At 58.0% G+C, this 115,343-nt stretch carries 102 protein-coding genes and 1 pseudogene (1 of these 103 running past the window's edge); 33 read left to right on the top strand and 70 right to left on the bottom strand.

Annotation, left to right across the window (positions count from 1 at the left end; genetic code table 11):
• On the bottom strand, positions 1–1,046 hold the 5' portion of the coding sequence (aegA, locus tag NKJ21_RS23565) for a formate-dependent uric acid utilization protein AegA (RefSeq protein ID WP_064142918.1). 937 nt of this gene lie to the left of the window's left edge; only the first 1,046 of its 1,983 coding nucleotides appear in the window; the start codon lies at positions 1,044–1,046; its stop codon lies beyond the left edge, outside the window.
• A gap of 372 nt (positions 1,047–1,418) precedes the next feature.
• On the opposite strand from aegA, the gene acrD reads away from it, so the two are divergent.
• On the top strand, positions 1,419–4,532 hold the full coding sequence (gene acrD, locus NKJ21_RS23560; RefSeq protein ID WP_012540915.1) for a multidrug efflux RND transporter permease AcrD: 3,114 nt from the start codon (positions 1,419–1,421) through the stop codon (positions 4,530–4,532).
• Between the two features lie 127 nt (positions 4,533–4,659).
• Here the strand turns inward: acrD and ypfM are convergent, their stop codons facing one another.
• Complete coding sequence (ypfM, locus tag NKJ21_RS23555; protein WP_100181659.1) at positions 4,660–4,719, bottom strand: protein YpfM; 60 nt, start codon at positions 4,717–4,719, stop codon at positions 4,660–4,662.
• A 365-nt stretch (positions 4,720–5,084) separates the two neighbouring features.
• Here ypfM and NKJ21_RS23550 point away from each other — a divergent pair, with 365 nt between their 5' ends.
• From NKJ21_RS23550 to NKJ21_RS23540, 3 genes are read left to right on the top strand one after another with little or no spacing between them, the layout of a single operon-like run.
• Positions 5,085–5,438 (top strand): ArsC family reductase, encoded by a 354-nt coding sequence (locus NKJ21_RS23550; RefSeq protein WP_086631346.1) that lies wholly within the window; start codon positions 5,085–5,087, stop codon positions 5,436–5,438.
• Positions 5,439–5,441: 3 nt separating this feature from the next.
• Positions 5,442–6,569, top strand: coding sequence for a succinyl-diaminopimelate desuccinylase (gene dapE, locus NKJ21_RS23545; protein ID WP_012540914.1), 1,128 nt, complete (start codon positions 5,442–5,444; stop codon positions 6,567–6,569).
• A 26-nt stretch (positions 6,570–6,595) separates the two neighbouring features.
• Entirely contained in the window at positions 6,596–6,799 is a 204-nt protein-coding gene (locus tag NKJ21_RS23540; protein ID WP_002913768.1) for a YpfN family protein, read from the top strand.
• A 48-nt stretch (positions 6,800–6,847) separates the two neighbouring features.
• Here NKJ21_RS23540 and ypfH read toward each other — a convergent pair whose 3' ends face one another.
• From ypfH to dapA, 6 genes are all read right to left on the bottom strand, one after another.
• Positions 6,848–7,543 carry an esterase gene (gene ypfH, locus NKJ21_RS23535; RefSeq protein WP_032736092.1) on the bottom strand — a complete coding sequence of 232 codons (696 nt, stop codon included), beginning with the start codon at positions 7,541–7,543 and terminating at the stop codon, positions 6,848–6,850.
• Positions 7,544–7,619: 76 nt separating this feature from the next.
• Complete coding sequence (locus tag NKJ21_RS23530; protein WP_032730888.1) at positions 7,620–9,623, bottom strand: tRNA(Met) cytidine acetyltransferase TmcA; 2,004 nt, start codon at positions 9,621–9,623, stop codon at positions 7,620–7,622.
• A 9-nt stretch (positions 9,624–9,632) separates the two neighbouring features.
• Complete coding sequence (locus NKJ21_RS23525) at positions 9,633–10,508, bottom strand: neutral zinc metallopeptidase (RefSeq protein ID WP_004201945.1); 876 nt, start codon at positions 10,506–10,508, stop codon at positions 9,633–9,635.
• A gap of 119 nt (positions 10,509–10,627) precedes the next feature.
• A complete protein-coding gene (gene purC / locus NKJ21_RS23520) occupies positions 10,628–11,341 on the bottom strand; it encodes a phosphoribosylaminoimidazolesuccinocarboxamide synthase (protein ID WP_002913801.1) in 714 nt (237 codons plus the stop codon).
• 216 nt (positions 11,342–11,557) lie between these two features.
• Positions 11,558–12,592 (bottom strand): outer membrane protein assembly factor BamC, encoded by a 1,035-nt coding sequence (gene bamC / locus NKJ21_RS23515; protein WP_008803834.1) that lies wholly within the window; start codon positions 12,590–12,592, stop codon positions 11,558–11,560.
• Positions 12,593–12,608: 16 nt separating this feature from the next.
• Positions 12,609–13,487 carry a 4-hydroxy-tetrahydrodipicolinate synthase gene (dapA, locus tag NKJ21_RS23510; protein WP_002913803.1) on the bottom strand — a complete coding sequence of 293 codons (879 nt, stop codon included), beginning with the start codon at positions 13,485–13,487 and terminating at the stop codon, positions 12,609–12,611.
• A gap of 153 nt (positions 13,488–13,640) precedes the next feature.
• Here dapA and NKJ21_RS23505 point away from each other — a divergent pair, with 153 nt between their 5' ends.
• Together NKJ21_RS23505 and bcp are read left to right on the top strand one after the other, a co-directional pair.
• On the top strand, positions 13,641–14,207 hold the full coding sequence (locus NKJ21_RS23505; protein ID WP_002913804.1) for a glycine cleavage system transcriptional repressor: 567 nt from the start codon (positions 13,641–13,643) through the stop codon (positions 14,205–14,207).
• 3 nt (positions 14,208–14,210) lie between these two features.
• Positions 14,211–14,681 (top strand): thioredoxin-dependent thiol peroxidase, encoded by a 471-nt coding sequence (gene bcp / locus NKJ21_RS23500; RefSeq protein ID WP_008803833.1) that lies wholly within the window; start codon positions 14,211–14,213, stop codon positions 14,679–14,681.
• 60 nt (positions 14,682–14,741) lie between these two features.
• Here the strand turns inward: bcp and NKJ21_RS23495 are convergent, their stop codons facing one another.
• Both NKJ21_RS23495 and NKJ21_RS23490 read right to left on the bottom strand, forming a co-directional pair.
• Positions 14,742–15,806, bottom strand: a complete 1,065-nt coding sequence (locus tag NKJ21_RS23495) for an AI-2E family transporter (RefSeq protein WP_012540911.1) — start codon at positions 15,804–15,806, stop codon at positions 14,742–14,744.
• A 54-nt stretch (positions 15,807–15,860) separates the two neighbouring features.
• Positions 15,861–15,977, bottom strand: coding sequence for a hypothetical protein (locus NKJ21_RS23490; protein ID WP_012540910.1), 117 nt, complete (start codon positions 15,975–15,977; stop codon positions 15,861–15,863).
• A gap of 51 nt (positions 15,978–16,028) precedes the next feature.
• Here NKJ21_RS23490 and bepA point away from each other — a divergent pair, with 51 nt between their 5' ends.
• The 3 genes from bepA to NKJ21_RS23475 all read left to right on the top strand — a co-directional run bounded on the left by bepA (position 16,029) and on the right by NKJ21_RS23475 (position 18,900).
• Positions 16,029–17,492, top strand: coding sequence for a beta-barrel assembly-enhancing protease (gene bepA / locus NKJ21_RS23485; protein ID WP_008803831.1), 1,464 nt, complete (start codon positions 16,029–16,031; stop codon positions 17,490–17,492).
• Positions 17,493–17,501: 9 nt separating this feature from the next.
• Positions 17,502–17,861, top strand: coding sequence for an arsenate reductase (glutaredoxin) (gene arsC, locus NKJ21_RS23480; RefSeq protein WP_008803830.1), 360 nt, complete (start codon positions 17,502–17,504; stop codon positions 17,859–17,861).
• A gap of 127 nt (positions 17,862–17,988) precedes the next feature.
• Positions 17,989–18,900, top strand: a complete 912-nt coding sequence (locus NKJ21_RS23475; RefSeq protein WP_254733248.1) for an Rpn family recombination-promoting nuclease/putative transposase — start codon at positions 17,989–17,991, stop codon at positions 18,898–18,900.
• Here NKJ21_RS23475 and NKJ21_RS23470 read toward each other — a convergent pair.
• From NKJ21_RS23470 to bglK, 5 genes are all read right to left on the bottom strand, one after another.
• Positions 18,897–19,598 (bottom strand): DnaA inactivator Hda, encoded by a 702-nt coding sequence (locus tag NKJ21_RS23470; protein WP_020947395.1) that lies wholly within the window; start codon positions 19,596–19,598, stop codon positions 18,897–18,899. The genes NKJ21_RS23475 and NKJ21_RS23470 overlap by 4 nt on opposite strands.
• A gap of 98 nt (positions 19,599–19,696) precedes the next feature.
• The gene (gene uraA, locus NKJ21_RS23465; RefSeq protein WP_012540908.1) at positions 19,697–20,983 is read right to left on the bottom strand and encodes a uracil permease; all 1,287 of its coding nucleotides are present in this window, start codon (positions 20,981–20,983) and stop codon (positions 19,697–19,699) included.
• A gap of 86 nt (positions 20,984–21,069) precedes the next feature.
• Complete coding sequence (gene upp / locus NKJ21_RS23460; RefSeq protein WP_004201927.1) at positions 21,070–21,696, bottom strand: uracil phosphoribosyltransferase; 627 nt, start codon at positions 21,694–21,696, stop codon at positions 21,070–21,072.
• Between the two features lie 217 nt (positions 21,697–21,913).
• A complete protein-coding gene (locus NKJ21_RS23455) occupies positions 21,914–23,347 on the bottom strand; it encodes a 6-phospho-beta-glucosidase (RefSeq protein ID WP_254733246.1) in 1,434 nt (477 codons plus the stop codon).
• Positions 23,348–23,356: 9 nt separating this feature from the next.
• Complete coding sequence (gene bglK, locus NKJ21_RS23450) at positions 23,357–24,250, bottom strand: beta-glucoside kinase BglK (RefSeq protein WP_008803826.1); 894 nt, start codon at positions 24,248–24,250, stop codon at positions 23,357–23,359.
• Between the two features lie 263 nt (positions 24,251–24,513).
• Here bglK and purM point away from each other — a divergent pair, with 263 nt between their 5' ends.
• From purM to ppx, 4 genes are all read left to right on the top strand, one after another.
• A complete protein-coding gene (purM, locus tag NKJ21_RS23445) occupies positions 24,514–25,551 on the top strand; it encodes a phosphoribosylformylglycinamidine cyclo-ligase (protein WP_008803825.1) in 1,038 nt (345 codons plus the stop codon).
• Positions 25,548–26,189, top strand: a complete 642-nt coding sequence (purN, locus tag NKJ21_RS23440; protein ID WP_012540904.1) for a phosphoribosylglycinamide formyltransferase — start codon at positions 25,548–25,550, stop codon at positions 26,187–26,189. The genes purM and purN overlap by 4 nt, the downstream gene beginning before the upstream one ends.
• A 179-nt stretch (positions 26,190–26,368) precedes the next feature.
• Positions 26,369–28,429 (top strand): polyphosphate kinase 1, encoded by a 2,061-nt coding sequence (ppk1, locus tag NKJ21_RS23435; RefSeq protein ID WP_002913838.1) that lies wholly within the window; start codon positions 26,369–26,371, stop codon positions 28,427–28,429.
• Between the two features lie 3 nt (positions 28,430–28,432).
• Entirely contained in the window at positions 28,433–29,965 is a 1,533-nt protein-coding gene (ppx, locus tag NKJ21_RS23430; protein ID WP_008803823.1) for an exopolyphosphatase, read from the top strand.
• A 55-nt stretch (positions 29,966–30,020) separates the two neighbouring features.
• On the opposite strand, the gene NKJ21_RS23425 is transcribed toward ppx, so the two are convergent.
• Complete coding sequence (locus tag NKJ21_RS23425; protein WP_008803822.1) at positions 30,021–32,249, bottom strand: EAL domain-containing protein; 2,229 nt, start codon at positions 32,247–32,249, stop codon at positions 30,021–30,023.
• 369 nt (positions 32,250–32,618) lie between these two features.
• On the opposite strand from NKJ21_RS23425, the gene NKJ21_RS23420 reads away from it, so the two are divergent.
• Positions 32,619–32,792, top strand: coding sequence for a YfgG family protein (locus NKJ21_RS23420; RefSeq protein WP_012967451.1), 174 nt, complete (start codon positions 32,619–32,621; stop codon positions 32,790–32,792).
• Positions 32,793–32,891: 99 nt separating this feature from the next.
• On the opposite strand, the pseudogene NKJ21_RS23415 reads toward NKJ21_RS23420, so the two are convergent.
• Positions 32,892–33,801 (bottom strand): annotated as a pseudogene (locus NKJ21_RS23415) (LysR family transcriptional regulator).
• Positions 33,802–33,873: 72 nt separating this feature from the next.
• On the opposite strand from NKJ21_RS23415, the gene NKJ21_RS23410 reads away from it, so the two are divergent.
• Positions 33,874–35,163, top strand: a complete 1,290-nt coding sequence (locus tag NKJ21_RS23410) for an MFS transporter (RefSeq protein ID WP_023323096.1) — start codon at positions 33,874–33,876, stop codon at positions 35,161–35,163.
• A 69-nt stretch (positions 35,164–35,232) separates the two neighbouring features.
• Here NKJ21_RS23410 and guaA read toward each other — a convergent pair whose 3' ends face one another.
• Together guaA and guaB are read right to left on the bottom strand one after the other, a co-directional pair.
• On the bottom strand, positions 35,233–36,810 hold the full coding sequence (gene guaA / locus NKJ21_RS23405; protein WP_008803811.1) for a glutamine-hydrolyzing GMP synthase: 1,578 nt from the start codon (positions 36,808–36,810) through the stop codon (positions 35,233–35,235).
• Positions 36,811–36,877: 67 nt separating this feature from the next.
• Complete coding sequence (gene guaB, locus NKJ21_RS23400; protein WP_004151980.1) at positions 36,878–38,344, bottom strand: IMP dehydrogenase; 1,467 nt, start codon at positions 38,342–38,344, stop codon at positions 36,878–36,880.
• A gap of 158 nt (positions 38,345–38,502) precedes the next feature.
• On the opposite strand from guaB, the gene xseA reads away from it, so the two are divergent.
• Positions 38,503–39,894 carry an exodeoxyribonuclease VII large subunit gene (gene xseA / locus NKJ21_RS23395; RefSeq protein ID WP_023323097.1) on the top strand — a complete coding sequence of 464 codons (1,392 nt, stop codon included), beginning with the start codon at positions 38,503–38,505 and terminating at the stop codon, positions 39,892–39,894.
• Here the strand turns inward: xseA and NKJ21_RS23390 are convergent.
• The 12 genes from NKJ21_RS23390 to NKJ21_RS23335 all read right to left on the bottom strand — a co-directional run bounded on the left by NKJ21_RS23390 (position 39,878) and on the right by NKJ21_RS23335 (position 58,078).
• The gene (locus tag NKJ21_RS23390) at positions 39,878–40,096 is read right to left on the bottom strand and encodes a zinc ribbon domain-containing protein (RefSeq protein WP_004201901.1); all 219 of its coding nucleotides are present in this window, start codon (positions 40,094–40,096) and stop codon (positions 39,878–39,880) included. The genes xseA and NKJ21_RS23390 overlap by 17 nt on opposite strands.
• 49 nt (positions 40,097–40,145) lie before the next feature.
• Complete coding sequence (locus NKJ21_RS23385) at positions 40,146–41,225, bottom strand: Gfo/Idh/MocA family oxidoreductase (protein ID WP_254733244.1); 1,080 nt, start codon at positions 41,223–41,225, stop codon at positions 40,146–40,148.
• A gap of 117 nt (positions 41,226–41,342) precedes the next feature.
• Positions 41,343–42,821: a ribosome biogenesis GTPase Der gene (gene der, locus NKJ21_RS23380; protein ID WP_008803808.1), complete on the bottom strand. Its 1,479-nt coding sequence runs from the start codon at positions 42,819–42,821 to the stop codon at positions 41,343–41,345.
• Between the two features lie 113 nt (positions 42,822–42,934).
• A complete protein-coding gene (bamB, locus tag NKJ21_RS23375; RefSeq protein WP_008803807.1) occupies positions 42,935–44,113 on the bottom strand; it encodes an outer membrane protein assembly factor BamB in 1,179 nt (392 codons plus the stop codon).
• 10 nt (positions 44,114–44,123) lie between these two features.
• On the bottom strand, positions 44,124–44,744 hold the full coding sequence (locus NKJ21_RS23370; RefSeq protein WP_004201892.1) for a YfgM family protein: 621 nt from the start codon (positions 44,742–44,744) through the stop codon (positions 44,124–44,126).
• A 34-nt stretch (positions 44,745–44,778) separates the two neighbouring features.
• On the bottom strand, positions 44,779–46,053 hold the full coding sequence (gene hisS, locus NKJ21_RS23365) for a histidine--tRNA ligase (protein ID WP_254733243.1): 1,275 nt from the start codon (positions 46,051–46,053) through the stop codon (positions 44,779–44,781).
• A gap of 91 nt (positions 46,054–46,144) precedes the next feature.
• Positions 46,145–47,266, bottom strand: coding sequence for a flavodoxin-dependent (E)-4-hydroxy-3-methylbut-2-enyl-diphosphate synthase (gene ispG, locus NKJ21_RS23360; RefSeq protein ID WP_008803805.1), 1,122 nt, complete (start codon positions 47,264–47,266; stop codon positions 46,145–46,147).
• A gap of 26 nt (positions 47,267–47,292) precedes the next feature.
• Positions 47,293–48,285 carry a cytoskeleton protein RodZ gene (rodZ, locus tag NKJ21_RS23355; RefSeq protein WP_008803804.1) on the bottom strand — a complete coding sequence of 331 codons (993 nt, stop codon included), beginning with the start codon at positions 48,283–48,285 and terminating at the stop codon, positions 47,293–47,295.
• A gap of 276 nt (positions 48,286–48,561) precedes the next feature.
• The gene (locus NKJ21_RS23350; RefSeq protein ID WP_008803802.1) at positions 48,562–49,728 is read right to left on the bottom strand and encodes a bifunctional tRNA (adenosine(37)-C2)-methyltransferase TrmG/ribosomal RNA large subunit methyltransferase RlmN; all 1,167 of its coding nucleotides are present in this window, start codon (positions 49,726–49,728) and stop codon (positions 48,562–48,564) included.
• Between the two features lie 483 nt (positions 49,729–50,211).
• Positions 50,212–50,643, bottom strand: coding sequence for a nucleoside-diphosphate kinase (gene ndk / locus NKJ21_RS23345; protein ID WP_004144312.1), 432 nt, complete (start codon positions 50,641–50,643; stop codon positions 50,212–50,214).
• A 160-nt stretch (positions 50,644–50,803) separates the two neighbouring features.
• Positions 50,804–53,128 (bottom strand): peptidoglycan glycosyltransferase PbpC, encoded by a 2,325-nt coding sequence (gene pbpC / locus NKJ21_RS23340; RefSeq protein ID WP_254733241.1) that lies wholly within the window; start codon positions 53,126–53,128, stop codon positions 50,804–50,806.
• On the bottom strand, positions 53,129–58,078 hold the full coding sequence (locus NKJ21_RS23335; RefSeq protein WP_117116421.1) for an alpha-2-macroglobulin: 4,950 nt from the start codon (positions 58,076–58,078) through the stop codon (positions 53,129–53,131).
• 206 nt (positions 58,079–58,284) lie between these two features.
• Here NKJ21_RS23335 and sseA point away from each other — a divergent pair, with 206 nt between their 5' ends.
• Both sseA and NKJ21_RS23325 read left to right on the top strand, forming a co-directional pair.
• The gene (gene sseA, locus NKJ21_RS23330) at positions 58,285–59,142 is read left to right on the top strand and encodes a 3-mercaptopyruvate sulfurtransferase (RefSeq protein WP_012967442.1); all 858 of its coding nucleotides are present in this window, start codon (positions 58,285–58,287) and stop codon (positions 59,140–59,142) included.
• A 226-nt stretch (positions 59,143–59,368) separates the two neighbouring features.
• Positions 59,369–60,211, top strand: coding sequence for a hypothetical protein (locus NKJ21_RS23325; protein WP_023323103.1), 843 nt, complete (start codon positions 59,369–59,371; stop codon positions 60,209–60,211).
• 70 nt (positions 60,212–60,281) lie between these two features.
• Here NKJ21_RS23325 and sseB read toward each other — a convergent pair whose 3' ends face one another.
• The 11 genes from sseB to trmJ form a co-directional block, all read right to left on the bottom strand.
• Entirely contained in the window at positions 60,282–61,058 is a 777-nt protein-coding gene (gene sseB / locus NKJ21_RS23320; RefSeq protein WP_008803795.1) for an enhanced serine sensitivity protein SseB, read from the bottom strand.
• A gap of 97 nt (positions 61,059–61,155) precedes the next feature.
• Positions 61,156–62,442 carry an aminopeptidase PepB gene (gene pepB / locus NKJ21_RS23315; RefSeq protein ID WP_012967441.1) on the bottom strand — a complete coding sequence of 429 codons (1,287 nt, stop codon included), beginning with the start codon at positions 62,440–62,442 and terminating at the stop codon, positions 61,156–61,158.
• Between the two features lie 107 nt (positions 62,443–62,549).
• Complete coding sequence (iscX, locus tag NKJ21_RS23310; protein WP_002913954.1) at positions 62,550–62,750, bottom strand: Fe-S cluster assembly protein IscX; 201 nt, start codon at positions 62,748–62,750, stop codon at positions 62,550–62,552.
• A 1-nt stretch (position 62,751) separates the two neighbouring features.
• Positions 62,752–63,087 (bottom strand): ISC system 2Fe-2S type ferredoxin, encoded by a 336-nt coding sequence (fdx, locus tag NKJ21_RS23305; RefSeq protein WP_004201872.1) that lies wholly within the window; start codon positions 63,085–63,087, stop codon positions 62,752–62,754.
• Position 63,088: 1 nt separating this feature from the next.
• Positions 63,089–64,939: a Fe-S protein assembly chaperone HscA gene (hscA, locus tag NKJ21_RS23300; RefSeq protein ID WP_016161639.1), complete on the bottom strand. Its 1,851-nt coding sequence runs from the start codon at positions 64,937–64,939 to the stop codon at positions 63,089–63,091.
• 15 nt (positions 64,940–64,954) lie between these two features.
• Complete coding sequence (gene hscB / locus NKJ21_RS23295; protein WP_008803792.1) at positions 64,955–65,470, bottom strand: co-chaperone HscB; 516 nt, start codon at positions 65,468–65,470, stop codon at positions 64,955–64,957.
• Positions 65,471–65,544: 74 nt separating this feature from the next.
• Positions 65,545–65,868 (bottom strand): iron-sulfur cluster assembly protein IscA, encoded by a 324-nt coding sequence (gene iscA / locus NKJ21_RS23290; RefSeq protein ID WP_002913979.1) that lies wholly within the window; start codon positions 65,866–65,868, stop codon positions 65,545–65,547.
• A gap of 17 nt (positions 65,869–65,885) precedes the next feature.
• Positions 65,886–66,272, bottom strand: a complete 387-nt coding sequence (gene iscU, locus NKJ21_RS23285; RefSeq protein WP_002913991.1) for a Fe-S cluster assembly scaffold IscU — start codon at positions 66,270–66,272, stop codon at positions 65,886–65,888.
• 26 nt (positions 66,273–66,298) lie between these two features.
• Positions 66,299–67,513, bottom strand: a complete 1,215-nt coding sequence (gene iscS / locus NKJ21_RS23280) for a cysteine desulfurase (RefSeq protein WP_016161640.1) — start codon at positions 67,511–67,513, stop codon at positions 66,299–66,301.
• Positions 67,514–67,692: 179 nt separating this feature from the next.
• Positions 67,693–68,184: a Fe-S cluster assembly transcriptional regulator IscR gene (gene iscR, locus NKJ21_RS23275; RefSeq protein WP_008803790.1), complete on the bottom strand. Its 492-nt coding sequence runs from the start codon at positions 68,182–68,184 to the stop codon at positions 67,693–67,695.
• A 252-nt stretch (positions 68,185–68,436) separates the two neighbouring features.
• Positions 68,437–69,171 carry a tRNA (cytosine(32)/uridine(32)-2'-O)-methyltransferase TrmJ gene (gene trmJ, locus NKJ21_RS23270; protein WP_008803789.1) on the bottom strand — a complete coding sequence of 245 codons (735 nt, stop codon included), beginning with the start codon at positions 69,169–69,171 and terminating at the stop codon, positions 68,437–68,439.
• A 120-nt stretch (positions 69,172–69,291) separates the two neighbouring features.
• Here trmJ and suhB point away from each other — a divergent pair, with 120 nt between their 5' ends.
• Complete coding sequence (gene suhB, locus NKJ21_RS23265) at positions 69,292–70,095, top strand: inositol-1-monophosphatase (protein ID WP_008803788.1); 804 nt, start codon at positions 69,292–69,294, stop codon at positions 70,093–70,095.
• Between the two features lie 46 nt (positions 70,096–70,141).
• Here suhB and NKJ21_RS23260 read toward each other — a convergent pair whose 3' ends face one another.
• From NKJ21_RS23260 to NKJ21_RS23250, 3 genes are all read right to left on the bottom strand, one after another.
• Positions 70,142–70,978, bottom strand: a complete 837-nt coding sequence (locus NKJ21_RS23260) for a hypothetical protein (RefSeq protein WP_022064874.1) — start codon at positions 70,976–70,978, stop codon at positions 70,142–70,144.
• Between the two features lie 99 nt (positions 70,979–71,077).
• Entirely contained in the window at positions 71,078–72,058 is a 981-nt protein-coding gene (locus NKJ21_RS23255; RefSeq protein WP_023298076.1) for a nickel/cobalt transporter, read from the bottom strand.
• Positions 72,049–72,687 carry a DUF1007 family protein gene (locus NKJ21_RS23250; protein ID WP_012967437.1) on the bottom strand — a complete coding sequence of 213 codons (639 nt, stop codon included), beginning with the start codon at positions 72,685–72,687 and terminating at the stop codon, positions 72,049–72,051. The genes NKJ21_RS23255 and NKJ21_RS23250 overlap by 10 nt, the downstream gene beginning before the upstream one ends.
• Positions 72,688–72,811: 124 nt before the next feature.
• Here NKJ21_RS23250 and csiE point away from each other — a divergent pair, with 124 nt between their 5' ends.
• Entirely contained in the window at positions 72,812–74,089 is a 1,278-nt protein-coding gene (csiE, locus tag NKJ21_RS23245; protein WP_012967436.1) for a stationary phase inducible protein CsiE, read from the top strand.
• Here the strand turns inward: csiE and NKJ21_RS23240 are convergent.
• Positions 74,086–75,222 carry a 3-phenylpropionate MFS transporter gene (locus NKJ21_RS23240; protein ID WP_008803783.1) on the bottom strand — a complete coding sequence of 379 codons (1,137 nt, stop codon included), beginning with the start codon at positions 75,220–75,222 and terminating at the stop codon, positions 74,086–74,088. The genes csiE and NKJ21_RS23240 overlap by 4 nt on opposite strands.
• Positions 75,223–75,522: 300 nt before the next feature.
• Between NKJ21_RS23240 and NKJ21_RS23235 the strand changes: the two genes are divergently transcribed.
• Positions 75,523–75,945, top strand: coding sequence for a DoxX family protein (locus NKJ21_RS23235; RefSeq protein ID WP_012540860.1), 423 nt, complete (start codon positions 75,523–75,525; stop codon positions 75,943–75,945).
• Between the two features lie 55 nt (positions 75,946–76,000).
• On the opposite strand, the gene glyA is transcribed toward NKJ21_RS23235, so the two are convergent.
• Positions 76,001–77,254: a serine hydroxymethyltransferase gene (gene glyA, locus NKJ21_RS23230; RefSeq protein ID WP_008803781.1), complete on the bottom strand. Its 1,254-nt coding sequence runs from the start codon at positions 77,252–77,254 to the stop codon at positions 76,001–76,003.
• A 325-nt stretch (positions 77,255–77,579) separates the two neighbouring features.
• On the opposite strand from glyA, the gene hmpA reads away from it, so the two are divergent.
• The gene (gene hmpA / locus NKJ21_RS23225) at positions 77,580–78,770 is read left to right on the top strand and encodes an NO-inducible flavohemoprotein (protein WP_100751088.1); all 1,191 of its coding nucleotides are present in this window, start codon (positions 77,580–77,582) and stop codon (positions 78,768–78,770) included.
• Positions 78,771–78,844: 74 nt separating this feature from the next.
• Here the strand turns inward: hmpA and glnB are convergent, their stop codons facing one another.
• The 5 genes from glnB to purL all read right to left on the bottom strand — a co-directional run bounded on the left by glnB (position 78,845) and on the right by purL (position 87,189).
• The gene (gene glnB / locus NKJ21_RS23220; protein ID WP_002914032.1) at positions 78,845–79,183 is read right to left on the bottom strand and encodes a nitrogen regulatory protein P-II; all 339 of its coding nucleotides are present in this window, start codon (positions 79,181–79,183) and stop codon (positions 78,845–78,847) included.
• Positions 79,184–79,248: 65 nt separating this feature from the next.
• A complete protein-coding gene (gene glrR, locus NKJ21_RS23215) occupies positions 79,249–80,586 on the bottom strand; it encodes a two-component system response regulator GlrR (RefSeq protein ID WP_008803779.1) in 1,338 nt (445 codons plus the stop codon).
• Positions 80,573–81,259, bottom strand: a complete 687-nt coding sequence (gene qseG, locus NKJ21_RS23210; RefSeq protein WP_022064870.1) for a two-component system QseEF-associated lipoprotein QseG — start codon at positions 81,257–81,259, stop codon at positions 80,573–80,575. Before qseG ends, glrR begins: the two co-directional genes overlap by 14 nt.
• Before the next feature lie 29 nt (positions 81,260–81,288).
• Entirely contained in the window at positions 81,289–82,710 is a 1,422-nt protein-coding gene (locus NKJ21_RS23205) for a HAMP domain-containing sensor histidine kinase (RefSeq protein ID WP_239270725.1), read from the bottom strand.
• A gap of 591 nt (positions 82,711–83,301) precedes the next feature.
• Entirely contained in the window at positions 83,302–87,189 is a 3,888-nt protein-coding gene (gene purL, locus NKJ21_RS23200; protein WP_022064868.1) for a phosphoribosylformylglycinamidine synthase, read from the bottom strand.
• A gap of 175 nt (positions 87,190–87,364) precedes the next feature.
• On the opposite strand from purL, the gene mltF reads away from it, so the two are divergent.
• The gene (gene mltF, locus NKJ21_RS23195; protein WP_008803775.1) at positions 87,365–88,981 is read left to right on the top strand and encodes a membrane-bound lytic murein transglycosylase MltF; all 1,617 of its coding nucleotides are present in this window, start codon (positions 87,365–87,367) and stop codon (positions 88,979–88,981) included.
• Here the strand turns inward: mltF and tadA are convergent.
• A complete protein-coding gene (tadA, locus tag NKJ21_RS23190) occupies positions 88,978–89,487 on the bottom strand; it encodes a tRNA adenosine(34) deaminase TadA (RefSeq protein ID WP_032700879.1) in 510 nt (169 codons plus the stop codon). The genes mltF and tadA overlap by 4 nt on opposite strands.
• Positions 89,488–89,549: 62 nt before the next feature.
• Positions 89,550–90,185, bottom strand: a complete 636-nt coding sequence (gene yfhb, locus NKJ21_RS23185) for a phosphatidylglycerophosphatase C (RefSeq protein ID WP_008803773.1) — start codon at positions 90,183–90,185, stop codon at positions 89,550–89,552.
• 212 nt (positions 90,186–90,397) lie between these two features.
• Between yfhb and NKJ21_RS23180 the strand changes: the two genes are divergently transcribed.
• Complete coding sequence (locus tag NKJ21_RS23180) at positions 90,398–91,246, top strand: MurR/RpiR family transcriptional regulator (RefSeq protein ID WP_004144349.1); 849 nt, start codon at positions 90,398–90,400, stop codon at positions 91,244–91,246.
• A gap of 56 nt (positions 91,247–91,302) precedes the next feature.
• On the top strand, positions 91,303–91,563 hold the full coding sequence (locus tag NKJ21_RS23175) for a YfhL family 4Fe-4S dicluster ferredoxin (protein WP_004144350.1): 261 nt from the start codon (positions 91,303–91,305) through the stop codon (positions 91,561–91,563).
• A 12-nt stretch (positions 91,564–91,575) separates the two neighbouring features.
• Here the strand turns inward: NKJ21_RS23175 and acpS are convergent, their stop codons facing one another.
• The 12 genes from acpS to rseD form a co-directional block, all read right to left on the bottom strand.
• Positions 91,576–91,956, bottom strand: coding sequence for a holo-ACP synthase (gene acpS / locus NKJ21_RS23170; protein ID WP_015370293.1), 381 nt, complete (start codon positions 91,954–91,956; stop codon positions 91,576–91,578).
• A complete protein-coding gene (gene pdxJ, locus NKJ21_RS23165; protein WP_016161646.1) occupies positions 91,956–92,687 on the bottom strand; it encodes a pyridoxine 5'-phosphate synthase in 732 nt (243 codons plus the stop codon). The genes acpS and pdxJ overlap by 1 nt, the downstream gene beginning before the upstream one ends.
• A gap of 11 nt (positions 92,688–92,698) precedes the next feature.
• The gene (gene recO, locus NKJ21_RS23160; RefSeq protein ID WP_008803769.1) at positions 92,699–93,436 is read right to left on the bottom strand and encodes a DNA repair protein RecO; all 738 of its coding nucleotides are present in this window, start codon (positions 93,434–93,436) and stop codon (positions 92,699–92,701) included.
• Between the two features lie 11 nt (positions 93,437–93,447).
• Positions 93,448–94,353 (bottom strand): GTPase Era, encoded by a 906-nt coding sequence (era, locus tag NKJ21_RS23155; protein WP_008803768.1) that lies wholly within the window; start codon positions 94,351–94,353, stop codon positions 93,448–93,450.
• Positions 94,350–95,030, bottom strand: a complete 681-nt coding sequence (rnc, locus tag NKJ21_RS23150; protein WP_002914065.1) for a ribonuclease III — start codon at positions 95,028–95,030, stop codon at positions 94,350–94,352. Before rnc ends, era begins: the two co-directional genes overlap by 4 nt.
• 249 nt (positions 95,031–95,279) lie before the next feature.
• Positions 95,280–96,254 carry a signal peptidase I gene (gene lepB, locus NKJ21_RS23145; RefSeq protein ID WP_008803766.1) on the bottom strand — a complete coding sequence of 325 codons (975 nt, stop codon included), beginning with the start codon at positions 96,252–96,254 and terminating at the stop codon, positions 95,280–95,282.
• A gap of 13 nt (positions 96,255–96,267) precedes the next feature.
• Positions 96,268–98,067: a translation elongation factor 4 gene (gene lepA, locus NKJ21_RS23140; RefSeq protein WP_008803765.1), complete on the bottom strand. Its 1,800-nt coding sequence runs from the start codon at positions 98,065–98,067 to the stop codon at positions 96,268–96,270.
• Positions 98,068–98,252: 185 nt separating this feature from the next.
• Positions 98,253–98,732 carry a SoxR-reducing system protein RseC gene (rseC, locus tag NKJ21_RS23135; RefSeq protein WP_008803764.1) on the bottom strand — a complete coding sequence of 160 codons (480 nt, stop codon included), beginning with the start codon at positions 98,730–98,732 and terminating at the stop codon, positions 98,253–98,255.
• Positions 98,729–99,685, bottom strand: coding sequence for a sigma-E factor regulatory protein RseB (rseB, locus tag NKJ21_RS23130; RefSeq protein ID WP_012540854.1), 957 nt, complete (start codon positions 99,683–99,685; stop codon positions 98,729–98,731). Before rseB ends, rseC begins: the two co-directional genes overlap by 4 nt.
• Positions 99,685–100,335, bottom strand: coding sequence for an anti-sigma-E factor RseA (rseA, locus tag NKJ21_RS23125; protein WP_008803762.1), 651 nt, complete (start codon positions 100,333–100,335; stop codon positions 99,685–99,687). The genes rseB and rseA overlap by 1 nt, the downstream gene beginning before the upstream one ends.
• 32 nt (positions 100,336–100,367) lie before the next feature.
• Complete coding sequence (gene rpoE / locus NKJ21_RS23120) at positions 100,368–100,943, bottom strand: RNA polymerase sigma factor RpoE (RefSeq protein ID WP_002914074.1); 576 nt, start codon at positions 100,941–100,943, stop codon at positions 100,368–100,370.
• On the bottom strand, positions 100,940–101,035 hold the full coding sequence (gene rseD / locus NKJ21_RS27880; RefSeq protein WP_121980491.1) for a rpoE leader peptide RseD: 96 nt from the start codon (positions 101,033–101,035) through the stop codon (positions 100,940–100,942). The genes rpoE and rseD overlap by 4 nt, the downstream gene beginning before the upstream one ends.
• A gap of 327 nt (positions 101,036–101,362) precedes the next feature.
• Between rseD and nadB the strand changes: the two genes are divergently transcribed.
• Positions 101,363–102,982 (top strand): L-aspartate oxidase, encoded by a 1,620-nt coding sequence (gene nadB, locus NKJ21_RS23115; protein ID WP_080929286.1) that lies wholly within the window; start codon positions 101,363–101,365, stop codon positions 102,980–102,982.
• Here the strand turns inward: nadB and NKJ21_RS23110 are convergent.
• Positions 102,967–103,704 carry a tRNA1(Val) (adenine(37)-N6)-methyltransferase gene (locus NKJ21_RS23110; RefSeq protein WP_016161648.1) on the bottom strand — a complete coding sequence of 246 codons (738 nt, stop codon included), beginning with the start codon at positions 103,702–103,704 and terminating at the stop codon, positions 102,967–102,969. The genes nadB and NKJ21_RS23110 overlap by 16 nt on opposite strands.
• Before the next feature lie 130 nt (positions 103,705–103,834).
• Between NKJ21_RS23110 and srmB the strand changes: the two genes are divergently transcribed.
• Positions 103,835–105,166 (top strand): ATP-dependent RNA helicase SrmB, encoded by a 1,332-nt coding sequence (srmB, locus tag NKJ21_RS23105; protein WP_012540851.1) that lies wholly within the window; start codon positions 103,835–103,837, stop codon positions 105,164–105,166.
• A gap of 45 nt (positions 105,167–105,211) precedes the next feature.
• Here srmB and grcA read toward each other — a convergent pair whose 3' ends face one another.
• The gene (gene grcA / locus NKJ21_RS23100; protein ID WP_002914084.1) at positions 105,212–105,595 is read right to left on the bottom strand and encodes an autonomous glycyl radical cofactor GrcA; all 384 of its coding nucleotides are present in this window, start codon (positions 105,593–105,595) and stop codon (positions 105,212–105,214) included.
• Between the two features lie 311 nt (positions 105,596–105,906).
• On the opposite strand from grcA, the gene ung reads away from it, so the two are divergent.
• Positions 105,907–106,596, top strand: coding sequence for a uracil-DNA glycosylase (gene ung / locus NKJ21_RS23095; protein WP_012540850.1), 690 nt, complete (start codon positions 105,907–105,909; stop codon positions 106,594–106,596).
• 57 nt (positions 106,597–106,653) lie between these two features.
• Here ung and NKJ21_RS23090 read toward each other — a convergent pair whose 3' ends face one another.
• A complete protein-coding gene (locus tag NKJ21_RS23090; protein ID WP_012967429.1) occupies positions 106,654–107,739 on the bottom strand; it encodes a tRNA/rRNA methyltransferase in 1,086 nt (361 codons plus the stop codon).
• A gap of 203 nt (positions 107,740–107,942) precedes the next feature.
• Here NKJ21_RS23090 and trxC point away from each other — a divergent pair, with 203 nt between their 5' ends.
• The 5 genes from trxC (at position 107,943) to NKJ21_RS23065 (ending at position 113,663) form a co-directional block, all read left to right on the top strand.
• A complete protein-coding gene (trxC, locus tag NKJ21_RS23085) occupies positions 107,943–108,368 on the top strand; it encodes a thioredoxin TrxC (protein WP_002914091.1) in 426 nt (141 codons plus the stop codon).
• Between the two features lie 69 nt (positions 108,369–108,437).
• Entirely contained in the window at positions 108,438–109,136 is a 699-nt protein-coding gene (gene tapT, locus NKJ21_RS23080; RefSeq protein ID WP_117108604.1) for a tRNA-uridine aminocarboxypropyltransferase, read from the top strand.
• A 34-nt stretch (positions 109,137–109,170) separates the two neighbouring features.
• Entirely contained in the window at positions 109,171–111,822 is a 2,652-nt protein-coding gene (pat, locus tag NKJ21_RS23075) for a protein lysine acetyltransferase (RefSeq protein ID WP_155011064.1), read from the top strand.
• 120 nt (positions 111,823–111,942) lie between these two features.
• Positions 111,943–113,298 carry a CDP-diacylglycerol--serine O-phosphatidyltransferase gene (pssA, locus tag NKJ21_RS23070; protein ID WP_254733251.1) on the top strand — a complete coding sequence of 452 codons (1,356 nt, stop codon included), beginning with the start codon at positions 111,943–111,945 and terminating at the stop codon, positions 113,296–113,298.
• Between the two features lie 41 nt (positions 113,299–113,339).
• Positions 113,340–113,663 (top strand): YfiM family lipoprotein, encoded by a 324-nt coding sequence (locus tag NKJ21_RS23065; RefSeq protein WP_008803753.1) that lies wholly within the window; start codon positions 113,340–113,342, stop codon positions 113,661–113,663.
• A gap of 3 nt (positions 113,664–113,666) precedes the next feature.
• On the opposite strand, the gene NKJ21_RS23060 is transcribed toward NKJ21_RS23065, so the two are convergent.
• A complete protein-coding gene (locus tag NKJ21_RS23060) occupies positions 113,667–114,965 on the bottom strand; it encodes an MFS transporter (protein WP_012540846.1) in 1,299 nt (432 codons plus the stop codon).
• Between the last annotated feature and the right edge of the window lie 378 nt (positions 114,966–115,343).

The raw sequence follows: 115,343 nt of genomic DNA, 5'->3' as shown, positions 1-115,343 counted from the left end.
CGCACCAGCACATCGGCGCAGGCCAGCCCGGCCGGCCCGGCGCCGATAATCGCCGCCCGCTTACCGCTCGGCTTAACCTGCGAGAGGTCCGGACGCCAGCCGCTGGCCAGCGCCTGGTCGGAAATATAGCGCTCAATGTTGCCGATGGTGACTGCGCCGCTTTCATCGCGCAGGGTGCAGGCACCTTCACACAGCCGGTCCTGGGGGCAGACGCGACCGGTGATCTCCGGCAGGCAGTTGGTCTGATGGGAAAGCGCGACCGCGGCGGCGATATCCCCCGACTTAACCAGCTCGACCCACTGCGGGATATGGTTATGCAGCGGGCAGGTCCATTCGCAAATACTGTGTTCCCCACACGTGAGGCAGCGGGCGGCCTGCTGCTGCGCCTGCGCCGGGGTGAACGGCTGATAGATCTCCTCAAAGTGGCTCTTACGCGCCTCCGCCGCCAGCTTATCCGGCTCCCCGCGCGGCGGCGTCATCGCCATTTGCCTGACCTTCGCGCCAACATTGGGCTGGCTGCAGGTCGGCGTACCGCGCTGCCACGGCTGCACCTCCTGGCATGCCGAGCGCAGTCGCCGCTGCTTCGCCAGCGCGGTCAACGTCTCATCGTCGGCGAGGGTCAGTGCCTGCGCGGGACAGTTTTCCACACAGGCCGGTCCCGCTTCGCGGCCCTGGCACAGATCGCATTTCTGCGCGCTGGCCTTTACCAGGCCCGCAGCCTGCGGCGTCACCACCACCTGCATCACCCCGAACGGGCAGGCCACCATGCAGGATTTACAGCCAATGCATTTCTCCTGACTGACCTGAACGCTGTCGCCGGACTGGGCAATGGCGTCGTTGGGGCAACTGCGGACGCAGGGGGCGTCTTCACAGTGGCGGCAGGTGATAGCGTTACGCTGGCCCGCCGCTTTGATGACGGTGATACGAGGTAAAAAGCGCTGCGGGGTCAGCACGTGTTGCTCCTCGTTATGCGCCATTACGCAGGCCACTTCGCAGGCCTGGCAGCCGATACATTTTCGACTATCGCTCAAAATAAAGTGGTTCATGGCTTCCTTTTGTCTTCTTGGTGAATAACCCCTCAATGCGCATGACTATTTATTACCCGACAAGACGGCGCCGGAACAATGTCCAAATGCCCAGGATAAACTTTTTCTGGAGAGAATCCGTTTTGGATCAATTTTTTTGACTTAAATGAAATGAGGTTTCACACCGGCAAGGGATAATGCGCCTGTCTGAGGCTGCAAAGCAGGCTCACTGCCTGCTGGCAGGAAAGTTCGAGGTTTCTTTACGATACGGCAAAAGCAACATGATAAATTACACTATCTCCTTAATTTCTCCACGATTGCCGGAGGCGCTGGCGCTAAAGTGGCACAGGCTGTGCAATAACAAAAAAATGTGCATATGAGGTCTTTATTCTGATGGCGAATTTCTTTATCGATCGCCCCATTTTTGCGTGGGTGCTGGCAATCCTGTTATGTCTGACGGGCACCCTTGCCATTTTGTCGCTTCCCGTTGAACAGTATCCCGACCTCGCCCCGCCGAACGTGCGGATCACCGCCAACTATCCCGGCGCCTCCGCGCAAACCCTGGAGAATACCGTCACCCAGGTTATCGAACAGAATATGACCGGCCTCGATAACCTGATGTATATGTCATCCCAGAGCAGCGCCACTGGCCAGGCGACGATCACCCTCAGCTTCACCGCCGGTACCGACCCGGACGAAGCCGTGCAGCAGGTTCAGAACCAGCTGCAGTCGGCGATGCGTAAACTGCCGCAGGCAGTGCAAAACCAGGGGGTGACGGTGCGCAAAACCGGCGACACCAATATCCTGACCCTCGCCTTCGTCTCCACCGACGGCAGCATGGATAAACAAGATATTGCCGACTACGTCGCCAGTAACATTCAGGACCCGCTCAGCCGCGTCAACGGCGTGGGGGATATCGACGCCTACGGCTCGCAATACTCAATGCGCATCTGGCTCGACCCGGCGAAGCTCAATAGCTACCAGCTGACCACCAAGGATGTGACCGACGCCATCAGTTCGCAGAACGCCCAGATTGCCGTCGGCCAGCTTGGCGGGACGCCTTCGGTCGATAAGCAGGCGCTGAACGCCACCATCAACTCGCAATCTCTGCTGCAAACCCCGGAGCAGTTCCGCAATATCACCCTGCGCGTCAATCAGGATGGTTCAGAGGTGACGCTGGGCGATGTCGCCACCGTCGAGATGGGGGCGGAGAAGTACGACTACCTCAGCCGCTACAACCGGCAGGCCGCTTCGGGCCTGGGAATTAAGCTTGCTTCCGGCGCCAACGAAATGGCCACGGCGGAGCGCGTGATCAATCGCCTCAATGAGCTGTCGCAGTATTTTCCTCACGGTCTGGAATATAAAGTCGCCTACGAGACGACCTCCTTCGTAAAGGCCTCCATCACTGATGTGGTCAAAACGCTGCTGGAGGCGATCCTGCTGGTCTTCCTCGTGATGTATCTGTTCCTGCAGAACTTCCGCGCCACCCTGATCCCGACCATCGCCGTGCCGGTGGTGCTGATGGGCACCTTTGCGGTGCTGTATGCCTGTGGCTACAGCATCAACACCCTGACGATGTTCGCGATGGTGCTGGCGATCGGCCTGCTGGTGGATGACGCCATCGTGGTGGTGGAGAACGTCGAGCGCATCATGAGCGAGGAGGGCCTGTCGCCACGCGAGGCGACCCGCAAATCGATGGGGCAAATTCAAGGCGCACTGGTGGGGATCGCCATGGTGCTGTCGGCGGTGTTTGTGCCAATGGCCTTCTTCGGCGGCACCACCGGGGCCATCTATCGCCAGTTCTCAATCACTATCGTCGCGGCGATGGTCCTCTCGGTGCTGGTGGCCATGATCCTCACTCCGGCCCTTTGCGCCACGCTGCTCAAGCCGGTTAAGCCAGGTGAATCCCATGAAAGAAAAGGCTTCTTCGGCTGGTTCAACCGCACCTTCAACCGCAGCGCCAGCCGCTACGAAACCTTTGTCGGCAAAATTCTTCACCGCTCGCTGCGCTGGATGCTGATCTACGTCGTCCTGCTCGGCGGGATGGTGTTCCTGTTCCTGCATCTGCCCACCTCGTTCCTGCCGCTGGAAGATCGCGGGATGTTCACCACCTCGGTCCAGTTGCCGAGCGGCGCTACTCAGCAGCAGACGCTGAAAGTAGTGCAAAAAGCGGAAGATTACTTCCTCAATAATGAGAAGCAGAACGTCGAATCGGTATTTGCCACCGTCGGTTCCGGCCCCGGCGGCAACGGGCAGAACGTGGCCCGCATGTTTGTGCGTCTCAAAGACTGGGACCAGCGCGACCCGGAAACCGGCTCCTCCTTTGCCATTATTGAACGCGCCACCAAAGCGTTTAATCAGATCAACGAAGCGCGGGTCATCGCCAGCAGCCCGCCGGCCATCAGCGGCCTCGGCAGTTCGGCAGGCTTCGATATGGAGCTTGAGGATCACGCCGGTAAGGGGCACGATGCGCTGATGGCGGCACGCGATACGCTGCTTGAGCTGGCCGGCAAAAACCCTCTGTTGACCCGGGTCCGCCATAACGGGCTCGACGACAGTCCGCAGCTGCAGGTCGATATCGATCAGCGTAAAGCGCAGGCGCTGGGCGTCTCCATTGACGACATCAACGATACGCTGCAAACCGCGTGGGGGTCGAGCTACGTCAACGACTTTATGGATCGCGGCCGGGTGAAGAAAGTCTACGTCCAGGCAGCGGCGAAATACCGGATGCTGCCTGACGATATTAATCTCTGGTATGTCCGCAACAGCAGCGGCACGATGGTGCCGTTCTCGGCCTTCGCCACCTCACGTTGGGAGACCGGCTCACCGCGTCTGGAACGCTACAATGGCTACTCGGCGGTGGAGATCGTCGGTGAGGCGGCGCCGGGTATCAGTACCGGCACCGCGATGGACATGATGGAGAAGCTGGCCGCGCAGTTGCCAACCGGCTTTGGCCTCGAATGGACCGCCATGTCCTACCAGGAACGCCTCTCTGGCGCTCAGGCGCCGGCACTGTACGCGATTTCGCTGCTGGTGGTGTTCCTGTGCCTGGCGGCGCTGTACGAGAGCTGGTCGGTGCCGTTCTCGGTGATGCTGGTGGTCCCGCTCGGGGTGATTGGCGCCCTGCTGGCGACCTGGATGCGTGGCCTGGAGAATGATGTTTACTTCCAGGTGGGCCTGTTGACGGTGATCGGCCTGTCGGCGAAAAACGCCATTCTGATCGTTGAGTTCGCCAACGAGCTGAACGAGAAAGGCCAGGATCTGCTCAGCGCCACGCTGTCGGCCTGCCGTCAGCGTCTGCGCCCCATCCTGATGACCTCGCTGGCGTTTATCTTCGGCGTGCTGCCGATGGCGACCAGCACCGGGGCCGGCTCCGGCAGCCAGCATGCGGTCGGTACCGGGGTGATGGGCGGGATGATCTCCGCCACCGTACTGGCCATCTTTTTCGTGCCGCTGTTCTTTGTGCTGGTACGTCGCCGCTTTCCGCTGAAGGAGCGTCCGCAATAAGCCGTCGGGCGTTGGCGGCGAGCCTTAATAACAGAAAAGGCGACCCTTAAGGTCGCCTTCTTTATGTGTTCAGAACCATGACGCGCTTATTTACTTCGCGTTATTCCCCTGCTCACATTGCGGAAATTTATTTACGAAGCATGCCTTCAATAAAATCTTTCCAGTTCCCCAGTTCATGTTCAATCATAATAGCCTCTCTTATTATTATGGTCGATTCTATATAACTTCATTGCTGATGGGAAGTTGTGCTCCCCTATTGCTCTGATTGTCTAGTGGACCGCTGACAGAGATAAATCCTCTGGATGCCGCCACTATGCCGTTTCGTATGTAAAAATTATGTGACGCAGAGCACTCTCAGGCAACATTTTCGCAATATTGTTAATAGCCTCACATCACTTCCGCGAATGAGCAAAATTTCACCACGCCGTCAATTGAATGAGATACCCGGTAAAAAGTTATATTTATTCATCTGAATCACGTATTATTTCAGTAAGACTTATATATTCGGAAATATCTGAGTTAACCGCTTAATTGAATGTGAAAGGTTTATCTATGCTCACCATGTACGGAATTAAAAACTGCGATACCATTAAAAAAGCCCGTCGCTGGCTGGAAGCGCATCAGATTGCGTATCAGTTTCATGACTACCGCGCCGATGGCCTTGACCACGCGCAACTGGATACCTTTATTGCCGAACTGGGCTGGCAGGCGCTGCTGAACACCCGCGGCACCACCTGGCGCAAACTCGACGAGTCGCTGCGCAACAGCATCGATAATGCCGACGCCGCCGCCGCATTGATGCTGGAAATGCCGGCGATTATCAAACGCCCATTGCTCTGTGCGCCCGGTCGTCCTATGCTGCTGGGTTTTAGTGAAGCAAGTTATCAGCAGTTTAACGAGGTATAGTCTATGTCTTGCCCGGTCATTGAGCTGGCTCAGCAGCTTATTCGCCGCCCTTCCCTTAGCCCCGATGATGCGGGATGCCAGGCGTTAATGATTGAACGCCTGCGTGCGATCGGCTTTACCGTTGAACCGATGGATTTCGGCGATACACAGAATTTCTGGGCCTGGCGCGGCCACGGCGAGACGCTGGCCTTCGCCGGCCACACCGACGTGGTCCCGGCAGGCGACGCCGACCGCTGGATCAACCCCCCGTTCGAACCGACCATCCGCGACGGCATGCTGTTCGGCCGCGGCGCAGCTGATATGAAAGGCTCGCTGGCGGCGATGGTGGTGGCGGCGGAACGTTTTGTCGCGCAGTACCCGAATCATCGCGGCAGACTGGCGTTCTTGATCACCTCAGATGAAGAGGCCAGCGCCAAAAACGGCACCGTCAAAGTGGTGGAAACGCTGATGGCGCGTAATGAGCGTCTGGACTACTGTCTGGTCGGCGAACCCTCCAGTACCGAAGTGGTCGGCGATGTGGTGAAAAACGGCCGCCGCGGCTCGCTGACCTGCAACCTGACCATTCACGGCGTGCAGGGCCATGTCGCCTATCCGCACCTTGCCGATAACCCTGTCCATCGCGCGGCGCCGATGCTGGCGGAGCTGGTCAATATCGAGTGGGATAAAGGCAATGAATTTTTCCCGCCAACCAGCATGCAGATCGCTAACGTACAGTCCGGTACCGGTAGCAACAACGTGATCCCCGGCGATATGTTCGTCCAGTTCAACTTCCGCTTCAGTACGGAACTAACGGACGAGATGATCAAAGCCCGCGTGGTCTCCCTGCTGGAAAAATACCAGCTGCGTTACAGCGTGGAGTGGTGGCTCTCCGGCCAGCCGTTCCTCACCGGGCGCGGTAAACTGGTGGATGCGGTGGTGAGCGCAATTGAGCACTATAATGAGATCAAACCGCAGCTGTTGACCAACGGCGGCACCTCTGACGGTCGGTTTATCGCCCGCATGGGGGCGCAGGTGGTTGAGCTGGGCCCCGTGAACGCAACCATTCACAAAATTAATGAATGTGTGAACGCCGCCGACCTGCAGCTGCTGGCACGGATGTATCAACGCGTAATGGAACAGCTGGTCGCCTGACGAATTGACGTAAAGAGGAAGCGCGCATGGAATGGCTTATTAAACACTGGTGGATTCTGGTTCTGGTCTTTTTGGTGGGGGTGATTATCAACGTGATCAAAGATCTGAACCGCGTTGACCACAAAAAATTCCTTAACAACAAACCCGATCTGCCGCCGCACCGTGATTTTAACGATAAATGGGACGATGACGACGACTGGCCGAAGCACGACCAGTCGAAGAAACCGTAAGTTTGCCTTTATCGCGGTACTGCCCGCCTGTAACCCCGTCCGCCGGGGTTACAGCATTTCGATGATATCGTCCCCTTTTGGCGTACTGCCGCTCAGCGCCTCATCAAAATAGTGCTTCGGCACGGTATAACGCAGACGCTCGATGGCAAACTGCATGCTGCGATCGTCAATGGCATGCCCCAGATCGTCAACAATATCTAAGGTCACGTCGCCGCCCGCCTGCTGTAATGCCTCCTGAGCCGACACCGCCCACGCCAGGTCGATAACCCGATCTTCCCCCCCGTGGATCAGATGAATGGTGGTGGCCGTCGTTGCCGTCATCGGCAGCGTCGCGTAGCGGCCATTAAAGGCGATCACTCTTGAAGCCAGATCTGGCGCCGCTTTGATACTCTCCAGCGACATAATCGCCCCCTGAGAGAAACCGATCAGCGCGGTGGCCAGTGGACTGACGCCGCTTTTCTCTTGCCAGTAGCGCACAATGTCAATGAAGGTCGGCATAATGGCATCGATGCGCTGCTGACGATTCTCTTCCGTCACTCCCTGCACCGAAAACCACTGCCGACCGTTGGAACCGCAAGGTTCGACCCCGCCGATGCTGACAATTAGCGCATCGGGAAACTGCGGCGCGAACCAGCTGCCGATTTGCCCCATAGAGACCGGGTTATCACCCACACCATGAAACAGCAGCAACAGCTGTTGCGCAGGCGTCGCAGGGCTTTGAACAATAAAATGATCGTGTTTCATGGCTGTCTCCTTAGTGTATGCCGGCAGTTTACGCCGCTCGCCAGATATGACCATGCCATTTAACTGAATGAGTTAGTTAAAATAATTGCAGATGCGCCACCTGCTGACGCAGCGCCTCAGCACGCGCTGCATCGAGGAAGCGCAAGGCGTCAGCGGCCTCAACACGCCATCTCGCCAGCAGGGCTTTACGCCCCGTCAGCCGCAGCGCAGCACACAGCGCGGCTTCCTCTTCCCCCTGCAGACGTCCGCGCAGAGCCGGCAACGGCATGTCGGCCTGCATCAGCAGGCGGTTGAGGCAGCCCAGCGCCGCGGCCAGCGGGCGATGGGCGAAAGCAAAGCTCGCCGCTTCCAGCCAGTCCTCATCACTAAGCATAGCGTCTGCGACGGCCGGCAGCGGCGCGGATTCGTCCCGCCACGGGCGAAGCCAATATTCATCCCGCAGCAGCCGCTGCGCCTCCCGCTGCGCGAGCTGGTGCCCCGCCGCAGTCAGCGGGAACAGAGCCATCGCGGTATAGCAGCCGCTGCTGGCCTCGCGATGGGTTCCCAGCCGCACGAGGATAAACCCGCAGCGTTGCCAGAAGCGCCACAGCTCAGGGGTATAGCCGAAGCTGACGGACAGATAGTCATAGCCTGCGGCATCGGCGGCGATACTGGCGATCATCTTCTGCCCGAGACCATCGCGCTGACGGGCAGGATGGACAGCGATCCGACTGACCCGCAGCCCGGACAGCGTCGCCGCCAGGGGACTGCCGCCATGCGCCGCCAGCGACTGGGCGACCAGATTCCCGCGCGGCCGGCGAAACCCTGCCCACACCGCCCGGCTAAGTTCGGGAGAAAGTCCCCCCTCGGCCACCAGCCATAGCGCGCCCGCCACCGCGCCGCTGGCGCGAGCGCAGCGAAAAGCCTGGCCGGGGGCATCCATCATGCGCCGCAGATCGAGCGGGGAAGTCCGGTAGTGCGCCCCGGACAATAGCTGGTACATCGCCTCCGGTAGCGCTGGCTGCGATTGCCAGCAGGACTGATTAACCGCTTCCAGCACCACCTCCCCCGTCGGCGCGTCGCGAAATGCCTCATCGTTAAAGATCAGCAACTGACGGATGGCTGACTCCAGCGGACAGCCCGCCGCCCAGCGGATCGGGGCGCTCAGGCTGAATGACTGCAGACGGGGCAGGCTGGCGCAAAATTTCAGCAGGAATCCGCGACCGGTGCCTTCATAACCCTGCACCGTCGTGGTGAGTAGCGTGCGGGGAAAACGGCTCACCAGCTGCCGGAGAAGCGGAGCCGGGATCGACGCGGCCTCATCGACAATCAGCCAGGCCGCCGTTTCTTGCGACGCCAACAGCGCATCGGGCGCCATAAAGCGGAACGCCTCGCCGGCAAAGCTCGCCAGCACCTCGACGGCGCTACGCGTTGGGGCGGTGACGATGGCCTCGCCCCCAAGCTGGCGCAGCAGCATGCCCGCGAGAGCGGATTTCCCTCGCCCGCGCTCTGCCGTCACCGCCGCGATACCGGGCGGCAGCCGCAACAGTTGCTCAAGGATTAGCGCCTGCTCGGCCTGGGGGTGGCCATCGGCGGGATGCCAGTCAGGGCGGGGGGCGGCCAGCGGGAAGCGCGGCCGGTCCGACTGCTGCCAGAGCAGCACCTCCGGATCGGCGATAAACTGCCGGCAGCAGCGGTGAACAAAGTTGGGGGTAACGATAGGGTCGGGAGTATCGCTCCAGCGCAGGGAGTCCTCATCCGCCCGGGTCGGCCAGTCGGCGAAGGGGGGCGTCAGCAGCACCAGCCAGCTTCCCGCCCGCAGCGTACCGCTCAGGGCCGCCAGGGCCGCCACGTCACACCCGCGCCGGGCATCGAAAAAGGCGTGCATCACTTCCCGACCCAGCAGCGTCTTCAGGGCGCCAGGCGCCACGCAGGGCGCAGAAACCGGATCGGAGCCTACCCACAGACCATCGCCGCCGAGCCGCTCCCGTAGCGCCTGCGCCTGCTGCAGCGTCCAGGCCTCATCGCCGCTGAGCACCAGCAGGCGACGGATCCCCTCCCGCGCCATCTGCGCGGTGAGGTCAAGCAGCGCGTCCATCATCGGTGGCGATTACAGCGCGCTGCCGAAGGTGTTGCACTGCGCCGGATCGCCGCTGTCGAAACCGCGTTTGAACCAGGTGTAGCGCTGTTTTGACGTGCCGTGGGTAAAGCTGTCCGGTACCACGCGCCCCTGGCTCTGCTGCTGCAGACGGTCGTCGCCGATGGCTTCGGCAGCGTTCAGCGCCTCCTGCAGATCGCCGGTTTCCAGAATATCCTGCTGCTGCATATTATGGCCCCAGACGCCGGCGAAGCAGTCCGCCTGCAGCTCCATCTTCACCGACAGACGGTTGGCTTCGGCCTCGGTGGCATGCTGCTGTTGCTGGCGAACTTTCGGCTCAATGCCCAGCAGTTTTTGCACGTGGTGGCCCACCTCATGAGCAATGACGTACCCCTGAGCAAAGTCGCCGTCGGCGCCCAGTTTATTTTTCATCTCATCGTAGAAGGACAGGTCGATATAGACCGTGCTGTCGGCAGGACAGTAGAACGGCCCCATCACCGACTGACCGGTGCCGCAGCCGGTACGTGTCGCGCCGCGGTAGAGCACCAGTTTTGGCTGGGGGTACTGGCGGCCCATCTTTTCAAAGATCGGTCCCCAGGTATCTTCGGTGGTGGCCAGAATGACGGAAGTAAACTTCGCCGCTTCATCGTCTTTCGGACTGATGGAGCGCTGCGTGGAGGTCTGCTGCTGCGGCATCGGCTCCCCGGTCAGCATGCCGGTCAAATCCACGCCGTAGTAGCCCGCCACCAGCACAATAATCAGCAGTACAATACCGCCCTTCCCGCTCGGCAGACGGAAGCCGCCGCCCCCGCCGCCGCCAAACGGCGAGCCTGATTGACCACGTCGATCTTCAACATTGTCGCTTTCGCGACGCCCTTGCCAGCGCATAAGCACCTCATTCCCTGTTATGTATCAATAGCAGAGATCGTAGGCGGTTCAGCGCAGGATTACCACAGGAAACAGCAAGAGACGCCAGAAGATGAGGCCATCTTCTGGCGGCGAGCGGGTTAGTCGAGTTTAACGCCCAGGCGGTGAGCCACTTCTTCGTAGGCTTCGATCAGGCCGCCCAGGCTCTGGCGGAAGCGGTCTTTGTCCATTTTATCGAGGGTATTTTTATCCCACAGGCGGCTGCCGTCCGGCGAAAACTCGTCGCCCAGCACCACTTCGCCTTTGAACAGACCAAACTCCAGCTTAAAGTCCACCAGAATCAGACCGGCGTCATCGAACAGCTTTTTCAGCACGTCGTTGGCTTTGTAGGTCAGCTCGCGCATCCGCGCCAGATTCTCTTTGCTCACCCAGCCGAAGGTTTCGCAGTAGGAGTCGTTGACCATCGGATCGTGCATAGCATCGTTTTTCAGGAACAGGTCGAACAGCGGCGGGTTCAGCTCGATACCTTCTTCAATGCCTAAACGTTTTACCAGCGAGCCTGCCGCACGGTTACGCACCACGCACTCTACCGGCACCATATCCAGTTTTTTCACCAGACATTCGGTATCGGAAAGCAGCGCTTCCATCTGGGTAGGGATGCCCGCTTCTGCCAGTTTGCTCATAATGAAATGGTTGAACTTGTTATTCACCATGCCTTTACGATCGAACTGCTCGATGCGTGCGCCATCACCTGCTGACGTATCGTTACGGAATTCCAGTACCAGCAGGTCCGGATTATCGGTGCTGTATACTGTCTTCGCCTTACCACGATACAACTCAGCTTGCTTTTTCATCTTTCACTACTCCAGTGATATTGAGCCAAAAAATGACGTGTCGGTCTTACATAACATCCTACATCGAGCCTCAGAGCAGAGGCTAAACGCTTGCGAGGCGAACTGCAGTCAGGCGACTGGAGCGGCCTTAACGCGGCGATTTACAGGGTTATGCGGCTACGCACACGTTTGCGTCACTATACATGAAAAAGGGCCGGATTGCTCCAGCCCTTTTGATTACTTGTTAAATGCGGCCTGGAATACGGCTACCAGGGCGTCATTTTGCGACTGCGTCAGGGTGTGACCTTTCGGGTCGATGAACTGCAGGCTACTGCGGTTATCGAGGTCACCGACCTGCAGTTTGTAGTCACCGGAGGCCAGCTGCGGGTCACGTGCGCCCAGCTCCTGCCAGCTGCTGTCAGACAGCGGCTTGTAGGTCAGCGCCATGCTGCCCTGAGAGCGCGTGCTGTCGGTCACTTTCATTCCCACTTTTTCGAGGGCGCCCGGCAGACGTTGCCACACCATGTTAAACGGCGCGCGAACGACAAGCATCGGCAGGCCGGTATCGTCGGCAGCGCTCTGCACGTCGAAGGTGGCGCCAGCACTGCGCTGGGCCGCGTTCTGGGCGCTGGTGGCGCTCGCATCAAGGCCTTCAGAAATGACGTTCAGCATGGCGGTGCTGTAGCGCTGCAGTGACGCCGGATCGGCAACCGGTTTACCCGCCTGCTCCAGATTCACCAGCTTAACGACCACCGCTTGCTGATAGCCCTGCGGTTTGACGGAGATTTGATAACGACCGCGATACTGCTGATCTTCATCAAGGCGGTTCCACTCAACCCAGTCGGTGTTCAGCGTCTGGCTCGCATCATCGCGTTTCGCGATAACGTAGTTCTTCGACTGAAGGATACTGGTGACCTGCGCCCACAGCGAGCCGCTGCGGCCATTCTCAACCATCAGCGTCGCGGTATCGCCATTAAACTGGGTCCGCGCACCGCTGACCAACGCCAGCGGCTGCGCTGGCGGGCGAATGTCCAGCGCTTTGCCCACCGCGCCGGTGCTGTTGGCCACCGGAATGTTGTAATCGCCCACCTGAATCGGCAGGATCATCCCCGCCGGCGCGTGAAGTTCGCTCAACGGTGACGCCTGTAAATAGGCCTCATCACCGCTCACCTGACGCTTATAGCGCGAGTCGGAACTACAGGCCGCGAGGAGTAGAACCAGCGAAACACCCGCAACCTTCGCCAGGCGCGACTTCTGTACTGAGTAAGCCATCAAATCTCCCTAAACTTTACAGCAAACCGGCATGCTTCAGCGCGGCGGTGACGGCTTCACGACCATGGTCGGTGATGGGCGTCATCGGCAAGCGCAGCGTATCGGTCGCCACAAGACCCAACGCCTTGCATCCCCATTTCACCGGGATAGGATTGGGTTCGACAAATAATTTTGTATGCAGTGGCATCAGACGCTGATTAATCGCACGCGCTTCGGCAAATTGACCCGCCAGCGCCAGACGGCACATGTCGGCCATTTCGCGCGCCGCCACGTTGGCGGTGACGGAAATCACGCCCACGCCGCCGAGCTGCATGAAGTCCATACCGGTCGCATCGTCACCGCTCAGCAGAATAAAGTCGTCTGAAACCAGCTCTTTGATCTGGTGAACGCGACTTAAGTTCCCTGTAGCTTCCTTAATACCGACAATATTTTTAATTTCCGCCAGACGGCCAACGGTTTCCGGCAGCATATCGCAACCGGTACGGGACGGCACATTATACAGAATTTGCGGCAGGTCAGTATGTTCAGCGATAGCTTTAAAGTGCTGGAACAGGCCTTCCTGGGTCGGGCGGTTATAATAAGGAGTGACCGTCAGGCAGCCGACAACACCGCTGTCGTTAAAACGTTTGGTCAGGCTAATCGCCTCTGCGGTTGCATTGGCTCCCGTGCCAGCGATAACTGGAATACGCCCGTCGGCCAGTTCCAGCGTCATCATCACTACGTCGCCATGCTCTTCATGGCTCAGCGTCGCGGATTCACCGGTAGTCCCTACCGAAACGATCGCCGAGGTTCCGTTGGCGACATGGTAATCAATCAGTTTTTTCAGGCTTGTCCGGCAGACATTACCGTTTTCATCCATCGGCGTGACAAGCGCTACAATACTTCCCGTGAACATGGGCCATCCTCAGAGCAGAAGTGCGACAAGATTCTCAATGTTACGTTTGGAGCTGCAATAAAAGCAAGAGACCCGACGCCATCAGGGATGTTGTATGGCGGTTTTTTTTATGCTTTCCTAATGTTACCTCACCTTTTTAAAGGAAGAACAGGTTTGACAGCCTCATTACAACACTATCTGGTTATTACCGCCCTGGGGGCTGACCGTCCCGGCATCGTGAATACGATCACTCGCCACGTCAGCAGCTGCGGTTGTAATATCGAAGACAGCCGGCTGGCCATGCTCGGTGATGAGTTTACGTTTATCATGCTGCTTTCCGGGTCGTGGAATGCGATTAACCTGATCGAATCAACCCTGCCGCTGAAAGGTGCGGAGCTGGAATTGTTGATCGTAATGAAACGCACCACTGCGCGCCCGCCGCAGGCCATGCCAAACACCGTTTGGGTCCAGGTTGAGGTGCCGGACTCACCGCATATCATCGAGCGCTTCACTGCCCTGTGCGATACCTGGAATATGAATATTGCGGAACTGGTGTCCCGCACTCAGCCGGGAGACGGCGATTCCGCGCAGCTTTTTATCCAGATAACTGCCCACAGTCCTGCGACGCAAAATGCAGCAAATATCGAACAAGCGTTCAAAGCCCTATGTACAGAACTGAACGCACAAGGCAGTATTAACATCGTTAATTATTCACAGCATGATGAACAGGATGGAGTTTAACCCATGACCCCACTGAAAGCCGGTGATATCGCACCGAAATTTAGCTTACCGGACCAGGACGGCGAGGAAGTAAATTTAACCGACTTCCAGGGACAACGTGTCCTGGTTTATTTTTACCCGAAAGCCATGACCCCGGGCTGCACCGTCCAGGCGTGCGGCTTGCGCGATAATATGGACGACCTGAAGAAAGCCGGTGTAGAAGTGCTGGGCATCAGCACCGATAAACCGGAAAAGCTCTCCCGTTTCGCCGAGAAAGAGCTGCTGAACTTCACGCTGCTGTCTGATGAAAACCATCAGGTTTGCGAGCAGTTTGGCGTCTGGGGCGAAAAATCCTTCATGGGGAAAACCTACGACGGTATTCACCGTATTAGTTTCCTCGTCGATGCCGATGGCAAAATCGAACACGTCTTTGATGACTTCAAGACCAGCAATCACCACGACGTGGTGCTGAACTGGCTGAAAGAAAACGCCTGATGCAGAGCAAGACGCCGGGGGAGGAGATCCTCACCCGGCGTCTTTTTTATCCCGAACACGTCAGTCGTCGTCAACCACCAGGCCATCCGGCCAGGCATGCACTACCGCTTTAATCAGCGTGGCCAGCGGAATGGCGAAGAAGACGCCCCAGAACCCCCACAACCCGCCAAAGATCACCACCGACAGGATAATCACCAGCGGGTGTAAATTGACCGCTTCCGAGAACAGCACCGGGACCAGCAGGTTGCCGTCCAGCCCCTGAATAATCAGATAGACCGCGAACAGGCTCCAGAACTCGGTGCCAGCGCCAAACTGAAACAGCGCCACCCCCACCACCGGAATGGTCACCACAAACGCGCCGATATAGGGGATCAGCACCGAGAAGCCCACCAGCACCGCCAGCAGCAGCGAGTAGTTGAGGCCAAAGAGAATAAAGCCGATCCAGGTGGCGACGCTGACGACAATCATCTCCAGCACCTTGCCGCGAATGTAGTTGGTGATCTGCTGATTCATCTCCTTCCAGACCTGCCCGGCGAGGCCACGATTACGCGGCAGTACGCGGCGCACCGCGTTGAGCATCTGCTCTTTATCCTTCAACAGGAAGAAGACCATCAGCGGCACCAGCACCAAATAGACCGCCAGGGTAAGCAGCCCCACCAGCGAGGCCAGAGAGTACTTCACTACCGAGTCGCCCACCGTCAACATCCGATTGCGCATATTTTCCGCCATAGCATCGATGATGCCGGCATCCATTAACGCCGGATAGCGCCGCGGCAGCGTAGCGGCAAAATCAGAGAGTTTGTTGAGCATACCCGGCATATCGCGGATGAGATAGATCCCCTGCTGCCAGGCCACCGGCATCACCACAAAGGCCAGCAATAGCAGGATGCCCACAAAGAGGATCAGCACCAGCGAGGTGGCCCAGGTGCGCGACAGGCCAATCCGTTCCAGACGAACCGTCGGCCACTCCAGCAGATAGGCCAGTACGATAGCCACCAGTAACGGCGCTAACAGACCGCTGAAAAAGAACATGATGCCGAAACCGGCAAGCAAAATAACCAGCAGCGCTATCGCCTCAGGGTCGCTGAATCGACGGCGGTACCACTGCATTAACATCTCAAGCATAAAACCTTCCCTGAAGGGCCAAGCGGCGACAATCCGGGGAATTGTATCGAAATGTCACAAAAAAGACTTCGCTTTTTGATGCGCCGCAGACAAACCGTTCTCCGCCGTGAAGATCATATTTTCAAGGCGGCCAACGCCAGCTAAACTCGCTGGGATGCGGCCAGGGAACATTGCGTCGCACAATCGGTCAAACTGGCACACCCACATTACAGGACAGAGGTTATGTTCAGGCAGTTGAAGAAAACGCTGGTGGCGACCGTCATCGCCTCGCTGACGCTGGGTTCGATAGGCCCTGCTTTTGCTGACTCCGCAGATACGCTGCCGGACATGGGGACCTCTGCAGGAAGCACGCTGTCGATTGGTCAGGAAATGCAGATGGGGGATTACTATGTGCGCCAGCTGCGCGGCAGTGCGCCGCTGATTAACGATCCGCTGCTGGTACAATATATCAACGGGCTGGGCATGCGTCTGGTGGCACACGCCAACTCAGTGCGCACCCCGTTCCATTTCTATTTGATTAATAACGACCAAATCAACGCCTTCGCCTTCTTTGGCGGCAACGTGGTCCTCCACTCCGCCCTGTTCCGCTACTCTGATAATGAGAGCGAACTGGCCTCTGTCATGGCGCACGAAATCTCCCACGTTACGCAGCGGCATCTCGCCCGCGCGATGGAAGATCAGAAGCGCAATGCGCCGCTGACCTGGGTCGGTGCCCTGGGTTCGATTCTGCTGGCGATGGCCAGCCCGCAGGCCGGAATGGCGGCCCTGACCGGGACGCTGGCCGGTACCCAACAGGGCATGATCAGCTTCACCCGCCAGAACGAAGAAGAGGCCGACCGGATTGGCATTCAGGTTCTGCAACGCTCGGGATTCGACCCACAGGCAATGCCGATGTTTATGGGTAAACTGCTTGACGAGTCGCGCTACTCGACGCGACCGCCGGAAATGTTGCTCACCCACCCCCTACCGGAAAGCCGACTGGCCGATGCCCGTAACCGCGCCAACCAGATGCGCCCGGTGGTGGTACAGTCCTCGGCGGACTTCTATCTGGCGAAGGCGCGTACCCTCGGGATGTACACCAACGGCGACAACAAGCTGGGCACCGATCTGCTGAACGCCTGGGATAAGGGCAATATTCGCCAACAGCATGCCGCCCAGTATGGTCGCGCTTTGCTGGCGATGGAAAGCAACAACTTTGACCAGGCACGCAAAACGCTGCAGCCGCTGCTCAGCGCCGACCCGCAAAATGCCTGGTATCTCGACCTGGCCACGGATATCGACCTCGGGCAGAAGAAAACCAGCGACGCCATCAATCGCCTTAAAAACGCCCGCGAGCTGCGCACCAATCCGGTACTGCAGCTGAACCTGGCCAACGCCTTACTGCAGGGCGGACAGCCCGGGGAAGCGGCGACCATTCTGAACCGGTATACCTTTACCAATAAAGAGGATGGCAACGGCTGGGATCTGCTGGCCCAGGCGGAAGGCGCGCTGGGCAATCGCGACCAGGAGCTGGCGGCGCGGGCAGAAAGCATGGCGCTCGTCGGTCAGCTGGAACAGGCGATTTCCCTGCTCAGCAGCGCCAGCTCGCAGGTGAAACTTGGTAGCCTGCAGCAGGCGCGTTACGATGCCCGTATCGACCAGCTACGCGATCTGCAGGCCCGCTTCCGCCCCTATCAAAAAATGTAAGGAGACCCCATGACCGACGCGGTAACAATTTACCATAACCCACGCTGCTCGAAGAGCCGCGAAACGCTGAGCCTGCTGCAGAGCCGCGGCATCGATCCACAGGTGGTGCTTTATCTCGACACACCGCCGGATGCCGATACGCTGCGTGAGCTGCTGCAGCTGCTGGGTATGGAGAGCCCCCGCGAGCTCATGCGCCAGAAGGAGGATCTGTACAAATCGCTCAATCTTGCCGACCAGGCGCTTAGCGACGCGGCGCTGATTCAGGCGATGGTCGACAATCCTAAGCTCATTGAACGCCCTATCGTCGTCAGCCGCGGCCAGGCGCGTATTGGCCGCCCGCCGGAGCAGGTCCTTGAGATCGTAAGCTAACCCACCTGCGCCGCGCTTTCGCGGCGCTTTTTTTACGTGGCCGATTCCAGATCTTCCACGCCAATCCCTCCCGCCCGCCGGACGATGCTACTGTTCATCTATCGCTCAATCCACTGGACGGATGAACATGAAAAAACCGACCTTCACGCCCCATGACGCGGTGTTTAAAACCTACCTCTCCCATCCCGATACCGCCCGCGATTTCCTGCAACTGTATCTGCCCGAAACGCTGCTTAAAGTATGCGATCTGCGTACGCTGCATCTCGAGTCGGGGCATTTTGTCGAAGACGATCTGCGCCCCTTTTATGCCGACATTTTGTATTCCCTGAAAACCACGGCGGGAGACGGTTATATTTATGCGCTTATCGAACACCAGAGCACGCCCGACCGGCATATGGCCTTTCGTCTGATGCGCTATGCCATCGCCGCCATGCAGCGTCATCTCGATGCCGGTCACGATCAACTACCGCTGGTGATCCCTGTCCTCTTCTACCACGGTCTGGCCAGCCCCTACCCATACTCTCTACGCTGGCTCGATGAATTCGCCGCCCCGGAACTGGCCAACCGTCTTTATCACGAAGCGTTTCCGCTGGCGGACATTACCGTCATTCCGGATGACGACATTGCCACCCACCAGCGCATGGCAACGCTGGAGTTACTGCAAAAACATATTCGACAACGCGATCTGGCGCAGCTCCTCGACAAGCTGAGCGAATTATTATTGACTGGACTGGCGACACAATCGCAGGTACAAGCCCTGATGCACTATCTGGTGCAGGCAGGCAATACGCGCGAGCCGATCAAGTTCATACGCGAACTGGCGTTACGTACGCCGCAACATAAGGAGACGTTGATGACGATTGCGGAATATCTCGAGCAACAGGGACTGGAGCGGGGACTGGCGCAGGGGCGACAGGAAGGCCGGAAAGAAGAGGCACAGCGTATCGCCGCCGCCATGCTACACAGTGGCCTGGCGCGCGATCTGGTCGCTCATCTGACCGGACTGACGGAGCAGGAGCTGGCCCCACTGGCGGACTAGAGCTTAAGGATCTCTTTCACGAAGGGGATCGTCAGCTTGCGCTGGGCGGTAATCGAGGCGTGATCCAGCTGATCGAGGGTCATAAACAGCGAGCGCATCTCGCGATCCAGCCGCTTCAGCAGGAAGCGGCACACGTCTTCCGGCATCTCGAAGCCGCGCAGTCTGGCGCGTAGCTGCAGCGCCTGCAGTTTGTCTTCATCCGACAGCGGCTGCAGCTTATAGATCTGCCCCCAGTCCAGCCGTGAGGCGAGGTCCGGCAGACCAAGATTCAGCTGCCGCGGCGGCCGATCGCCGGTGATCAGCAGTCGGGTTTTGCCTGATTCCAGGATCCGGTTGTAGAGATTAAAGATGGCCATTTCCCAGGGCTCATCCCCGGCGACGCATTCAATATTATCAATGCAGACCAGCGCCAGCTGTTCCATCCCCTCCAGTACCTCGGGCACAAACCACGTCCGTTTATCCAGCGGCACGTAGCCCACCGCATCCCCGCGCTGGGAAAGCTCGGCGCAGGCGGCGTGTAACAGGTGGCTGCGACCTGCCCCTTCACGTGACCAGATATAAATGTACCCGCTGTGTTCCTGGCGCAGTACGTTCTGGAGGGCAGCAAGTAGGGAAGGATTATCACCCGGCCAGAAACTTGCGAAGGTTTCGTCGTCAGGAAGATACAGTGGCAAAGAGAGCTGTGCCGGTGCGTTCAGATGGACCTCAACATAGGCTTACAGAAAAACGCGGAGAGTTTACCACAGATTTAGGTCAGGAGAGAACCGGGCGGGATCGCCGCCCGGTCAGGAGATCGTTATTTAACCTCTTCGCTATCCGCCGCGTCGAGGACCACCTCTTCCGGACGCAGGACGCTGATAAGCTTGAAAATCAGGCTCAGCGCGATGCCCACGATGGTCGCCAGCGCCATCCCTTTCAGCTCGGCGGCGCCAATGTGTACTTTAGCGCCGCTGACGCCGATGATCAGGATCACGGAGGTGAGGATCAGATTCTGCGCTTTACTGTAATCCACCTTCGATTCAATCAGTACGCGGATCCCCGAGGCGCCGATCACCCCGTACAGCAGTAGCGAAACGCCCCCCATCACCGGTACCGGAATGATTTGGATAGCCGCCGCCAGTTTGCCGACGCAGGAGAGCAGAATCGCAATGATCGCCGCGCCGCCAATAACCCAGGTACTGTAAACCCGGGTAATCGCCATCACGCCGATATTTTCACCGTAGGTGGTGTTGGGCGTCGAACCGAAGAAGCCGGAGATGATCGTCGACAGGCCGTTGGCAAACATCGAACGATGCAGACCCGGGTCGCGGATCAGATCGCGCTTAACGATATTGGCGGTCACCACCAGGTGCCCGACGTGCTCAGCAATCACCACCAGCGCGGCGGGCAGAATGGTGAAGATAGCAAACCACTCAAAGCGCGGCGTGTAGAAGGTCGGCAGCGCGAACCAGTGCGCCTCGGCGATCGGGGTGGTATCGACCACGCCCATCACAAACGACAACGCATAGCCCACCAGCACACCAATCAGGATTGGAATAATCGCCAGGAAGCCGCGGAACAGCACAGAACCAAATACCGTCACCGCCAGCGTTACCATCGAAATAATAATGGTTTTGCTGTCGGGGGCTTGACCGTCGGCTGGCAGCAGCCCGGCCATATTAGCCGCCACACCCGCCAGTTCGAGGCCGATAACCGCCACGATGGCGCCCATCGCCGCCGGCGGGAACATCACATCCAGCCAGCCGGTACCGGCTTTTTTGACAATAAAGGAGACGAGGCAGAACAGCACGCCGCACATAATAAAACCACCCAGCGCCACTTCGTAGCCCAGCGGCAACAGCAGCAGTACTGGAGAAATAAAGGCGAAACTCGATCCCAGATACGCCGGGATTTTGCCTTTACAGATAAAGAGGTACAACAGCGTACCAATACCGTTGAACAGCAGGACGGTGGCCGGGTTGATGTGGAACAGGATTGGCACCAGCACCGTTGCGCCAAACATAGCAAACAGGTGCTGCAAACTAAGCGGGATAGTCTGTAAAAGCGGCGGTCTTTCACTCACCCCGATAGCACGGCGCGTCATAGTGTTTTCCTCTGAGATGGTTAGTTATGTGTGTTTTATTCAAAAAAAAGCCGACTTTCAAAGTCGGCTTATTTATCGTTATTCGATTATTTCGTACCAAAGATCTTGTCGCCGGCATCGCCGAGACCGGGAATGATATACCCGTGTTCATTCAGCCCCTTATCGACAGAGGCGGTGTACAGCTCAACGTCCGGGTGCGCTTTCTCCAGCGCGGCAATCCCTTCCGGCGCCGCCACCAGTACCAGCACCTTGATGCTGGTGCAGCCGGCGTTTTTCAGCAGATCGATAGTGGCGATCATCGACCCACCGGTGGCCAGCATCGGGTCAACCACCAGCGCCATACGCTCATCAATGTTGGACACCAGCTTCTGGAAGTAAGGTACCGGCTCGAGAGTCTCTTCATTACGATAGATACCCACCACGCTGATACGCGCGCTGGGGACGTGCTCCAGCACCCCTTCCATCATGCCAAGGCCTGCGCGGAGGATAGGCACAACGGTAATTTTCTTGCCCTTGATCTGCTCAACTTCCACCGGGCCATTCCAGCCTTCGATGGTCACTTTCTCGGTCGCCAAATCGGCGGTGGCTTCATAAGTCAGTAAGCTGCCCACTTCTGAGGCGAGTTCACGGAAGCGTTTGGTGCTGATGTCGTGCTCGCGCATCAGGCCCAGCTTGTGTTTGACGAGTGGGTGTTTGACTTCCACAATCTTCATTCTCTTTCTCCTCTGAGGGGCGGCCACAAAAAAAATCGCGGGATTATACCGCTTTTTGCGGATTGTGCCATACCCATCTTGCTTGACGTATATCAAGCAAAGTGATTTAGAGACAAAAAAACCGGAGGCAAGGCTCCGGCTTGGGTGCGGGGTGCAGTCCATACGCTTACGCGGGCCTACGTGTATTGTAGGTCGGTTAAGCGTTAGCGCCACCCGACTACGACAGGTTCTCCCCGTTGCTGGCAATCACCTGTCGATACCAGGCAAAGGACTTTTTCCGGCTGCGAGCCAGCGAGCCATTGCCTTCATTATCTTTATCGACATAAATGAAGCCGTAGCGTTTTTTCATTTCCCCTGTGCCGGCGGAAACCAGATCGATACAGCCCCACGGGGTGTAGCCCATCAGATCAATGCCATCCTCGACCACCGCCTTTTTCATCTCAGCGATATGGGCGGAGAGATAATCGATACGATACTGGTCATTGACGCTGCCGTCCGCTTCACGAACATCGATCGCGCCAAAACCATTTTCGACAATAAACAGCGGCAACTGGTAGTGATCCCAGAACCAGTTCAGCGAATAGCGCAGGCCAACCGGGTCAATCTGCCAGCCCCAGTCCGACTTTTTGACGTACGGGTTGGAGACCAGGCTGGTAGTTTCATCATAATCAAGCAAGGGGTTGTCTTCGGTGGCTTTGGTAGCGAACGACATATAGTAGCTAAAGCCAATGTAGTCGACACAGCCCTCGGTTAACGCCTGGCGATCGGCTTCGGTGATATCCAGGGTAAAGCCGCGGCGGACAAAATAGTTGAGCAGATGCTGCGGATAGCGGCCGCGCACGTGAACGTCGGTAAACCAGTAACGGCGGTGCATGGCGTTCATCGCCATCATCATATCGTCTGGCGCGCAGGTCAGCGGATAGATCGGACACATAGCGATCATGCAGCCAATCTGCAGTGCAGGGTTGATCTCGCGCGCCGCTTTCACCGCCAGGGCGCTGGCCACCAGCTCATAGTGCGCGGCCTGGTACATCACCGGTTCCCGGTCTTCATCCGGCAAATATTTCAAACCGGAGTTGGTGAAGGGGGCAAAGTCCTCATGGAAGTTGGCCTGGTTGTTGATCTCGTTAAAGGTCATCCAGTACTTCACTTTATGTTGATAGCGGGTGAAGACGACCCTGGCAAAGCGCACGAAAAAGTCGATCAGCTTCCGGTTGCGCCAGCCGCCATACTCGGTGACCAGGTGATAAGGCATTTCAAAATGCGACAGCGTAATCACGGGCTCAATGCCGTGCTTCAGGCATTCGTCGAACAGATCATCGTAAAACTGCAGGCCAGCCTCGTTGGGCTCCAGCTCATCGCCCTGCGGGAAAATACGCGTCCAGGCAATCGAGGTACGAAAACATTTGAAGCCCATCTCGGCAAACAGCGCCAGGTCCTCCGGATAACGATGATAAAAATCGATCGCCTCATGGTTCGGGTAGTTTTTCCCCGCCACCACGCCGTCGGTAATTTCACGCGGCACGCCGTGGGCGCCGGCGGTCATCACATCCGCCACGCTGATCCCCTTGCCGCCCTCCTGCCAGCCGCCCTCTAACTGATGCGCGGCGACCGCGCCGCCCCACAGAAAACCTGCTTTAAATCCGGACATAGTCTCTCCCTAATGTCGATCGTCGCCAGGCGAACGATAGTGCTGATTGAAATGGTAAACCGCGCCAATCAGGCCGGCATCGTTGCCGTGACTGACGGTATCGAGATAGTCGGCAATGCCAAACCAGGCCAGATGCTGGCGCAGCAGAGCCAGAAATCCTGGACGTTCCACAATGCCGCCGCCGATAAAGATGGCCTGCGGATCGAAGATATTGACGAGGTTATAAAGGCCATGACCCAGGCCATTGAAGAACTCAGCGACCAGACGCTGACAAACCGGGTCGCCAGCGTCATAGCGGTCAAAAATCATTTCGCCTGTCACGCTCTCCAGCGGCGCAGCGATATGTTCCGCATAGCGATGGCGTAGCACTCGCAGGGTGCAGTTCTCATTCATCGAATAGCGACGAGGATCGCGCCCGCCGGGACGGTCAGTGAGCATGTAGCCGAACTCACCGGCGCGAAAACGCGCCCCGTGAACCAACTGATGATGGCAATAAATCGCCCCACCAATGCCGGTGCCAATGGTGAGTACCAGAAAATTGGCCATTTCCGCCGCTTTGCCCTGCCAGCGCTCTGCCAGCAGCACACAGTTGGCATCATTTTCAACTGAGACCGGCAGTCCGGTCCGGGCTTCAAGCCATGCTTTCATGGCGAAGTTATCAAATCGACGAATAGCGCCGCCCATGGTGATAAAGCCGCTGTGCGGATCAACATAGCCTGGCGCGCTGATGGCGACCCCTTCACACGACGGATGGGCCGCCAGCCATGACAGCATTGCCTGTAAGATATGATCGCCATCGCTGTCATTGATCGACTGCTTCGCGCTTTCCAGTAGCCTGCCATCGCGGGTCATCACGCCCATCTTTAATGCGGTGCCACCGATATCAAATGCCGCAATTTTCATTCATCCCTCTCCTGACCAGCGTCAATCACTGGCAAAATGCGTGGCAAACCAACACAGAAACCGGTTTCAGTCTTATGATGAGGATTCCTTAAGGCTGAGGCAAGCACAAGACTGTACCCGGTTTCATTTTCGTGAGCAGTATCAAATTTGACCATCTATCCGCTGTTTCACGCCGACTGTAAAGCAGGCTCGCAAACGTTTGCTTTCCCTGTTAGAATTGCGCCGATTTTTCTTGCTTACCGCAAACGCGTGGAGACTTCGCAGTGACCGACAAAACCTCTCTCAGCTATAAAGATGCCGGCGTGGATATTGATGCAGGCAACGCTCTCGTCGACCGTATTAAGGGCGTGGTGAAGAAAACCCGTCGCCCGGAAGTGATGGGGGGACTGGGCGGATTCGGCGCGCTGTGCGCACTGCCGCAGAAATACCGCGAGCCGGTACTGGTCTCCGGCACCGACGGCGTCGGTACCAAGCTGCGTCTGGCAATGGATCTGAAGCGTCACGACACCATCGGCATCGACCTGGTCGCCATGTGCGTGAACGACCTGGTGGTTCAGGGTGCTGAGCCGCTGTTTTTCCTGGATTATTACGCGACCGGTAAACTGGACGTCGATACCGCGGCCAGCGTCATTAACGGCATCGCCGAAGGCTGCCTGCAGTCCGGTTGCGCGCTGGTGGGCGGTGAAACCGCAGAAATGCCGGGGATGTATCACGGTGAAGATTACGACGTAGCGGGTTTCTGCGTCGGGGTGGTGGAAAAATCAGAAATCATCGACGGCAGCAAAGTGGCCGACGGCGACGTGCTGGTGGCGCTGGCGTCCAGCGGCCCGCACTCTAACGGCTATTCACTGGTGCGTAAGATCATTGAGGTTAGCGGCGTTGACCCGCAGACCACCGACCTTGACGGCAAACCGCTGGCCGACCATCTGCTGGCGCCAACCCGCATCTATGTGAAATCGGTGCTCGATCTGATCGCCAGCGTTGACGTCCACGCTATCGCCCACCTGACCGGCGGCGGTTTCTGGGAAAATATTCCGCGCGTGCTGCCGGATAACACCCAGGCGATCATTGATGAGTCCTCCTGGCAGTGGCCGTCCGTCTTCAACTGGCTGCAAACCGCCGGTAACGTCAGCCAGCATGAAATGTACCGTACCTTTAACTGCGGCGTGGGGATGGTTATCGCCCTACCGGCTGCAGAAGCAGACAAGGCCATTGCCCTGCTGAACGAGAAAGGTGAAAACGCGTGGAAAATCGGGTATATCAAAGCTTCCGATTCCGAACAGCGTGTGGTCATTGCATGAAAAACATCGTGGTGCTGATTTCCGGTAGCGGCAGCAATTTGCAGGCGATCATCGACGCCTGCGGCCGGAAACAGATAAACGGCACCCTGCGGGCGGTATTCAGTAACAAGGCTGATGCGTTTGGCCTTGAACGCGCGCGCGCGGCCGGCATCCCGGCCCACGCGCTGGCGCAAAGTCAGTTTGCCGACCGGGAAGCATTCGATCGTCAGCTGATGCATGAAATCGACGCCTACGCCCCGGATTTGGTAGTGCTGGCGGGCTATATGCGTATCCTGAGCCCGGCGTTCGTCAGCCATTATCAGGGACGTCTGCTGAACATCCATCCTTCGTTACTGCCGAAGTATCCTGGCCTGCATACTCATCGTCAGGTGCTGGAAAACGGTGATGAGGAACATGGGACCTCGGTGCACTTCGTCACTGATGAGCTGGACGGCGGTCCGGTTATCCTGCAAGCCAAGGTGCCGGTCTTCGCTGGCGACAGCGAAGATGAGGTGACGGCGCGGGTTCAGGCCCAGGAACATGCCATTTATCCGCTGGTCATCAGCTGGTTCGTCGATGGGCGTCTGCGCATGGCAGGCAACCACGCCTGGCTGGATGAACGACAACTTCCGCCCCAGGGCTATGCCGCTGAAGAATGAACAACAGCCCCGCCTTTTCCTGTCGCGGGGCTTTTTTTTAATTAAAATTGTTTATTAATCAATCATCTCACAGAAATATTTCTTCTTACTGTCATATTGTTGTGACACAGTAAATCGCTATGCAGAAAAATTCGTCATAATAGTCTACGTCCTGTGAGTAAAACGGAGTGTGAGCGGTAATGGGCCAGGAAAAGCTATACATCGAAAAAGAACTCAGCTGGTTGTCTTTTAACGAACGCGTGCTGCAGGAAGCGGCGGACAAAAGTAACCCGCTGATTGAGCGCATGCGCTTCTTAGGGATCTACTCCAACAACCTTGATGAGTTTTACAAAGTGCGCTTCGCTGAGCTTAAGCGCCGGATTATTATCAGTGAAGAACAAGGCAGTACCGCCCATTCTCGCCACCTGTTAGGCAAAATCCAGGCCCGCGTTCTGAAGGCCGATCAGGAATTCGATAGTCTGTATAACGAACTGCTGCTGGAGATGGCGCGCAACCAGATCTTCCTCATCAACGAGCGCCAGCTGTCCGTCAATCAGCAGGCCTGGCTGCGCAACTACTTCAAACAGTATTTGCGTCAGCATATCTCGCCGATCCTGATTAACCGTGAAACGGACCTCGTGCAGTTCCTGAAAGATGATTACACCTATCTGGCGGTGGAGATTATCCGCGGGGAAAACATCAACTATGCCCTGCTGGAAATTCCGTCAGACAAAGTGCCGCGCTTCGTAAACCTGCCGCCGGAAGCGCCTCGCCGCCGTAAACCAATGATCCTCTTGGATAACATCCTACGCTACTGCCTGGATGATATATTTAAAGGCTTCTTTGATTACGATGCGCTGAACGCCTACTCGATGAAAATGACCCGTGACGCCGAGTACGATCTGGTGCATGAGATGGAGTCGAGCCTGATGGAGCTGATGTCTTCCAGCCTCAAGCAGCGCTTAACCGCCGAGCCGGTTCGCTTCGTCTACCAGCGCGATATGCCGGACGCGATGGTCGAAATGCTGCGCGATAAGCTCTCCATCTCCAATTACGACTCGATGCTGCCGGGCGGCCGCTACCACAACTTTAAAGACTTTATCGGCTTCCCGAATGTGGGTAAGGCTAATCTGGTCAATAAGCCTATGCCGCGCCTGCGTCATCTGTGGTTTGATAAATTCCGCAACGGCTTCGACGCCATCCGCGAACGCGACGTCCTGCTCTACTATCCCTATCACACTTTTGAGCATGTGCTGGAGCTGCTGCGTCAGGCCTCGTTCGACCCCAGCGTACTGGCGATCAAAATCAACATCTACCGTGTAGCCAAAGATTCGCGCATCATTGACGCGATGATCCACGCCGCCCATAACGGTAAAAAAGTCACCGTGGTGGTGGAGCTGCAGGCACGCTTCGATGAAGAGGCTAACATTCACTGGGCGAAACGCCTGACGGAAGCGGGGGTCCACGTGATCTTCTCCGCGCCGGGTCTGAAGATCCACGCCAAGCTGTTCCTTATCTCGCGTAAAGAAGGCGATGAGGTGGTGCGCTACGCCCATATCGGTACCGGTAACTTTAACGAGAAGACCGCGCGGATCTACACCGACTATTCGCTGTTAACCGCCGATGCGCGCATTACCAATGAAGTCCGCCGCGTGTTTAACTTTATTGAAAACCCCTACCGCCCGGTCAGCTTCGATTACCTGCTGGTGTCGCCGCAGAACTCGCGCCGTCTGCTGTATGAGATGATCGATCGCGAGATCGCCAATGCGCAGAACGGGCAACCCTCCGGGATTACGCTGAAGCTGAACAACCTGGTGGATAAAGGGCTGGTGGACAGACTGTACGCCGCCTCCAGCTCCGGCGTGCCGGTCAATCTGTTGATCCGCGGCATGTGCTCGCTGATCCCTGGACTGGAAGGCATCAGCGAGAATATCCGCGTCATTAGCATCGTTGACCGTTTCCTCGAGCACGACCGGGTCTACTGTTTTGAAAACGGTGGCGATAAACAGGTCTGGCTCTCCTCTGCCGACTGGATGACGCGTAACATCGATTACCGTATTGAAGTTGCCGCCCCGCTGCTCGACCCGCGTCTGAAACAGCGAGTGCTGGATATTTTTGATATCTTGTTCAACGATACGGTAAAAGCGCGCTATCTTGATAAAGAACTGAGTAATCGCTATGTGCCGCGCGGCAATCGCCGTAAAGTGCGTGCACAGATGGCGATTTACGATTATCTCAAATCACTCGAACAACCCGACTAACCTATGCCAATAAACGAAATAACCCCTCGGCCGCAGGAATTCGCTGCGGTCGACCTTGGTTCGAACAGTTTTCATATGGTGATCGCCCGTGTCGTCGATGGCGCCATGCAGATCATTGGACGCCTGAAACAGCGCGTGCATCTGGCCGATGGCCTTGATGAAAACTCGGTGTTGAGCGAAGAAGCGATGACCCGCGGGCTGAACTGCCTGTCGCTGTTTGCTGAACGTCTGCAAGGGTTCTCCCCTTCCAGCGTCTGCATCGTCGGGACGCATACGCTGCGTCAGGCGACCAACGCGGCGGAGTTTCTGAAACGCGCGGAAAAAGTGATCCCCTACCCGATCGAGATCATCTCCGGCAATGAAGAAGCGCGCCTGATTTTTATGGGCGTTGAGCATACGCAGCCGGAGCGCGGTCGTAAGCTGGTGATTGATATCGGCGGCGGTTCGACCGAGCTGGTCATCGGTGAAGATTTTGAGCCCCGCCTGGTGGAAAGCCGTCGCATGGGCTGCGTGAGCTTCTCGCAAGCCTACTTCCCTGGCGGGACAATCAATAAAGAAAATTTCCAGCGTGCTCGTCTTGCGGCGGTACAAAAACTGGAAACCCTGGCCTGGCAGTTCCGTATTCAGGGCTGGACCGTGGCGCTGGGCGCCTCCGGCACCATTAAAGCTGCGCAGGAAGTGTTGGTGGCCATGGGTGAGAAGGACGGGTTTATTACGCCGGAACGCCTCGAAATGCTGGTCAGTGAGCTGCTGAAGCATAAAAACTTCGACGCGCTCAGTCTGCCAGGCCTCTCTGAAGATCGTAAAGCGGTCTTTGCGCCGGGGCTGGCGATTCTGTGCGGCGTGTTTGACGCGCTAGCCATTAAAGAACTTCGTCTGTCCGATGGCGCCCTGCGTGAAGGCGTGCTGTACGAAATGGAAGGCCGCTTCCGCCACCAGGATATTCGTAGCCGCACAGCGCAGAGTCTGGCGAATCAGTACAATATCGATCGCGAACAGGCACGCCGGGTGCTGGAAACCACCACCCATATGCTGGAACAGTGGCAGGAACAGAACCCCAAGCTGGCAAATCCGCACCTTGCGGCGCTGTTGAAGTGGGCGGTGATGCTCCATGAGGTAGGGCTGAATATCAACCATAGCGGTATGCATCGCCACTCGGCCTACATTCTGCAGAACAGCGACCTGCCGGGCTTCAACCAGGAGCAGCAGATGCTGATGGCCACCCTGGTGCGCTATCATCGCAAAGCGATAAAACTCGACGACCTGCCGCGCTTTACGCTGTTCAGGAAAAAGCAGTTTCTGCCGCTGATCCAGCTGCTGCGCCTGGGCGTGCTGCTGAATAACCAGCGTCAGGCCACCACCACGCCGCCGACCCTGCGGCTGCAGACGGAAGCTCACCACTGGACGCTGACCTTCCCGCACAACTGGTTTAGCCAGAATGCGCTGGTGCTGTTGGATCTGGAAAAAGAGCAGCAGTACTGGGAAGGTGTGCCGGAATGGCTGCTGAAGATTGCAGAAGAAGAGCCAGACGCCTGAGCCGCGCTCCTGAATATTCCCCAGGCCGGGCCATCGCGCCCGGCTTTTTTCTGCTTCAGGCAGTCATCCCTTCCGCCAGCTGCGCCAGTGGTACCGGTACGCCGATATCGTAGCCCTGCAAATAATCGATCCCCAGCGCGATGACCGCCTGGCGTATCTCCGGCGACTCGACATATTCAGCCACCACCTGCATGTTCTTCATACGCGCCAGACGACAAATAGAATCCACCACCTGGTAATCGAGACTGCTGGCAAGCAGATTGCGAATAAAGCTGCCGTCGATTTTAAGAATGTCGACGTTCATCGTTTTTAACCGGGCGTAGCTGGCGTAGCCGGTACCAAAATCATCGATCGCCACCCGGCAGCCCAGCGCCCGCAGATGCTCTAAAGTCTGACAGACCAGCTCAGGGTTACTGAGCGCATAGTTCTCGGTCAATTCGAAAATAATCTGCCATGGCTCAATGTTGTACGTCTGCAGCAGCGCTTCGACTTCCTGAGGAAACTGGCTGCGGCTCAACGTGACCGGAGAGAGATTGATCGCCAGCCGCAGACCGGGCAGTGCCCGCCGGTGGGTATCCATAAAGGCTAGCGTGTGCTCAATGACCCACTGATCCACACGAGAGGAGAGGCCAAACTCGTGCGCCACCGGCAGGAACGCGTTTGGCCCCGTCAGTTCGCCCGACTCCCCTTCCATCCTCAGCAACACTTCATGGTAGTTATCGCCGCGGATGCCCTGGATAGGCTGCGCCATCAGGACGAAGTGGTCTTGCTCCAGCGCCTTGAGGATGCGATTCATCATCACCACTTTATCTTTCAGATCCTGTTGAACATGGCCGGCGCCGCGGCGCTGCATATTCTCCGGATGGCCGCTGGCCAGCGACATGTCGGCAATCGTGTTTAGTTCGCCAAGCAGCAAATACAGATGTTTGACCGGTGAGCGCACGTTGCAATAGCTCATGCCGATCCGCGGCTGGAGGGGAACCCCGTCCCAGTAGAAACGGAACTGCCGCAGGGAGCGGTCGATCAAATGAATACGCGCCTGATGCCCTTCACTGTTGAGGCGAAAAACCAAGTCATGGCCGGCAAGGTGATACACCGCTTCGTTAGGCTGCAGTAACGCGCTCAGGTGGTTCGCCAGCATTTGCTTATACTGAATGCGTAACAATACGCCGTAGTGGCGGCCCAGCAGTTCCAGCTCAGGAATGCGCAAAAAACAGAGCGTCGACCAGCTCGTGCCATTGAGCGCCCGACTCAGCGCCCGCAGATTAGGCATATGTACGACCGGGTCGAGGAAAGCCATCTGCCGGACGCGAGCGTAGATCAGCCGCTGCTGTGTCGCCAGCATCGCCGTGTAGGCGACAATAAACGAGAAGACCAGATAGCTTGACGAGGTGATCGCCAGTTGGGTGTTATAGCTTGGATAAACCGGTAAGTAACGGTAATGAAAATGGATCACGGCAATCAGTACCGGCGTCCAGATCAGCGAGATAAAACGATAGCCAAAACGCATGGCTCCCCAGAGCATGACCGGCATAAGTAATGATAACGTATAATTCGTACTAAATATGGTGCTGGTATCATTAAGCGGCATCAATAATAGCCCCAGCAGCAGGATTAATATCGCCGCCCAGCAAATGATTTCAATTGTTTTTATTTTTGGATCAATTTGTAAGCGAACCTGAGAAATAAATCCGCGAACATGAAAAGGATTCCGAATTATCCGCAGCAGAAAATAACACAGCGGCACGCCCGTCAGACACCCCACCATCAACGCCTGAAAGGTGATTAACGACCGTAAACTAAACGGCGTAATCCCCGTCATCTCCGTCGTACGTGGATGCAGTCCCAGATACTCAGCGATCTGTGACAGAATAAGAAAAATGACCGAGGGAAGCAGCATCTGCCAGAACAGACGGTGCGGCATCAGTTTGACGTTACCGTGCGAGACCTGCTGGCGCCGGGGTACAAAGATGCGATATCCGCCCCAGCACAGCACGCAGGGGATGAGAAAATGAAACAACACGCCGATAGCCTGCTCGGGCGTCATTCCTCGGGCCAGCGTGAGCAGCAGGCCAATAATAATACCCGGGATCGCCGCCCAACCGAAAAACATCATCAGGCTGAGTACTAATGCCAGAGGAAGATAATAAAGGAATACCATGTGGCCATTGAGCATGGTGTAGGTATTCGCCCATCTGGCGAAGGGTAATAACAGCGAGGGCAGAACAAGCGGTAAAGCCCACCACTTGTCGCGATATTGTTGATAATATTTTAATAAATTCATAGGTGCTCTACAGAGAGCCTCTGCTCCTGCGAGGCATATTCAGGCAGGCATCCAACCACCCCATGCTGACCGCATAAGTAATAACGATACGGTAATGTTCGCTGATTTTAGTGGTCAAGAGAATGGGACTGTTGATATAAATCAACAAATACTGACGCTAACATTAATAAAACTTATTTTTTACCTTTTTATTGCTAATAAAGTGAGCATGTAAATACGATGATTATCTTATATAACATTAATTAATGTTTTCACTGCGGCACTTTTACATCTGCATCAATTGACCCCACCTCGTTCCTGTGCCTTAATACCCCCATCGCCCATCTTCGGGTATACTTCAAGGAACCTTTTGTGAGTCAGGCACCCAGTATGCGTAAACGACATCGATTTAACCGTCGCATGACCCGTATCGTACTGCTTATCAGCTTTCTCTTCTTCTTTGGACGCTTTGTCTACTCCTCTATTGGCGCCTGGTACCATCACCAGGATAAAAAAGCGTCGCAGGAGTCTTCACTCACCGTCGAGCCCTCCGCTCGCGAGTAATCCTTTGATTATAATACTGGAAGCGCCACACTCCGCAGACAGAGTCGCTCGCTGCTGATGTATTGTCTTTGATGCGGTAATTTTGCCGTCGGCGATTTATCAGCGCACGGCATGCAGCAGGCGCAGCATTTCTGCGATACCTTTTGTCACAATTTTGTCCTGACGCATGACTACCGCCAGCTGTCGATATAGCCGCGGCGCCAGCGAGTGCACGCTTAATCCGTCGCGATCCTTCTCCTGCTCCACCGCCATGCGGGGCACGATGCTGTAGCCCAGCCCTGCCCGCACCATCCGTTTAATCGCCTCGATGCTGCCCAACTGCATCACCGGCGTGACCGCCACTCCCGCCGAGCGGAACCAGCGGTCAATCAGATCCCGGGTGCCGCTGCCGGCTTCGAAGGCAATGAGCGGCAGATCCAGCAGTTCAGCAGGAGTATAATCCGCCAGCGTCCCCGTCTCGTGACTGGCATGGATAACCACGAACTCCTCGTCAACCACTGAGGTCACCGCCAGACTGCGTCCCTGTACGGGCAAGGTAACCAGCCCGAGATCGAGGCGATTTTCCTCCACCGCCCGGACGATATCCAGCGTGTTGCCGGTGGTCACCCCCACCGTCAACAGCGGATGCTGCTGACGAAGATGCTGCAGCAGCGGCGGGAGAAGATGAATGCAGGCCGTCGCGCCGGTCCCCAGCGTTACCGCCCCATTAACTTCCTGACTGAATGCGCTGACCGACTGCATTGCGCTATTCACCGCCCGATCGATCTGCTCGCTGTGGGCCAGCAGTGCCATTCCCGCCGCCGTCGCCTTGATCCCGCGGCCGGTACGCTCCAGCAAACGGGTCTGTAAAAACTGCTCCAGCTGACGCACCTGCAGGCTAACGGCAGGTTGGGAGATCCCCAGCGCGTCGGCGGCGGCAGAAAAGCTGCCGCGCTGTACGACCAGCCGGAAGGTCGCCAGGTTTCCCAGGTTCAGTGTTGTCATACAAAGTTTCTCTTATACCGCGCATAAGGTGGCCGCTCTGCCAGAACAATAGCCTGCCGGGTATGCTCAGGACAACTGCCTTAACGGAATGAAAACCATGGAAACACGCGCTATTCCCCGACGGCTCGCCTTCACCGCGGGCGGTCAGCAACTGATCAACTGGGGGATCTCTTTTTATATGCCCGGCACCTTTGCCGGGGCTATCGCCGCCGACAAAGGATGGTCCTTGCCGCAGATCTATCTCGGCCTGACGCTCGCCATGCTGATGATGGCCGCTGTTTCTCCGTTCGTTGCCAGGCTGCTGGCTCGCTTTGGCGGAAGGCTGGTGGTCACCAGCGGAACCTTACTGATAGCCGCCAGCTGCGCCATGATGGCCTGGCGCCCTTCGCTGGCCGGCTGGTACGGCGCCTGGCTGCTGACCGGCATCGGCATGCGGCTTTCGCTGTATGATGCGCTGTTCGCCACAGTGGTGAATCTGTACGGTCAGCAGGCGCGGAAAACTATCTCTCATATCACTCTCGCTGGCGGTCTGGCCTCTGCCCTCTTCTGGCCGCTGGGCGAGGCGTTATTAACCATCATGCCCTGGCAGAATGCCTTGCGGATCTATGCGCTGTTTGGCCTGCTGAGCGCATGGCTGAGTTATCAACTGCCTCGCCAGCGGCTCAGTTCACCGGCGAAATCACCAGCCTCGCAAGCGACAGCAGAGGGCGACCGGCGTAACGGGGCGCGTTACGCGATCTTTATTGCGCTGATCACCTTCATCTCTAACGGCACCTCCACCCATCTGCCGGAGTTTATCAGCCACTTTGGTCTGCCGGTTGCCGTCGGTATGCTGTGGGGATTCGGCCAGACCGGCGCCCGGCTGGGGGAAGTGCTGGCCGGTCCCCGGGTCACCCCACTCACGCTGACGCGTTTTACCGCGCTCGCCATGCCGCTCTGTTTTCTCCTTGGATTGAGCAGCACGGCTTATGCCGGATGCGCAGCCGGGTTTGTGCTGGGCTATGGCGCGATTAACGGGCTGGTGACGATTGTCAAAGCAACGCTACCGCTGGCGCTGTTTAGCGCAGAAAGCTATGCCTGCCGCACCGGTATCCTGCTAATCCCCGGGCAACTGATGGCGGCTGCCTCACCCTTTGCCTACGCATGGCTGAACCACCGGCTGGGCATTATCGGCGGAATGTGGGTGTCCACCGGGTTAACGTTGATCGTTGCCGGACTGGCGCTGGCGATGGTGCGCGGGGCGGGCAAGGCACAGCCGGGCAAATTTCCCGCCCTTCATCCGACGGCGGCAAAAAATGGGCCAGCTGAACATCTGCCGGAACCGCAAACGGGGAATTCACAGGGAAACCTCACCCTGCCAGATAACCTTCTGGGACGACGGGATTGAAGGGATGTCTAAAGTAAAAAACCCTCTGTAAAAACAGAGGGTTTCGTTTCATTCAGCTAACGACGGGGATCATTCCCACTCAATCGTTGCTGGCGGCTTACCGCTGATGTCATACACCACGCGGGAGATACCGTTCACTTCATTGATAATGCGGTTAGAGACGCGGCCGAGGAAATCATACGGCAGGTGCGCCCAGTGCGCGGTCATAAAGTCGATGGTTTCCACCGCACGCAGGGAAACGACCCAGTCGTATTTACGCCCATCGCCCATCACGCCGACGGAACGAACCGGCAGGAACACGGTAAACGCCTGACTCACTTTGTTGTACAGGTCAGCTTTGTGCAGCTCTTCGATGAAGATAGCGTCCGCACGACGCAGCAGGTCGCAGTACTCTTTCTTCACTTCGCCCAGCACGCGCACGCCGAGGCCCGGGCCCGGGAACGGGTGACGGTAGAGCATATCGTACGGCAGGCCCAGTTCCAGACCGATCTTACGCACTTCGTCTTTGAACAGCTCACGCAGCGGCTCAACCAGCCCCATCTTCATCTCTTTCGGCAGGCCGCCCACGTTGTGGTGAGATTTGATGACGTGCGCTTTACCGGTAGCGGAAGCGGCAGATTCGATAACGTCAGGGTAGATGGTACCCTGCGCCAGCCATTTGACGTCGTCCAGCTTCAGCGCTTCTTCGTCGAACACTTCCACGAAGACGCGGCCGATGATTTTACGTTTCGCTTCCGGATCGTTCTCGCCTTTCAGCGCGTCGAGGAAGCGCTGCTCGCCTTCGACGTGAACAATGTTCAGGCCAAAGTGGTCGCCAAACATGTCCATCACCTGCTGCGCTTCATTCAGACGCAGGAGGCCGTTATCCACGAATACGCAGGTCAGGTTTTTGCCGATGGCGCGGTGCAGCAGCATCGCGGTCACGGAGGAGTCCACGCCGCCGGAGAGGCCGAGGATCACTTTGTCATCGCCAACCTGCTGGCGGATACGCTCGACGGCGTCGTCGATGATTTTCGCCGGAGTCCACAGGGCTTCGCACTGGCAGATGTCGCGCACGAAGCGCTCCAGCATACGCATCCCCTGACGGGTGTGGGTGACTTCCGGGTGGAACTGCACGCCGTAGAAGCGTTTTTCTTCGTTGGCCATAATGGCAAACGGGCAGTTGTCGGTGCTGGCGACGGTGACGAAGTCAGACGGGATGGCGGTAACTTTGTCGCCGTGGCTCATCCACACGTCCAGCAACGGTTTGCCGTCCGCGGTCAGGGAGTCTTCGATACCGCGCACCAGCGCGCTGTCGTTAACCACTTCAACCTGCGCGTAGCCAAACTCACGCTCGTTAGAACCTTCCACATGGCCGCCCAGCTGCATCGCCATGGTCTGCATGCCGTAGCAGACGCCAAATACCGGCACGCCGGCTTCAAACACATACTGCGGCGCGCGCGGGCTGTTCTCTTCGGTAGTACTTTCCGGGCCGCCGGAAAGAATGATGCCGCTTGGATTGAATTCGCGGATCTGTGCTTCTGTGACATCCCACGCCCACAGCTCACAGTAGACGCCCAGCTCACGCACGCGACGCGCCACCAGCTGAGTATACTGAGAGCCGAAGTCGAGGATGAGAATGCGATGTTTATGAATGTTTTCCGTCATTGACGCTAATTCCGAGGCAAGTGAAACAGAGTAAATAAATCGCCCGACGCTAGGTCGGGCGAAGAAATCAGGAGCCCAGACGGTAGTTCGGGGACTCTTTGGTGATGGTCACGTCGTGAACGTGGCTTTCCTGAATGCCCGCACCGCTGATGCGTACGAATTCAGCTTTGGTACGCAGCAGGTCAATGGTACCACAGCCGGTCAGACCCATACAGGAACGCAAACCGCCCATCTGCTGGTGAATAATCTCTTTCAGGCGACCTTTATAGGCCACGCGGCCTTCGATACCTTCCGGCACCAGTTTGTCAGCAGCGTTATCGCTCTGGAAGTAGCGGTCAGAGGAGCCTTTAGACATCGCGCCAAGAGAGCCCATGCCGCGGTAGGATTTGTAAGAACGGCCCTGGTAGAGTTCGATTTCACCCGGGGATTCTTCGGTACCCGCCAGCATAGAGCCGACCATCACCGCGGCCGCGCCGGCAGCGATGGCTTTGGCGATATCGCCGGAGAAACGGATACCGCCGTCAGCGATAACCGGAATACCGGTCCCTTCCAGTGCTTCCACCGCGTCGGAAACGGCGGTGATCTGCGGCACGCCCACACCGGTGACGATACGGGTCGTACAGATGGAGCCCGGGCCGATACCCACTTTCACCGCGCTGCAACCGGCTTCCGCCAGCGCGCGCGCGCCTGCACCGGTGGCCACGTTGCCGCCGATGATTTGCAGGTCCGGGTATTTCGCGCGGGTTTCACGAATGCGCTGCAGGACGCCTTCAGAATGACCGTGCGAGGAGTCGATCAGCAGAACGTCAACGCCCGCGGCTACCAGCGCGTCAACGCGCTCTTCGTTGCCGGCACCGGCGCCGACCGCCGCGCCTACGCGCAGACGGCCCTGCTCATCTTTACAGGCATTCGGTTTACGTTCTGCTTTCTGGAAATCTTTAACAGTGATCATGCCGCGCAGGTGGAAGCTCTCATCCACGACCAGCGCCTTCTCAACGCGTTTTTCGTGCATCTTAGCGAAGACCACCTCGCGGCTTTCGCCTTCACGTACGGTAACCAGACGCTCTTTCGGGGTCATATAGACGCTGACCGGCTGGTTCAAATCGGTGACGAAACGCACGTCGCGGCCAGTGATGATACCGACCAGCTCGTTCTCTTCGGTAACCACCGGGTAGCCGGCGAAGCCGTTACGCTCGGTCAGCTCTTTCACTTCACGCAGGGTGGTGGTTGGCAGAACGGTCTGCGGGTCGGTGACCACGCCGGACTCATGTTTCTTCACGCGACGAACTTCTTCCGCCTGGCGCTCGATGGACATGTTTTTGTGAATAAAGCCGATGCCGCCTTCCTGTGCCAGGGCAATAGCCAGACGCGCTTCCGTTACGGTATCCATGGCTGCGGAGAGCATAGGAATATTCAGACGAATGGTTTTCGTCAGCTGAGTGCTGAGATCGGCAGTATTCGGCAGAACGGTAGAATGAGCGGGAACGAGGAGGACGTCGTCAAACGTCAGGGCTTCTTTAGCGATACGTAGCATGGGCAATATCTCGACCAGGGTGGATAAATATTGCCGTGGCATTATACAGAGCGTAACCGATTGCATCTACCCTTTTTTGCAAATAATACTTGCCATCCCCTCTGAGCGCGTTACTATCGACTGAATAACCTGCTGATTTAAAGTTTGATCTTGCTCACATGTTACCCTCTCAATCCCCCGCAATTTTTACCGTAAGCCGCCTCAATCAGACGGTGCGTCTGCTGCTTGAGCGCGAAATGGGCCAGGTTTGGATCAGCGGCGAGATCTCTAACTTCAGCCAGCCTTCTTCCGGCCACTGGTACTTCACCTTAAAAGACGATAACGCCCAGGTGCGCTGCGCGATGTTCCGCAACAGCAACCGCCGGGTGACGTTTCGCCCACAGCACGGGCAGCAGGTGCTGGTTCGCGCCAACATCACCCTGTATGAGCCGCGCGGCGACTACCAGATTATCGTCGAAAGCATGCAGCCCGCCGGCGAAGGGTTATTACAGCAGAAGTATGAGCAGCTCAAAGCGCAGTTAACGGCGGAAGGACTGTTCGAGCAAAAACATAAGCAGGCGCTCCCCTCACCCGCCCACTGCGTCGGCGTCATCACCTCGAAAACCGGTGCGGCGCTGCACGATATTCTCCATGTTCTCAGGCGCCGCGATCCCGGGCTGCCGGTGATCATCTACCCAACCGCGGTCCAGGGTGACGACGCCCCCGGGCAGATTGTGCGCGCCATCGCGCTGGCCAACGCGCGCCAGGAGTGTGACGTACTGATTGTCGGACGCGGCGGCGGTTCGCTGGAGGATCTGTGGAGTTTTAACGATGAACGGGTGGCACGGGCTATTTTCGCCAGCCAGATCCCTATCGTTAGCGCCGTCGGCCATGAAACCGACGTCACGATCGCCGATTTTGTTGCCGACCTGCGAGCACCGACTCCCTCAGCCGCCGCGGAGATCGTCAGCCGCAATCAGCAGGAGCTGCTGCGCCAGCTGCAGTCCGGACAGCAGCGTCTGGAGATGGCGATGGACTATTTCCTCGCCAGTCGCCAGCGCCGTTTTACCCAGCTGTTCCATCGCCTGCAGCAACAGCATCCGCAGCTGCGCTTGGCCCGCCAGCAGACCGCCCTGGAACGCCTGCGCCAGCGGATGCGCATCGCCGTGGAATCGCAGCTTAAGCGCGCCGAACAGCGGCAAAAGCGCACCGTTCAACGTCTGGATCACTACAACCCGCAGCCACGGATCCACCGGGCGCAATCGCGGATCCAGCAGCTGGAATACCGGCTGGCGGAAAATATGCGTGGCCGCCTCAGCGAGCGGCGTGAACGGTTTGGCAACGCGGTGACCCATCTGGAGGCGGTGAGTCCCTTAGCCACTCTGGCGCGCGGCTACAGCGTCACCTCGGTGAATGACGGTACGGTGCTAAAGCAGACAAAACAGGTCAAAACCGGCGATCTGCTCACCACCCGCCTGAAAGACGGCTGGGTCGAAAGCGAAGTGAAGCAGATCGCGCCGGTGAAAAAAACGCGGGCCAGAAAGCCTTCACCCGCTAAACCAGCGGAATAAATTCCACCCGTTTTTTCGAGATCAGGCCATGCCCATGCTGGCAAAAGTAATCCACCGCGCCGCACGCCTTGAGCACCTCCAGCGGCTGGTGGCATTCCGGGCAGCGGGCCTCGAGGGCAAATACCCTTTCGCACTGGGCGCAATGCGCGCTGCTGCCTTTGACATCTAACGGCGCGTGGCACAGAGGGCAATCAAGTTCCATAACCATTCCTTTCAACGTTTATCTGCACCTATTTTATCATGTTCCGGGTTTAATGAGGGCCGCGTAATTGCTGCTGTAGCCGGAGCAGCCATTCCACTTCCTCAAGCCGACGTCGCGTCAACCCGGCCACGCTGTCGGGCGCCCGGATAAACAGATTATCCGCGCCGAGGATCTGCTCATCGAGGCAGTGCGAATAGATCGTCCCGGGGCGGGTCCAGCGCTGGATCCGCTCGCCGTCGTGCAGCGTCACCACTTCGCCCTCAGGGGAGCGGTCGAGGATGAGGATTCGCCCGTCCCGCAGCCCTATCCGCATTCCCTTTTGCCCGCCCGCGGGGCCCGCGTATTTGTTTAGCCAGATATTAAGCGGGATAGTTCCGAGGGTTCCCTGCAGATGCGCCTCCCCCTCTGCGGTGACCGTATCCCCAGGGGCAATGTCATGGCCGAGTCGGTCTTTCGCCACCCGAAGGGAAAGGCTCAGCGCCGTATCGCTTCCGCTGGCGTGCAGGGTTTCGCGGAGCATCGCCAGGACATGGGTGCCGATATCAAGGATCACCCCATCAGGGTGACGCAGCTGCCGGGTATCCAGCTCCCCGGTGGCAAAATTGAGCGCGACCGGCTCTCCGGCAGCGTTAAAGCCGCTTGGCTCCTGTAAATAGCCTTCGAGCCAGACGATATCCTGCGCTGACAGGTTCGGCGGAGGCAGGCGGCTGGCCTCCCCTTCCGCCCGCCACCGCGGGCCAGGAGCGTTCAGCGCAACGCCTCGCGCCATCCAGTGGTCAAGTGCCAGCACCCGCGCGGCCTGCTCAGGCGGCGCCAGCAGCGCCCGCAGCCGGGCGGCCTGCTCAAGGTTGGCCACGATCGGCTTTTCCACCACGATGCGGGAAATGCCGCTGGCTAACGCCCTCTCCAGCACGGGCAGATGCTGAAGTGATGAGGTGGTAATGAAGAGCGTATCCAGAGGTTCGGCCAGCAGTGCCGACAGCGAATTACAGCGCTGGATCCCCGGCAGCGCTCTGCTGCTGTCCAGATCATAGCCATGGCAGCTGTCAATACGGTATCCCAGGCGACGCAGCGCCGGTAAATAGGCGGTTTCCACCACCGCGCCGAGGCCGATAAAACCAATCTGCATAGTAAGTCCACCTTTGAGCCGCTCTGTTCCCCGCGAAGTATCGCGGGATTATGGCGGAAGGTTTTGACATTTACCGGCATGGCGGCCACAAAAAACCCGCCGAAGCGGGTTTAATGATTATTTGCTTTTCTTGATGTGCTTGATCAAGCGCTTACGTTTACGCATCTGGTTCGGCGTCAGGGTGTTGCGCTTGTTGGCGAACGGGTTTTCCCCTTCCTTGAACTGGATCCGGATTGGCGTACCCATCACGTCCAGGGATTTACGGAAGTAGTTCATCAGGTAGCGCTTGTAGGAATCCGGCAGATCCTTCACCTGGTTACCGTGGATCACCACGATAGGCGGGTTGTAGCCCCCGGCGTGGGCATATTTCAGCTTCACGCGACGGCCACGCACCAGCGGTGGCTGATGATCTTCCGCCGCCATGTTCATGATCCGGGTCAGCATCGCGGTGCTTACGCGGCGCGTAGCGCTGTCGTAGGCTTCGCGTACCGATTCAAACAGGTTGCCTACGCCGCTGCCGTGCAGGGCGGAGATGAAGTGCACCCGGGCAAAGTCGATAAAGCCCAGACGATAGTCGAGGGTCTCCTTCACCTGCTCCTTCACTTCCTGACTCAGGCCATCCCACTTGTTGACAACGATCACCAGCGAACGACCGCTGTTGAGGATAAAGCCCAGCAGCGAGAGGTCCTGATCGGAGATCCCTTCGCGAGCATCGATCACCAGCAGCACGACGTTGGCGTCTTCAATCGCCTGCAGCGTTTTGATCACCGAGAACTTTTCCACGACGTCGGTGATTTTCCCGCGCTTACGTACCCCGGCGGTATCGATGAGCACATATTCACGCTCGTCACGCTGCATCGGGATGTAAATACTGTCGCGGGTGGTGCCCGGCATATCGTAAACCACCACGCGATCTTCACCGAGGATGCGGTTGGTGAGGGTTGATTTACCGACGTTAGGGCGTCCAACAATCGCCAGCTTGATCGGCAGATCCTGCGGATTGAAGTCGTCCTCCGGCTCTTCTTCCGCTTCACCATTCTGCTCGGCTTCGAATTTTGCCCAGTATTCGGCGTCTTCATCCACCTCTTCCTGCGGGCTGATCTCATCCACCCATGGCAGCAGGGCCTGCTCCAGCAGGCTGGTCACGCCGCGGCCGTGCGAAGCAGCGATAGGATAGATATCACCCAGGCCTAAGGACCAGAAGTCCGCCATCGCCTGGTCGACATCGATGCCGTCGGTTTTATTGGCCACCAGGAAGGTGGGCTTTTCACGAGAGCGCAGATGTTTAGCGATGGCGATGTCCGCCGGCATCAGGCCTGCGCGCGCATCGACCATAAACAGCACCACATCGGCCTCTTCGATAGCCAACAGCGACTGCTCCGCCATCCGGGTTTCCACGCCCTCTTCCGTACCATCAATACCACCGGTATCGATACAGATGAATTCGCGGCCTTCGACTTCGGCCCGACCGTACTTACGGTCACGAGTCAGCCCCGGGAAATCCGCAACCAGCGCATCACGAGTGCGCGTCAGGCGGTTAAAGAGCGTGGATTTTCCAACGTTAGGGCGCCCGACAAGCGCGACCACAGGTATCATGTTAAATGCCTCATACAATCACTAAGCAACATCGTCTTAACGACGTTTTTAAAAAAGTCAAAACGGCCCCTGTCTGCCAGGGGCCGTTTCTTAATCATTCACGACAGCGGTAATTAACGCGTAATAGCGTACAGCGTACCGTCTTTCGCCTGGATCAGCAGTCGACCATCTGCAACCACCGGATCGGTCAGGAAGCCGGAACTATCGACTTTCTGCTGTGCCACAAAATGGCCATCTTCCGGATTCACCCAGTGCATGTAGCCTTCGCTATCACCGACGACCAGATTGCCATTATACAACACCGGCGCGGTCAGCAAACGGTGCAGCAGATCGCTTTGCGTCCACAGGGTCACACCACCATCGGTGGTCAGTGCCAGCAGGCGATCGTTCTGGTCAACCAGGTAGATACGGTTACCATCGACGATGAAATCATTCACCGAACCCAGCTCGCGTTTCCACATAATCTGGCCGCTACGCAGGTCCAGCGCGGTCAGGTTACCGTTATAAGCCAGCGCATAAACCACACCGTTAACGATGATCGGCGTCGTGTCGACGTCGTTCAGGCGGTCAATTTCCGTCGGGCCGGTGGCCGTAGAAATACGCTGCTGCCAAATCATCTGCCCCTGCTGCATCAATACTGCACTGACGCGGCCGTTGTCGCCTCCGACGATCGCCGCGCCATAAGCGGTCGCAGGCGCAGACTCGCCGCGCAGGGAGAGTGCCGGCATATCGAGGTTAACGGTCCACTTCACGGCACCATCGGTCTCATTCAACGCCTGCAGCTGGCCGTTACTGGTATGCACCAGCACCATGCCATCGCTCACCACCGGACGCGACAGCGCCTCGCCAGCAACGCGGGTTTGCCAGGCAACGGTACCATCGCTGGTATTCAGCGCATACAGCTGCGCTTTCTCACTGCCAATATAAACATGGCCGCCAGAGACGGTCACACCGCCGGAAAGCAGCGCTGGCACGCGCGAGAACCAGCCATCTTTCTCCGCCAGGTTCACAGACCACACCTCTTTGCCGTCGTCCGCGTTCAGCGCTTTGACGGTGCCTTTACGGTCAGCAGCATACACTACGCCGTCGGCGAAGGCCGGATGAAGGTTAGAGTAAAATTCGCCGATACCATCGCCAACCGAGGTGCTCCAGGACGTGGACGGCGTAAACTGGTTTTCTACCGTCGGCAGCGGTGACATTTTCACCACATCTTCTTCGCTATTAAACAGCGAACACCCGCTCAGCAAGGTAACGGAAAGCAGCCCTGGCAAAAGTAATTTACGCAATTGCATCGAGTCCCTCTCAGATGGACAAATTATTCATTTTCATACGCATCATTTCGCTGAGCGCAGGAGAAGCATCGCTTTTCACGCCAGCTTCCCACGCCGCACGGGCCCCTTGCTTATCGCCTTTGCTCAACAGAATTTCGCCGCGCAAATCGGCCACAATGGCGGTCCAGCCCTCACCTTTGATGCTGTCGAGGGTTTTCAGCGCCGCATCAGCCTGTTTCATCTGCAGCTGAACGCGGGCAAGACGCATGCTGATAACCGATTTCAGGTTATCATCAGACGCGGCCGCCAGCCCCTGCTGCAGCTGCTTTTCAGCGTTAGGCAGATCGTTCTGTTCAACAAAATGCTGTGCCAGCTCGAGAGAGGCGAAGGCGCCGTAGGTATTTTTATTGTCAGCCGCGAATTTCTCCGCCCCTGACAGTACTTCTGGCGTATTCGATTTCAGCGCGGAAGTCGCCTGTTCGTAAGCCAGAGACGCGTCTCTGGCCGTATCCTGCTGATGGGAGGTCCAGTAGCGCCAGCCAACCAGCGCGCCAATCCCTAAAATCACCCCGACCGCCAGCGCTTTGCCGTTTTCGGCAAAGAAGCGCTTCAGCGCATCGACCTGATCGTTCTCGTTGTTAAAAGTTTCCACGCAGTCCTTCTCCTGACTAATAATTCCCGGGAGATTAACCCAGAAGTGTGCGCAAATGCGCGGCAACGCTCTCCTGCGTTACGGTAGTTTGCTCACCTGAGCGTAAATCCTTCACTACCACGTTTCCGTCAGCGATCTCTGACTCACCGACCACCAGGGCGATACGGGCGCCCCACTTATCGGCGCGGGCAAACTGCTTCTTAAAGTTGCCGCCGCCGTGGTTGGTCATCAGCTTGACGCCGGGCAGCGCATCGCGAACCTGCTCAGCCAGACGCATTGCAGCAGACTGAGTATCGGTCCCGGAGGCTACCAGGTATATATCGACAACAGGATCGGCTTTAAATTCCGGATTCACTGCCTGGACCAGTAAAACAAGACGTTCCAGCCCCATAGCAAAGCCCACGCCCGGGGTGGCACGACCGCCAAGCTGCTCAACCAGACCGTCGTAGCGGCCGCCGGCGCAGACGGTGCCCTGGGAACCGAGGCTGGTGGTTACCCACTCGAACACGGTACGGTTATAGTAGTCGAGGCCGCGTACCAGACGCTGGTTGACGGTGTAGCGGATCCCGGCATCGTCGAGCAGCGCGCACAGGCCGGCAAAGTGGGTTTTCGACTCTTCGTCGAGGTAGTCGCCGAGCGCCGGCGCGTCGTGCAGCAGCGCCTGCACGTCCGGGTTCTTGGAGTCCAGCACCCGCAGCGGGTTGGTGTACATCCGGCGTTTGCTGTCTTCATCCAGCTTATCGGTAAACTGCTCCAGGTAAGCGACCAGCGCGTCGCGGTAGTTGGCACGCGCTTCCAGCGAACCGATGGAGTTCAGCTCAAGGCTGACGTGATCGGAGATGCCCAGCTCACGCCACCAGCGCGCGGTCAGCATAATCAGCTCGGCATCGATGTCCGGGCCCTGCAGGCCAAACACTTCGGCGCCGATCTGGTGGAACTGGCGGTAGCGACCTTTCTGCGGACGCTCGTGGCGGAACATTGGCCCGACGTACCACAGACGCTGTTCTTGATTGTACAGCAGACCATGTTCGATGCCGGCACGTACGCAGCCCGCCGTCCCTTCCGGACGCAGCGTCAGGCTGTCGCCGTTGCGGTCCTCAAAGGTGTACATCTCTTTTTCAACCACGTCGGTCACTTCGCCGATCGCGCGTTTGAATAACGGGGTCTGCTCTACAATCGGCAAACGGATTTCGCTGTAACCGTAGCTACCGAGCACCTGCTTCAGTGAGCCTTCAATGCGCTGCCAGAGAGCGGTTTCGCCCGGCAGATAATCGTTCATGCCACGGATGGCTTGAATGTTCTTTGCCACGTTTATTCTCTTTATATATACAAAAATGAACCCCGGCGCCTTGCGCCCGCAGGTTCAATCATACACGGGAAGCGTATCGCTTCCCAACACGTTATTTTGCTTCAAGCTGTTGAACGTCAATACGACGGGCTTCATCGAGCATCGAGGCTTTGGCACGAATACGCGCTTCCAGCTGGTCGATCATGTCGTCGTTGTCCAGTCGATCTTTACGCACGCCGTCTTCATAAAGGCCGCTTTTCTTGTTGCCGCCGGTCACGCCGAGGGTGGAGACCAGCGCTTCGCCCGGACCATTCACCACGCAGCCGATGATCGAAACATCCATCGGGGTGATGATATCTTCCAGACGCTGCTCCAGGGCGTTGACCGTACCGATAACGTCAAACTCCTGACGCGAGCAGGTTGGGCAGGCAATGAAGTTAATGCCGCGAGCACGAATGCGCAGGGACTTGAGGATATCGAAGCCGACCTTGATCTCTTCCACCGGATCCGCCGCCAGCGAGACGCGCAGCGTATCGCCGATCCCCTCGGATAACAGCAGGCCCAGGCCGATCGCGGACTTCACCGCGCCGCTGCGTGCCCCACCCGCTTCGGTGATCCCGAGATGCAGCGGCTGATCGATCTGTTTCGCCAGCAGGCGATAAGACTCTACCGCCAGGAAGACGTCGGAGGCTTTAACGCTGACTTTAAACTGATCGAAGTTGAGGCGATCGAGATGATCGACGTGGCGCATAGCAGATTCGAGCAGCGCCTGCGGCGTCGGCTCGCCATATTTTTCCTGCAGATCTTTTTCCAGCGAGCCGGCGTTGACGCCGATGCGGATAGGAATGTTTTTATCGCGTGCGCAGTCCACAACCGTGCGAATGCGCTCTTCGTTGCCGATGTTGCCCGGGTTGATACGCAGGCAGTCAACACCGTATTCGGCGACTTTCAGCGCGATACGGTAGTCAAAATGGATATCGGCGACCAGCGGGACGTTGACCTGCTGTTTGATCAGTTTGAACGCTTCGGCGGCATCCATCGTCGGAACAGAGACGCGGACGATGTCCGCGCCGACGCGCTCTAACGCTTTGATTTGGCTTACCGTCGCGGCCACATCGGTGGTACGCGTATTGGTCATTGACTGGACGGCGATGGGGGCCCCATCGCCAATTGGCACATTACCAACGTAAATACGTTTAGATTTTCTACGTTGAATCGGAGCCTGGTTATGCATGAAAAATCTCCCGCGTTACCCGTCTGTTACTGCGCCGGTGATTGTTCGGCATTGAGGGTCAGACGCGCAACCTGGTTAGTTCTGATAAAACGACTCAAATCGACTGGCTTGCCGAGGAACTGGATCTGTACCGCTGCCGGGGCGCCAATTTTCAGTTTATACGGCGCCTGACCGCTCAGGTTCAGGTTGCCGCCTTTACGCTGCAGGCCGCTGAACAGTTTTTTACCGGTGGCATCGCTCACTTCCAGCCAGCAGTCGGCGGAAAAGTTCATCACCAGATCCTGTGCCGACGCCGCTGGGGTCGTGACGTTCGCCTGATCGGTCGGTAACGGCGAGGCCGGCGTTGCCGGGGTCGTCGGGGCCGTTCCGGCGGTATCGACATTAGCCTGAGAAGGTGCCACGACCGCGTTATTGTCCGCTGGCGTCTGAGCCGGGGCGCTGGTGGTCGGTGTGCTGGCGGTATCGGTTGGCGCGCTGTTCGCGGCGCTATCGGTGCCTGAGTCTACCGGCGCGCTGGTATCCAGCGGCACGTTCTGGCTGTTGGCGTCACCGCCGTTCAGCTCAGCGGAAGACTGATCGGCCATGGTCGAGATCTCTTCCTGCTGCGCCTTATGGTCTTGCCACCACCAGGCACCGCTCAGGCCGATAACCACAAACAGCACCAGCCAGGTAAAGCTCATCAGCCAGCCATCGCGCTTTTTGCGACGCTTGCCTAAAGAGAAGCTCTGCATTGGCGCGACCTTTGCCGCACGGATAGGTGCTTGCTTGGCCATCATCGGCAGCAGTTCTTCTTCAGGGATATGTACGAGGCGAGCGTAGGAGCGGATGTAACCGCGCAGGAAGGTGGAGGCGAGGTCGGCAGGTGCCTTATCGTCTTCAATATCACGAACCGTGGACACCTTCAGGCATAAGCGTTCGGCCACCGCTTGCTGGCTAAGTCCGAGTTGTTCGCGGGCGTGACGCAAACGCGCGCCCGTGGTGTTTGCTTCTTGATGATCTTGAGTGGCTTCAGTATTCATTCGCTACAACTACTGGTACGTGAAATTTAAAGTTCAGCGCGGGAAAACGCCGGCGCCGCGAGACATCTGTGGTACGTCAGCCTCACAGTATAGGACTGTCAGGCGCGCGATCACAGAGACGAATCAAAATTGAATGCTAAGCGGTTGTTGTGCCGCTACATACTGCCTCAAAGTCGACAAAAACGCACCGTAATTATTAACTGAATCAGCGTATTTCGCCTGGTTATTGGTCATAAATATGACCCGCGCCGCCTGTGCTGCACGGGTCATCATTTGTCAGACCGCTTTTACGTCAATCGCTTCACCCTGCATCCGCTTACGCAGCGTGCGCTTGGTACGGTCAATAACATCGCCCGCCAGCTGGCCGCAGGCGGCATCAATATCGTCACCGCGGGTTTTACGCACGATGGTCGTAAATCCATATTCCATCAGGACCTTGGAGAAACGGTCGATGCGGCTGTTGGAGCTACGGCCGTAAGGCGCCCCCGGGAAGGGGTTCCATGGGATCAGGTTGATCTTGCACGGGGTGTCCTTCAGCAGCGCCGCCAGCTCGTGGGCGTGCTCGGTACCGTCGTTGACGTGATCCAGCATGACGTACTCGATGGTCACCCGGCCCTGGTTGGCGTTGGACTTCGAAATATAACCACGCACCGAGTTGAGGAAGGTCTCGATGTTGTATTTTTTGTTGATCGGGACGATTTCGTCACGAATGGTGTCGTTCGGCGCGTGCAGGGAAATCGCCAGCGCAACGTCGATCATATCGCCGAGCTTATCCAGCGCCGGCACCACGCCAGACGTCGACAGGGTGACGCGACGTTTGGAGAGACCAAAACCGAAGTCATCCAGCATGATTTCCATCGCCGGGACGACGTTGTTGAGGTTCAGCAGCGGCTCGCCCATGCCCATCATTACCACGTTGGTGATCGGACGCACGCCGGTGGTCTTCACCGCGCCGACGATTTTCGCCGCGCGCCAGACCTGGCCGATAATTTCGGACACACGCAGGTTGCGGTTAAAGCCCTGCTGAGCGGTGGAGCAGAATTTACATTCCAGCGCGCAGCCTACCTGTGAAGAGACGCACAGGGTGGCGCGGTCTTCTTCCGGGATATAGACGGTCTCGACGCGCTGATCGCCAACGGCGATCGCCCATTTGATGGTGCCGTCGGTTGAGCGTTGCTCTTCCACCACTTCCGGGGCACGGATCTCAGCGACTTCTTTCAGTTTGCCGCGCAGGACTTTGTTGATGTCGGTCATTTCATCAAAGTCGTCGCAGCAGTAGTGATACATCCATTTCATCACCTGATCGGCGCGGAAAGGCTTCTCGCCCATGTTTTTAAAAAACTCGCGCATCTGCTGACGGTTTAAATCCAGCAGGTTGATTTTGGCATCTTTATTCGGCACCGTCAGAGCGGCGGTATCAGGCGTGACAATTTGTTCAGACATAATGTTTTCCGGCCTCGTTATTACACGTTATGGCCCCAGGTGGGTTGAAAAAGAAACGCCCCGGAGAGCGACTGCTCGTCCAGGGGCGCTATATTCTACAAATTCTGGCGCATCATTGCCACGTTTGCACAAAGCAATGATAAAAAATCTGTAACTGACTGCTCAATCCTCTAAGGCTTTTCGATTGTCGCAAGGCGGCAAGCAAGTGACAAATTCGTCGGGAACGAATTTGACCAGCCGTAGGCTGGCCTCCGGTGAGAGGCAGGAGCCTCTCATTAATCCCCGGGAGCATAGATAACTATGTGACCGGGGTGAACGCGCGCAGCCAACGCCGCGACGGTCGAAAAGACGAGGTTTGTATCTCCAAAGTATTTCAGGTCACAGCGAGGCGGCGAGTTCGCAAATCCCCGGGAGCATAGATAACTATGTGACCGGGGTGCGCGAAGGAAGCCAACAATGCTGTGGCGTGAAAGACGCAGGAGATTAGCGAGTGCGCGGGCAAACCTCGCCTTCAGCAAAGAAGAACGCGATTTCGCGAGCAGCGGATTCTACAGAATCGGAACCATGGGTGCCGTTCTCAGTGAAGCTATCAGCGTAGTCAGCGCGCAGGGTACCGGCCAGAGCGTTCGCCGGGTTGGTGGCGCCCAGCAGGTCACGGTGACGCTGAACCGCATTTTCGCCTTCCAGGACGGAAACCACGATCGGGCCGGAGGTCATGAATTCAACCAGACCATCGAAGAACGGACGACCTTCGTGCTCAGCATAGAAACCGCGAGCCTGCTCAACGGTCAGATGCAGCATTTTGGTGCCGACGATTTTGAACCCTGCAGCTTCAAAGCGAGAAAAGATGCTGCCAATAACGTTTTTTGCCACCGCGTTTGGTTTGATGATGGAAAAAGTACGTTCAATAGCCATGATTACCTCTAATTAAATGTTCTGTTGTTGCGCATACGATCGTATGGCCTGGCGCGCATTATAATGAGCAACGTCGGCGATGCCTACGGATGAAGGTAACATTTTGTTAAAATAAGATGAGTATTGGAAACACAAACCGCCAACAACAAATTTACCCTGGTTATTGCAGGGTGAAACTGGCGGCCGCCGTTTGCCCAGCCTCATCCATGACCACCAGCTGCCACTCGCCAGGCTTATCCAGCGTTAGCGTGGTTGTCGCACCGGTGGCATCTAACGGCTGGCCGTTGATAAACCACCAGCGCCGCCCTTCTCCACCGCTGGTTTGCACGGGTAACATCACCCGCGCCTCGCCCGGCAGACGTTTTATTAACGCCCCTTCGCGAATACCTGACAACACCAGCGGCGCGGCATTCTGAGTTTGCAACGGTGGGCACACTTTCGATACCGGCCCCAGACGCGCGCGACGGCGCTCCCTGGCCGGCAGCCACGGTTCCAGCGGCAGCGGCCAGACATCAATAACGACTTCAGTCGCACCCGGACAATCCGCGGCCACCCTTTCCCCTGCTGCGTTGCGCCACACCGGGAAGCGGATCCCGCGCACGCCCTCCTGCCCGGGCAGCAGCAGCGTCGGTGGCTGGCTGGCATCCAGCAGCCAGCTGGCTAAGCGCCGGCGGCAGTTGCTGTCACCGGCCGATAGATCCTGCCCGCCTGGCCAGCAAATAGCCCCGCGGCTCACCGTTTGCGGGCGCGGGTCGACCGGCAGCCCGCCGCGGCTCATCGCCTGGCGCGCCAGCAACAGATTATTGACCTGGTTTAACAGCGGCACGGCGCTGGCGAAGCCAAACTGGCCCACCACCGGCGTACCGTCTGGCCGTCCGGTCCAGATACCTATCAGATATCGCGCATTGAGGCCGACCGCCCACGCATCGCGATAGCCATAGCTGGTACCGGTTTTCCACGCCAGCGGCACCACTTGCGGCAGTGAGGCATCGGGAACCGGTTGCGCTTCGCCGGCCAAAATGCGCCGGACAATCCACGCCGCGCCGGGTGACATCAGCGATCTTTCCACCAGCGGGTCGTCGGGCTTCAGGCGCAGCCGCGCCGCCTTGCCGTGACGGGCAAAGGCGCTGTACGCCGCGACGATATCTTCCAGCCGTGCCCCGGCCCCACCGAGGATCAGCGACAGGTTCGGCTCTGCGCCAGCGGGCAGCGTCAGGGGCAGCCCGGCGTTGCGTAAATTCGCCGCGAAACGTTTGGGCCCGTAGGCTTCAAGCACCTGCACCGCCGGCAGATTCAGGGAGCGCACCAGCGCCTCGCTGGCGCTCACCGGGCCATGAAATCCGCTGTCAAAATTGCCGGGACGATAATCGCTAAAGCGTCGTGGAACATCCTGTAATAACGACGCCGAATGGATCAGCCCGTCATCCATCGCCATCGCGTAGACAAAGGGTTTCAGCACCGATCCCGGCGAACGCACCGCCGAGACCATATCAATATGGCCGAAGCGGCTGTCGTCGGTGATATCCGCCGATCCCACCCAGCCGCGGACTTTCATATCCGTGTGATCGACGACAACAATCGCCAGTGAGCTGCGCGGCGGCAGGCGCGATTTCCAGTTCAGCGCCAGATCCTCAAGCTGCCGCTGGAGCCCGGCATCGAGCGTTGTCGTCACCTTTTCGTCGCGACTGGTCGCCAGCGCCCGGCGTGAAAAAAGCGGCGCCAGCTGCGGCATCTGCCGCGGGAATAGCCATACAGGTTCTTCCATCGCTTCCTGTACCGGCCGTTGCGGCCAGACGCCCTGGCTGACCATGCGCGTGAGGACTTTATCGCGCGCCGCCTGGGCCCGCTGCGGCCAGCGGTCCGGGCGCAAACGACTGGGCGCCTGGGGCAGCACCGCCAGCAGCGCCGCCTCGCCGTAGCTGAGCTGAGCGGGCGGTTTGCCAAGATAAGCCCAGCTGGCCGCGCCGATCCCCTGCAGAGTGCCGCCAAACGGCGCGCGGTTCAGATACAGGGTAAGAATGTCGTTTTTTGACAGATGCCACTCCAGCTGCAGCGCCCGCCATAGCTGGCGTAGCTTGCCGCCGAAGGTGCGCGGATGAGGGTCGAGCAGACGCGCGACCTGCATGGTAAGCGTGCTGCCGCCGGAAATGACCCGCCCGGAGGTTAAATCCTGCCAGGCGGCGCGCAGCACCGCGAAGGGATTGACCCCTGGATGTTTCCAGAACCAGCGGTCTTCATACTGAATGAGCGCCTGCAGATAGCGCGGCGACACGTCGGCGAGAGTCACCGGATAACGCCAGACGCCCTGCGCATCGGCAAAGCGCCAGAGCGGCGTGCCGTCTTCCGCCACCACCACGCGGGCAGGCGTGACGTCCTGCAGCGGCAGCGGCCACAAGCGATCGGCGGCCAGCACCGCCAGCCACAGCAGAAAAATAAACGCCGCCAGCCAGCGCCAGCGGCGTTTTACCCGAGGCAATACGCGCATTTACGGCGTCACGGTAAGCGGGCCGCTGGCCGCCCCGGTTGCCCGCCACTGCGGCACATACATCGATTCCACCTGGGGCTGCGGGACCTGATAAGTGCCCGGCGTTACCGCCCGCGCCAGATAGACCAGCGTCACCGGCTGGCCTTCATTGACAGCGACAGCGGCGACGAAACGGTCGTCACGGAACTCGATATGCTGAATATCCGCCTGCTGCATCTGGTTGAGCAGGTTTTGCACCGCGTCGCCATTCTCCTGCAGGCTGGCGCTGCTGTTGGCCAGATTCTGGTTTTCCAGCTCCAGACCGGCAGGCAACAGATCAACCACCAGCGCGTCAGGCACATTGCGTTTGGCGGTCACCTCCAGCTTCACCAGCACCAGTTCGCCGCTGCGCAACGAGGTCAGCGATTTCTGCTGGCCGTGGGTATCGAAAATAGCGCGTTCAATCCCCAGGACATTACCGCCTGGCTGCGGCGCGCTATGCGGATAGCCGCTGCTGTCGAGACGCAGCCACAGCGGCTGACTGCCGGTATTACTCACCTGCAGCGTCGCCAGCCGATCGCCGTCGAGGTTACGGGTTTGCGCTTTGTCGCCGGCCAGCGGCTCAGCCTGCAGCGAGGTTTGCGCCTGCCAGTTGCCCGGCAGGTCGGCAAGCGTACGTCCGGCAAGGAACAGGGCGTTGGTTTCCTGGGTCGACAGCCAGCGCTGGCCGTAGGCCTCTTCCGACAGCGTGCTCAACAGCGTGTTTTGCACCTCCGGCAGCAACTTGTTCTCTTCCAGCAGCGCCAGCTTCAGGGCGTCATCGCGAAGCGGGCTACCGTAATCGCCCAGCCAACGATTCTCATCCTGGCGCGGGGTGGCAACCGCCAGCTTCATGGCCTCATCGCCGCGCGGCGCATCGCCCATGGTTTTCAGCGCAATGCCGAGCTGCAGCAGCGGCAAGCCGGATCGCGCCCGGTCGTGACGGCTCCAGATTTCACGCAATGCGCCGAGCGGGGCTTTTTGCTGACGCGCCAGCACCAGCGCGGCGTATGCCTGGGCGGCAAAGCGGCTGGCCTGGGCGTCATCGCTGTAGCGCACGGTCATCAGCCCCGGCTCCTGCAGATAGCGCAGCAGGCGTTCGTTACCTTTATTAATGGCGTTGACCGGTACGCTATAGCCCTGCTCGCCCGCGCGGACGAGGAAGTCCATGGCGTAGGCGGTCAGCCAGTACTCTTCCGGCCCCTCTTTATCCCACAACGCAAAGCCGCCGTTTTCCAGTTGCATCTGCAGCAGGCGTGAGATACCAACATCGATTGCCGCGCGGCGTTTTTCATCGCTATCGCCGCTGATGCCCAGCGCTTTTAGCTGCGCCGCGCTGGTGTACAGCGACGGGAACAGGCCGCTGGCGGTCTGCTCAAGGCAGCCGTAAGGATAGGCTTTCAGCTCACGGATATAGCGCGCGAGGTTCAACGGCGGTTTCCCGCTGAGCAGCAGTTGGCCCTGCAGCGTTTGCGGGGCGAACCCCTGGCTCTGCGCCGCCGGCGCCTGCCAGCTTTCGCCGGGCTGTAGCACCGCGCCGCTGTTGACAGTCTGGGCCGGGAACGCCGGACGGACGCCGATTCTCCACTGTTTCTGCAGCGGGGCGAAGGTTTCTCCCGGCAGACTCAGGCCGCTGATAGTAGCATTGACCTGACCATCGCCGAATCCCGCCAGCGCGCTCACCGGTATAAACAGCGTACTGCGCGCCCCCGGCGCCAGTTGCACCGGCGGCAGTTGGCCATCGGTCAAGGTCACCAGCCCGCTGGCGGTAAGATGTACCTGCAGGGTTTGCGGTTTATCGGTCAGATTGCTGAGATCCAGCGCCAGCCGTGTGGTATCGCCGCTGGCGAGGAAGCGCGGGGTGTTCAGTTCGGCGATGACCGGGGCGGCCACCACCACTTTATCTTCACTGCTGCCGAAGTCATCCGCCGTCCACGCCTGGGCCATCACCCGCAGCTCGCCGTTAAAATCGCCAATGGGTAACGTCACCGTGCCTTCGCCCTGATCGTTCAATACCACCGGCTGCGCCTGCTGGGCGACGATCGTCACGTGGTTGACCGGCGGTTTGCCGCCGCGTTTTAACTCGTCGCCATCGCCGCCGAAGCGCAGGCTGGCCACACGTCCCTGCCCTTCGATCACCTGGCCGTAGATGTCATAGATATCTGCGCCGTAACGCTTCTGGCCAAAGAAGGCGTTCCACGGATCCGGGGTAGCGTAATCGGTGATATTCAGTACCCCGCTATCCACCGCCGAGAGCAGGACGTTGACCTGTTTCGGCGCCTCGCCCTCTTTGACGCTGGCTTTCACTTTCACCGTCAGCGGCTGGTTGGGGCGCATTTTGTCCGGCGCTTCCAGCGCCAGCGTCAGGCGGCGGTTTTCATCGCCCAGCGGCAGATGCAGCAGGCCGACCGCGCGTTTCGGCGTCGCCGAGCGGGATTTATCGCCGGGGCGAACCACCAGCGTGCTGAGGTAGAGATCGTGGCGGTTCCAGGCTTTATCCACCGGAATAGACAAATCCATCCCCTCCGCCGGGACGTCAATTTCCTGCCACCACAGCGGCCCTTCGCTGGATTCCACCATCGCGTAGCCTTTACCCGCCGCCGGGGCGGCGATGTGCAGCTTGATGGTGTCGCCCGGTTTATAACTCGGTTTATCCAGCTTCATGGTGACCCGATCAGGACGCGCCGCGCCGGTACCTTCGCTGTTATCCTGCCAGCTATAGCCGGCCCAGAAGCGCACGCTGCTGACCACGTCGTCCGGCCCTTTCACCTCCAGGCGATATGAGCCCCACTCTACCGGGAAGCTCACTTTGCCGGTTTGTCCGGCCTGCAGATCCAGCGACTCCTCGCCCTCCTGCAGATCTTTCTGATCGAACTGCGACTGCCAGCCTTCGCTGTCGGACCAGTTCCAGTAGTAGTCGCGGCGCTCGCGGATCAGCCGTACCTGCAGGCCCGAGACCGCTTTTTTCTCGCCTTTGGCGTCGGCATAGACGATATCAAACGCGGCGTTACTGTTCTCATCGACCACCGGCTGCTTCACGGTGGTATCGGTGCGGTAATCGTAAACGTCCTTCAGCGTAAATTGCGGGCGGATCCCCGGCAGCGCCCCGGCGGGCCAGATCGGCTGCTGTACGGTACGGGTCACCGGACGCCCCCCGGATTCCAGCAGGCTCGCCTGCAACACCACCTGCAGCGGCGAATGGCTATCCTGCCACTGGCTTGAGGTGGTCACTTCGCCATGACCTTTTTCGTCCAGCGTCAGCTGGACTTCATCCAGACTACGGGAGAGGTTTTCTTCCGCAATATCGCCGAACTGGAAGCCCGGCAGCGCAGCGACGGCGTCGCGCAGCGGGCGCAGGAACAGCTTGCCCTGCAGCTGGTTGCCGCTGGCCGGCGCGCCGTAGAGATAAGCGCCGCTGACGGCAAAGGTGACGTCGGCATCCGGCGCGACTGGCGCAGCCTGCGGCGTCAGGTTCAGGGCCATGCGTTCCGGCATAAAGTCTTCGACGTGGAAGTCCCACTCGCGCGGCTGGTTATCGCCGGTGCTGGCGCGAATGTGCCACATGCCGGTAGCCGCGCCGCTGTCGAGCGGATAAGTGAACTGGTACAGACCATTCACCGGTTTGCTCATCACCGAACGGATCACCTGGCCGTCCGGCTGCACCACCTCCAGCTTCACCGGCTGCTCCGCCAGCGGCTTGCCGTCGCTATCGCGCAACAGCGCATTGAGGATCACCGTTTCGCCCGGCCGATAGAGATCGCGCGGGCCAAACATAAAGAACTGTTTGCTAAAACCGGGCGCCCCTGCGATAGAGAATTCCGCCAGATCCAGCGCCGGCAACTTGAGATCGAGCAGCGTCGTCTGCCCCTCTTTACGCGCCAGCAGCAGCGCGGCTTCTTTATCGGTTTGCAGAGTAACGTGGCCCTGGCTGTCGCTTTTCGCCTCCGCCAGGGTCTGCCCTTTGGCGTTGAGCAGCTGGACGTCGATACCAGACTGGGCGGCGCCGTTTTCCAGGCTCTGGGTAAAGACGTCCAGCCGATTGTGGTAGCGATGCGCCGAGACGCCGATATCGCTGAGGGTAAACAGCGTCGCCGCGTTGCTGTAGCTATAATGGCCCGCCGGGTTCATCACCGCCACGTAGACGCCCGGCTGCTGGAGCGGCTTGATATCGTTCAGCGGCAGCAGCAGCTTTTCGCGGGTATTGCGTGCCGGGTTGAGATCGAAGCGGCCGGTATAGACCAGATCCGCCATCTTCAGCAGCTCGTCAGACTCCCAGTTGCTTAACGAGTTACGGTATTCCCACTGGCTGACAAACGCGGAGAGTGATTCCGGCTTAATACGGAAGAAATTGACATCGACATTGTCGACGTTCAGCGCCATCACCGGCAGCCCGGCGACCACGTTGCCCGGCAGCAGCGAGCCGCGGCTGGCAAACCCAACGCTCGGTGCGATATCGCGGGTGGTCAGGGTCTTCTCAAACGGTTTGTCGAGCGTGGCCTTGTTCAGGGCGGTCAGCGTCGGGTCGACCGAGACAATCAGCTCGCGCTTTGGCTCAAGGTGACGCAGACGCAGCTCTTTCAGATTCGGCGCCAGTTCCCAGGCACCGTCGACCTTACCGCTTTTCTTGTCGACCAGATGCACGCTGCGGGAGAAATCCTGGTCCGGCTGCAGCGGCACGGAAAACGTCAGCACCAGGGTCGCGGCGCCATCCAGTTGCACCTCCGAGGCGTCGAGCAGCGTCAGCGCTTTGCCCTGGCTTTTTTCCGCCAGCGCCGCCAGCTGGACGCGGTCCGGTTTTGCCGTCGCGCCTGGGTTGCTATCCGCAGCTGGCGCCGGGGCCGTGGCCTGCGGCGTACCGCTGTCATCACACCCGGTTAATGAAAATGCGGTAAGGAGCGCCAGTGACAGCGCCGCTAAACGAAATGGTTTCATCCTTCTAACCCCTCGGCCGGTGGGCCTGATGCAAATTATCACTTTTTATTATGCGTTAAGGCGGCACTTCTCAACAGTGATGACGCGGGTTTCTGCCGATTAATCAGAAAAGTGCCGTGACGTCGTCCCCACTCTGACGTCCTTAACTTGTCAGCGTGAGATAAAACGCCGACAATTCAGTCATGAATTGTAAAACGGAGGCACCCATGTCCACCTCGTTTTTTGTCGCCGCCGACTGGCTGGCAGAACATATTGATGACCCGGAGATCCAGATTATCGACGCCCGTATGGCGCCCGCCGGGCAGGAGGCCCTGCGCGATATGGCCGCGGAATACCGCGCCGGCCACGTGCCGAACGCGCTGTTTTTCGATATCGAGGCGCTGTCCGATCACACCAGCCCGCTGCCGCATATGATGCCGCGCGCCGAGGCGTTTGCCGTCGCCATGCGCGAGCTGGGCGTCTGCAGCGATAAGCACCTGGTGGTTTATGACGAAGGCAATCTGTTTTCCGCGCCTCGCGCCTGGTGGATGCTGCGCACCTTTGGCGTGGAGAAGGTGTCCATTCTGGCCGGTGGGCTGGAGGGCTGGCGACGTGACGAACTGCCGCTGGAGCAAGGCGTGCCCGAGGTGGCCGAAGGGGAATTCGACGTGCGTTTCGATCCCCAACAAATTAAGCGCCTGACCGACGTCCTGCTGGTCAGCCATGAAGGGTCGGCGCAGATTGTCGATGCGCGTCCGGCGGCCCGGTTTAACGGCCAGGCCGACGAACCGCGCCCGGGCCTGCGTCGCGGGCATATCCCCGGCGCGCTTAACGTGCCATGGACGGAGCTGGTGATTAACGGCGAACTGAAAACCGTCGACGAGCTGAACGACATCTTTTTACGTCAGGGTGTCGATTTTGAACGGCCAATCATCGCCAGCTGCGGATCGGGGGTGACGGCGGCGGTGGTCGTGCTGGCGCTCACCACGCTTGGCGTGAACGGCGTCTGCCTGTACGACGGCTCCTGGAGCGAATGGGGCGCGCGGAGCGATCTGCCGATTGAACCGGCCTCTGCCGCTCCGTAAACACGGCGTGACCGCGGGCCTCCCGTCCCGCGGTCACTAAATAATTTCTGATTTTCCCTCTCCCCTCCTTCTGCTTCTCGCTAAACCGGTTACTCTGTGCTGCCGCAGGGTTTGTACCTGCCGTATTCGCTTTGCCTGATGAGGAGGCAGAGCACCGGTACGGAATTCCTCAGGACTGATAGCGCATCCAGTCCGTCCCAATCTGATGTCACCACAAGGAGTGAAAATGGCATTAGTCTCTAACCCACATTCTGCTGATTCACCGCGCCGTCCCTGGCTGGGAGGCATAGCTGGCCTGCTGGTAGGCGGCGCGATCCTTTATTTTTGGCCGCAATGGAACCGAACATGGTTAAGCGTGGTGCCTGCGCCGGTCTCCGTGTATACCCACTTTCTCGGGGTCACTCTGGAAGAGGTCCCGTTAATAACCTATGGTCACCAGGCGCTGCTGGGTTTTCTGATGGTGCTGCTCGCGCCCGGTTACGGTAAGTCGACCCTTGCCGCGTGGATGATGCATAACCCTGCGTCAAGCCGGCGCTGGCCCGGCGAGGTTCTCCGCGCCTGGGGCATAAAATTTGGCCTGCTGATTATCGTCTTTTGCAATCTGTTCTTTTTATCCCGGGTCGGATCCGGGACCCTGGCGTTATATATTTTTATTCTCCAGCACGTCAGCGTTGCCGCGGCGGTGGCGTCAGGGGTGCTGCTCCTGCGTGACGCCCGACGTCTGGCCCGCACGTTCGACGCTCAGCTGGCGGACCTGCGCCTCCTCGTGATACTCACTCTGGGGTTTCAGACGATTTTGCCGGCGCAGATCGCGCTGATGAGCGCCCGGGGCGTGAATACGCCGCTGGGCTGGTACATTGTTATCGCGCAAATGGCAGGGGTGTTACTGGCGTTTATGCTGGTCGGCGGGCTGGTGGCAGCGCTACGTTCTTTGCTGGGCGAGGAGAGATGTCGGGCATGGCGTGGGGATATGGCGCTCTTCAACGGCATTGTCACGCTGTGTGTGACGGGATTTCTTATCTATAACATGGCGTCAGCCTATCCGCGGATCTTTGCTGCGCTGCATTAACCCTGGCAAAGCCGATTTTCGGCCTCACACTGGAAGCATAAAGAAACAGCGGGGGCAGCCGCCCCCGCGGTCAGATAATGCGGTTTTGTTTGAAATCGCGCAGGAAGCTGCCCCAGCGCTTTTCATAGAACGGTGTGATATGGGCAATCATAAAGTGGCTGATGCCCTTCTCGCCTTCCACCACCTGACAAATATCGATCGGCTCATCGCCGGGCAGGGTATCGGTCGCCACGCTGCCGGTGGTCTGAATAATGGACTCGATATCCCCTTCCGCTTCAATACCTATCAGCAGATTAGCGGGCGCGTCGGCGTGCTCTTTGATCGAGCACAGGAACGCCCGCTTGACGGTTTTCAGCGTTTTGAACAGCGTGGTCAGCGAATCGACCATCTGCGCCGGCGGGTCAGCGACTTCAGACAATAACAGCGCTTCGCCCCCTTCCAGCACCGTCTGGGTGCTGAGCGGGCTGCCCTCTTCCCCGAGCAGATGGCTGATTTCACGCGGGGTGAACTCTTTGCCGCTCGGCAGCTTCGGGTTGAGGAACAGCGATTCGCCCAGCGTCATCGCCATCAGCGTACGGGCCGGCATCATCACGAAAGCCTGTTCGTCTTCCACCGCCTGCTGTAGCGCCTCCAGCGAGGTAAAGAACGGGATCACCGAGCTGCCGTCATCTTTTTCCCAGTGCTGCAGATCCAGCGCGCTGTCTTCGACAATCTGCTCACCATCGGCTGCACTGCCGGGTACCCAGACGGTCGCCTCCAGCAGCGCGCTGAAAAATGCCGGACGGTGGGCGGGCTCAGTCGCCGCTTTTTCCAGCAGGGTTTCTAATTCATTTTTCGTATCAGACATAGTTTGGCTACTTCACAATGAATTGCCCGGCGGCCATTCGTCCACGCGGGCATACGGTTTTCCTGGCCGGGTAAGCGTAGCGCCCCCGGCAAGGCCGTTACTCAGCCGTCAGCAGGTTAGCAATGGTACGCACGCCAAGACCCGTCGCGCCCGCCGACCACTGCTCAACGGCAGATTTACGGTAGGTTGCCGAACAGTCGATATGCAGCCAGCCCTGATGGTAGTTTTCCACGAAGTGGGACAGGAAACCCGCCGCGGTACTGGCGCCAGCCGGATAGGCGGCACTGCCGGTGTTGTTCAGTTCAGCGAAGTTCGACGGCAGCTGGTTGCGGTGGAACTCGGCCAGCGGCAGACGCCAGAAGGCTTCGTTTTCCGCCTGGGCGCTCGCCAGCAGGCGATTCGCCAGCGCATCGTCAAAGCTGAACAGCGCGTGGTAGTCATTACCCAACGCGGTTTTCGCCGCGCCGGTCAGGGTGGCGGCATCGATGATCAGCGCCGGCTTCTGCGCCGAAGCGTCAATCAGGCCATCCGCCAGCACCAGGCGGCCTTCGGCGTCAGTGTTCATCACTTCAACGGTTTTGCCGTTACGATAATGAATAATATCGCCGAGTTTAAAGGCGTTACCGCTGATCAGGTTGTCGGCGCAGCACAGGTAGAGCTTCACGCGCTTGTTCAGCCCGCGGGTAATGGCAAAAGCCAGCGCGCCGGTGATGGTCGCCGCGCCGCCCATATCGGATTTCATTGAATCCATAAAGGCGCTCTGTTTGATGCTGTAGCCGCCGGAATCAAAAGTGATGCCTTTGCCCACCAGGCAGGCGTATACCGGGGCTTCTTTATCGCCGGTCGGGTTATAATCCAGCGCCAGCAGGACCGGCGGACGCTCGGAGCCGCGGCCTACGGTGTGCAGACCGAGATAGCCCTGCTCACGCAGATCTTCGCCTTTGGTGATGCGATAGCTCATCTGCTCGCCCGCCACGCTGCACAGTAGGTCCACGGCGCGCTGTGCCAGCTGCTCCGGGCCCAGCTCTTCCGCCGGGGCATTGATGGTGTCGCGCACCCAGTCAATAATGGTCAGACGGTTGTCCAGCTCGCTACGCTGCGCATCGTCCAGGGTCGGCCATTCAACTTTACGGGTGCCTTTCGGACCTTTATAACCCGCCCAGAACGCCCACGCGCGGTCGGTGTCCCAGCCTTCGCCGCTTAACGCGACATGTTTGATGCCCATACCGTCAATTTTACGCGCCGCGCGCTGAATCAGGCCCAGGTCGTCTTTGCCGTTGAGGTGCAGGGCGATGCCGTCGTTATTAATGCTGTAAGACGCCTTTTCTCCCCAGCGTGCATCGGCTGGCTGAGTAGAAAGCGTAATCTTCATGGCTTCGGTCATTATCATTATCCTTCTTAGCAAACGGGCCACCGTATGGCAGCCCGTAATGTTCTCTCGCTCGATGATTCATCCGACTTAATACCGTCGCATAAATCATAACGCGAAAATTATTCGGCTTCGTCTAACCAGACTAACAGAATCGCCTCGAGAATTTTTTCATTGGATGCGTTTGGGTCGTCATCGAACTCTTCCAGATCGCAAATCCACTGATGCATGTCGGTAAAGCGAACGGTTTTCGGATCGAGATCCGGATAAGCGTCGTACAGCGCTTCGCCGATTTCACGGCTGTCGGTCCATTTCAGTGCCATATTAATGCTCGCGTGCGTGGTTGATGGTGTAACGCGGGATCTCAACGACCAGATCTTCGTCGGTGACGCGCGCCTGGCAGCTCAGGCGGCTGTCAGGCTCCAGTCCCCAGGCTTTATCCAGCATATCGTCTTCATCTTCGGTACTTTCCGCCAGCGAGTCAAAGCCTTCACGCACGATGCAGTGGCAGGTGGTGCAGGCACAGGATTTTTCGCAGGCGTGTTCAATCTCGATGCCGCTACGCAGCGCCGCATCCAGAATAGTTTCACCAGTCTCAGCTTCCACAACGATGCCATCCGGACACAGGTCCTGGTGGGGCAGAAATACAATTTTTGGCATTTTAAACCTCGTCCACGGATTGGCCTTTCAGCGCGATACGGACCGACTGATCCATACGGCGGGCGGCGAATTCCTGGGTTTGTGTGTCGATATTTTTAATCGCTTCTTTAATGGCGTCGGCGTCGTCGCCTGCCGCCGCGGCGCGTACCTGCTCCGCAGCGGCATCGATAACCTGACGCTCCGCGGCGCTTAACAGCGCGGCGTCGGCGGCCAGCGCGCTTGTCAGGCTCTCCAGGACACGGGCGGCTTCCACTTTCTGTTCAGCCAGCATGCGCGCCTGGACATCCTGTTCGGCGTAGCTCATCGAATCTTTAATCATGGTGGCGATTTCGCCATCGGTCAGACCGTAAGACGGTTTCACCTGGATAGAGGCTTCCACCCCGGTCGATTTTTCCATCGCCGTGACGCTCAGCAGACCGTCGGCATCGACCTGGAAGGTGACGCGAATATGCGCCCCGCCCGCTGGCAGAGCCGGGATCCCACGCAGCGCAAAACGCGCCAGCGAGCGGCAATCCTGCACCAGCTCACGCTCGCCCTGCATCACATGAATGGACATCGCCGTCTGACCATCTTTGAAGGTGGTAAACTCCTGCGCGCGGGCCACCGGAATGGTGGTATTACGCGGGATCACTTTCTCCACCAGGCCACCCATGGTCTCCAGCCCTAACGACAGCGGGATAACGTCGAGCAGCAGCAGTTCGCTGTCCGGCTTGTTGCCGACCAGAATATCCGCCTGAATCGCCGCGCCGATGGCGACGACTTTGTCCGGGTCGATGGAGGTCAGCGGGGTGCGGCCAAAGAATTCGCCAACGCGTTCGCGCACCAGCGGCACGCGAGTGGAACCGCCGACCATCACCACTTCCAGCACCTCTTGCGCCTCAACGCCGGCGTCTTTCAGCGCGCGACGGCAGGCCAGTAAAGTGCGTTTTACCAGCGGGGCAATCAGATCGTTAAACTGGCTGCGGGTGATATCGCCCTGCCAGCCGCCGACCTCGACGTGCGCTGCCTCGGCATCGCTGAGGGCGATTTTCGCCGCGATGGCGGCATCCAGCAGCTCACGCTGCAGGCGGTTATCGCTGCGGTCGCTGAAGCCCGCCTGCTCGCGCAGATAGTCGGCCAGCAGATGGTCGAAATCATCGCCGCCGAGCGCCGAGTCACCACCGGTCGCCAGCACTTCAAACACCCCGCGGCTTAAGCGCAGAATGGAAATATCAAAGGTGCCGCCGCCGAGATCGTAGACCGCAATTACCCCTTCCTGACCGGAATCGAGGCCGTAGGCGATAGCCGCCGCGGTCGGCTCATTGAGCAGGCGCAGCACGTGCAGCCCCGCCAGACGCGCCGCGTCTTTGGTCCCCTGACGCTGAGCGTCGTCGAAATAAGCGGGAACGGTGATCACCACGCCGTCGAGTTCACCAGCCAGCGCTTCGGTTGCCCGGGCAGCCAGCGCTTTCAGGATGTCGGCGGAGACGCGAATCGGGTTCAGCAGGCCGCCGGCGGTCTGGATCATCGGCAGGCCGTTTTCACTGGCCTGCAGCTGATACGGCAGATGCGGGTAGCGGTTTTGAATATCGGCGAGGGAGCGCCCCATCATTCGCTTCACCGAGCTGATGGTATTGGCAGGATCCTGGGCGGCGTTAAGCCGGGCATCATAGCCGACGGTCAGCCCCGAAGCGTGGTAGTTCACCACCGACGGCAGCAGATAGCGGCCTTGATGGTCGGGCAAGGTTTCGGCCTGGCCGCTACGCACGGTAGCCACCAGAGAATTGGTGGTGCCCAGGTCGATACCGGCCGCCAGACGACGCTGGTGCGGCGCGGCGCTCAGGCCGGGCTCACTAATTTGTAATAAGGCCATAATTGCTTCCGAAAATTAAAAATCGAGCAGTTTTTCTTCGAGTTCTTCAGCACTGCTGCGCAGTTTATCAAGAAAACGGAGCTTACGTACCGTATCCGCCGCCGCCTCCCAGCTCTCATTATGCAATTGGTCAACCATCAGTTGATGGCGGGTATCAAACAGCGCTTTCACTCGTTTGATAAAGGCTTCCAGCCGCGCATCGTCTTTCGCCTTACCGATCTCGTCGAGCTCTTCGCGTAGCTCCAGCTGTTCCATCAGGAATGCGGTATCGCGAACGGTATGCTGCTCGCTGGCCAGATCGAAGCCATGAAGCGAGAGGAGGTATTCCGCCCGGGTCAACGGATGGCGCAGCGTCTGCCAGGCCTGGTTTATGGTCGCGGAATGCTGAACCGCCGCAAGCTGTTCCGCAGCAGGCGCGCTGGCAAATTTATCCGGATGGTACTGGCGCTGCAGATCCTGATACCGGACAGCCAGTTGTTCAAGCGAGAGGGTATAGCTGGCTGGTAACCCGAAGAGGGTGAAATAGTCCATAGTAACCTCAGGGTCATGCATCTAAATGAAAACCCCACGCGCGGCGTAACCGCGGTGGGGTTGGGGATGACCGATTATACGTTAAAGCTTTCGCCGCAGCCGCACTCGTCTTTGACGTTAGGGTTGGTGAACTTGAACCCTTCGTTGAGACCTTCTTTGACGAAGTCCAGCTGAGTGCCGTCGAGGAATTGCAGACTTTTGCCGTCGATCACGACCTTCACGCCTTTGTCTTCAAACACGGTGTCTTCTGCCGCCGGCTCGTCAACAAACTCCAGTACATAGGCCATACCCGAGCAGCCGGAGGTTCTCACGCCCAGGCGCAGGCCAAACCCTTTACCGCGGTTCGCCAGGAAGGCATTGACTCGCGCTGCAGCACTGTCGCTAAGAGTAATCGACATAACAAAACCTCAACTAATTATTTTGCTTCACGTTTGCTTTTGTAATCCGCAATCGCGGCTTTAATCGCGTCTTCCGCCAGAATAGAGCAGTGAATTTTCACCGGCGGCAGTTCCAGTTCATCGGCGATATCGGTGTTCTTGATCGCCTGCGCTTCGTCCAGGGATTTGCCCTTCACCCACTCGGTGACCAGGGAGCTGGAAGCGATGGCGGAACCGCAGCCGTAGGTTTTGAAGCGCGCGTCTTCAATGATACCTTCATTGTTGACTTTAATCTGCAACTTCATCACGTCGCCGCAGGCCGGCGCGCCGACCATACCGCTGCCGACGTTCTCGTCGCTGTTGTCAAAAGAGCCGACGTTGCGCGGATTCTCGTAATGATCGATAACTTTTTCGCTGTATGCCATGTTGAATTCTCCTTATCGGTGCCGAATTAGTGATGTGACCATTCAATACTGTTCAAATCCACGCCCTGCTTAAACATTTCCCACAGCGGAGAAAGATCGCGCAGACGGCCGATGGAGTTACGAACCAGTTTGATGGTGTAGTCAATCTCTTCTTCGGTAGTGAAACGACCTAAAGAGAAACGAATAGAGCTGTGCGCCAGTTCATCAGTCATGCCTAACGCGCGCAGCACGTAGGATGGCTCAAGGCTCGCGGAAGTACAGGCTGAACCGGAGGAAACCGCCAGGTCTTTCAGCGCCATAATCAGCGACTCACCTTCAACGTAGTTGAAGCTGACGTTAAGAATGTTCGGCGCGCCCTGCTCGAGGTCGCCGTTGAGATAAACTTCTTCCATATCCTTCACGCCGTTCCACAGACGGTTGCGCAGCGTGCGCAGACGCGCCATTTCGCTTTCCATCTCTTCTTTGGCGATACGGTAAGCTTCACCCATGCCGACGATCTGGTGAACAGGCAAAGTACCAGAACGCATACCGCGCTCGTGGCCACCGCCGTGCATCTGCGCTTCGATACGGATACGCGGTTTACGGCGAACGTACAGCGCGCCAATGCCTTTCGGACCATAGATTTTATGGCCGGAGAAGGACATCAGGTCCACCTTCAGCTGGCTCAGATCGATAGGCAGCTTGCCCACGCTCTGGGTGGCGTCTACGTGGTAAATGATACCGCGGGCGCGACACATCTCGCCGATGGTAGCGATATCCTGCACCACGCCGATTTCGTTATTCACATGCATGATGGAAACCAGGATGGTGTCGTCACGCATCGCCGTTTCCAGCTCTTTGAGATCGATAATCCCGTTGCGCTGCGGCGCCAGGTAGGTCACCTCGAAGCCTTCACGCTCCAGCTGACGGCAGGTATCCAGAACCGCTTTATGCTCGGTTTTGCTGGTGATGATGTGCTTGCCTTTTTTCTGATAAAAGTTGGCTGCACCCTTGATCGCCAGGTTGTCGGATTCAGTCGCACCAGAGGTAAAGACGATTTCGCGCGGGTCGGCACCGACCAGCTCGGCAATCTGATTGCGGGCGATATCAACCGCCTCTTCAGCCTGCCAGCCAAAACGGTGGGAACGGGAGGCCGGGTTACCAAAGGTCCCGTCCATGGTCAGGAACTGCATCATTTTCTCGGCAACACGCGGGTCCACCGGCGTGGTTGCGGAGTAATCGAGATAAATCGGTAATTTCATTGCTCTTAAACTCCGTACATCACTCAATGCAAGGAATCAGGCAACCGGCTTGATGTACGACCGAGTACACGGAATGCTGGCGCATCCCGGCCTGATTCTGAAAGCTCTTTATAATCGTTGTCCCGACCGTCTCGTGCTGCCTCGCCCTGTCAGCCGCAGTCCGAAACGGGACGGGTCACTCAGGCGCGCAGCTTAACGTTGATCGCGTCCTGGGTGCGCGCATTGCGCTGGGTTTCGTGCTGATGCTGACGGCCGGACACATCAAGGATCTCCTGGTTATTCACCAGTTCACCCAGGGTGATATTGTTCAGGAAGCCGGTCAGGCGTTCGCTCAAATCGCGCCACAGCGCGTGAGTCAGGCACTTATCGCCGCCCTGACAGCCGCCTTTGCCCTGGCAACGGGTCGCGTCAACGGATTCGTCTACCGCGCTGATCACTTCGCCGACGGCGATGCTGCTGGCATCTTTACCTAACAGATAACCACCGCCTGGACCACGAACGCTGGAAACCAGGCCATTTTTACGCAGGCGAGAGAACAGCTGTTCCAGATAGGAAAGCGAAATTCCCTGACGCTCTGAAATATCTGCCAACGGCACCGGGCCCGTTTCAGAGTTGAGCGCAACGTCAAGCATCGCGGTCACGGCATAACGCCCTTTAGATGTCAGTCTCATGTCTTACTTAACCTCAAACTCGCCCCTGGCCGGGCTTTTTATTAATATGGGTATTGCATAGCAGGGCCAAGTCTGACATTCCCGAGTAATTTGGTCAACTATTTACTTGACTGTTTTAGTCAGGTATTTGGCTTTCCGTGCCGTTATTAATTTCGAGCCGCTCCCGGGGTCGGCCAAAGGCCTCGCCCGGGCTACAACAGAGATGTAGATTCGTAGGCCGGATAAGCGAAGCGCCATCCGGCGTTAACGCGCTTACTTACCTTTATTCTGCTGCTCAATAGACGCCAGCATGCCGCGCAGAATGTTCAGCTCCTGACTTTCCGGACGCGCGCGGGTGAACAGACGACGCAGCTTGTTCATCACCTGCCCCGGATGATTCGGGCGGATGAAGCCCGTCGCCAGCAGCGTCTGCTCAAGATGGCCGTAGAAACGCTCCAGATCGTCCACCAGCGGGTACGGCGCCTCTTCATGGTCAACCGCAGGCTGCGCCTGCTCCTGCGTCGCCAGCCAGGCCATCCGCACTTCATAAGCGATAACCTGCACCGCCATCGCCAGGTTCAACGAGCTGTACTCCGGGTTCGCGGCGATCGCCACGTGGTAGTGGCACTTCTGCAGCTCTTCGTTGGTCAGGCCAACGCGTTCGCGGCCAAAGACCAGCGCCACCGGCGCATGCTGCCCCTCGGCGACGCTTTTCAGGCCGCATTCGCGCGGATCGAGCATTGGCCACGGCAGTGTGCGGGAGCGCGCGCTGGTACCCACCACCAGGCTGCAGCCCGCCAGGGCTTCATCAAGGGTATCGACGATCTGCGCGTTGCCGATCACATCGCTGGCGCCCGCGGCCAGGGCTATCGCCTGTGAATCGGGTTTGACCAGTGGGTTGACCAGCCACAGGTTAGTTAAGCCCATGGTTTTCATCGCGCGGGCTACAGAGCCCATATTGCCGGTGTGGGAGGTTTCTACCAGTACGATTCGAATATTTTGCAGCATTATGGTTCTTCGGCTAAAGATTATTCGGGCATGCTACCATAAAACGGAGACATAAGCAGATTTCGCTGTTATTATATGCGCCGTTTTTTCCCGTTCTTTAACATCCAGTGAGAGAGACCGATGCATCCGATGCTGAACATCGCCGTGCGCGCCGCGCGCAAGGCGGGTAATTTAATTGCCAAGCACTACGAAACGCCAGACACCGTAGAAACCAGCCAGAAAGGCAGCAATGATTTTGTGACCAACGTCGATAAAGCCGCTGAAGCGATTATTATCGAAACCATTCGCAAATCTTACCCGCAGCACACCATTATCACCGAAGAAAGCGGTGAACACGCTGGTGAAGAGCAGGATGTTCAATGGGTTATCGATCCACTGGATGGCACCACCAACTTCGTTAAACGTCTGCCCCACTTCTCTGTTTCCATCGCCGTACGCATCAAAGGTCGTACTGAAGTCGCGGTGGTTTACGATCCGATGCGTAACGAACTGTTTACCGCGACCCGCGGCCAGGGCGCGCAGCTGAACGGCTACCGTCTGCGCGGCAGCAACGCTCGCGACCTCGACGGCACCATCATCGCGACCGGCTTCCCGTTCAAAGCGAAGCAGCACGCCACCACTTACATGAATATTCTCGGCAACATGTTTACCGAATGTGCCGACTTCCGTCGCACCGGCTCTGCCGCGCTGGATCTGGCCTATGTAGCCGCCGGCCGCGTTGACGGTTACTTTGAGATCGCCCTGAAGCCTTGGGATTTCGCCGCAGGCGAGCTGATCGCCCGTGAAGCTGGCGCGATTGTCTGCGACTTCACCGGTGGCCATAACTACCTGCTGACGGGCAACATCGTTGCCGGTAACCCGCGCGTGGTGAAAGCGATGCTGGCGAATATGCGTGAGCAGCTGAGCGATGCGCTGAAGCGTTAATCTCTTACAGATGTCAAAAAGGAAGCCGCGGCTTCCTTTTTTTATGTCATTTTATCATGTTGAGGATCTGGCGAATCACCGCATTGCCGCCGATGCACAGTACCGTCAGGCCGCTAAACAAGGCCAGCGGCCCGCGCCAGCGCAGGCAGCCCTGCGGTCCCAGCCAGCGCCGGAAACACAACGCTATTCCTACTGTCGCCAGGCGGGCTAACAGCACGCCGACCATCGCCGGAACCAGCAGCAGCCATCCCCACAGCGGCAACTCGAACTGCTGCGCACTGAGTAAAATCCATACCAGCTGAAACGGCAGATAAAAGCTCAGGGCAAAGATCAGCGGAATGCGAATATTGCTTGCCGGTGCGGAAACGCCTTGAAAGTCTCGCCAGCTATCGCGCAGCAGTATCCCAGCCAGCACCAGCGTGGCCAGATAGCAGACGTCGTTAAAGATGCCCACGAACTGCATCAGCCGATAGCTGGTCAGCTTCCCCATGAAAGCAAAACGCCAGAAAATGATCACCAGGAAACCGAACTGCAATACCCAGCTGCGCAGGATCCAATCGACCATCTCCCGTGGCGAAGGCTGATTATGCACAGCCCAGGCAACAATGGGCAGTTTACTGTGCCCGGGGTGGCAAAAAGCCATGACGAAACCCGACAGCGTTAAGGTGGCGTAGGCCACCAGCGGGATATCCCCGATACGCGACACCCCGAATCCCATGACATACGACATGGCGTGGTAGACGCGCACCAGATCTGACGGCCACCAGCTGGCCAGCGCCGGAAACCAGTAGACGATCGCCAGGCCCGCCAGCAGCCCGGCGGCACCGGCGCAGCCATAATAAAACCGCCCGCTCGGTGCGGAAGAAACGATATTTGCGGCCATAGCGACTCCTTGTCATCCGCCGAAAAGCGGAAAACTAGAGCATCGCTTCGCCAGCGGCAAGCACAGGCGCCCACTTTCGGATTTGCGCCCGGCGTCTGACTAAAACGGGCGGATCCCACCGCCGGCCGGGACTGCGGTGAACCACATCACTCCTGCCGCCGCCAGCAAAATCACGCCGCCGGCCAGCGCCAGCGTCAGCCAGCCCACCTGACGCCACAGCGGCGGCGCCTGATGCTGACCCAACTTCACCGCCAGCTGGCGAAAACTGTGCACCAGCAGCGCCAGCGCCGTGATGGTCAACGAGGTTCCCGCCGCCATCGCCAGCGCCGCCGCCATTCCCCAACTGAACACCCCGATCACCTTGCTGAACAGCAGCACCATGATCGCTCCCGAGCAGGGGCGCATGCCCATCGACAGGACGATCGCGGCGCGTGCCCGCCAGTCGTCGCCGCTCTGAAGCTGATCCGGCGCCGGGAGATGCTGATGCCCGCAGCCGCAATGCTCGTGATGAACATGATGTGGGGTAAAAGCGGTAAACGTTGGCCGGCTCAGCAGCAGACGCAGCTTTTTTAACGCCCGCCAGCACAGCAGCAAGCCTAATGCGCCCACCAGCAGATAGCTGCCCTTCTCCAGCCAGAAACTGCTGAGATGCAGCTGGCGCGCCGGCAGCTGCAGCAGCGCCAGCACCACGACCACCAGCGCGATGGCCACCAGCCCCTGTAATAAAGAGGCGGCCAGCGTCAGGTTAATGCTTGATTTCAGCTTCGAGGGATGGGTGGCGAGCCAGGTAGTAATGACAATTTTGCCATGGCCGGGCCCTAAGGCATGCACTACACCATAAACGAAACTGAACCCGAGCAGCGACAGGCCCGCCGCTGCCGGGTTCTCCGCCACCGCCTGCAGCAGGCGGCTGAGTTCCAGATTCAACGAGCGCTGCCAGACCGCGCTCTGCATCAGCACCTGCGGCCACACCCGCCATAGCCAAATGCCGCCGATGATGCTCACAGCCAGCAACAGCGCCAGCGGCCACAGCGCTTTCCAGCGCGAGGATCGCGCGCGGGGGGTGAAAATTACTGACATGTCAGGGTCACCTTCTGGGCAAAATAGCTGCCCAGCGCCATATCCTCCGGCGGCGCATCCGCTTTATCCAGCGACTGAGCGTACGAGAGCATTTTGTCGTTCGGTTTTGGCGTCATCACCGTTGCCTTACAGGCGGCCCGCAGCGCGGCGGGCAGGGAAAAATCGCTATCCTTGTCATAAAACATGTCGACGTAGTAGGTCGGGTCGAAGGTGGAAAAGGTAAACGTCTGCCCGGCAACGGGTTGCGGCGTCGCCAGCGGCAGCGTAAAGGTCAGTACCGCCTGCAGTCCGTCACGCTCGAGGCCATAGCCGTCGGGACGATTTTCAAATTTCACCCGCTGGCCGTTGTGCCACAGCTCGCTGAAATAGTGCTGGCCGAGTACGTTGGCCATCACCTCCGCCGCCAGCTTTTTCCATACTTCGCTGCCCGGTTTGGCGTTACCGGCGTCATAGAGCAGATCCGATGAGGTAATTTCATCCATGGTCCAGCGCATTTTAAACCCGCTCAGCAGACCGTCTTTAACCACCGGCTCGCTCTGCAAACTAATGAAGCTATGCGGATGCGCGGCGGCTGAAAATGATAAAACCATGAAAAACGCCGCGCTGGTGCATTGTTTCACTCTGTTCATCTGTTCCTCACGTGAAAAATTCTGTGAACTTCACCAGCAATCCTGAGCTAAAGCGGGCGTTTCGCCCTGCCCCCGCCTCTGCCATTGTCTATTCTTAGCGAAAACCCTAACTGGAACTTACCAGATGATGACCGTCATTGAACCACCATCTGCGCTTTCCAGTCCACAGCGCCGTAGCCAGGTGCTCCTGATGTTTTATCTGCCCGGACAGTCGGTGACGACTGAACGGCTTGGCAGGATCAACCTCGTTGATGAGACCACGGCCCGGCAGGATATTGAGGAGACCGGACGCGAAATTCAGCGTTACCACCGTTTGACCCTCCGGTCAGAGGTGGACGGCAGCTATCGGATTGAAGGCGCCGCGCTCGACCAACGTTTATGTCTGCTGCATGCGCTGCGGCGGGGGCTACGCCTCTGCCCGCAGTTCGTCAATCATCATTTTACCCCTGCCCTGAAAACGCAGCTTAAACAGGAAGGCATTGCCCGTACCTTATACGATGATACCAATCTGCAGGCGCTGGTGAACCGCTGCGCGCGGGCGCTCAATCGCCAGTTTGACTGCCGCGACGTGCAGTTTCTGCGCTTATATCTGCAGTACTGTCTGCTTGAGCATCACCGGGGATACTCTCCGGACTTCAATGATGAACAGCAGCGTTGGGCCCAGACCGCCGCCGAGTTTACCCTGGCGCAGGAGATTGTCCGCCACTGGCAGCGCCGGGTCGGCGCTCCGCCGCATGTTGGAGAGCCCTTCTTCCTCTCGTTACTGTTTATGTTGCTCAAAACCCCCGACCCGGTCCGCGACGGTCACCCGCACGATCGCCGCCTGCGACTGGCTATCTCCGGCCTGATCCATCGCTTCCAGGTCCTCGCCGGCAGGGCTTTCAGTGATGAGCAGGGGCTCAGCGATCAACTCTATATTCATTTATCGCAGGCGTTGATCCGCAGCGTGTTTGCCATCGGCATCGACAGCACGCTCACGGAGGAAGTGAGCCGGCTCTATCCTCGCTTACTGCGTACCACCCAGGCGGCATTGAGCGAATTCGAGGAAGCCTGGCACATCCGTTTTAATGAGGAAGAGACTGGCTTAATCGCGGTGATCTTTGGCGCCTGGCTGATGCAGAAAAGCGACCTGCACGAAAAACAGGTGCTGTTGCTAACCGATGACAACCCGGCTATAGAAGAGGCTCTGGAACAGCAGCTGCGCGAACTCACGCTGCTGCCGCTGAATATCAAATACCAGACCGTAGAGCGCTTTCAGAAGGAAGGTGCGCCCAAAGGGGTGACGCTTATCGTCACCCCTTATGCGACGGCGCTACCGCTGTTTTCGCCGCCGCTGATCCACGCGGAGAACTGCTTCACTGAACGCCAACAGCAGCATATCTGCGCGATGCTTGAGGACTAGGCCGCCACCGCTTTTGGCCGGATAATCAGCGCCGGGATCGTCAGCAGGGCCATTACCCAGAACACGCCCTGGTGCAGGTGCTGATAGAGGAAACCGGCGAAGACGGTCATGATGGCAATACTCCCGCCCATCGCCACCGCGGAGTAGACGGCCTGCAGGCGGATCACTTCGCTGCCCTGACGGGCGGCGATATAGCGCATCGCCGCCAAGTGACACACCGTGAAGGTGCCACAGTGAAGGATCTGCGCAAGGAGGAGTCCCGGCAGCGCCGTGGTCCAGCCCATCAGTCCCCAGCGAATCAGCCCGCAGACGGCGGAGAGCAGCAGCAGGTCGCGTGCGCTGAAGCGGCGGAACACCTTTTTACTCAACGCGAAGATCACCACTTCCGCCACCACGCCTAACGACCACAGATAACCGACCGCCGAGGCAGAATAGCCGGCCTGCTGCCAGTAGATGGCGCTAAAGCCGTAGTAGGCGGCGTGCGCCCCCTGTAGCAAACAGACGCAGGCGAGAAAGCGCCAGCTCTGGCGTACCAGCGTCAGCCAGGCCGTCAGTCCTGCTCCCTGCTGCTGGCGCGACTCCCCGTGGGGCATCACCGACGGCTTAAGCAGCATACCCAGCAGCATCGAGGCGACACCCAGGCTTAACATCAGCAGGATCGCCCGATAATCAAACAGGCTGACCAGCTTGCCGGTCAGCGCCGAACCGATGACAAAGGCAATGGAGCCCCATAGCCGCACCCGGCCATAGTCCATGGTGATCTGCTTTTGCCAGGTATTGGCCAGGGCATCCGTCAGCGGCACCAGCGGTGAAAAGAACAGGTTGAAGCCGATGATGACCGCCAGCAGCCATGCCACGTGACTGCCGACCCAGAAGGCCAGCGCGAAAAGTAAGGTTAACAGGGCCAGCACGCGCAACGCGGCAATGAGCCGGGAGGGATCGCTGACCCGCGGGGCAATCAGCAGGCTCCCAAGAAAACGAGCCACCAGGCCAGCGCCAAGCAACAGGCCGATGGTTTCCGGAGTCAGCCCGTTTCCGGCCAGCCAGACGCTCCAGAAGGGCAGAAAAATACCGTAGCTAAAAAAGTAGGTGAAATAACTGAGCGCCAGCCAGCGCGTGGAGTGCAAGACCATGATTTCCTCCCGAATGGTGGCGACAGTCTGGCGATAAACCCCATCTTGAGTAAACCGGTGTCTCACTCTCTATATGGAAGTTGAGTACATTTGTCTTTAAATCGTGACACACATCACAGAGCGAGCACCATCCCATCGCCGGTTGTATTAAATAAAATCCGATAACCGGGCATCAAAGTGCGAGCAACCCCGCAGCCAAATCCTGATGAAACGAAGCGCAACATTATTATTTTCTCTCCATGGCGGCGGGCAAATTTGTGTATTACGTTTAGATCACACTTCTCTCATAACGAGCTGATTATGAACACACTCCGCTATTTTGATTTTGGCGCTTCCCGCTCCTTGCTGCTGCTCATCGCCCGCATCGCCGTGGTGGTCCTGTTTATCCTTTTTGGTTATCCGAAACTGTTAGGCTTTGGCGGTACGGTGCAGTACATGGCCGCCTCCGGCGCGCCGATGCCGACGCTGGCGGCGATTATCGCTGTGATAATGGAGGTCCCTGCGGCGATCTTAATTGTGTTGGGCTTTTTCACCCGCCCGCTGGCGGTCATCTTTATTTTTTATACGCTGGGTACGGCGGTGATTGGCCATCATTACTGGGATATGACCGGCGATGCGGTATTGCCGAACATGATTAATTTCTGGAAAAACGTCAGTATTGCCGGCGCTTTTCTGCTGCTGGCGATTACCGGCCCCGGCGCGATTTCGCTCGACCGCCGCTAATCGGCAGACACAAAAAAGGCCGCAATCGCGGCCTTTTTTATTGCAACGTTAACGCTTACGCATAAACCGGGAAGCGGGCGCAGATATCCAGCACTTTGCCTTTCACACGTTCAATGACCGCTTCGTCATTGATATTGTCCAGCACGTCACACATCCAGCCAGCCAGCTCTTTGACTTCCGCTTCTTTAAAGCCGCGGCGAGTCACAGCCGGAGAACCGATACGGATACCGGAAGTCACGAACGGGCTCTTCGGATCGTTAGGCACGCTGTTTTTGTTCACGGTGATGTTGGCGCGGCCCAGGGCGGCGTCAGCTTCTTTACCGGTCAGGTTTTTATCCACCAGATCCAGCAGGAACAGGTGGTTCTCAGTACCGCCAGAAACCACTTTGTAGCCGCGGTTCAGGAACACTTCCACCATCGCTTTGGCGTTTTTCGCAACCTGCTGCTGGTAAACTTTAAACTCTGGCTCCATCGCTTCTTTCAGCGCCACCGCTTTCGCCGCGATAACGTGCATCAGCGGGCCGCCCTGCGCGCTTGGGAACACGGCAGAGTTCAGTTTTTTGTACAGCTCTTCGCTACCGCCTTTCGCCAGAATCAGGCCGCCGCGCGGACCCGCCAGGGTTTTGTGGGTGGTGGTGGTCACAACGTGAGCATGCGGAACCGGGTTCGGATACACACCCGCGGCAATCAGGCCAGCCACGTGCGCCATATCGACGAACAGGTAAGCGCCGATGCTGTCGGCGATTTCACGCATTTTCGCCCAGTCAACGATACCGGAGTAAGCGGAGAAACCACCGATGATCATCTTCGGTTTGTGTTCCTGAGCCTGCTTCGCCATGTCGTCATAGTCAATTTTACCGGACTCATCAATACCGTAAGGGATGATGTTGTACAGTTTGCCGGAGAAGTTAACCGGAGAGCCGTGAGTCAGATGGCCGCCCTGCGCCAGGTTCATACCGAGCACGGTATCGCCTGGCTGCAGCAGCGCAGTGTAGACCGCAAAGTTAGCCTGAGAGCCGGAGTGCGGCTGGACGTTAGCATAGTCAGCGCCGAACAGTTCTTTCGCGCGGTCGATAGCCAGTTGCTCAACCACGTCGACATATTCACAGCCGCCGTAGTAACGCTTGCCCGGATACCCTTCAGCATATTTGTTGGTCAGCTGAGAGCCCTGCGCCTGCATGACGCGCGGACTGGTGTAGTTTTCGGAGGCGATCAGTTCGATGTGCTCTTCCTGACGTACTTTTTCCTGCTCCATAGCCTGCCACAGTTCGGCATCATAATCGGCAATGTTCATTTCACGCTTTAACATCCGCATCTCCTGACTCAGCTAACAATAAAATTTCGGCCTAAAAAGGCGGTCCGATTGGACAACGGCCCACAGTATAACCTAATCATTCTGTGATAACAGGTCTTGACAAAGGATTTTACGCAAACGATTGGCTCCGCATGACACAAGGCTTTGAGCAATAACGTCTCTCTCATTATCAACGGATTTCTTTTCAGGTTTGTGATGCAAATTCTTCATGTTGTAACGGCATCGGGGTTAAGTGTTAAAGAACCATTTACATAGCAGGGTTATTTCTATAAGATGCATTTAAAATGCATCAATAAGATAACACACAAGGAAGCACGCTATGCTCGACGCTCAAACCATCGCCACGGTCAAAGCCACCATCCCCCTGCTGGTAGAGACCGGCCCAAAGCTCACCGCCCATTTCTACGATCGTATGTTCGCGCATAATCCGGAGCTCAAAGAGATTTTCAACATGAGCAACCAGCGCAACGGCGATCAGCGCGAAGCGTTATTCAACGCCATTGCCGCCTACGCCAGCAATATCGATAACCTGCCAGCCCTGCTGCCGGCGGTGGAAAAAATCGCCCAGAAACACACCAGCTTCCAGATCAAACCGGAGCAGTACAACATCGTTGGCAGCCATCTGCTGGCGACCCTCGATGAAATGTTCAGCCCGGGTCAGGACGTGCTTGATGCCTGGGGGAAAGCTTACGGCGTGCTGGCGAACGTCTTTATCGGCCGCGAAGCAGAAATTTATCAGCAAAACGCCAGTAAAACCGGCGGTTGGGAAGGGACCCGCGCGTTCCGCATCGTGAAGAAAACCCCGCGCAGCCAGCTTATCACCAGCTTTGAGCTCGAACCGGTTGATGGCCAGCCGGTCGCCGATTACCAGCCTGGCCAGTACCTGGCCATCTGGCTGAAACCGGAAGGCTTCGACTATCAGGAAATTCGTCAATACTCTTTAACCCGCAATGCAGACGGCAAAGGCTACCGCATTGCGGTAAAACGTGAGGACGGCGGTCAGGTTTCCAGCTGGCTGCATAACCATGCCAGCGAAGGCGATGTGGTCTATTTAGCCGCCCCGGCGGGTGACTTCTTCCTTAACGTTGAACCACAGACGCCGGTCACCCTGCTCTCCGGGGGCGTCGGGCAAACGCCGATGCTGGCGATGCTGGATGCGCTGGCGAAGAGCGGTCATCAGGGTCAGGTGAACTGGTTCCATGCGGCGGAAAATGGCGACGTTCACGCCTTTGCCGATGAAGTGAGTGCGCTTGGCGCGGCGCTGCCGGCGTTTACCTCGCACGTGTGGTATCGCAACCCGAGCGAAGCCGACCGTCAGACTGGACGTTTTGATAGCGAAGGTTTGATGGATTTAGCGGCAGTGGCGGACTATATTCGCGCCCCGCAGATGCAGTTCTATCTCTGCGGCCCGGTAGCGTTTATGCAGTTTGCAGCGAAGCAGCTGGTAGAATTAGGGGTTAATAAAGACAACATTCATTACGAATGTTTCGGCCCGCATAAGGTCCTGTAAGCCCCGACGACGCGGGGATTTGGAGGCCGGGTAAGCGCAGCCTCACCCGGCAATACTGCAGCGAGCGGCGAGGATTAAATCGCCGCGTCGTCTTCTTCACCGGTACGGATACGAATGACCCGCGCGACGTCGAAGACAAAGATCTTGCCGTCGCCAATCTTGCCGGTCTGCGCCGTACGGATGATGGTATCCACACAGGTATCGACGATATCGTCGGTCACCACGATTTCAATTTTTACTTTTGGCAGAAAATCCACCATGTACTCCGCACCGCGGTACAGCTCGGTATGACCTTTCTGGCGGCCAAAGCCCTTCACTTCCGTCACCGTCATCCCGGTGATGCCGACTTCGGCCAGCGCTTCACGCACGTCATCCAGTTTGAAAGGTTTAATAATCGCATCAATCTTTTTCATGGTGTTCCTGTCTTAGTCGCGTAACCGGTTGCTTACCGTATCATAACTTGCGCTATGTTGCGGAGCTACTCTTTAAAGTCGTTGGCGTCGAGCTCATGGCGCGACAGCAGTTTATAGAATTCGGTGCGGTTGCGCCCTGCCATCCGCGCGGCGTGGGTGACATTGCCTTTAGTAATTTGCAGCAGCTTGCGCAGGTAGTTCAGCTCAAACTGATTGCGCGCCTCCACGAAGGTCGGCAGCGCGGTATTCTCTCCTTCCAGCGCCTGCTCCACCAGCGCGTCGCCAATCACCGGCGACGAGGTCAGGGCCACACACTGCTCAATCACGTTCACCAGCTGGCGCACGTTACCCGGCCACTTGGCGGCCATCAGCCGCTTCATCGCATCGCTGGAAAACGCCCGGACAAACGGCTTATGGCGATCGGCGGACTGGCGCAGCAAATGATTAGCCAGCAGCGGGATATCCTCAGCCCGTTCGGAAAGCGGTGGGATCTTCAGATTCACCACGTTGAGTCGGTAAAACAGATCTTCACGAAACTCGCCGCGGGCCATCGCCTTCGGCAGGTCGCGATGGGTGGCGGAGATGATCCGCACGTTGATCTCGATATCGCGGTTGCTGCCCAGCGGACGCACCTTACGCTCCTGCAGGACGCGCAGCAGCTTCACCTGCAGCGCAACCGGCATATCACCGATCTCGTCGAGAAACAGCGTACCGCCCTCAGCGGCCTGGAATAATCCTTCACGGTTACTGACCGCGCCGGTAAAGGCGCCCCGCGCATGGCCAAACAGTTCGGATTCGAGCAGCTGTTCCGGCAGCGCGCCGCAGTTGATCGCCACGAACGGTTTATCATGACGCGGGCTGGCGTTATGGATTGCCTGGGCGACGATCTCCTTCCCGGTCCCACTCTGGCCGTTAATCAGCACGCTGACATCCGATTGCGCCACCATCCCGGCCTGCTCAAGCAGACGCAGCATCAGCGGGCTGCGGGTCACAATCGCCTGGCGCCAGGCTTCGTCGGTGGCCGGCGAGCGCTGCTCCAGCGCCTCATCAATGGCTTTATACAAGGCATCTTTATCGACCGGCTTGGTCAGGAAGCTGAACACCCCCTGCTGGGTCGCGGCCACGGCGTCGGGAATCGAACCATGGGCGGTGAGAATAATCACCGGCATGCCGGGCAGCCCCTTCTGGATCTCGCTGAACAACTGCAGGCCATCCATTTCATCCATCCGCAGATCGCTAATCACCAGATCCACTTTCTCACGCCCCAGCACGCGCAGCGCTTCCGGCCCGCTCTCGGCGGTGACCACGCTATAGCCTTCGCTGACCAGGCGCATGCCCAGCAGCTTCAGCAGCCCCGGATCGTCATCTACCAGCAGCAAACGCGCCGGTTTACGGATCGTCATGGATCACCTCCGGCACCTTTTCGCTGCCAAAATTGCCACCCGGCTTACGGCTGGAGAGCTGGCGTTCGATATCCGTCAGGTTCTCCAGCTTACGGGTGGTCAGCTCCAGCTGTTCGCGCAGCGCCTGTTCCTGCTGACGCAGCATCTCCAGTTCGCTATCGCTGGACTGCTGAAGCTTCGCGTAACGGGCACGCTCTTCCACCAGCTGCAGCTGACGGGTCTGACCATCGCGCCAGAGCTGATACAGCGGGCGAACCTGAACGGCGATTTGCGGGCTGAAGGTATCGAGACGCGCCACCAGGTCGCGACGCTCGTCGGGAGTAATTTTGGCATCAGCAAGGAGGATGCCGCGACGGAACGCGTCCTGCCAGCTGTCGTCGGTATGGCGTTTCGCCTCCGCCCTCGCCTGCGCCGGAGCGAGGCGATCGGCACAGTCAATACCCCGCAGCCAGTAGAGGGGATTTTTGTCGCTGGCATCGCTGCTGTGCGCCCAGATGTCCGCGCAGTCGACCGCGACAAAATCGGCCACCTGATGCTGCGCCTGCCCGGAGGCGGCGGTACCTTCCGCAGTATGCGGTGAAAAGCCGGCGGAACACCCCGCCAGCGTCAGACAAGCAATGCCTGAAAGCAGCCATCCGCGAAGGGAACGGCGCCAGGCCAGGAATTGGGACATAGTTCCCCGATATCGATTCATAAGTTGGATTATTCCGGCGCTGAGGGAAGCGTAATGCGAAAACAGACCTGCCCGGCGGGCGCGTCAACTAAGCTGAGCTCCCCTTGCATCTGCCGGACGCAGTCGCGGGCGATACTCAACCCCAGCCCACTGCCCTTAACGGCCCCTTTACGCTGGTGACTCCCCTGGTAAAAAGGCTCGAAAATCATATTCTTTTCCGCGGCCGGGATCGGTTCGCCGCTGTTGGCGACATCAATACGCACCTGCTCTCCGTGCCGGTAGCTGTGGATACGGATGTTACCGGATTCAGCGCCATAGTGCACCGCATTGGAGTAGAGATTATCCATTACGCTTATCAATAACGCAGGCTCTGCCAGGCAACGCCGCGCCTGCAGCGTCAGTTCAGTATGCATCAGTTTAGCCCGCGCGGGCAGGCTGTGCGCCGCCACGACACTTTCCACCAGGTCCACCAGGTCCACCGCTTCGCGAGCCACCGGGCCGTCGGCCTGTTTTCGGTTGTAATCCAGCAACTGTTCAATCAGCTTTTGCAGGTTACGACTACTGCTGTCGAGGATCTCGACGATCTCCTGCTGCTCAGGGGTCAGTGGCCCGGCGACCCGGTCGGCCAACAGCTCGGTACCTTCACGCATACTGGCCAGCGGGGTTTTCAGCTCATGCGACAGATGACGAAGAAATTGATGCCGCTGCGACTCCAGCCACGCCAGGCGCTCGCTGAGCCAGATGATGCGCTTGCCCACCGAGCGCAGCTCGCGCGGGCCGGTAAACAATGCGGCGTCGTCCAGCGACTTCCCTGCCCCCAGCTGATTGATCATTCTTTCTATGCCTTTCACCGGACCGATAATCATACGGGTGAAGAGCAGCACCAGCGCCAGGCTCAGCAGAAACAGCACCAGCGCCTGCCAGCCGAAAAACTGGCCGCGTTCGGCAATCTCCTGCTGCAGCTGCTGGCCGCGGGAATAGACGACTGCCCGGGTCGCCTGCACCATATCGCTGTTATTGCTGGCGAAAACTTCCAGTCTGGCGGCCGCCTGGGCATCGGGGCCGCTATTTTTACACTGCAACTGCGCCAGATCGCTGACGTCCTGACGCAGCGCCTGCCAGAGTTTCTCGTCCGGTAGCACGCCGGCATGGGCATCCAGCATCTGGCTGTAGCGCTGTCGCTGATTCTGATACACCCGCGCCAGCGTCGAATCGTCCAGCACGCAGTACTGGCGATAGCTGCGCTCCATTTCCAGCGCGGCATTGATCATCGCCTCGCTGCGTCGGGCATCGACCAGCGTAGTGCGGTTAATATGCGCCGCCTGGGCGCTAAGGGCATTCAGGCTCTGCCAGGCCTGCCACGCCAGCACCAACAGCGGCAGCAGGATCAGCACAAAGGAGAGCGTCACCAGTTGACGCAGCGAACGGGGAAAAAGAGAGAGTCGCTTCAAGGATGTTGTCTCAATCATTAGCTCTGGTCGATGCTAACTGAGGAGCGCGCCGGAGAAAAGCGCTACCGCTGGTTACTGCGCCGCAGAAACAACAAAGCCAGGCGCAAGGCCTGGCTTTGTTCAGGAATGAGGCGGTGCCTTACTCGACGTTTCGCCCGATGTCTGATAAAGCCAGGCTGTTATCAGGAGTTGGACGGCAGGCACCTGTTTGTGCGTCATTCGAAGTTTATGTAGCGCGTCCCGAAGGGGCTGACATAAGAAGGTGAATGAGCCACTGGTTAATATTATGCATGAACTATGCCACCTTTCAAAACATTTTATTAACACGCTGATATATATGATATTAGCTCACGATCATTGCCATACCGGAACCGTACATTTTTTATTCATATTGTCGCTAATTGACGACACTAAACAGGCGCCGCACCACTGCTCAATAAAATCAATATGTTAAGTGTCTCCTATTGACGACACCATAACATAAGGGTTGTCGGCAATTCCCGACACCCTGGCGTGCCGGCCATCACAGATAAAAAAAGCCCCCTGCCTGAGCAGGGGGCTGATACATTCACATGAGGCGCTGCCGGAAGGTTAACCCAGCTGTTTACGCGCGTTACGGAAGATACGCATCCACGGGCTGTCCTCGCCCCAGTTCTCCGGGTGCCAGGAGTTGCTTACGGTGCGGAAGACGCGTTCCGGGTGCGGCATCATGATGGTCGCGCGCCCGCTTTCGCTGGTCACCGCGGTGATACCGTTCGGGGAACCGTTCGGGTTCGCCGGATAGGTTTCGGTCACTTTGCCAAAGTTATCCACGAAGCGCAGCGCCACCAGACCTTTGCTCTCCAGCTGGGCCAGATGCGCGCTGTCGCGCACTTCCACCTGACCTTCGCCGTGGGAGACTGCAATCGGCATCCGTGAGCCAACCATGCCTTCCAGCAGCAGGGATGGGCTTTGCGTCACTTCCACCAGGCTAAAGCGCGCTTCGAAGCGGTCAGACTGGTTACGCACAAAGCGCGGCCACAGGTCGCTGCCCGGGATCAGCTCGCGCAGGTTGGACATCATCTGACAGCCGTTGCACACGCCGAGCGCCAGGGTCTGCGGACGGTGGAAGAACGTTGCGAACTCATCGCGCACGCGCTCGTTGAACAGAATCGACTTCGCCCAGCCTTCACCCGCGCCCAGCACGTCACCATAGGAGAAGCCGCCGCAGGCCACCAGGGCATGGAAATCCCCCAGACCGGTGCGGCCCGCCAGCAGGTCGCTCATATGCACATCGATGGCGTCAAAGCCGGCGCGATGGAAAGCTGCCGCCATTTCAACGTGAGAGTTCACCCCCTGCTCGCGCAGGACGGCCACTTTCGGACGCGCGCCGGTGGCAATGTACGGCGCCGCAATGTCGTCATTAATCTCAAACGAAAGCTTCACATTGAGGCCCGGATCGGCGTCATTGGCTTTCGCCTCGTGCTCCTGATCGGCGCAGGCCGGGTTGTCGCGCAGACGCTGCATCTGCCAGGTGGTTTCCGCCCACCACATGCGCAGCGTAGTGCGGCTCTCGCTAAACACCGTCTGACCGTTGGCGGTCAGCACGAAGCGATCGCCCTCGACCGCTTTACCAAGGTAATGCACGCAGTCTGCCAGGCCGTTAACCGCCAGAATGGCTTCCACCGCCTCACGGTCTGCAGCGCGCACCTGGATCACCGCCCCCAGCTCTTCATTGAACAGCGCGGCCAGACGATCATCGCCCAGCGCGGCGATATCTGCTTCCAGGCCACAGTGGCCGGTAAAGGCCATTTCCGCCAGAGTCACCAGCAGGCCGCCGTCGGAGCGGTCGTGGTAGGCCAGCAGTTTACGCTGCGCCACCAGGGCCTGCATCGCGTCCCAGAAGCCTTTCAGCTGAGCGACATCGCGCACGTCAGCCGGCTTGTCGCCGAGCTGGCGATAGACCTGCGCCAGCGCCGTCGCGCCCAGCGCGTTGTGCCCTTTACCGAGGTCGATAAGCAGCAGAGCGTTATCTTCTGTAGAAAGCTGCGGCGTGACGGTATGACGAACATCTTCGACACGGGCGAAAGCGGAGATCACCAGCGACAGCGGGGAGGTCATCTCGCGCTGCTCGCTGCCTTCCTGCCAGCGGGTTTTCATCGACATCGAGTCTTTACCGACCGGAATGGTCAGGCCCAGCGCCGGACACAGCTCTTCGCCTACCGCTTTCACCGCCTCATACAGGCCAGCGTCTTCGCCCGGGTGACCTGCGGCGGCCATCCAGTTAGCCGACAGCTTCACGCGATTCAGCTCGCCAATCTGCGTGGCGGCGATGTTGGTCAGCGCTTCGCCGACGGCCAGACGGCCAGAGGCCGCGAAGTCCAGCAGGGCAACCGGGGCGCGCTCGCCCATCGCCATCGCTTCGCCGTAGTAGCTGTCGAGGCTGGCGGTGGTCACCGCGCAGTTGGCCACCGGGATCTGCCACGGGCCGACCATCTGGTCGCGGGCGACCATACCGGTCACGGTGCGGTCGCCGATGGTCACGAGGAAGGTTTTCTCGGCCACCGTCGGCAGGTGCAGAACACGGTTTACCGCATCAGCAAGGGTAATCGGTTGGCGATCCAGCGCGCTGCCCTGGGCTTTCAGGGTCTGCACATCGCGGGTCATTTTCGGCGTTTTGCCGAGCAGAACGTCCAGCGGCAGGTCGATCGGCTGATCGTTAAAGTGGCTGTCGCTCAGGCTCAGGTGCTGCTCCGCGGTAGCTTCGCCGATAACGGCATAAGGCGCGCGTTCGCGGCGACACAGTTCGTCGAACAGCGGCAGGTGCTCCGGGGCGACCGCCAGAACATAACGCTCCTGCGATTCGTTACACCAGATCTCCAGCGGGCTCATCCCTGGCTCATCGCTGAGAATATCGCGCAGCTGGAATTTACCGCCGCGGCCGCCGTCGCTCACCAGCTCCGGCATGGCGTTGGAGAGACCGCCCGCGCCAACGTCGTGGATAAAGAGGATCGGATTGGCGTCGCCCAGCTGCCAGCAGCGGTCGATCACTTCCTGACAGCGGCGTTCCATTTCCGGGTTGTCACGCTGTACGGAGGCGAAATCGAGGTCGGCATCGGACTGGCCGGAGGCCATAGAAGAGGCCGCGCCGCCGCCGAGGCCGATGTTCATCGCCGGGCCGCCCAGCACGATCAGCTTCGCCCCGACGGTAATCTCGCCCTTCTGCACATGCTCGCCGCGGATGTTGCCGATACCGCCGGCCAGCATGATCGGTTTGTGGTAGCCGCGCAGCTCTTCGCCATTGTGGCTGGTGACTCTCTCTTCATAGGTGCGGAAGTAGCCGTTCAGCGCCGGACGACCAAACTCGTTGTTAAACGCCGCGCCGCCCAGCGGGCCTTCGGTCATGATGTCTAGGGCCGTGACAATGCGGTCCGGTTTACCGAAATCTTCTTCCCACGGCTGCTCGAAGCCCGGAATACGCAGGTTGGAAACCGAGAAGCCCACCAGGCCCGCTTTCGGCTTCGCGCCGCGGCCGGTGGCGCCTTCATCACGGATTTCGCCGCCGGAGCCGGTTGCCGCGCCCGGCCATGGAGAGATGGCCGTCGGGTGGTTATGGGTTTCCACTTTCATCAGAATGTGCGCCGGCTCCTGATGGAAGTCGTAGCGCCCGGTCTGGTGGTCGGCAAAATAGCGCCCCACTTCAGACCCTTCCATCACCGCGGCATTGTCTTTATAGGCCGACAGGACGTAGTCCGGCGTTTTTTCGAAGGTGTTTTTGATCATTTTGAACAGCGACTTCGGCTGCTGTTCGCCGTCGATGATCCAGTCGGCGTTGAAAATCTTGTGGCGGCAATGCTCAGAGTTCGCCTGGGCGAACATATACAGCTCAATATCGTTCGGGTTGCGGCCCAGACGGGTAAACGCATCCTGCAGGTAGTCAATTTCGTCATCTGCCAGCGCCAGCCCCAGACGGAGGTTGGCGTCAATCAGCGCCTGACGGCCTTCGCCCAGCAGGTCAACGCTGGTGACCGGCGTCGGCTGATGATGGGCAAACAGCGTCTCGCCCGCTTCCAGGGCGTCGAAGACGCTCTCCATCATGCGGTCGTGCAGTTCCGCCGCCACGGCAGTCCACTGCGCTTCGGTCAGGGTTGAGGCTTCAACGTAATACGCCACGCCGCGCTCCAGGCGCACGACCTGAGTCAGACCGCAGTTGTGAGCGATATCGGTAGCTTTAGAAGACCAGGGAGAGATGGTGCCAGGGCGAGGGGTCACGAGCAGTAATTTACCGGTCGGGGTATGGCTGCTTAAGCTCGGGCCATACTGAAGCAGTCGCGCCAGGCGCTCGCGATCGTCAGCGCTCAGCGGGGCGTTCAGATCGGCAAAATGAATATACTCGGCATATATGGCGCTTACCGGAAGGTTGGCCGCCTGAAATCGTGCCAGCAGTTTATTGATACGGAATGCCGACAGTGCAGGTGAACCACGCAAAATTTCCATCATAAGTCTCTCGTCTTCGAAGCTTTCAGGGTGAGCCAGGGGGGGAAACGGGCGTCATTATAGTGAATCCTGCGCCCCGACGAAACCGTTTGCGTAGAAATAAAATCATTGATGCTGTTTATCAATAAATGTGACGACCATCGCGAATAAGTTGCCAACTGGCGCATTCTTAAGCAGAATGCCGCACATTCGACGACAACCTTGCGTTTTTTCCGGACATCGCCTGCTGAGGAACCTGAAGCTGCAGAAGATTAACGCTCTGAAAAAATTAAAGATTAATTATCTGCTGATCGGCATTGTCACCCTTTTGCTGGCGGCGGCCCTGTGGCCGTCAATCCCCTGGTCCAGTAAACCCGAGAACCGGGTGGCGGGTATTATCGCTCGCGGCGAGCTGCGCATCAGCACCATCAACTCGCCGATGACCTTCGCCACCATGAACGATAAAACGTTCGGTCTGGATTATGAACTGGCGAAGCAGTTTGCTGACTATCTGGGCGTGACGCTTAAGATAACCGTCCGGCAGAATATCAGCCAGCTGTTTGACGACCTCGACGACGGTCAGGCCGATATGCTGGCTGCCGGTCTGGTTTATAACCAGGAGCGGGTGAAAAACTACCAGGCTGGCCCCACCTACTATTCTGTTTCCCAACAGCTGGTCTATCGTGTCGGTAATATCCGGCCGCGCACTCTCGCGTCGCTAACCGCCGAGCAACTCACTATCGCTCCGGGCCACGTGGCGATCAACGACCTGCAGGCCTTAAAAGCGGAGAAATATCCGGATCTTACCTGGCGCGTGGACGAGAAGCGCGGTACCACGGCGCTGATGCAGGCGGTGATTGACGGCAAACTCGATTACACCGTCGCCGATTCGGTGGCCGTCAGCCTGTTTCAGCGCGTCCATCCGGAGCTGGCGGTGGCCCTGGATATCACCGACGAACAGCCGGTCACCTGGTTTAGCGCCCGGGGCGAAGATAATTCGCTGTCGGCCGCAATGCTTGATTTCTTCAATAACATTAATGAAGACGGGACGCTGGCGCGCCTGGAGGAGAAATACCTCGGCCACGGCAACGACTTCGATTATGTCGACACCCGCACCTTCCTCCGTGCAGTGGAAAATATTCTCCCGGACGTGCAGCCACTATTTGAAAAGTACGCCCGCGAGATTGACTGGCGCCTGCTGGCCGCGATCGCCTGGCAGGAATCCCACTGGGATCCGCAGGCCACTTCCCCCACCGGCGTGCGCGGCATGATGATGCTGACGCGCAACACCGCGCAAAGTCTGGGACTGACTGACCGGACCGATGCGGCGCAGAGTATCGACGGCGGCATGCGCTATCTGCAGGATATGATGGATAAAGTGCCGGATTCGATTCCGAAAGACGAACGCATCTGGTTTGCGCTGGCTGCTTACAATATGGGCTATGCCCATATGCTGGACGCCATGGCGCTCACCCGCAAACAAAAAGGCAATCCCAACAGCTGGGCAGACGTTAAGCTGCGTTTACCCCTGTTGAGCCAGAAGCCCTATTACAGCAAACTTAAATACGGCTACGCGCGCGGCCATGAGGCCTACGCCTATGTGGAAAACATCCGCAAATATCAGATAAGCCTTGTCGGCTATTTGTCAGAGAAGGAGCGCCAGCAACAGCAAACGCTGGCCCTGGCGGAGGATTACCCGGCCGTGCTCCCGAATGAACTCGAACAGCCGCAGGAGACCACCCTGCCCTTTTTCAAGTTTCGCGCCGATAAGCAGATGGATAATGCCCGGTTAAAACTCCCCGGCCACCTGTATTAACCTTCTCCGGTCTGCTCCCGGGCTTTCTTCAGCGCTTTTTTCTCTTCCCGCCGCCAGCGAAAGAAGTCGCTCAGCATGGTAGAGCAGGACTCCGCCAGCACGCCTTCGCTTATTTCAACCCGATGATTCATTCCCGGATGGTGCAGGACATCTATTAGCGAGCCAGCGGCGCCGGTCTTGGCATCCCTGGCGCCAAAGACCAGGCGGGCGATACGGCTGTGCACCATGGCACCAGCACACATGACGCAAGGCTCCAGGGTCACGTACAGCGTGGCGTCGATCAGGCGATAGTTTTGCAGCACCAGCCCGCCCTGGCGTAAAGCCATAATTTCCGCGTGAGCGGTGGGGTCGTGACGGCCGATCGGCCGGTTCCAGCCCTCGCCGATGACCTGGTTGTTATACACCAGCACCGCGCCCACCGGCACCTCGCCCTCTTCCCAGGCGCGCTTTGCCAGCGTCAGGGCATGACGCATCCAGTATTCATCATTGAGTTCGAGGTCAGACACAGCGGCCACTCCAGCAGAAAAAGCGGGGCGCATTATACATGGGCGCTATCAATTACACACTATTACTCCAGCTGCTGGAGCTCTCCCTGAGGCGTTACCCGCCAGCGATGCTGGCAAAAGCCGAGCAACGGGTTGTCCTGCTCGCTGTCGCTATAGCCGCTGTACAGCCGCAGCGGCGCGCCGATCTTTTTCTCCAGCTGCACCACTTTTTCATGCCCCAGGCAGCGCAGGGTCAATACCCAGCCGCCCCAGCGGCGCGCGGTGCGGCTGGCTATCAGATTCACCCGCGGCAGCCAGAGAGTATCGCGATAGACCTGCTCCACCAGCGACTGCGGCGAGCCGGTGATCAACCAGACGTCGGCATCGGTACTGGTCAGGTAGGCCGTGAGCCGCGCATGAACCACCGGAAACGCCGTCACATGATGGCGAAACCAGCCGACAAATTCCGCTTCCAGCCGCTTCAGTACCGCCTCGCGACGGCCAAAGGTTGACGCCCACAGCAGGAGGCTCATTGGCCAGCGCGCCGCCCGCCCACACACCGCCAGCCCGGCAAGGATCGCCGGCCCCATCGCCACCACCAGCAGCAGGTTTAGCGGCAGATTACGCAGCAGGTAGCGCAGGAAACTGCCGAACATATCCTGCTGATGCAAGGTTCCGTCCAGATCGAAAAACACCACTTTCCGTTCATTGTGCTGCAAACTGCCTCCTTATGTCAGGACTCGCTTCTCGTTAGGTTAAGCTTAACAGCCTTACGCCGCGAAGAGGGAAAACATCCCCTGCCGTTAAGGAACAATTAAATTAGCAGGCGAAGGAAAAATTGTGGCTCAAGAATTTTTAATTCGTGGTATACCCCTTATAATCGAATAAAAATTCTGTCAGTCACGAGCCGGACGGCTCCAGCGGAGCTCCAATGAACTGTTTAACGCGTATTCGTCAGCGCTATCCCACCCTGGCGGCGAGCGACAAAAAGTTGGCCGATTATATTCTGAGCCAGCCCGATGAGACCCGGCACCTCAGCTCGCAGCAGCTGGCGGCGGAAGCCGGTGTGAGTCAGTCCAGCGTGGTTAAATTTGCCCAGAAACTGGGGTTCAAAGGCTTTCCGGCGCTGAAGCTGGCGCTGAGTGAAGCGCTGGCCAGCAGCCCGGATCCGCACTCGGTTCCGGTACATAACCACATTCGCGGTGACGACCCGCTGCGTCTGGTCGGCGAGAAACTCATTAAAGACAATGTCGCCGCCATGCATGCCTCGCTGGACGTCAATACTGAAGAGACGCTGCGGGAAGCCGTCACGCTGCTGCGCAACGCCCGGCGGGTGATCGTCACCGGCATCGGCGCGTCCGGTCTGGTGGCGCGTAACTTTAGCTGGAAGCTGATGAAGATCGGCATCAACGCGGTTTCTGAGCAGGATATGCACGCCCTGCTGGCGACAGTGCAGGCCATGTCCAGCGACGATCTGCTGCTGGCGATCTCTTACTCCGGCGAGCGCCGGGAGATCAATATGGCGGCAGGTGAAGCGCTGCGCGTGGGCTGCAAGATCCTGGCGATCACCGGCTTTAGCCCTAACGCCCTGCAGCAGCAGGCAACCCACTGCCTGTATACCATTGCCGAAGAGCAGGCGACGCGCAGCGCGGCCATCTCCTCCACCAGCGCGCAAATGATGCTCACCGACCTGCTGTTTATGGGGCTGGTGCAGCAGGATCTGGAGCGGGCGCCGGAGCGCATTCGCCATAGCGAAGCGCTGGTGAAAAAGCTGGTCTGAGCAGAAAATGGGCGTATAATGCCCGCCCTGTTTGTGTTGTTTCTGAGACTTTCCTGATGGCGCTGTTAATTACCAAAAAATGCATCAACTGCGATATGTGCGAACCGGAGTGCCCGAATGAGGCCATTTCGATGGGTGATAGCATTTATGAAATTAACAGCGACCGCTGCACCGAGTGTGTGGGTCATTACGACACGCCAACCTGCCAGAAAGTGTGCCCGATCCCGAATACGATCCTGAAAGATCCGGCACACGTCGAGAGTGAAGAACAGCTGTGGGATAAATTCGTGCTAATGCACCACGCGGATAAAATTTAACCGCCATCCTGGCTAGCTTTCGACAATCACCGTGGCGCAGGCGTAGTGGCGTTCATCGGCGAGAGTAACGTGAATAGCGCTTACCCCCATTCGTTCCGCCAAAAGCTTTGCTTCGCCCCATAGTCGCAGCTTCGGCTTGCCCAGCTCGTCGTTGTATACCTCGAACTGATTAAACGCCAGTCCGTTACGGATCCCGGTTCCCAGCGCTTTCGCCGCCGCTTCCTTGACCGCAAAGCGTTTCGCCAGGAAACGCACCGGCTGCTGGTGCTGCTCCCAGATGCTCCATTCATGGTCGCTCAGCACCCGGCGGGCAAGGCGATCGCCGCTGCGGGCGATCACCGCTTCGATGCGGGCGATCTCGACGATGTCGGTACCCAGCCCGAGAATGGCCATTAGCCGCGCGCTTCCAGCATCAGACGCTTCATTTCCGCGACCGCCTCTTTCAGGCCACTCATCACTGCGCGACCGATAATCGCATGGCCGATATTCAGCTCATGCATTTCCGGCAGCGCGGCAATCGCTTTCACGTTGTGATAGGTCAGACCGTGGCCGGCATTCACCTTCAGGCCAAGGCTGGCGGCATAGGTGGCCGCTTTGGCAATACGTTCCAGCTCCTTCGCCTGCTCAGCATCGGTTTTGGCATCGGCATAGCAGCCGGTGTGAATTTCGATATAGGGCGCGCCAACGTCTGCCGCCGCTTTGATCTGCTCGTTATCCGCATCGATAAACAGAGAGACCAGGATACCGGCATCCGCCAGACGTTGGCAGGCATCGCGCATCTTGTCGCGCTGCCCGGCCACGTCCAGTCCGCCTTCGGTAGTGACTTCCTGACGTTTCTCCGGCACCAGGCAGCAGAAGTGTGGTTTGGTTTCGCAGGCGATCGTCAGCATCTCTTCGGTGACCGCCATTTCAAGATTCATCCGGGTGTGCAGCGTCTCGCGCAGGATACGCACATCGCGATCGGTAATATGGCGGCGGTCTTCACGCAGATGTACGGTGATGCCGTCGGCGCCGGCCTGCTCGGCAATGAACGCTGCCTGAACCGGATCCGGATAGGCGGTGCCGCGCGCGTTACGCAAGGTCGCGATATGGTCAATATTGACCCCTAACAGTAATTCAGCCATGACAATCCTCGTTAATCATTATTCGTATTATCCGCCCGCGCCTTTCGCGCGGGCATAAACTGGCGAAACAATTCCCGACTCTTAAGCGGTTTGCCGCCAAGATAGGGCTTCAGGGCGATACGGGTAAAGCGCTTCGCGGCGCGCAGCGTATCAACATCTGGAAATTCGCGACTCGCCAACGCTTTCAAATGGTGCCCGGTAAACGTGTTGTTATCAATCACCAGGCTGGCAATAAAGCCCTTTTCTTCGCGATAGCGATAGGTCATGGTGTCATCCACCGGCTCACCGCTGCCCGCGCAGTGAAGAAAATCCACGCCATAGCCCAGGTGCCCGAGCAGCGCCAGCTCAAAACGCCGCAACGCGGGCTCCGGCGAGCCGCTGGTTCCGGCAAGCGCCTGAATGCAGTGCAGATAGTCAAAAAAGAGTTCGGAGAAGCGTGTTTCGTGCTCCAGCACGCGGGAGATAAGCTCGTTCACATAGAGACCGCTGTAGAGCGTGATACCACTGAGCGGCAGCGCCAGCGAGACGGCTTCCGCGCTGCGCAGGGTTTTGACTTCGCCGCGGCCGCCGAAGCGAACCAGTAAGGGGGTAAAGGGCTGTAAAGCGCCTTTGAGATTAGAGCGTTTGGAGCGTGCGCCTTTGGCCACCAGGCGCACACGACCCGATTCTTCCGTGAAGACGTCCAGCATCAGGCTGGTTTCGCTCCACGGTCGGCTATGCAGGACAAAGGCGCGCTGCCATCCATCCACGTTGCGTTAACTCAGAGGTCGTCAACGTAACCGAGACTGCGCAGGGCGCGCTCGTCATCGGCCCAGCCGGATTTCACTTTGACCCACAGCTCGAGGTGTACCGGCGCTTCAAACATGTCCTGCATGTCCTTACGCGCTTCGATACCGATGGTTTTAATTTTGGCGCCTTTATTGCCAATCACCATCTTCTTCTGCCCTTCGCGCTCGACGAGGATCAGGCCGTTGATATCGTAGCCGCCGCGCTCATTGGTTACGAAACGTTCGATTTCCACAGTGACGGAGTACGGCAGCTCAGCACCGAGAAAACGCATCAGTTTTTCACGGATGATCTCGGAGGCCATAAAGCGCTGGGAACGATCGGTAATATAATCTTCCGGGAAGTGATGGATCGCTTCCGGCAGATGCTTACGCACGATCGCCGCGATAGTATCGACGTTGGTGCCGGTTTCCGCAGAGATCGGCACAATGTCGAGGAAGTTCATCTGGCTGGCGAGGAACTGCAGGTGCGGCAATAGCTCCGCTTTGTCCTGCACGTTATCCACCTTATTGACCGCGAGGATCACTGGCGCTTTCGCGTCACGCAGCTTGTTGAGCACCATCTCGTCGTCTTGCGTCCAGCGAGTGCCTTCCACCACGAAAATGACCAGTTCAACATCGCCAATTGAGCTGCTGGCCGCTTTGTTCATTAAGCGGTTAATGGCACGCTTCTCTTCCATATGCAGGCCCGGGGTATCGACGTAAATCGCCTGATACGGCCCTTCGGTATGGATACCGACGATGCGGTGACGCGTCGTTTGCGCTTTTCGGGAAGTGATCGAAATCTTCTGCCCAAGCAGCTTATTCAACAGCGTGGATTTGCCAACGTTTGGACGACCAACGATGGCGACAAATCCGCAATAACTTTTTTCTTCGCTCATTCCAGCTCCAGTTTTTTCAGCGCCTGTTCGGCGGCAGCCTGCTCCGCCTTGCGACGGCTGGAACCTGTGCCAACCACCGGTTCACTCAGGCCACTGACCTGGCAGTGGATAGTAAATTCCTGATCGTGCGCTTCGCCACGCACCTGGACCACCAGGTAGGACGGCAGCGGCAGATGACGTCCCTGCAGATACTCCTGCAGACGCGTCTTCGGATCCTTTTGCTTATCGCCCGGACTGATTTCGTCCAGACGGGTCTGGTACCAGGAGAGGATTAAGCGTTCAACGTTCTGAATATCGCTGTCGAGGAAAACCCCGCCAATTAACGCTTCAACGGTGTCCGCGAGAATGGATTCGCGACGGAAACCGCCGCTTTTCAGTTCGCCCGGCCCGAGGCGCAGACACTCGCCCAGTTCAAACTCGCGAGCGATCTCCGCCAGCGTGTTGCCACGCACCAGCGTCGCGCGCATGCGGCTCATATCACCTTCGTCTACGCGAGGAAAACGATGATAGAGCGCATTCGCGATCACAAAACTTAAAATGGAGTCACCTAAAAACTCCAGGCGCTCATTATGTTTGCTGCTGGCACTGCGGTGAGTTAATGCCTGTTGCAACAGCTCCTGATGATGAAAAGTGTAGCCCAGCTTTCGTTGAAGCCGATTAATTACGATGGGGTTCATGCGTTACCAATAAATGAATGCGTCAAAGATGCAGCACACGAAACCGACCTGAGCATACGCTTCATACAGCAAGTTGAAACAGTCCAATACGCTTTCGTGTGCAGTGTCACCCGGCAGAGCGACAACCAAAAACTTCGGGGGGATATTCTATACGCAACGACACGGGATGTCGTTAGTTTGAATGGATTTAAATATTAAATAATTCACGTCGCTGCGGTTATCGCAGCGACGTGAATTCAACAGGGGAAATTAATGAATTCCACCAATGCGCGATAACCGCACGCCGGTCGGCCATTCACCTTCCTGTTTTTCAAAACTCATCCAGATAGCGGTCGCTTTTCCGACCAGGTTCGCTTCCGGCACAAAGCCCCAGTAGCGGCTGTCGGCGCTGTTATCCCGGTTGTCACCCATCATAAAATACTGACCGGGCGGTACAATCCAGGTGGCCAGCGGCAGGCCGGACTGATGGTAGTACATCCCAACCTGATCCTGGGCAATCGGCACCATCAGAATACGGTGCGTGACGTCGCCCAGCGTCTCCTGACGCTCGGTCAGACGAATGCCGTCCGCTTTGGTTTCGCCCTTCGGCAACTGCCAGAAACCGCTGGACGCTTCGCCGCCGTTGCTGCGGGAGAAGGTCTGAACGAAATCGCTCGGCTCAACATTGGAATAGGTCACCGGCAGCGCGTTGCCGCAGGCCTGTCCGGAGCTGCAGCCCGGCTGAATAGTGACCTGCTTGGCAACCGGATCGTAGGTGACTTTATCGCCCGGTAATCCCACCGCGCGCTTAATGTAGTCGAGACGCGGATCTTCCGGATATTTAAACACCACGATGTCGCCGCGCTTTGGATGACCCGTTTCGATCAGCGTTTTCTGGTAGATCGGATCTTTAATGCCGTAAGCGAATTTCTCCACCAGGATGAAATCGCCAATCAGCAGGGTCGGCATCATCGAACCTGACGGGATCTGGAAAGGTTCATAGATAAACGAACGCACAATCAGCACAATCGCCAGCACCGGGAAGACCGAGGCGCCAGTTTCCAGCCAGCCCGGTTTCGGGCCCACTTTCTTCAGCGTTTTCTTGTCCAGTTGCTCGCCGGTCGCTGCCTGAGCAGCGGCCTGACGCTCACGACGTTTTGGTGCGAAGATGAACTTATCCAGACACCACAACAGCCCTGTCACAAGGGTCGCAATGACCAAAATCAGGGCAAACATGTTCGCCATGCCAACTCCTTAATTATTTGCCGTCTTTACCAACGTGCAGAATGGCGAGGAACGCTTCCTGCGGCAGTTCAACGTTACCGACCTGCTTCATACGCTTCTTACCTTCTTTCTGCTTCTGCAGCAGCTTTTTCTTACGGCTGACGTCGCCGCCGTAGCATTTCGCCAGGACGTTTTTACGCAGCTGTTTCACAGTAGAGCGCGCGATGATGTGGTTGCCGATAGCCGCCTGAATGGCGATATCGAACTGCTGACGCGGGATCAGCTCTTTCATCTTCTCGACCAGTTCGCGACCACGATAAGGGGCGTTGTCGTTGTGGGTGATCAGCGCCAGCGCATCGACACGCTCGCCGTTGATCAGCACGTCAACGCGCACCATGTTCGAGGCCTGGAAGCGTTTGAAGTTATAATCCAGCGACGCATAGCCACGGGAGGTAGACTTCAGACGGTCGAAGAAGTCGAGAACCACTTCCGCCATCGGGATTTCGTAGGTCAGCGCCACCTGTTTACCGTGGTAAACCATGTTGGTCTGCACACCACGCTTCTCGATACACAGGGTGATCACGTTGCCGAGGAACTCCTGCGGCAACAGCATGTGACACTCGGCGATAGGCTCACGCAGCTCCTGAATATTATTCAGCGGCGGCAGCTTGGACGGGCTATCGACGTAGATAACTTCTTTGGAGGTCGTTTCCACTTCATAGACTACCGTCGGCGCCGTGGTAATCAGGTCAAGATCGTACTCACGCTCCAGACGCTCCTGAATGATTTCCATGTGCAACAGGCCGAGGAAGCCGCAGCGGAAGCCGAAGCCCAGCGCCGTTGAGCTTTCCGGCTCATAGAACAAGGAAGCATCGTTCAGACTCAGTTTACCCAGCGCATCACGGAAGTTTTCATAGTCATCAGAGCTCACCGGGAACAGACCGGCATAGACCTGCGGCTTCACTTTTTTGAAGCCCGGCAGCGCTTTATCCGCTGGATTACGCGCCGCGGTCAGGGTATCGCCCACCGGCGCGCCGAGGATGTCTTTGATCGCGCAGACCAGCCAGCCTACCTCGCCGCATTTCAGCTCGGTACGGTCGACCTGTTTCGGGGTGAAGATGCCCAGACGGTCGGCGTTATAGACCTGGCCGGTGCTCATCACCTTAATTTTATCGCCCTTGCGCATGGTGCCGTTTTTAATACGAACCAGCGACACGACGCCTAAGTAGTTATCGAACCAGGAGTCGATGATCAGCGCCTGCAGCGGCGCGTCCGGATCGCCTTCCGGCGGCGGAATATCGCGCACCAGACGTTCCAGCACGTCCGGCACGCCAACGCCGGTTTTCGCCGAGCAGCGAACCGCGTCGTGAGCATCAATACCGACAATATCTTCAATCTCGTCCGCTACGCGCTCCGGATCGGCCGCAGGCAGGTCGATCTTGTTGAGCACCGGAACGACTTCGAGGTCCATTTCCATGGCGGTATAGCAGTTCGCCAGGGTCTGGGCTTCTACGCCCTGCCCGGCGTCAACCACCAGCAGCGCGCCTTCGCACGCCGCCAGGGAGCGCGATACTTCATAGGAGAAGTCAACGTGGCCCGGGGTGTCGATAAAGTTGAGCTGATAAGTTTCACCATCGCTGGCTTTATAGTCCAGGGTGACGCTCTGCGCCTTGATGGTAATCCCGCGCTCACGTTCAAGGTCCATGGAGTCCAGAACCTGGGCCGCCATTTCGCGATCAGAAAGGCCACCGCAAATCTGGATGATACGGTCAGACAGCGTCGACTTACCGTGGTCGATGTGAGCGATGATCGAAAAGTTACGTATATTCTTCATATTTAGAGTTAATTATGCCTTACGAGTATCATGAGGCCGCTGTACTGTGCCTGACGTTTTTTAATCCGAAAACGCCGCATTCTACACTACATCCGTGAAACCAGGAAATGCTGTTAGATCCAGCATAACGGCAGAAATTGTGGCGTTGTTACAGGAAGAGTAAATAAAGATGAGGGGCAGTGAAATCACTGCCCCATTTCAGAGGAGGGCGTATCAACACGCAGCAGATCCGGCGGCAAACCGACGCTTAAAATCACCGGCTGCCATGACTGGCGAGCAGCCAGCTGCGGCGACAGACCGCGCGCCACCAGGAAGCCGCCGACGCCGCCCAACAGCGCGCCGCAAAGTGACGCGATATCGCTGGCAAACAGCACCTGGAAAATGGACGCCATCACAAACAGCCCCACCAACGGCGCCATATAGACGAGCAGCGCTGAGCCCAGCAGGCTACTTTCAGCGATCCCCAGCTCCACTTTTTGCCCCGCGGCCAATGGCTGCTCGCAGGGCACGCTAATGGTATGGCTGGTCTGCGGCCCCAGCTTGTTTAACACCCGGCTACCGCAGCCGGCACGGGAAGCGCAGCTGCTGCAGGAGGCTTTAACGTCGCAGTGCACCTGCGCCACGCCGTTATGCCAGGAAACCACGGTGGCCCACTCTTTAATCATTGTACTGCCTTGAATTTAATACTGTCAGAGATACGCTTCGCCGTCTGCGGCGGCAGTTCGCCCACCACGGTGATCTCCGCGTTATCGCGTACCGTCGTGCTGACGGTACGTCGACCGGTGCGCAACAGCTGGTCGCTGCTGGCCGCCGTGGCGCGGTTGATATTGATCGAGAAGCTGAACAAGCCGTCGGAATAGAGACGTGATTCGACTGGACCGTCAAAAGTGGGCAGACGGCGCTGACTGCTGGAAACTTCAGCCATCCCCTGGGGAAGCCATGTTGGCGCCCAGTTGAAGTTGGCTTTGTCGCCCCCTTCAGGGACGGACAGCTGCGGCGGTAGATTCGCTTTTGCCAGCGTCTCCATGCTGGCGCTGACGTTATCGCCAACGTTGAAGGAGACAACCCGGAACTGCTCCAGCGTTTCACCGTCGCGGTCGAGCAAATCGACGCGCAGCGGCAGTTTGGTCTCGGCGTCCAGCCAGGCGATAAAGCTATAGCGCGTACCGTCGCGAGCTACGACGCGGATCACGTCGCAGAGGCGGTCAGCGATACGGGTACGGCCAACGGAGATAAAATCATACGCAGCGGAGAGGCGTTTGAAATCGCTATAAACCAACGATGGCAGCGAATCGACGATGTAGTCGCCGTTGAGGGTGAAAGGATCGAGACCGGGTTCAAAATAGCTGATTTCCGTGCCGCGCAGGACCACTTCCCGGCGCGGACCGTCCAGCTGCAGCAGTTGCGCCAGCGGTTGATTGTTCAGTCGCGCATGACGATAGCGCAGCGACTCAACGCCTTGTTTATTGATGCTGACGAAAGACAGCTCATAATTGAGGGACTGGCTGGCCAGGTTCATCTGCTGCAACAACGCCCCGGACGATGTATCAGCCGAGGCGTTGACAGAGAACAACAGGCTGCCTGCCATGAGCGACATGGCACACCAAAGTTGCTTCATTACTGCGATTGCGTTCCTAAAGTTTGATAACCCGGCACCTGGACTGCTGCCTGCTGAGTCTGGGCCTGGCCAAACTGCAGCTGCTCAGCGTGCAGGCGGCGCTGCAGTTCATAGTCCTGCAACATGGCGTTAATCCGGCGGCGCTGTTCCTGGACTTGCGCCTGCTGGCCGCTACCCGCTGATGCGTCAGCCGGCACGCCAAGGCTTACCGGGCTCGCTTTACCCATCATCGGCAGGGTATTGAACACTGGCGCCTCTGGCTGCTGAGTCGCATCAGATTGCCCATTATAGTGCTGGACGCCGACGATAACCGCAAGCGATACGCAGGCGGCAACGCCCATTTGGGTGAGTGAGCTGGCCCATGGACGCACTTTGTTCCAGAACGGCATCTGCCGCCACTGGTGGGGTGCGGGCTGAGATTCAGGAATAAGCGGCGCCGTCTGACGAACGGGCTCATTTTCAATGGCGGCCATCACCCGGGCGGAGATATCGAATTGCAGCACCTCTGCGGTATCGCCACGCAGCGTATCGCGAATGAGGTGATAGCTCTCCCAGGTTTTTTGCATCTCAGAGGAACGGCTCAGCTCGTTGAGCAGTTCTTTATCCAGCGTTTCACCATCCATTAAAGCCGAAAGTTGTTCTTTCTGCATGCCTGATACCCTTTTCCAGTATTCCGCTATCGTCAACGCCTGATAAGCGGTTGAACTTTATTATCAATAGCTTCTCGCGCCCGGAAGATACGCGAACGCACCGTCCCAACCGGACAATCCATGATAGCGGCTATCTCTTCATAGCTCAGGCCATCCAGCTCCCGTAACGTAATTGCCATGCGTAAATCTTCCGGGAGCGATTCAATGGTACGAAAAACTATTTGTCTCAGTTCTTCTGACAACATTAAGTTCTCAGGGTTCGAAATTTCTTTCAACGCCCCGCCGCTTTCGAAGTTTTCCGCCTCGTTGGCGTCAACATCGCTGGACGGCGGACGGCGTCCCTGAGCAACCAGATAATTCTTCGCCGTGTTGACGGCGATACGGTATAACCAGGTGTAAAAAGCGCTATCTCCCCGGAAAGAGTCCAGCGCACGCCATGCCTTAACGAACGATTCCTGAACAACGTCAGCGATATCGCCCGGCGGTACATAGCGGGAAACCAGACTCGCGACCTTATGCTGATAGCGCACCACCAGCAAATTAAACGCTTTCTGATCTCCTTTCTGGACCCGTTCAACAAGGACCTGATCCGTTAACTGCTCGCTCATCCGAGGTAATGTCTCCCCAAACCCAATTCCCATGCGTCTTCAAAACACCACCCAAAATCTGCATTATGAGCAAGCTGACTGTTGGAGTGCATGAAAACAATAAAGTTCCGTTACGCTTTTGTTTTTTGTCTGGCAACGGCGGCAGATCGTTATCAATCATTATATGCCCAGGTTGCTAAACAACAGGTTAGTCAATAAGAAAAAGCGCAGGCCCGACTGAAGGGTATCGTAACACAGTGTTTATTTCACTATAAAATCCAATGCTAACAACCTGCTCCACTTCTCTTTTTTACCGCACAACGCCCCTTTTCCCGGCCCCTTCTGTTTAGCCGTCACAACACCAGGCAAAAAATATGTACGATTCCTCACGCGCTGGTGCTATTGTGAGCTAAATGTGTTTAGTAAATTAAACAAAGACGATGAATACCACTCCTGACTTATCTTGTGATGTGTTGATTATCGGCAGCGGTGCTGCCGGTCTCTCCCTCGCGCTGCGCCTGGCGGAGCACAGTTCGGTGACGGTGCTGAGTAAAGGGCCGATCAGCGAAGGTTCGACGTTCTATGCGCAGGGCGGGATTGCCGCCGTCTTCGATGAGACGGACAGTATCGAATCCCATGTTGAAGATACGCTGATCGCCGGCGCGGGACTCTGCGATCGCCATGCGGTCACCTTCGTCGCCAGCAACGCCAGACCGTGCGTACAATGGCTTATCGATCAGGGCGTGCTGTTTGACACCCAGGTCCAGGCCAATGGCGAAGAGAGCTACCATCTCACTCGCGAAGGGGGGCACAGCCATCGACGCATTCTTCACGCCGCCGACGCTACCGGCAAAGCGGTAGAGACAACGCTGGTCGATAAAGCCCTTGCTCATCCGAATATCCGCATCATTGAGCGCAGCAATGCCGTTGATTTGATTGTCTCGGACAAGATTGGCCTGCCGGGCACGCGCCGGGTGGTCGGGGCCTGGATCTGGAACCGCAATAAAGAGCGGGTAGAAACCTGCAGCGCGAAGGCGGTGGTGCTTGCGACCGGCGGGGCCGCCAAGGTTTATCAATATACCACTAACCCTGACGTCTCTTCCGGAGACGGCATTGCGATGGCCTGGCGGGCGGGCTGCCGGGTAGCGAATCTCGAATTCAACCAGTTCCACCCCACCGCGCTGTATCATCCACAGGCACGCAATTTCCTGCTTACTGAAGCGCTGCGCGGCGAAGGCGCCCACCTTAAACGCCCGGACGGCACCCGCTTTATGCCGGACTTTGACGAGCGCGGCGAGCTGGCCCCGCGCGATATCGTCGCCCGCGCCATCGACCATGAAATGAAGCGCCTGGGCGTTGACTGTATGTTCCTTGATATCAGCCATAAACCCGAGGCGTTTGTTCGCCAGCACTTCCCGATGATTTACGAAAAGCTGCTCGGTCTGGGAATTGATTTAACCAAAGATCCGGTGCCGGTCGTCCCCGCCGCGCATTACACCTGCGGCGGCGTGATGGTGGATGATAATGGCCGTACTGACGTCGATGGCTTATACGCCATCGGCGAAGTCAGCTATACCGGGCTGCACGGCGCCAACCGCATGGCCTCGAACTCGCTGCTGGAGTGTCTGGTCTACGGCTGGTCCGCCGCGGAGGATATCGCCCGGCGCCTGCCGCTGGCCCAGAAGGTCACCACCCTGCCGGCGTGGGATGAAAGTCAGGTGGAGATCCCGGATGAACTGGTGGTTATCCAGCATAACTGGCACGAGCTGCGCCTGCTGATGTGGGATTATGTCGGCATTGTGCGCACGACGCGCAGACTGGAGCGCGCCCTGCGGCGCATTACCATGCTCCAGCAGGAGCTGGATGAGTATTACGCCCGCTTCCGCGTCTCGAATAATCTGCTGGAGCTGCGCAATCTGGTGCAGGTGGCGGAGCTTATCGTACGCTGCGCGATGTTACGTAAGGAGAGCCGCGGGCTGCACTATACCCTCGACTATCCGCAGCCGCTGCCGAACAGCGGCCCGTCGATACTGTCGCCCCTGGCTCACATAAAGAGATAAAAATCCCCGGTCAGAGCAGTAAACCCTTCAGAGTACTGCTGCTCTGGCCCGCGGATCGCCAGTCTGTCGCAGAAACACTCTCCTGCCGTCGGGGAGAACGCCAGCAGCACCCGGTGCGGCGGCCGCAGTTCGGTCTCCGCCACGTCAGTGCGCAGTCGCAAATGCCACCCCATCGCCGTTGCCCGCTCGATAAACGCATTACCGATATCCACCGGCAGCACCACGCAAAAAAAACCTTCTTCGGTGATATGCTCTGCGGCACAGGTCAGCAGGGAGGCGTGATCGAGCGTCGTGGTATACCGCGCCTGCTCCCGCTGCGAGGTAGCGCATGGCACGCCTTCGGCAAAAAAAGGCGGGTTACTGATTATCAGTTCATAGCGTCGGGTTTGCGACGGCTGCCACTGATGGATATCGGCCTGGCAGATTTCTATGCGCGAAGACCACGGTGACGCGAGGGCATTTTCCCGCGCCTGAGCGGCTGCCTCCTCGTCCAGTTCGACCGCATCGACTTGCACATCGTGACCGGTACGCTGGGCGAGCATTAGCGCCAGCAGGCCGCTGCCCGCGCCAATATCCAGCACATGCTTCACCCCGGCAATCGGCGCCCAGGCGCCAAGCAAAATGCCATCAGTGCCCACCTTCATCGCGCAACGATCGTGGGCGACAAAGAACTGTTTGAAGGTAAAACCATTGCGCGGCAGCGCAAACTTCGACTGAGACATCCTCAATAACCTTGCCGACAAAACTCCTGAACGTAAGGCTATGCACAATACCGGAGAACAGATAGCCTTACAAACAGATGAACATTACGTCAGTAACGTCTATAATCGGCGGCCCACTCAGAGGTAGAACATGACTGTAACGACTTTTTCCGAACTTGAACTCGACGAAAACCTGCTGGAAGCCCTCCAGGATAAAGGTTTCACTCGCCCGACAGCCATTCAGGCCGCCGCTATTCCGCCTGCGCTCGATGGCCGTGACATTCTCGGTTCAGCGCCGACCGGCACCGGTAAAACGGCGGCGTATCTGCTGCCAGCGTTGCAGCACCTGCTCGATTTCCCGCGTAAGAAATCCGGGCCGCCGCGCATTCTTATCCTGACGCCGACCCGTGAGCTGGCGATGCAGGTGGCTGACCACGCCCGCGAGCTGGCGAAGCATACCCATCTGGATATCGCCACCATTACCGGCGGCGTAGCGTACATGAACCACGCGGAAGTGTTCAGCGAAAACCAGGATATCGTGGTCGCTACCACCGGTCGCCTGCTGCAGTATATTAAAGAAGAGAACTTTGACTGCCGCGCCGTCGAGACCCTGATCCTCGATGAAGCCGACCGCATGCTGGACATGGGCTTTGCTCAGGATATCGAAACCATCGCCGGTGAAACCCGCTGGCGCAAGCAGACCATGCTGTTCTCCGCCACGCTGGAAGGCGATGCGATCAAGGATTTTGCCGAACGCCTGCTGGAAGAGCCGGTTGAAGTCTCCGCTACCCCATCGACCCGCGAACGTAAAAAAATTCATCAGTGGTACTATCGCGCCGACGATATCGAGCATAAAACCGCGCTGCTGATTCATTTGCTGAAGCAGCCGGAAGCAACCCGCTCCATCGTCTTCGTGCGTAAGCGCGAGCGCGTTCACGAACTCGCCGCTAAGCTGCACGAAGCAGGGATTAACACCTGCTGGCTGGAGGGCGAGATGGTGCAGATTAAGCGCAACGAAGCGATTAAACGCCTGACCGATGGTCGCGTGAACGTGCTGATCGCCACCGACGTCGCCGCACGCGGTATTGATATCCCGGATGTCAGCCACGTGTTTAACTTCGACATGCCGCGCACCGCCGATATCTATTTGCACCGTATCGGTCGTACCGGCCGCGCCGGTAAAAAAGGCATCGCCATTTCGCTGGTTGAAGCGCATGACCACCTGCTGCTGGGCAAGATCGGCCGCTACGTTGAAGAACCGCTGAAAGCCCGCGTGATTGATGAACTGCGACCGAAAACCCGCGCGCCGAGCGAGAAGTTAACCGGTAAACCGTCGAAGAAAGTATTGGCGAAGCGCGCCGAGAAAAAAGAGAAAGAAAAAGAGAAACCGCGGGTGAAGAAACGCCATCGCGACACCAAAAATATCGGTAAGCGCCGTAAGCCAAGCGCGGCCGGGACGCCATCAACGTCCACTGAAGAGTAAAAAAAACGCCGGGACATCCCGGCGTTTTCACATCTGGCTTCAGCCTTACAGGCTTTCGGTAAAGGTACGGGCGATAACGTCACGCTGCTGTTCCGGAGTCAGGGAGTTGAAGCGTACCGCATAGCCGGAAACACGAATGGTCAGCTGCGGGTATTTTTCCGGGTGCTCAACCGCGTCCAGCAGAGTTTCGCGACGCAGCACGTTCACGTTCAGGTGCTGACCGCCTTCCACGCGAACTTCTGGTTTCACGTCTACCGGAATTTCACGGTATTCGATTTCACCCAGTTTGCTCACCGCCACCACGTCGTCTTCCGCAAAACCACCTTTGGCACACAGGCAGCGCGCTTCGCCTTTTTCGCTGTCCAGCAGCCAGAAAGAGTTCAGCAGGTCGTCGTTTGCCGCTTTAGTAATTTGGATACCAGTAATCATTTGATGCCTCCCAGGCAGTGTTTATTCGATTTTGGCCTCTTCGCGGCCAATTGGTAAAACCATTGTTGTATGAGTGTATATATATCAGCCGCACCCTCGGCATTCCTTGATATAAATCAATAAAAACCACTCACACAAAGTGGGTATAGAGGGATTTTATTGTTTTACATCAAGTTAGGCCATGGGGTCTCATAAATAATTTTGTAAATTTTCAATTTTTTTTGCATAAAAGCCCACATCAAGCCGTGCCGATTTTGTTCTGTAGAAAGAAGCCGTTAAGCTATAGCGATGACCCTTTGCAGGAGAGCAAGATGACCACCTCTTTAACCTGGCATGACGTGCTGGCGGATGAAAAGCAACAACCCTATTTTCTCAATACACTGAAGACCGTCGCCGAAGAGCGCCAGTCCGGGATCACCATCTACCCACCGCAAAAAGACGTCTTCAATGCGTTTCGCTTTACCGAGCTGGGCGACGTCAAAGTCGTCATTCTCGGCCAGGATCCCTATCACGGCCCGGGTCAGGCCCACGGTCTGGCATTCTCGGTTCGCCCGGGCGTCGCGATCCCGCCCTCGCTCTTGAACATGTACAAAGAGCTGGAGGCCACGATCCCCGGCTTTACTCGCCCCACTCACGGTTATCTCGAAAGCTGGGCGCGTCAGGGCGTACTTCTGCTTAATACGGTCCTGACCGTCCGCGCCGGGCAGGCGCACTCGCACGCCAGCCTTGGCTGGGAGACCTTTACCGATAAAGTTATCGCATTAATCAATGAGCATTGCGAGGGGGTGGTCTTTCTGCTGTGGGGTTCTCATGCGCAGAAGAAAGGCGCGATTATCGATCGTCAGCGCCACTGCGTGCTGAAGGCGCCGCACCCATCGCCGCTCTCTGCGCATCGCGGCTTCTTTGGCAGCAACCATTTCGTACAGACCAACCAGTGGCTGGCTGACCGCGGCGAAGCGCCGATCGACTGGATGCCGGTCCTTCCCGCCGAAAGCGAGTGATCGACAGCCATAAAAAAAGCCAGCATCAGCTGGCTTTTTCGCATTCAGGCAGGCGAATTACGCCTTGTTCTGACGCCACCATTCTGCCAGCAGGACGCCGGTCGCCACAGAGACGTTCAGGCTTTCGACATTGCCGGTACCGTCGATGGCAACGCTGAGATCGGAGCTGGAAATCGCCGCATCGGACAGACCATCACGCTCCTGGCCTAACACCAGCACCATTTTCTTCGGCAGCTCGGCTTTAAACAGCGGCGTACCATTATGGCTGGACGTTGAGACAATCGCGTAGCCCGCTTTGCGGAACTGATCCAGGGTATCGATAAAGCTGTCGCCGGTGATCGGTTCAACATGCTCCGCTCCGCCCTCCGCCGTACGGATCGCCGCCCCGGACTCCAGCACGCCAGCATCCTGAACCACCACGCCCTTCACGCCGAAGTGCGCGCAGCTGCGCATGATCGCCCCGAGGTTGTGCGGGTTACCCACGTCTTCCAGCGCCAGAACACAATCTTCTTCTGCCGCCTTCGCGACCCACTGGGCAACAGAGGTGCCGTGGCGTTTTTTGATCAGGAAGCAGACCCCGCCGTGGTGCTCGGTGCCGGAGGCTTTCGCCAGCTCGGCTTCGTCCACCACATGATAGGCTTTACGGTTGGCCGCCATCCAGCGCAGCGCTTCTTTAAAGCGGGGCGTGACGCTCTGGATAAACCAGGCGCGAACGATAGCTTCCGGACGGCTCTGGAACAGCGCCTGGCAGGCGTTTTCGCCATACACGCGGGTCTCTTCCGCACGCTGACGACGCAGTACTTCCGGATCGATAAAGCTCTTCCCGCTGATCCCGCCGTGATCTTCTTTTACCGGCGTCTCATCGCCAGGAGCGCGGGAAACGGTACGCCACGGAGACGCATCGTCACGATGAAAATCATCGCGCTTGCGATCGTCACGCTTACGGTCGTCACGTTTGCGATCGTCGCCGCGGCTGTTTCGTTCGTCACGCGCAGGGCGGCTGCGGCCGTCAACACGAGATTTTCCTGGACGACCTCCCCCTTTCCCGGTACGTGGGTTATGGGTGCGTTTGTCAGAATCATCATCACTGCGGACATACATCACTTTGACCTTGCCGCTTTTATTTTTCAGTTCGTCGCTCATCAATTTTCTCCACCTGCGCTGCGCGAAGCGCGCAGATTACCCGATGTGTCATCGCTTCGCCATGATTTCGTTTAAAAGCCGGCCTCTATTGCACTCATCGAACAAAACGCATTGTCCTTAAATAACACTTAATCGATAATATGTAACATCACAGAAACATATCGGCCACGTGCCACGTTGCAACCCATAACCAGAGGTTAGTTATGAATACCGTTTGTGCCAGTTGTCAGGCTCTGAACCGCCTCCCGGACGATCGTAGCGCGGATGGCGCAAAGTGCGGACGCTGCGGTCACGATCTTTTTGACGGCGACGTCATCAACGCGACCGGGGCAACGCTGGATAAACTCTTAAAGGACGATCTGCCGGTCGTTGTCGATTTCTGGGCGCCATGGTGCGGCCCCTGCCGTAGCTTCGCGCCGATCTTTGAAGATGTCGCGGAAGAACGTAGCGGGAAGATGCGTTTTGTCAAAGTCAACACCGAAGCGGAACGTGAGCTTAGCGCCCGGTTTCGTATCCGCAGCATCCCGACCATTATGATGTTCAAAAATGGCGAAGTGATCGACATGCTCAATGGCGCGGTGCCAAAAGCGCCATTTGATAGCTGGCTGAACGAAGCCGGCCAACAGTAATCCTTCCGGGGCACCGCTTGTGCCCCGTTTTCACCTCTGCGACAATAGCGTTTTTCTCTAGCGACTCCCATGATTGAAAACGCAGTCCTTCGCCTGCGCGCTGAACGCCTCGCGCGTGCTACCCGGCCTTTCCTTGCTCGCGGCAACCGCATCCGCCGCTGTCAGCGCTGCCTGCTGCCGCTCAAGCAGTGCCTGTGCGCGACGTTAGTGCCCGCGCAGGCCACCAGCCGCTTCTGCCTGGTGATGTTTGATACGGAACCGATGAAGCCCAGCAACACCGGCCGGCTCATCGCCGATATTCTGCCTGATACCGAGGCTTATCAATGGTCGAGAACCGAGCCGCCGCAGGCGCTGCTCGATCTGGTCGCGCATCCTGATTATCAACCGATGGTGGTTTTCCCTGCCTCCTATGCCGGGCCGGAGCGCCAGATCCTGAGCGCGCCGCCGTCCGGCAAGCCGCCACTGTTTATTATGCTCGACGGCACCTGGACCGAAGCGCGCAAAATGTTCCGCAAGAGCCCTTATCTTGACGCGCTGCCAATAATCTCCGTCGATCTGTCACGCATCTCTGCCTATCATCTGCGCGAGGCGCACGCCGACGGACAATACTGTACCGCGGAAGTGGCCATCGCCCTGCTGGATCTGGCGGGAGATGCCCCGGCCGCCGCTGCGCTTGGCGAGCACTTCACCCGCTTCCGGACCCGCTATCTGGCGGGAAAAACCCAGCATAAGGGGAGTATCACAGCGGACCAGGTGGAAAACGTTTAAAATCATTCGGTCACTGGGATGAAAGGAGACCGGTATGAGCCAACGAGGCCTGGAAGCACTGCTGCGACCAAAGTCCATCGCCGTTATTGGCGCATCAATGAAGCCGCAGCGCGCTGGCTATCTCATGATGCGCAACCTGTTAGCCGGCGGTTTCAATGGCCCGGTACTGCCGGTGACCCCCGCCTGGAAGGCGGTGCTCGGGGTGCTGGCATGGCCCACGATTGAGAGCCTGCCGTTTACGCCGGATCTGGCGGTGCTCTGTACTAACGCCCGGCGTAATATCGAATTGCTCGAAGCCTTAGGGCAGAAAGGGTGTAAAACCTGCATCATTCTCTCTTCGCAGCCGGAACAGTATCCGGCGCTGCTCGAATGCGCCGCGCGCTATCAGATGCGCCTGCTCGGCCCAAACAGCCTGGGACTGCTGGCGCCGTGGCAAGGCCTGAACGCCAGCTTCTCGCCGGTCGCGATCCATCGCGGTAAACTGGCCTTTATCTCGCAGTCGGCCGCCGTCTCTAATACCATCCTTGACTGGGCGCAGCAGCGCGAGATGGGGTTTTCCTACTTCATCGCGCTGGGCGATAGCCTGGACATTGATGTCGATGACCTGCTGGACTTTCTGGCCCGCGACAGCAAGACCAGCGCCATTTTGCTTTACCTCGAGCATCTAAGCGATGCGCGCCGATTTGTCTCCGCTGCGCGCAGCGCTTCGCGAAACAAGCCTATCCTGGTGATTAAAAGCGGCCGTAGCCCCGCGGCGCAAAAGCTGTTGCACGTCAACTCCGGGATGGATCCGGCATGGGATGCAGCCATACAGCGTGCTGGCCTGCTGCGGGTGCAGGACACCCATGAGCTGTTCTCCGCCGTGGAAACGCTCAGCCATATGCGCCCGCTACGCGGTGAAAAGCTGATGATCGTCAGCAATGGCGCGGCTCCGGCGGCGCTGGCGCTGGATGAACTCTGGCTGCGGAATGGCAAACTGGCGGTCCTCAGCGAGGAGACCCGCGACGCCCTGCGCCAGGCGTTGCCGGTTGGCGTCGAGATCGCCAACCCATTAGATCTGCGCGATGATGCCAGCAGCGAACATTATCAGCAGGCCGTGAATATTTTGCTCAACAGTCAGGACTATGACGCGCTGCTGGTGATCCACTCGCCCAGCGCGGCCGCGCCGGGCACGGAGAGTGCGCTGGCCCTGATTGATGCCCTGAAGCATCATCCGCGCGGTAAATATGTCACCGTGCTGACCAACTGGTGCGGCGAATTTTCCTCGCAGGAAGCGCGACGTTTATTCAGCGATGCCGGCCTCCCAACCTACCGTACGCCAGAGGGCACGATCACCGCTTTTATGCATATGGTGGAATACCGTCGCAACCAGAAACAACTGCGCGAGACGCCGGTGCTACCGGATTCGTTAACCGCCAATACCAGCGAAGCGCATGCTCTGCTGCAGCAAGCGATAGATGACGGCGCCACCACGCTGGATACCCATGAGGTCAGCCCGGTGCTCCGGACCTATGGCATCCATACTCTGCCGACATGGATTGCCGCTGACAGCGCAGAAGCAGTGCATATCGCTGAGCAGATAGGCTATCCGGTCGCGCTGAAGCTGCGTTCTCCGGATATCCCGCACAAATCGGAAGTACAGGGGGTCATGCTCTATCTGCGTACCGCCGCCGAGGTGCAGCAGGCGGCAGATGCGATGATCGATCGCGTCAGACTGGCCTGGCCCCAGGCGCGCATCCATGGTCTGCTGGTGCAGAGTATGGCTAATCGCGCCGGCGCCCAGGAGCTGAGAGTGGTGGTTGAACACGATCCCGTCTTCGGCCCGTTGATTATGCTGGGCGAAGGCGGCGTGGAGTGGCGGGCCGAGGATCAGGCCGCGGTGGCGCTGCCGCCGTTGAATATGAACCTGGCGCGTTATCTGGTGATCCAGGCGATCAAAAATAAAAAGATCCGCGGTCGCAGCGCATTGCGCCCGCTGGATATCGCGGGCCTGAGCCAGCTGCTGGTTCAGGTATCGAATCTGATCGTCGACTGCCCGGAGATCCAGCGCCTGGACATTCATCCCCTGCTCGCCTCCGGCAACGAGTTTACGGCGCTGGACGTCACGCTAGGCCTGGCCCCCTTTGACGGCGACAGTGAAAGCCGCCTTGCGATTCGTCCCTATCCGCACCAGCAGGAGGAGTGGGTGGTAATGAAAAATGGCGATCGCTGCCTGTTTCGGCCGATCCTTCCGGAAGATGAGCCGCAGCTGCTCGCGTTTATCGCTCAGGTCACCAAAGAAGATCTCTATTATCGCTATTTTAGTGAGATCAACGAATTTACCCACGACGATTTAGCCAATATGACGCAGATCGACTACGATCGTGAAATGGCGTTTGTTGCCGTCAGGACCACCGCAGAGAAAAGCGAAATTCTCGGCGTGACGCGGGCGATCTCCGATCCCGACAATATTGACGCCGAGTTTGCCGTTCTGGTCCGTTCAGATTTAAAAGGGTTAGGCCTGGGGCGAAGGCTGCTGGAAAAGCTGATCGCTTATACACAAAGCCATGGCCTGCAACGCCTTAATGGTATTACGATGCCGAATAACAGGGGCATGATCGGCCTGGCCAGAAAGCTGGGATTCACCGTTGATATTCAGCTGGAAGATGGGATTGTCAGTCTATCGCTGCCCCTGAATCAGGGATAATCGCGTCACGCTGACCGCAATTGTTGACCACATTAGCGGGTAGTAATGGTATTATTGCCCGCTTACGTCGTCTGCATGGTACAGAAGACCCTTCAATAAACAGAGAAGAAACGCACTGTGATGTTGTCAAAATTTAAGCGTAATAAACATCAACAACACCTTGCCCAACTCCCTAAGCTTTCTCAGTCAGTTGATGATGTAGAGTTCTTTTACGCCCCTGCGGATTTCAGGGAAGCGTTACTGACCCGGATTGCCCACGCCACTCAGCGTATATGCATTATTGCGCTCTACCTGGAGCAAGATGATGGCGGAAAAGGAATTTTGCAGGCTCTCTACGACGCCAAACGCCAGCGTCCGGAACTGGATGTCCGCGTTCTGGTAGACTGGCACCGTGCTCAACGTGGTCGTATCGGCGCCGCCGCCTCCAACACCAATGCCGACTGGTATTGCCGGATGGCCGATGAAAACCCAGGTGTGGATATCCCCGTTTACGGCGTGCCGATTAATACCCGGGAGGCGCTCGGCGTTCTCCATTTCAAAGGCTTTATTATCGATGACAGCGTCCTCTACAGCGGCGCCAGCCTGAACGATGTTTATCTGCATCAGCACGACAAGTACCGTTATGACCGCTATCAGTGCATCCGTAACGGCAAAATGGCGGACGTCATGTTCGACTGGGTCGACAATAATCTGGTTCAGGGGCGCGGCGTTAATCGTCTCGACAGACCGGATCGGCCAAAAAGCCCGGAAATCAAAAACGACATTCGCCAGTACCGTCAGGAGCTCCGCGACCGCAGCTACCATTTTGTCGGCACCGCTGGTGACGAAGAACTCTCCGTCACCCCGCTGGTAGGACTGGGGAAATCCAGCCTGCTGAACAAAACTATTTTTCACCTGATGCCTTGTGCCGAGCACAAGCTGACGATCTGTACCCCCTACTTCAACCTCCCTGCCGTACTGGTGAGAAATATCATCCAGCTGCTGCGGGACGGTAAACAGGTGGAGATTATTGTCGGCGATAAAACCGCTAACGATTTCTACATTCCGGAAGATCAACCGTTTAAAATTATCGGTGCGCTTCCCTATCTGTATGAGATCAACCTGCGGCGTTTCCTCAGCCGACTGCAATATTATGTCAATACTGAGCAGCTGATCGTTCGCCTGTGGAAGGATGACGATAACAGCTACCATCTGAAAGGCATGTGGGTTGACGATGAGTGGATGCTGCTCACTGGCAACAACCTTAACCCACGCGCCTGGCGGCTCGATCTGGAAAACGCCATTCTGATCCACGATCCAAAGCGGCAGCTGGGGGCCATGCGGGAAAAAGAGCTGAAGCTCATCCGCACCCACACCACGGTAGTGAAACATTATCGGGATCTGCAAAGTATCGCCGACTATCCGGTGAAAGTGCGAAAACTGATCCGCCGCCTGCGACGGATCCGCATTGACCGGTTGATCAGCCGTATTCTCTGACTATCAGCCCCGCGTCGACGGGGCTTTTTTCTGGAAGCGCTATGCGTTCGATAATAGTGATGACATCGCTGCTGTTAACGGGCTGCAGCCACATGGCAAATGATGCATGGTCCGGTCAGGACAAAGCCCAGCATTTTCTGGCCTCGGCGATGCTGTCTGCCGCCGGCAATGAGTATGCGCAACATCAGGGTTACAGCCGGGACCGCAGCGCCGCCATTGGCCTGATGTTTTCCATCAGTCTTGGCGCGTCAAAAGAGCTTTGGGACAGCCGCCCGGCAGGGAGCGGCTGGAGCTGGAAAGATTTCGCCTGGGATGTCGCCGGCGCGACCACCGGCTATGCTGTGTGGCAACTGGCGCACCAGTAAGCGTTACAGGCGCAGGCCTTTTCCCTTGCGATGCAGCATCAGGGAAACCAGGAAGGCGATGGCCGCCATCACCGTCACATACCAGTAGAACGCGTGCTCTATCCCCGCCGACTTAAGCGACAGCGCGACATATTCCGCAGAGCCGCCGAACAGCGCGTTCGCGACGGCATAGGAAAGCCCTACCCCAAGCGCGCGGACCTGAGCCGGGAACATCTCTGCTTTCAGGATGCCGCTGATAGAGGTATAGAAACTGACGATCAGCAAGGCGCAGATCACCAGTCCGAAGGCGGCATACGGTGAGCTCACCTTCTGCAGAGCACTGAGAATAGGCACGGTAAATAACGTCGCCAGCACGCCAAAGCACAGCATGGAGGTGCGACGGCCAACTTTATCCGAAAAGGCGCCGAACAGCGGCTGAACCAGCATATAAACGAATAGCGCCGCGGTCATGATCACGCTGGCGGTGCTAGCCGTCATGCCCGCCGTGTTGACCAGATACTTTTGCATATAGGTAGTAAAGGTGTAGAAGGTCAGCGATCCGGCGGCGGTAAAGCCCAACACCATCACGAAGGCCCGGCGATTGCGCCACAACCCTTTAAATGATCCAGCCTCTTTCAGCGCCCGGGTCTCCTGCTTTGAGGTTTCGTCCAGCTGGCGACGCAGCCACAGCGCGACGATAGCCAGTACCGCCCCAAGAGCAAAAGGAATACGCCATCCCCAGGCATGGAGATCTTCATCGCTGAGCACCTGCTGGAGCGCGACAACCACTAATACCGCCAGCAGTTGACCGCCAATCAGCGTAACGTACTGGAAGGAGGCATAGAAGCCTTTCTTACCTTCCACCGCGACTTCACTCATATAGGTCGCACTGGTGCCGTATTCTCCGCCAACAGACAGCCCCTGGAACAGACGCGCCAGCAGCAGCAGCGCCGGGGCCCAGGTGCCGATGACCGCATAACCCGGCAGACAGGCAATCACCAGTGAGCCAAAGCACATCATGCACACCGAGATAAGCATGGAGGCTTTACGTCCGCGGCGGTCGGCGATTCGACCAAACAGCCATCCGCCGATGGGACGCATCAGGAATCCGGCGGCAAATACGCCTGCCGTCTGCAGCAGTTGGGTGGTGGTATTGCCAGATGGAAAAAAGATATGGGCGAAATAGAGCGAGCAGAATGAATAAACGTAAAAATCAAACCACTCAACCAGATTCCCCGAGGAAGCGCCAACTATTGCCCAAATACGACGACGGGTATCGGCCTGATCCGGCGCGCCCCGTTCGGTAATGCTACTTTCTGTCATTGTTATATTGCTCCAGCAAAGACTGCAATCTGTCTTGTCGGGCGTACCACGTCACGTAGACAAATTAGTTAGTGAACTAAATGTTATATAATTGTTATATCTTTATATGTGACTGTATTCACATTTTTTTTCGTAAGAGTGGTTTTCGCGATTAACGCCAGCGCAGGGGCAAGGAAAAAGTGGATTATGATGAAGGGATTACCATGACGGGGTTTTATGTTGCTTTGAATGAAGATAATGGGGCGGGTATGGCAGGGTTTTCCCCGGAGGCGGTGCTGCGCACCTTGTCCGGGCTACAGGTCGTGCAGGGCGGGTGCGAATCCGTAGCCCCGGTAAGCGCAGCGCCACCGGGGAGACATGCCGGCACGGTTGCCGGAC

Origin of the sequence: Klebsiella sp. SWET4 (genome assembly GCF_024296565.1) — a bacterium.
GTDB lineage: Bacteria > Pseudomonadota > Gammaproteobacteria > Enterobacterales > Enterobacteriaceae > Klebsiella > Klebsiella variicola.
Note: the sequence above shows the minus strand (reverse complement) of the source record. Positions and strands in the feature narration are given on the sequence as shown.

Coding starts and splice junctions, on each gene's coding strand:
- acrD (WP_012540915.1), top strand. CDS start 1,419: ATGGCGAATTTCTTTATCGATCGCCCCATTTTTGCGTGGGTGCTGGCA.
- NKJ21_RS23550 (WP_086631346.1), top strand. CDS start 5,085: ATGCTCACCATGTACGGAATTAAAAACTGCGATACCATTAAAAAAGCC.
- dapE (WP_012540914.1), top strand. CDS start 5,442: ATGTCTTGCCCGGTCATTGAGCTGGCTCAGCAGCTTATTCGCCGCCCT.
- NKJ21_RS23540 (WP_002913768.1), top strand. CDS start 6,596: ATGGAATGGCTTATTAAACACTGGTGGATTCTGGTTCTGGTCTTTTTG.
- ypfH (WP_032736092.1), bottom strand. CDS start 7,543: ATGAAACACGATCATTTTATTGTTCAAAGCCCTGCGACGCCTGCGCAA.
- NKJ21_RS23530 (WP_032730888.1), bottom strand. CDS start 9,623: ATGATGGACGCGCTGCTTGACCTCACCGCGCAGATGGCGCGGGAGGGG.
- NKJ21_RS23525 (WP_004201945.1), bottom strand. CDS start 10,508: ATGCGCTGGCAAGGGCGTCGCGAAAGCGACAATGTTGAAGATCGACGT.
- purC (WP_002913801.1), bottom strand. CDS start 11,341: ATGAAAAAGCAAGCTGAGTTGTATCGTGGTAAGGCGAAGACAGTATAC.
- bamC (WP_008803834.1), bottom strand. CDS start 12,592: ATGGCTTACTCAGTACAGAAGTCGCGCCTGGCGAAGGTTGCGGGTGTT.
- dapA (WP_002913803.1), bottom strand. CDS start 13,487: ATGTTCACGGGAAGTATTGTAGCGCTTGTCACGCCGATGGATGAAAAC.
- bcp (WP_008803833.1), top strand. CDS start 14,211: ATGACCCCACTGAAAGCCGGTGATATCGCACCGAAATTTAGCTTACCG.
- NKJ21_RS23495 (WP_012540911.1), bottom strand. CDS start 15,806: ATGCTTGAGATGTTAATGCAGTGGTACCGCCGTCGATTCAGCGACCCT.
- NKJ21_RS23490 (WP_012540910.1), bottom strand. CDS start 15,977: ATGTTCCCTGGCCGCATCCCAGCGAGTTTAGCTGGCGTTGGCCGCCTT.
- bepA (WP_008803831.1), top strand. CDS start 16,029: ATGTTCAGGCAGTTGAAGAAAACGCTGGTGGCGACCGTCATCGCCTCG.
- arsC (WP_008803830.1), top strand. CDS start 17,502: ATGACCGACGCGGTAACAATTTACCATAACCCACGCTGCTCGAAGAGC.
- NKJ21_RS23475 (WP_254733248.1), top strand. CDS start 17,989: ATGAAAAAACCGACCTTCACGCCCCATGACGCGGTGTTTAAAACCTAC.
- uraA (WP_012540908.1), bottom strand. CDS start 20,983: ATGACGCGCCGTGCTATCGGGGTGAGTGAAAGACCGCCGCTTTTACAG.
- upp (WP_004201927.1), bottom strand. CDS start 21,696: ATGAAGATTGTGGAAGTCAAACACCCACTCGTCAAACACAAGCTGGGC.
- NKJ21_RS23455 (WP_254733246.1), bottom strand. CDS start 23,347: ATGTCCGGATTTAAAGCAGGTTTTCTGTGGGGCGGCGCGGTCGCCGCG.
- bglK (WP_008803826.1), bottom strand. CDS start 24,250: ATGAAAATTGCGGCATTTGATATCGGTGGCACCGCATTAAAGATGGGC.
- purN (WP_012540904.1), top strand. CDS start 25,548: ATGAAAAACATCGTGGTGCTGATTTCCGGTAGCGGCAGCAATTTGCAG.
- ppk1 (WP_002913838.1), top strand. CDS start 26,369: ATGGGCCAGGAAAAGCTATACATCGAAAAAGAACTCAGCTGGTTGTCT.
- ppx (WP_008803823.1), top strand. CDS start 28,433: ATGCCAATAAACGAAATAACCCCTCGGCCGCAGGAATTCGCTGCGGTC.
- NKJ21_RS23425 (WP_008803822.1), bottom strand. CDS start 32,249: ATGAATTTATTAAAATATTATCAACAATATCGCGACAAGTGGTGGGCT.
- NKJ21_RS23420 (WP_012967451.1), top strand. CDS start 32,619: ATGCGTAAACGACATCGATTTAACCGTCGCATGACCCGTATCGTACTG.
- NKJ21_RS23410 (WP_023323096.1), top strand. CDS start 33,874: ATGGAAACACGCGCTATTCCCCGACGGCTCGCCTTCACCGCGGGCGGT.
- guaA (WP_008803811.1), bottom strand. CDS start 36,810: ATGACGGAAAACATTCATAAACATCGCATTCTCATCCTCGACTTCGGC.
- guaB (WP_004151980.1), bottom strand. CDS start 38,344: ATGCTACGTATCGCTAAAGAAGCCCTGACGTTTGACGACGTCCTCCTC.
- xseA (WP_023323097.1), top strand. CDS start 38,503: ATGTTACCCTCTCAATCCCCCGCAATTTTTACCGTAAGCCGCCTCAAT.
- NKJ21_RS23390 (WP_004201901.1), bottom strand. CDS start 40,096: ATGGAACTTGATTGCCCTCTGTGCCACGCGCCGTTAGATGTCAAAGGC.
- NKJ21_RS23385 (WP_254733244.1), bottom strand. CDS start 41,225: ATGCAGATTGGTTTTATCGGCCTCGGCGCGGTGGTGGAAACCGCCTAT.
- der (WP_008803808.1), bottom strand. CDS start 42,821: ATGATACCTGTGGTCGCGCTTGTCGGGCGCCCTAACGTTGGAAAATCC.
- bamB (WP_008803807.1), bottom strand. CDS start 44,113: ATGCAATTGCGTAAATTACTTTTGCCAGGGCTGCTTTCCGTTACCTTG.
- ispG (WP_008803805.1), bottom strand. CDS start 47,266: ATGCATAACCAGGCTCCGATTCAACGTAGAAAATCTAAACGTATTTAC.
- rodZ (WP_008803804.1), bottom strand. CDS start 48,285: ATGAATACTGAAGCCACTCAAGATCATCAAGAAGCAAACACCACGGGC.
- NKJ21_RS23350 (WP_008803802.1), bottom strand. CDS start 49,728: ATGTCTGAACAAATTGTCACGCCTGATACCGCCGCTCTGACGGTGCCG.
- ndk (WP_004144312.1), bottom strand. CDS start 50,643: ATGGCTATTGAACGTACTTTTTCCATCATCAAACCAAACGCGGTGGCA.
- pbpC (WP_254733241.1), bottom strand. CDS start 53,128: ATGCGCGTATTGCCTCGGGTAAAACGCCGCTGGCGCTGGCTGGCGGCG.
- NKJ21_RS23335 (WP_117116421.1), bottom strand. CDS start 58,078: ATGAAACCATTTCGTTTAGCGGCGCTGTCACTGGCGCTCCTTACCGCA.
- sseA (WP_012967442.1), top strand. CDS start 58,285: ATGTCCACCTCGTTTTTTGTCGCCGCCGACTGGCTGGCAGAACATATT.
- NKJ21_RS23325 (WP_023323103.1), top strand. CDS start 59,369: ATGGCATTAGTCTCTAACCCACATTCTGCTGATTCACCGCGCCGTCCC.
- sseB (WP_008803795.1), bottom strand. CDS start 61,058: ATGTCTGATACGAAAAATGAATTAGAAACCCTGCTGGAAAAAGCGGCG.
- pepB (WP_012967441.1), bottom strand. CDS start 62,442: ATGACCGAAGCCATGAAGATTACGCTTTCTACTCAGCCAGCCGATGCA.
- iscX (WP_002913954.1), bottom strand. CDS start 62,750: ATGGCACTGAAATGGACCGACAGCCGTGAAATCGGCGAAGCGCTGTAC.
- fdx (WP_004201872.1), bottom strand. CDS start 63,087: ATGCCAAAAATTGTATTTCTGCCCCACCAGGACCTGTGTCCGGATGGC.
- hscA (WP_016161639.1), bottom strand. CDS start 64,939: ATGGCCTTATTACAAATTAGTGAGCCCGGCCTGAGCGCCGCGCCGCAC.
- hscB (WP_008803792.1), bottom strand. CDS start 65,470: ATGGACTATTTCACCCTCTTCGGGTTACCAGCCAGCTATACCCTCTCG.
- iscA (WP_002913979.1), bottom strand. CDS start 65,868: ATGTCGATTACTCTTAGCGACAGTGCTGCAGCGCGAGTCAATGCCTTC.
- iscU (WP_002913991.1), bottom strand. CDS start 66,272: ATGGCATACAGCGAAAAAGTTATCGATCATTACGAGAATCCGCGCAAC.
- iscS (WP_016161640.1), bottom strand. CDS start 67,513: ATGAAATTACCGATTTATCTCGATTACTCCGCAACCACGCCGGTGGAC.
- iscR (WP_008803790.1), bottom strand. CDS start 68,184: ATGAGACTGACATCTAAAGGGCGTTATGCCGTGACCGCGATGCTTGAC.
- trmJ (WP_008803789.1), bottom strand. CDS start 69,171: ATGCTGCAAAATATTCGAATCGTACTGGTAGAAACCTCCCACACCGGC.
- suhB (WP_008803788.1), top strand. CDS start 69,292: ATGCATCCGATGCTGAACATCGCCGTGCGCGCCGCGCGCAAGGCGGGT.
- NKJ21_RS23260 (WP_022064874.1), bottom strand. CDS start 70,978: ATGGCCGCAAATATCGTTTCTTCCGCACCGAGCGGGCGGTTTTATTAT.
- NKJ21_RS23255 (WP_023298076.1), bottom strand. CDS start 72,058: ATGTCAGTAATTTTCACCCCCCGCGCGCGATCCTCGCGCTGGAAAGCG.
- NKJ21_RS23250 (WP_012967437.1), bottom strand. CDS start 72,687: ATGAACAGAGTGAAACAATGCACCAGCGCGGCGTTTTTCATGGTTTTA.
- csiE (WP_012967436.1), top strand. CDS start 72,812: ATGATGACCGTCATTGAACCACCATCTGCGCTTTCCAGTCCACAGCGC.
- NKJ21_RS23240 (WP_008803783.1), bottom strand. CDS start 75,222: ATGGTCTTGCACTCCACGCGCTGGCTGGCGCTCAGTTATTTCACCTAC.
- NKJ21_RS23235 (WP_012540860.1), top strand. CDS start 75,523: ATGAACACACTCCGCTATTTTGATTTTGGCGCTTCCCGCTCCTTGCTG.
- glyA (WP_008803781.1), bottom strand. CDS start 77,254: ATGTTAAAGCGTGAAATGAACATTGCCGATTATGATGCCGAACTGTGG.
- hmpA (WP_100751088.1), top strand. CDS start 77,580: ATGCTCGACGCTCAAACCATCGCCACGGTCAAAGCCACCATCCCCCTG.
- glnB (WP_002914032.1), bottom strand. CDS start 79,183: ATGAAAAAGATTGATGCGATTATTAAACCTTTCAAACTGGATGACGTG.
- glrR (WP_008803779.1), bottom strand. CDS start 80,586: ATGACGATCCGTAAACCGGCGCGTTTGCTGCTGGTAGATGACGATCCG.
- qseG (WP_022064870.1), bottom strand. CDS start 81,259: ATGTCCCAATTCCTGGCCTGGCGCCGTTCCCTTCGCGGATGGCTGCTT.
- purL (WP_022064868.1), bottom strand. CDS start 87,189: ATGATGGAAATTTTGCGTGGTTCACCTGCACTGTCGGCATTCCGTATC.
- mltF (WP_008803775.1), top strand. CDS start 87,365: ATGCCGCACATTCGACGACAACCTTGCGTTTTTTCCGGACATCGCCTG.
- NKJ21_RS23180 (WP_004144349.1), top strand. CDS start 90,398: ATGAACTGTTTAACGCGTATTCGTCAGCGCTATCCCACCCTGGCGGCG.
- NKJ21_RS23175 (WP_004144350.1), top strand. CDS start 91,303: ATGGCGCTGTTAATTACCAAAAAATGCATCAACTGCGATATGTGCGAA.
- acpS (WP_015370293.1), bottom strand. CDS start 91,956: ATGGCCATTCTCGGGCTGGGTACCGACATCGTCGAGATCGCCCGCATC.
- pdxJ (WP_016161646.1), bottom strand. CDS start 92,687: ATGGCTGAATTACTGTTAGGGGTCAATATTGACCATATCGCGACCTTG.
- era (WP_008803768.1), bottom strand. CDS start 94,353: ATGAGCGAAGAAAAAAGTTATTGCGGATTTGTCGCCATCGTTGGTCGT.
- rnc (WP_002914065.1), bottom strand. CDS start 95,030: ATGAACCCCATCGTAATTAATCGGCTTCAACGAAAGCTGGGCTACACT.
- lepB (WP_008803766.1), bottom strand. CDS start 96,254: ATGGCGAACATGTTTGCCCTGATTTTGGTCATTGCGACCCTTGTGACA.
- lepA (WP_008803765.1), bottom strand. CDS start 98,067: ATGAAGAATATACGTAACTTTTCGATCATCGCTCACATCGACCACGGT.
- rseC (WP_008803764.1), bottom strand. CDS start 98,732: ATGATTAAAGAGTGGGCCACCGTGGTTTCCTGGCATAACGGCGTGGCG.
- rseB (WP_012540854.1), bottom strand. CDS start 99,685: ATGAAGCAACTTTGGTGTGCCATGTCGCTCATGGCAGGCAGCCTGTTG.
- rseA (WP_008803762.1), bottom strand. CDS start 100,335: ATGCAGAAAGAACAACTTTCGGCTTTAATGGATGGTGAAACGCTGGAT.
- rpoE (WP_002914074.1), bottom strand. CDS start 100,943: ATGAGCGAGCAGTTAACGGATCAGGTCCTTGTTGAACGGGTCCAGAAA.
- rseD (WP_121980491.1), bottom strand. CDS start 101,035: ATGCACTCCAACAGTCAGCTTGCTCATAATGCAGATTTTGGGTGGTGT.
- nadB (WP_080929286.1), top strand. CDS start 101,363: ATGAATACCACTCCTGACTTATCTTGTGATGTGTTGATTATCGGCAGC.
- NKJ21_RS23110 (WP_016161648.1), bottom strand. CDS start 103,704: ATGTCTCAGTCGAAGTTTGCGCTGCCGCGCAATGGTTTTACCTTCAAA.
- srmB (WP_012540851.1), top strand. CDS start 103,835: ATGACTGTAACGACTTTTTCCGAACTTGAACTCGACGAAAACCTGCTG.
- grcA (WP_002914084.1), bottom strand. CDS start 105,595: ATGATTACTGGTATCCAAATTACTAAAGCGGCAAACGACGACCTGCTG.
- ung (WP_012540850.1), top strand. CDS start 105,907: ATGACCACCTCTTTAACCTGGCATGACGTGCTGGCGGATGAAAAGCAA.
- NKJ21_RS23090 (WP_012967429.1), bottom strand. CDS start 107,739: ATGAGCGACGAACTGAAAAATAAAAGCGGCAAGGTCAAAGTGATGTAT.
- trxC (WP_002914091.1), top strand. CDS start 107,943: ATGAATACCGTTTGTGCCAGTTGTCAGGCTCTGAACCGCCTCCCGGAC.
- tapT (WP_117108604.1), top strand. CDS start 108,438: ATGATTGAAAACGCAGTCCTTCGCCTGCGCGCTGAACGCCTCGCGCGT.
- pat (WP_155011064.1), top strand. CDS start 109,171: ATGAGCCAACGAGGCCTGGAAGCACTGCTGCGACCAAAGTCCATCGCC.
- pssA (WP_254733251.1), top strand. CDS start 111,943: ATGTTGTCAAAATTTAAGCGTAATAAACATCAACAACACCTTGCCCAA.
- NKJ21_RS23065 (WP_008803753.1), top strand. CDS start 113,340: ATGCGTTCGATAATAGTGATGACATCGCTGCTGTTAACGGGCTGCAGC.
- NKJ21_RS23060 (WP_012540846.1), bottom strand. CDS start 114,965: ATGACAGAAAGTAGCATTACCGAACGGGGCGCGCCGGATCAGGCCGAT.